Annotated in this window: 106 protein-coding genes and 1 tRNA gene; 81 read left to right on the forward strand and 26 right to left on the reverse strand. The window is 47.4% G+C overall.

Translation table 11 applies throughout. The features are described 5' to 3' along the window. Window positions 1-600: hypothetical protein (locus IEW26_RS14330; protein ID WP_188592923.1), on the forward strand; the 600-nt coding region annotated here is incomplete at its 5' end. Between the two features lie 1,427 nt (window positions 601-2,027). Here IEW26_RS14330 and IEW26_RS14335 read toward each other — a convergent pair. Together IEW26_RS14335 and yhbH are read right to left on the reverse strand one after the other, a co-directional pair. After that, complete coding sequence (locus IEW26_RS14335) at window positions 2,028-3,464, reverse strand: SpoVR family protein (protein ID WP_188592924.1); 1,437 nt, start codon at window positions 3,462-3,464, stop codon at window positions 2,028-2,030. Further along, window positions 3,461-4,627: a sporulation protein YhbH gene (gene yhbH, locus IEW26_RS14340; RefSeq protein WP_145403047.1), complete on the reverse strand. Its 1,167-nt coding sequence runs from the start codon at window positions 4,625-4,627 to the stop codon at window positions 3,461-3,463. The genes IEW26_RS14335 and yhbH overlap by 4 nt, the downstream gene beginning before the upstream one ends. A gap of 259 nt (window positions 4,628-4,886) precedes the next feature. On the opposite strand from yhbH, the gene IEW26_RS14345 reads away from it, so the two are divergent. From IEW26_RS14345 to IEW26_RS14385, 9 genes are all read left to right on the forward strand, one after another. Next, window positions 4,887-6,227: an MFS transporter gene (locus tag IEW26_RS14345; protein WP_188593289.1), complete on the forward strand. Its 1,341-nt coding sequence runs from the start codon at window positions 4,887-4,889 to the stop codon at window positions 6,225-6,227. Between the two features lie 304 nt (window positions 6,228-6,531). Next, complete coding sequence (locus IEW26_RS14350; protein ID WP_188592925.1) at window positions 6,532-7,803, forward strand: sulfotransferase family protein; 1,272 nt, start codon at window positions 6,532-6,534, stop codon at window positions 7,801-7,803. Next, a complete protein-coding gene (locus IEW26_RS14355) occupies window positions 7,800-9,731 on the forward strand; it encodes an asparagine synthase-related protein (RefSeq protein WP_188592926.1) in 1,932 nt (643 codons plus the stop codon). Before IEW26_RS14350 ends, IEW26_RS14355 begins: the two co-directional genes overlap by 4 nt. A 47-nt stretch (window positions 9,732-9,778) precedes the next feature. Beyond that, window positions 9,779-9,919 carry a paeninodin family lasso peptide gene (locus IEW26_RS14360; RefSeq protein WP_111271481.1) on the forward strand — a complete coding sequence of 47 codons (141 nt, stop codon included), beginning with the start codon at window positions 9,779-9,781 and terminating at the stop codon, window positions 9,917-9,919. A 134-nt stretch (window positions 9,920-10,053) separates the two neighbouring features. Beyond that, complete coding sequence (locus IEW26_RS14365; RefSeq protein WP_229729867.1) at window positions 10,054-10,998, forward strand: phosphoenolpyruvate carboxykinase (ATP); 945 nt, start codon at window positions 10,054-10,056, stop codon at window positions 10,996-10,998. Beyond that, on the forward strand, window positions 10,995-11,300 hold the full coding sequence (locus IEW26_RS14370; protein ID WP_111271483.1) for a lasso peptide biosynthesis PqqD family chaperone: 306 nt from the start codon (window positions 10,995-10,997) through the stop codon (window positions 11,298-11,300). The genes IEW26_RS14365 and IEW26_RS14370 overlap by 4 nt, the downstream gene beginning before the upstream one ends. A gap of 4 nt (window positions 11,301-11,304) precedes the next feature. Next, complete coding sequence (locus IEW26_RS14375; protein WP_145403041.1) at window positions 11,305-11,787, forward strand: lasso peptide biosynthesis B2 protein; 483 nt, start codon at window positions 11,305-11,307, stop codon at window positions 11,785-11,787. Further along, on the forward strand, window positions 11,771-12,973 hold the full coding sequence (locus IEW26_RS14380) for a nucleotidyltransferase domain-containing protein (protein ID WP_188592928.1): 1,203 nt from the start codon (window positions 11,771-11,773) through the stop codon (window positions 12,971-12,973). The genes IEW26_RS14375 and IEW26_RS14380 overlap by 17 nt, the downstream gene beginning before the upstream one ends. Then, window positions 12,970-14,799, forward strand: coding sequence for an ABC transporter ATP-binding protein (locus IEW26_RS14385; RefSeq protein ID WP_188592929.1), 1,830 nt, complete (start codon window positions 12,970-12,972; stop codon window positions 14,797-14,799). Before IEW26_RS14380 ends, IEW26_RS14385 begins: the two co-directional genes overlap by 4 nt. 140 nt (window positions 14,800-14,939) lie before the next feature. Here IEW26_RS14385 and cysC read toward each other — a convergent pair whose 3' ends face one another. Further along, window positions 14,940-15,578, reverse strand: a complete 639-nt coding sequence (gene cysC / locus IEW26_RS14390) for an adenylyl-sulfate kinase (protein ID WP_188592930.1) — start codon at window positions 15,576-15,578, stop codon at window positions 14,940-14,942. Between the two features lie 146 nt (window positions 15,579-15,724). Here cysC and IEW26_RS14395 point away from each other — a divergent pair, with 146 nt between their 5' ends. After that, window positions 15,725-16,132 carry a hypothetical protein gene (locus IEW26_RS14395; protein ID WP_188592931.1) on the forward strand — a complete coding sequence of 136 codons (408 nt, stop codon included), beginning with the start codon at window positions 15,725-15,727 and terminating at the stop codon, window positions 16,130-16,132. Window positions 16,133-16,232: 100 nt separating this feature from the next. Continuing rightward, complete coding sequence (gene pdaA, locus IEW26_RS14400; RefSeq protein ID WP_111271489.1) at window positions 16,233-17,012, forward strand: delta-lactam-biosynthetic de-N-acetylase; 780 nt, start codon at window positions 16,233-16,235, stop codon at window positions 17,010-17,012. A gap of 139 nt (window positions 17,013-17,151) precedes the next feature. Here the strand turns inward: pdaA and IEW26_RS14405 are convergent, their stop codons facing one another. Next, window positions 17,152-18,000, reverse strand: coding sequence for a DegV family protein (locus tag IEW26_RS14405; RefSeq protein WP_188592932.1), 849 nt, complete (start codon window positions 17,998-18,000; stop codon window positions 17,152-17,154). Between the two features lie 128 nt (window positions 18,001-18,128). Further along, window positions 18,129-18,602, reverse strand: a complete 474-nt coding sequence (locus IEW26_RS14410; RefSeq protein ID WP_188592933.1) for a cell division FtsX domain-containing protein — start codon at window positions 18,600-18,602, stop codon at window positions 18,129-18,131. A gap of 321 nt (window positions 18,603-18,923) precedes the next feature. Between IEW26_RS14410 and IEW26_RS14415 the strand changes: the two genes are divergently transcribed. Further along, on the forward strand, window positions 18,924-19,316 hold the full coding sequence (locus IEW26_RS14415; protein ID WP_188592934.1) for a DUF423 domain-containing protein: 393 nt from the start codon (window positions 18,924-18,926) through the stop codon (window positions 19,314-19,316). Between the two features lie 130 nt (window positions 19,317-19,446). Here the strand turns inward: IEW26_RS14415 and IEW26_RS14420 are convergent, their stop codons facing one another. Continuing rightward, entirely contained in the window at window positions 19,447-19,995 is a 549-nt protein-coding gene (locus IEW26_RS14420; RefSeq protein ID WP_188592935.1) for a hypothetical protein, read from the reverse strand. 309 nt (window positions 19,996-20,304) lie between these two features. Here IEW26_RS14420 and IEW26_RS14425 point away from each other — a divergent pair, with 309 nt between their 5' ends. After that, window positions 20,305-20,607: a YunC family protein gene (locus IEW26_RS14425; protein WP_145403032.1), complete on the forward strand. Its 303-nt coding sequence runs from the start codon at window positions 20,305-20,307 to the stop codon at window positions 20,605-20,607. Window positions 20,608-21,609: 1,002 nt separating this feature from the next. On the opposite strand, the gene mtnA is transcribed toward IEW26_RS14425, so the two are convergent. Together mtnA and mtnK are read right to left on the reverse strand one after the other, a co-directional pair. Next, window positions 21,610-22,698, reverse strand: coding sequence for an S-methyl-5-thioribose-1-phosphate isomerase (gene mtnA, locus IEW26_RS14430; protein ID WP_111271517.1), 1,089 nt, complete (start codon window positions 22,696-22,698; stop codon window positions 21,610-21,612). A gap of 4 nt (window positions 22,699-22,702) precedes the next feature. Beyond that, window positions 22,703-23,920: an S-methyl-5-thioribose kinase gene (gene mtnK / locus IEW26_RS14435; RefSeq protein ID WP_188592936.1), complete on the reverse strand. Its 1,218-nt coding sequence runs from the start codon at window positions 23,918-23,920 to the stop codon at window positions 22,703-22,705. Between the two features lie 341 nt (window positions 23,921-24,261). On the opposite strand from mtnK, the gene IEW26_RS14440 reads away from it, so the two are divergent. The 11 genes from IEW26_RS14440 (at window position 24,262) to IEW26_RS14490 (ending at window position 33,412) form a co-directional block, all read left to right on the forward strand. Then, on the forward strand, window positions 24,262-24,723 hold the full coding sequence (locus tag IEW26_RS14440; protein ID WP_111271519.1) for a Dps family protein: 462 nt from the start codon (window positions 24,262-24,264) through the stop codon (window positions 24,721-24,723). 65 nt (window positions 24,724-24,788) lie between these two features. After that, the gene (locus IEW26_RS14445) at window positions 24,789-25,367 is read left to right on the forward strand and encodes a DUF1802 family protein (protein WP_188592937.1); all 579 of its coding nucleotides are present in this window, start codon (window positions 24,789-24,791) and stop codon (window positions 25,365-25,367) included. A 485-nt stretch (window positions 25,368-25,852) separates the two neighbouring features. Further along, complete coding sequence (gene sufC, locus IEW26_RS14450) at window positions 25,853-26,635, forward strand: Fe-S cluster assembly ATPase SufC (RefSeq protein ID WP_145403029.1); 783 nt, start codon at window positions 25,853-25,855, stop codon at window positions 26,633-26,635. Window positions 26,636-26,659: 24 nt separating this feature from the next. Beyond that, the gene (gene sufD / locus IEW26_RS14455) at window positions 26,660-27,964 is read left to right on the forward strand and encodes a Fe-S cluster assembly protein SufD (protein ID WP_184179502.1); all 1,305 of its coding nucleotides are present in this window, start codon (window positions 26,660-26,662) and stop codon (window positions 27,962-27,964) included. Then, on the forward strand, window positions 27,961-29,181 hold the full coding sequence (locus IEW26_RS14460) for a cysteine desulfurase (protein WP_111271523.1): 1,221 nt from the start codon (window positions 27,961-27,963) through the stop codon (window positions 29,179-29,181). The genes sufD and IEW26_RS14460 overlap by 4 nt, the downstream gene beginning before the upstream one ends. Then, window positions 29,171-29,602, forward strand: a complete 432-nt coding sequence (gene sufU / locus IEW26_RS14465; protein ID WP_111271524.1) for a Fe-S cluster assembly sulfur transfer protein SufU — start codon at window positions 29,171-29,173, stop codon at window positions 29,600-29,602. Before IEW26_RS14460 ends, sufU begins: the two co-directional genes overlap by 11 nt. A gap of 20 nt (window positions 29,603-29,622) precedes the next feature. Beyond that, window positions 29,623-31,020: a Fe-S cluster assembly protein SufB gene (gene sufB, locus IEW26_RS14470; RefSeq protein WP_111271525.1), complete on the forward strand. Its 1,398-nt coding sequence runs from the start codon at window positions 29,623-29,625 to the stop codon at window positions 31,018-31,020. Window positions 31,021-31,161: 141 nt separating this feature from the next. Beyond that, window positions 31,162-31,731, forward strand: coding sequence for a Crp/Fnr family transcriptional regulator (locus IEW26_RS14475; RefSeq protein WP_188592938.1), 570 nt, complete (start codon window positions 31,162-31,164; stop codon window positions 31,729-31,731). A gap of 126 nt (window positions 31,732-31,857) precedes the next feature. Continuing rightward, window positions 31,858-32,199 carry a darcynin family protein gene (locus tag IEW26_RS14480; RefSeq protein ID WP_188592939.1) on the forward strand — a complete coding sequence of 114 codons (342 nt, stop codon included), beginning with the start codon at window positions 31,858-31,860 and terminating at the stop codon, window positions 32,197-32,199. Between the two features lie 171 nt (window positions 32,200-32,370). Next, window positions 32,371-33,084: a M23 family metallopeptidase gene (locus IEW26_RS30630; protein ID WP_308423476.1), complete on the forward strand. Its 714-nt coding sequence runs from the start codon at window positions 32,371-32,373 to the stop codon at window positions 33,082-33,084. A 193-nt stretch (window positions 33,085-33,277) separates the two neighbouring features. Continuing rightward, on the forward strand, window positions 33,278-33,412 hold the full coding sequence (locus tag IEW26_RS14490; protein ID WP_110893804.1) for a YjcZ family sporulation protein: 135 nt from the start codon (window positions 33,278-33,280) through the stop codon (window positions 33,410-33,412). Between the two features lie 65 nt (window positions 33,413-33,477). Here the strand turns inward: IEW26_RS14490 and IEW26_RS14495 are convergent, their stop codons facing one another. Both IEW26_RS14495 and IEW26_RS14500 read right to left on the reverse strand, forming a co-directional pair. Next, complete coding sequence (locus tag IEW26_RS14495; protein ID WP_111271529.1) at window positions 33,478-34,524, reverse strand: HD-GYP domain-containing protein; 1,047 nt, start codon at window positions 34,522-34,524, stop codon at window positions 33,478-33,480. A 127-nt stretch (window positions 34,525-34,651) separates the two neighbouring features. Continuing rightward, window positions 34,652-35,401 (reverse strand): molybdenum cofactor biosynthesis protein, encoded by a 750-nt coding sequence (locus IEW26_RS14500; protein ID WP_188592941.1) that lies wholly within the window; start codon window positions 35,399-35,401, stop codon window positions 34,652-34,654. Window positions 35,402-35,521: 120 nt separating this feature from the next. Here IEW26_RS14500 and IEW26_RS14505 point away from each other — a divergent pair, with 120 nt between their 5' ends. The 7 genes from IEW26_RS14505 to IEW26_RS14535 all read left to right on the forward strand — a co-directional run bounded on the left by IEW26_RS14505 (window position 35,522) and on the right by IEW26_RS14535 (window position 42,259). Further along, the gene (locus tag IEW26_RS14505; RefSeq protein WP_188592942.1) at window positions 35,522-36,952 is read left to right on the forward strand and encodes a bifunctional metallophosphatase/5'-nucleotidase; all 1,431 of its coding nucleotides are present in this window, start codon (window positions 35,522-35,524) and stop codon (window positions 36,950-36,952) included. A gap of 71 nt (window positions 36,953-37,023) precedes the next feature. Continuing rightward, a complete protein-coding gene (locus tag IEW26_RS14510) occupies window positions 37,024-38,145 on the forward strand; it encodes an HD-GYP domain-containing protein (RefSeq protein WP_229729868.1) in 1,122 nt (373 codons plus the stop codon). Window positions 38,146-38,362: 217 nt separating this feature from the next. After that, window positions 38,363-39,499, forward strand: coding sequence for a radical SAM/CxCxxxxC motif protein YfkAB (gene yfkAB / locus IEW26_RS14515; RefSeq protein WP_145403023.1), 1,137 nt, complete (start codon window positions 38,363-38,365; stop codon window positions 39,497-39,499). Between the two features lie 46 nt (window positions 39,500-39,545). Further along, window positions 39,546-40,934 carry a hemolysin family protein gene (locus IEW26_RS14520; RefSeq protein ID WP_188592943.1) on the forward strand — a complete coding sequence of 463 codons (1,389 nt, stop codon included), beginning with the start codon at window positions 39,546-39,548 and terminating at the stop codon, window positions 40,932-40,934. Window positions 40,935-41,157: 223 nt separating this feature from the next. Then, window positions 41,158-41,418 (forward strand): spore coat associated protein CotJA, encoded by a 261-nt coding sequence (locus tag IEW26_RS14525; RefSeq protein ID WP_188592944.1) that lies wholly within the window; start codon window positions 41,158-41,160, stop codon window positions 41,416-41,418. Beyond that, window positions 41,387-41,665: a spore coat protein CotJB gene (locus IEW26_RS14530; RefSeq protein ID WP_188592945.1), complete on the forward strand. Its 279-nt coding sequence runs from the start codon at window positions 41,387-41,389 to the stop codon at window positions 41,663-41,665. The genes IEW26_RS14525 and IEW26_RS14530 overlap by 32 nt, the downstream gene beginning before the upstream one ends. Before the next feature lie 24 nt (window positions 41,666-41,689). Continuing rightward, window positions 41,690-42,259 carry a manganese catalase family protein gene (locus IEW26_RS14535; RefSeq protein ID WP_111271537.1) on the forward strand — a complete coding sequence of 190 codons (570 nt, stop codon included), beginning with the start codon at window positions 41,690-41,692 and terminating at the stop codon, window positions 42,257-42,259. A 149-nt stretch (window positions 42,260-42,408) separates the two neighbouring features. Here the strand turns inward: IEW26_RS14535 and IEW26_RS14540 are convergent, their stop codons facing one another. The 4 genes from IEW26_RS14540 to IEW26_RS14555 all read right to left on the reverse strand — a co-directional run bounded on the left by IEW26_RS14540 (window position 42,409) and on the right by IEW26_RS14555 (window position 46,051). After that, window positions 42,409-43,401: a 3-oxoacyl-[acyl-carrier-protein] synthase III C-terminal domain-containing protein gene (locus IEW26_RS14540; protein ID WP_188592946.1), complete on the reverse strand. Its 993-nt coding sequence runs from the start codon at window positions 43,399-43,401 to the stop codon at window positions 42,409-42,411. A gap of 60 nt (window positions 43,402-43,461) precedes the next feature. Beyond that, window positions 43,462-43,803: a hypothetical protein gene (locus tag IEW26_RS14545; protein ID WP_145403017.1), complete on the reverse strand. Its 342-nt coding sequence runs from the start codon at window positions 43,801-43,803 to the stop codon at window positions 43,462-43,464. A gap of 229 nt (window positions 43,804-44,032) precedes the next feature. Continuing rightward, complete coding sequence (locus IEW26_RS14550; RefSeq protein ID WP_145403016.1) at window positions 44,033-44,401, reverse strand: carboxymuconolactone decarboxylase family protein; 369 nt, start codon at window positions 44,399-44,401, stop codon at window positions 44,033-44,035. A gap of 12 nt (window positions 44,402-44,413) precedes the next feature. Continuing rightward, entirely contained in the window at window positions 44,414-46,051 is a 1,638-nt protein-coding gene (locus IEW26_RS14555; RefSeq protein ID WP_145403015.1) for a thiamine pyrophosphate-binding protein, read from the reverse strand. A 343-nt stretch (window positions 46,052-46,394) separates the two neighbouring features. Between IEW26_RS14555 and IEW26_RS14560 the strand changes: the two genes are divergently transcribed. The 9 genes from IEW26_RS14560 to IEW26_RS14600 all read left to right on the forward strand — a co-directional run bounded on the left by IEW26_RS14560 (window position 46,395) and on the right by IEW26_RS14600 (window position 57,420). Next, a complete protein-coding gene (locus IEW26_RS14560; protein ID WP_229729869.1) occupies window positions 46,395-47,375 on the forward strand; it encodes a Gfo/Idh/MocA family protein in 981 nt (326 codons plus the stop codon). 18 nt (window positions 47,376-47,393) lie between these two features. Then, window positions 47,394-48,080, forward strand: coding sequence for an HAD family hydrolase (locus IEW26_RS14565; RefSeq protein WP_145403014.1), 687 nt, complete (start codon window positions 47,394-47,396; stop codon window positions 48,078-48,080). Between the two features lie 186 nt (window positions 48,081-48,266). After that, window positions 48,267-49,157: a carbohydrate ABC transporter permease gene (locus IEW26_RS14570; protein WP_111271545.1), complete on the forward strand. Its 891-nt coding sequence runs from the start codon at window positions 48,267-48,269 to the stop codon at window positions 49,155-49,157. 24 nt (window positions 49,158-49,181) lie between these two features. Continuing rightward, window positions 49,182-50,066, forward strand: a complete 885-nt coding sequence (locus tag IEW26_RS14575) for a carbohydrate ABC transporter permease (protein ID WP_188592947.1) — start codon at window positions 49,182-49,184, stop codon at window positions 50,064-50,066. A 121-nt stretch (window positions 50,067-50,187) separates the two neighbouring features. Beyond that, window positions 50,188-51,930, forward strand: coding sequence for a cache domain-containing sensor histidine kinase (locus IEW26_RS14580; protein ID WP_229729870.1), 1,743 nt, complete (start codon window positions 50,188-50,190; stop codon window positions 51,928-51,930). A 15-nt stretch (window positions 51,931-51,945) separates the two neighbouring features. Next, window positions 51,946-53,553, forward strand: a complete 1,608-nt coding sequence (locus IEW26_RS14585; protein ID WP_188592948.1) for a helix-turn-helix domain-containing protein — start codon at window positions 51,946-51,948, stop codon at window positions 53,551-53,553. A 132-nt stretch (window positions 53,554-53,685) separates the two neighbouring features. Continuing rightward, on the forward strand, window positions 53,686-55,086 hold the full coding sequence (locus IEW26_RS14590) for an ABC transporter substrate-binding protein (protein ID WP_188592949.1): 1,401 nt from the start codon (window positions 53,686-53,688) through the stop codon (window positions 55,084-55,086). A gap of 91 nt (window positions 55,087-55,177) precedes the next feature. Continuing rightward, window positions 55,178-55,513: a cupin domain-containing protein gene (locus IEW26_RS14595; RefSeq protein ID WP_145403010.1), complete on the forward strand. Its 336-nt coding sequence runs from the start codon at window positions 55,178-55,180 to the stop codon at window positions 55,511-55,513. Next, on the forward strand, window positions 55,510-57,420 hold the full coding sequence (locus tag IEW26_RS14600) for an alginate lyase family protein (RefSeq protein WP_188592950.1): 1,911 nt from the start codon (window positions 55,510-55,512) through the stop codon (window positions 57,418-57,420). Before IEW26_RS14595 ends, IEW26_RS14600 begins: the two co-directional genes overlap by 4 nt. A 106-nt stretch (window positions 57,421-57,526) precedes the next feature. On the opposite strand, the gene IEW26_RS14605 is transcribed toward IEW26_RS14600, so the two are convergent. Genes IEW26_RS14605 through IEW26_RS14625 form a run of 5 tightly spaced genes read right to left on the reverse strand, consistent with a single transcriptional unit; the run spans window position 57,527 to window position 63,882 of the window. Beyond that, window positions 57,527-58,708: a YheC/YheD family endospore coat-associated protein gene (locus IEW26_RS14605; protein WP_188592951.1), complete on the reverse strand. Its 1,182-nt coding sequence runs from the start codon at window positions 58,706-58,708 to the stop codon at window positions 57,527-57,529. A 36-nt stretch (window positions 58,709-58,744) separates the two neighbouring features. Further along, on the reverse strand, window positions 58,745-59,851 hold the full coding sequence (locus tag IEW26_RS14610) for a YheC/YheD family endospore coat-associated protein (RefSeq protein ID WP_188592952.1): 1,107 nt from the start codon (window positions 59,849-59,851) through the stop codon (window positions 58,745-58,747). Continuing rightward, window positions 59,851-61,224 (reverse strand): YheC/YheD family endospore coat-associated protein, encoded by a 1,374-nt coding sequence (locus IEW26_RS14615; RefSeq protein ID WP_145403006.1) that lies wholly within the window; start codon window positions 61,222-61,224, stop codon window positions 59,851-59,853. Before IEW26_RS14615 ends, IEW26_RS14610 begins: the two co-directional genes overlap by 1 nt. 52 nt (window positions 61,225-61,276) lie before the next feature. Further along, window positions 61,277-62,485: a YheC/YheD family endospore coat-associated protein gene (locus tag IEW26_RS14620; protein ID WP_145403005.1), complete on the reverse strand. Its 1,209-nt coding sequence runs from the start codon at window positions 62,483-62,485 to the stop codon at window positions 61,277-61,279. 29 nt (window positions 62,486-62,514) lie between these two features. Then, window positions 62,515-63,882, reverse strand: coding sequence for a YheC/YheD family endospore coat-associated protein (locus IEW26_RS14625; protein ID WP_145403004.1), 1,368 nt, complete (start codon window positions 63,880-63,882; stop codon window positions 62,515-62,517). A gap of 231 nt (window positions 63,883-64,113) precedes the next feature. Here IEW26_RS14625 and IEW26_RS14630 point away from each other — a divergent pair, with 231 nt between their 5' ends. From IEW26_RS14630 to IEW26_RS14640, 3 genes are all read left to right on the forward strand, one after another. Beyond that, window positions 64,114-64,461 carry a YlbF/YmcA family competence regulator gene (locus tag IEW26_RS14630; protein ID WP_145403003.1) on the forward strand — a complete coding sequence of 116 codons (348 nt, stop codon included), beginning with the start codon at window positions 64,114-64,116 and terminating at the stop codon, window positions 64,459-64,461. Window positions 64,462-64,801: 340 nt separating this feature from the next. Further along, on the forward strand, window positions 64,802-65,089 hold the full coding sequence (locus tag IEW26_RS14635) for a hypothetical protein (RefSeq protein WP_188592953.1): 288 nt from the start codon (window positions 64,802-64,804) through the stop codon (window positions 65,087-65,089). A 229-nt stretch (window positions 65,090-65,318) separates the two neighbouring features. After that, the gene (locus IEW26_RS14640; protein WP_188592954.1) at window positions 65,319-66,653 is read left to right on the forward strand and encodes a DRTGG domain-containing protein; all 1,335 of its coding nucleotides are present in this window, start codon (window positions 65,319-65,321) and stop codon (window positions 66,651-66,653) included. A 161-nt stretch (window positions 66,654-66,814) separates the two neighbouring features. Here IEW26_RS14640 and IEW26_RS14645 read toward each other — a convergent pair whose 3' ends face one another. From IEW26_RS14645 to IEW26_RS14655, 3 genes are all read right to left on the reverse strand, one after another. Next, the gene (locus IEW26_RS14645; protein ID WP_188592955.1) at window positions 66,815-67,135 is read right to left on the reverse strand and encodes a YtpI family protein; all 321 of its coding nucleotides are present in this window, start codon (window positions 67,133-67,135) and stop codon (window positions 66,815-66,817) included. Between the two features lie 94 nt (window positions 67,136-67,229). Beyond that, window positions 67,230-67,718 carry a sporulation membrane protein YtrI gene (locus IEW26_RS14650; RefSeq protein WP_111271560.1) on the reverse strand — a complete coding sequence of 163 codons (489 nt, stop codon included), beginning with the start codon at window positions 67,716-67,718 and terminating at the stop codon, window positions 67,230-67,232. A 21-nt stretch (window positions 67,719-67,739) separates the two neighbouring features. After that, entirely contained in the window at window positions 67,740-68,069 is a 330-nt protein-coding gene (locus tag IEW26_RS14655) for a YtrH family sporulation protein (protein WP_095288133.1), read from the reverse strand. Between the two features lie 286 nt (window positions 68,070-68,355). On the opposite strand from IEW26_RS14655, the gene IEW26_RS30360 reads away from it, so the two are divergent. The 8 genes from IEW26_RS30360 to IEW26_RS14700 all read left to right on the forward strand — a co-directional run bounded on the left by IEW26_RS30360 (window position 68,356) and on the right by IEW26_RS14700 (window position 80,015). After that, a complete protein-coding gene (locus tag IEW26_RS30360; protein WP_229729871.1) occupies window positions 68,356-72,639 on the forward strand; it encodes a DNA polymerase III subunit alpha in 4,284 nt (1,427 codons plus the stop codon). A 1,425-nt stretch (window positions 72,640-74,064) separates the two neighbouring features. Further along, window positions 74,065-74,556 carry a phosphatidylglycerophosphatase A family protein gene (locus tag IEW26_RS14670; protein ID WP_110893739.1) on the forward strand — a complete coding sequence of 164 codons (492 nt, stop codon included), beginning with the start codon at window positions 74,065-74,067 and terminating at the stop codon, window positions 74,554-74,556. 283 nt (window positions 74,557-74,839) lie between these two features. Further along, on the forward strand, window positions 74,840-75,028 hold the full coding sequence (locus IEW26_RS14675) for a glutamate decarboxylase (protein WP_090920220.1): 189 nt from the start codon (window positions 74,840-74,842) through the stop codon (window positions 75,026-75,028). Window positions 75,029-75,435: 407 nt separating this feature from the next. Beyond that, a complete protein-coding gene (gene accD, locus IEW26_RS14680) occupies window positions 75,436-76,329 on the forward strand; it encodes an acetyl-CoA carboxylase, carboxyltransferase subunit beta (RefSeq protein WP_184180413.1) in 894 nt (297 codons plus the stop codon). Further along, window positions 76,330-77,436 carry an acetyl-CoA carboxylase carboxyltransferase subunit alpha gene (locus tag IEW26_RS14685; RefSeq protein WP_229729872.1) on the forward strand — a complete coding sequence of 369 codons (1,107 nt, stop codon included), beginning with the start codon at window positions 76,330-76,332 and terminating at the stop codon, window positions 77,434-77,436. Between the two features lie 107 nt (window positions 77,437-77,543). Next, entirely contained in the window at window positions 77,544-78,971 is a 1,428-nt protein-coding gene (gene pyk / locus IEW26_RS14690; RefSeq protein ID WP_111273154.1) for a pyruvate kinase, read from the forward strand. A 101-nt stretch (window positions 78,972-79,072) separates the two neighbouring features. After that, window positions 79,073-79,609: an acyl-CoA thioesterase gene (locus tag IEW26_RS14695; RefSeq protein ID WP_188592956.1), complete on the forward strand. Its 537-nt coding sequence runs from the start codon at window positions 79,073-79,075 to the stop codon at window positions 79,607-79,609. 1 nt (window position 79,610) lies between these two features. After that, window positions 79,611-80,015, forward strand: coding sequence for an FxsA family protein (locus IEW26_RS14700; RefSeq protein WP_111273165.1), 405 nt, complete (start codon window positions 79,611-79,613; stop codon window positions 80,013-80,015). Window positions 80,016-80,105: 90 nt separating this feature from the next. On the opposite strand, the gene ytvI is transcribed toward IEW26_RS14700, so the two are convergent. Further along, window positions 80,106-81,224, reverse strand: coding sequence for a sporulation integral membrane protein YtvI (gene ytvI / locus IEW26_RS14705; protein WP_188592957.1), 1,119 nt, complete (start codon window positions 81,222-81,224; stop codon window positions 80,106-80,108). 469 nt (window positions 81,225-81,693) lie between these two features. Here ytvI and citZ point away from each other — a divergent pair, with 469 nt between their 5' ends. The 4 genes from citZ (at window position 81,694) to IEW26_RS14725 (ending at window position 85,776) form a co-directional block, all read left to right on the forward strand. After that, entirely contained in the window at window positions 81,694-82,806 is a 1,113-nt protein-coding gene (gene citZ, locus IEW26_RS14710) for a citrate synthase (RefSeq protein WP_111273157.1), read from the forward strand. A gap of 147 nt (window positions 82,807-82,953) precedes the next feature. Next, window positions 82,954-84,246, forward strand: coding sequence for an NADP-dependent isocitrate dehydrogenase (gene icd, locus IEW26_RS14715; protein ID WP_111273158.1), 1,293 nt, complete (start codon window positions 82,954-82,956; stop codon window positions 84,244-84,246). A 28-nt stretch (window positions 84,247-84,274) separates the two neighbouring features. Next, the gene (gene mdh, locus IEW26_RS14720) at window positions 84,275-85,216 is read left to right on the forward strand and encodes a malate dehydrogenase (RefSeq protein WP_111273159.1); all 942 of its coding nucleotides are present in this window, start codon (window positions 84,275-84,277) and stop codon (window positions 85,214-85,216) included. 134 nt (window positions 85,217-85,350) lie between these two features. Further along, window positions 85,351-85,776: a hypothetical protein gene (locus tag IEW26_RS14725; RefSeq protein ID WP_111273160.1), complete on the forward strand. Its 426-nt coding sequence runs from the start codon at window positions 85,351-85,353 to the stop codon at window positions 85,774-85,776. A 214-nt stretch (window positions 85,777-85,990) separates the two neighbouring features. Here the strand turns inward: IEW26_RS14725 and IEW26_RS14730 are convergent, their stop codons facing one another. Next, on the reverse strand, window positions 85,991-87,550 hold the full coding sequence (locus tag IEW26_RS14730) for a histidine kinase N-terminal 7TM domain-containing diguanylate cyclase (RefSeq protein WP_188592958.1): 1,560 nt from the start codon (window positions 87,548-87,550) through the stop codon (window positions 85,991-85,993). A gap of 361 nt (window positions 87,551-87,911) precedes the next feature. Here IEW26_RS14730 and IEW26_RS14735 point away from each other — a divergent pair, with 361 nt between their 5' ends. The 12 genes from IEW26_RS14735 to IEW26_RS14790 all read left to right on the forward strand — a co-directional run bounded on the left by IEW26_RS14735 (window position 87,912) and on the right by IEW26_RS14790 (window position 101,600). Next, entirely contained in the window at window positions 87,912-88,784 is an 873-nt protein-coding gene (locus tag IEW26_RS14735) for an SDR family oxidoreductase (protein WP_188592959.1), read from the forward strand. 207 nt (window positions 88,785-88,991) lie between these two features. Continuing rightward, window positions 88,992-89,333: a cupin domain-containing protein gene (locus IEW26_RS14740; RefSeq protein ID WP_188592960.1), complete on the forward strand. Its 342-nt coding sequence runs from the start codon at window positions 88,992-88,994 to the stop codon at window positions 89,331-89,333. A 272-nt stretch (window positions 89,334-89,605) separates the two neighbouring features. Further along, window positions 89,606-91,435, forward strand: coding sequence for a two-component system histidine kinase PnpS (gene pnpS, locus IEW26_RS14745; RefSeq protein ID WP_188592961.1), 1,830 nt, complete (start codon window positions 89,606-89,608; stop codon window positions 91,433-91,435). 140 nt (window positions 91,436-91,575) lie between these two features. Beyond that, window positions 91,576-92,304: a response regulator transcription factor gene (locus tag IEW26_RS14750; RefSeq protein WP_188592962.1), complete on the forward strand. Its 729-nt coding sequence runs from the start codon at window positions 91,576-91,578 to the stop codon at window positions 92,302-92,304. Between the two features lie 148 nt (window positions 92,305-92,452). Further along, window positions 92,453-93,922, forward strand: a complete 1,470-nt coding sequence (locus IEW26_RS14755) for a methyl-accepting chemotaxis protein (RefSeq protein ID WP_188592963.1) — start codon at window positions 92,453-92,455, stop codon at window positions 93,920-93,922. Between the two features lie 218 nt (window positions 93,923-94,140). After that, a complete protein-coding gene (gene pstB / locus IEW26_RS14760) occupies window positions 94,141-94,896 on the forward strand; it encodes a phosphate ABC transporter ATP-binding protein PstB (protein ID WP_111273806.1) in 756 nt (251 codons plus the stop codon). A gap of 64 nt (window positions 94,897-94,960) precedes the next feature. Next, the gene (phoU, locus tag IEW26_RS14765) at window positions 94,961-95,620 is read left to right on the forward strand and encodes a phosphate signaling complex protein PhoU (protein WP_111273805.1); all 660 of its coding nucleotides are present in this window, start codon (window positions 94,961-94,963) and stop codon (window positions 95,618-95,620) included. 245 nt (window positions 95,621-95,865) lie between these two features. Beyond that, the gene (polA, locus tag IEW26_RS14770; protein WP_188592964.1) at window positions 95,866-98,520 is read left to right on the forward strand and encodes a DNA polymerase I; all 2,655 of its coding nucleotides are present in this window, start codon (window positions 95,866-95,868) and stop codon (window positions 98,518-98,520) included. 60 nt (window positions 98,521-98,580) lie between these two features. Next, window positions 98,581-99,432, forward strand: a complete 852-nt coding sequence (mutM, locus tag IEW26_RS14775) for a DNA-formamidopyrimidine glycosylase (RefSeq protein WP_188592965.1) — start codon at window positions 98,581-98,583, stop codon at window positions 99,430-99,432. Between the two features lie 135 nt (window positions 99,433-99,567). Continuing rightward, entirely contained in the window at window positions 99,568-100,389 is an 822-nt protein-coding gene (locus tag IEW26_RS14780) for an MntP/YtaF family protein (RefSeq protein ID WP_188593293.1), read from the forward strand. A 54-nt stretch (window positions 100,390-100,443) separates the two neighbouring features. Continuing rightward, the gene (coaE, locus tag IEW26_RS14785) at window positions 100,444-101,040 is read left to right on the forward strand and encodes a dephospho-CoA kinase (RefSeq protein ID WP_111273801.1); all 597 of its coding nucleotides are present in this window, start codon (window positions 100,444-100,446) and stop codon (window positions 101,038-101,040) included. Next, window positions 101,037-101,600 carry a lytic transglycosylase domain-containing protein gene (locus tag IEW26_RS14790; RefSeq protein WP_145402990.1) on the forward strand — a complete coding sequence of 188 codons (564 nt, stop codon included), beginning with the start codon at window positions 101,037-101,039 and terminating at the stop codon, window positions 101,598-101,600. Before coaE ends, IEW26_RS14790 begins: the two co-directional genes overlap by 4 nt. Before the next feature lie 97 nt (window positions 101,601-101,697). Here the strand turns inward: IEW26_RS14790 and IEW26_RS14795 are convergent, their stop codons facing one another. After that, a complete protein-coding gene (locus IEW26_RS14795) occupies window positions 101,698-101,919 on the reverse strand; it encodes an alpha/beta-type small acid-soluble spore protein (RefSeq protein WP_017689472.1) in 222 nt (73 codons plus the stop codon). Between the two features lie 115 nt (window positions 101,920-102,034). On the opposite strand from IEW26_RS14795, the gene nrdR reads away from it, so the two are divergent. Then, a complete protein-coding gene (gene nrdR / locus IEW26_RS14800) occupies window positions 102,035-102,502 on the forward strand; it encodes a transcriptional regulator NrdR (RefSeq protein ID WP_111273799.1) in 468 nt (155 codons plus the stop codon). A gap of 303 nt (window positions 102,503-102,805) precedes the next feature. On the opposite strand, the gene IEW26_RS14805 is transcribed toward nrdR, so the two are convergent. Then, window positions 102,806-102,877: transfer RNA gene (locus tag IEW26_RS14805), tRNA-Ala, on the reverse strand. Window positions 102,878-103,050: 173 nt separating this feature from the next. Here IEW26_RS14805 and IEW26_RS14810 point away from each other — a divergent pair. The 12 genes from IEW26_RS14810 (at window position 103,051) to IEW26_RS14865 (ending at window position 115,170) form a co-directional block, all read left to right on the forward strand. Beyond that, window positions 103,051-104,703, forward strand: coding sequence for an AraC family transcriptional regulator (locus IEW26_RS14810; RefSeq protein ID WP_188592966.1), 1,653 nt, complete (start codon window positions 103,051-103,053; stop codon window positions 104,701-104,703). A 114-nt stretch (window positions 104,704-104,817) separates the two neighbouring features. Further along, window positions 104,818-105,783: an iron-hydroxamate ABC transporter substrate-binding protein gene (locus tag IEW26_RS14815; protein ID WP_188592967.1), complete on the forward strand. Its 966-nt coding sequence runs from the start codon at window positions 104,818-104,820 to the stop codon at window positions 105,781-105,783. A 12-nt stretch (window positions 105,784-105,795) separates the two neighbouring features. Then, complete coding sequence (locus IEW26_RS14820; protein ID WP_188592968.1) at window positions 105,796-106,806, forward strand: FecCD family ABC transporter permease; 1,011 nt, start codon at window positions 105,796-105,798, stop codon at window positions 106,804-106,806. Further along, window positions 106,803-107,810 (forward strand): FecCD family ABC transporter permease, encoded by a 1,008-nt coding sequence (locus tag IEW26_RS14825; RefSeq protein WP_188592969.1) that lies wholly within the window; start codon window positions 106,803-106,805, stop codon window positions 107,808-107,810. The genes IEW26_RS14820 and IEW26_RS14825 overlap by 4 nt, the downstream gene beginning before the upstream one ends. A gap of 352 nt (window positions 107,811-108,162) precedes the next feature. Further along, window positions 108,163-109,215 (forward strand): methyltransferase domain-containing protein, encoded by a 1,053-nt coding sequence (locus tag IEW26_RS14830; RefSeq protein ID WP_188592970.1) that lies wholly within the window; start codon window positions 108,163-108,165, stop codon window positions 109,213-109,215. 231 nt (window positions 109,216-109,446) lie between these two features. Further along, window positions 109,447-109,683 carry an acyl carrier protein gene (locus IEW26_RS14835; RefSeq protein ID WP_229729874.1) on the forward strand — a complete coding sequence of 79 codons (237 nt, stop codon included), beginning with the start codon at window positions 109,447-109,449 and terminating at the stop codon, window positions 109,681-109,683. A 49-nt stretch (window positions 109,684-109,732) separates the two neighbouring features. Next, on the forward strand, window positions 109,733-110,758 hold the full coding sequence (locus IEW26_RS14840; RefSeq protein ID WP_188592972.1) for a hypothetical protein: 1,026 nt from the start codon (window positions 109,733-109,735) through the stop codon (window positions 110,756-110,758). Window positions 110,759-110,764: 6 nt separating this feature from the next. Next, on the forward strand, window positions 110,765-111,688 hold the full coding sequence (locus tag IEW26_RS14845; RefSeq protein WP_188592973.1) for a glycosyltransferase: 924 nt from the start codon (window positions 110,765-110,767) through the stop codon (window positions 111,686-111,688). 26 nt (window positions 111,689-111,714) lie between these two features. Next, window positions 111,715-112,782, forward strand: a complete 1,068-nt coding sequence (locus IEW26_RS14850) for a glycosyltransferase family 2 protein (RefSeq protein ID WP_188592974.1) — start codon at window positions 111,715-111,717, stop codon at window positions 112,780-112,782. 50 nt (window positions 112,783-112,832) lie between these two features. Beyond that, a complete protein-coding gene (locus IEW26_RS14855) occupies window positions 112,833-113,573 on the forward strand; it encodes an HAD family hydrolase (protein WP_188592975.1) in 741 nt (246 codons plus the stop codon). A 246-nt stretch (window positions 113,574-113,819) separates the two neighbouring features. After that, the gene (locus IEW26_RS14860; RefSeq protein ID WP_188592976.1) at window positions 113,820-114,845 is read left to right on the forward strand and encodes a glycosyltransferase family 2 protein; all 1,026 of its coding nucleotides are present in this window, start codon (window positions 113,820-113,822) and stop codon (window positions 114,843-114,845) included. 76 nt (window positions 114,846-114,921) lie between these two features. Beyond that, window positions 114,922-115,170, forward strand: a complete 249-nt coding sequence (locus IEW26_RS14865; RefSeq protein WP_188592977.1) for a carbamoyltransferase C-terminal domain-containing protein — start codon at window positions 114,922-114,924, stop codon at window positions 115,168-115,170. The last annotated feature ends 173 nt before the right edge of the window (window positions 115,171-115,343 follow it).

Below are 115,343 nucleotides of genomic sequence, written 5' to 3' on the forward strand. Positions count from 1 at the left end.
AAATCTGCAATTGATGCGATTAAATCAGATGCTGATCTAGCAGCTGACGACCTGGCAACGGCAAAAACAACAGCTGGAGGTCAATTAGACAGCTATGTAGATCCGGCAGATTACACCATAAATGGAACTGCATTAACAGCTGCAATCACCACGGGTAAAGCTAATATTGACGCAGCAACAGATGAAGCAGGCGTAGCCTCAGCATTAGCGGCAGCGAAATCTGCAATTGATGTGATTAAATCAGATGCTGATCTAGCGGCTGAGAACCTGGCAACGGCAGAAGTATCCCTCAATGATAATGGTCAACCAATAACTAGTTTATCAGATGGTCAAATATGGATAAATTTGTATGTTAAGTTAACAGGAGATGAATTTATTGGTCAACCTTTAGAAAGATCAATGATAATATTCGATGGTGACTTTGCTGGACTATCTCTGAACGGTACTAGATGGCCTGAAAATGAAATTACTGCAATACTTGATGGTGTTCATGGAACCATAACGAATAATAGTGGTAAAGGTACTATTACGATAAAAGGATCCGCTTTGCAAAGTGGAAAAGATCTGACAATTACTATTGATGTTATATCTTCTCCTTAAACCTTAAATTTTTTATTGTCGCGTGCCTATCTCATTATCGAGATTTGAGCACTTGCGATGGACAAGCATGACCCAAAAACCGAGAACTTGTCCACGTAGGTTCATTAACCAGGCTCACTAAAAAAACAACCTTCCCGTCTAGGGGGTTAAGTGATAATCGTTCTGACGAGGCTGTTTCTGGTTTGAATTGCGATTTCCCCTTTAGTAATAACATTTTTACTTCCCTAGTTGTTGGAGTGAAAATAGCTTGCTGAACCAGTTAAGTCACCATCTTGAGAATATCGTGAGCATTATTCTGGCTGCTCATAACGTTTATGGACTTGATGTTGCGTGTGATTTCTGCGGAGTTTGCTTTCAATTAGGGCGTGTTTGAAAACTCTGAAGGCGGTAAAAGATGCACTTCAGTAGGTTTCAAGACACGTCCTAGATCGAGGTACTGAAGATGGCTTGAAAATTGTTTAACCTTACCACCGAGTGTTTCAATCCGGCTCGTCAAATGTCCGTAAGGACATGTACCAGCTTGGTGCTGTCATCCCTGGTTTCTAGATCATATACCGAAGAACTAACATTCTCCAGATTTTGCGATTTCAGATCATTCAGCAGAGCATCGATGACGGCGTGCATCCGATCTGATTCTATTTTATATTGGCAACTTGGGCATTTAATAACATTGGCAAAAGAAGAATGTGACTCAGAACTTACAGACTGCATGACAAGAGCCTAACTCCTTGACGGGGGTTAGGCTCTCCTCTTAGCGATCAGTATATTCATAATAATAAACTGATATTTATTATGGTGAATACTATTAATGTAGCTGCAACATACTTGATTTTATTGAATTCCAATAAACTTACTTTTATCCTACAATTCCCTCTGGAGTCTCTTTCGAATATAACTGGATTGTTTATGAAATATGAATAAATAATTTCTGTTACTATTTTTTGATTTTTAACACTATCTTTAACAATTTATGTTGACTACTTTAAAAAAATTGATTGAAAGGAGAAATAATTGAAAAGAAATACCTTATCCCTAAGAAGGGAAGGGACGTGAAAACTAAAATTGGGAAGAAGAAGAAAATAACGCGGGTCGAACGTTCATATAGTCGCCAAGCAGAAGAGATCGTTTCGAAACCGGTCAAGAAATGGTCGCGCCGAGGGAAGGTTCGAAGGTTGGATTCGAGTTCAAGACAAAATCAACGACATTGGGCGCAATCGGCGATTACAAAATGAAGGATGCCGAAGACGGTATATAAGAAACAATGAGTTGTGTATTCGATTCTGTTAAGCGTTGACGTGTTCCTTTTAATTTATGAAATTCTTGCTATAACATAGAAAGCGGCAAGTTCACGATCTGTATCAGGAACTTGCCGCTTTTGTGTTACCGTAATATTAACTCTAATGCTCATGTAAGCTTAACTTCAATGCTCACAAGAACTTGCGATGGTGCTTTTTGCCGTCGTAGGTGAACCAGATCGGCTTTTCCTCCACACGGGTCTCGACATGCACCGTGCGCCCCCAGAGGCGGTACAGATACGGAAGAGTACGCTCCATGTATTTCAGGTCCAGCTCAATGCCCTCATACTGGTGTTTCAGCACCAGCTCGCCAGTGCGCAGGTAGTCTGCGTCCTGTACGACCAGATACGGCGAACCGCCGTTAATACGGGAGAATACGAGCTGGTCGCGGATGTTCTCCCAGGATTTGTCGGTGATCTTCCAGTCCGGGCCTTTTTTCTCGAACACGTAGAGATCCAGGTCTTCCGTTAACTTCTTGGTCATGTAGTTGCGGATAAAGGAGGTGTCCGAGTCGAACTCGCGTACCTCGAACATTTTGGCCCGGCCTTGACCTGGTTGTCGGCCCCAGCGTTCTTGCTCCTCACGCGTAGGGTGATCCCAGCGGTGCTCAATGTCCTCGAAGATTTTCAGTCCCAGATAATATGGATTCAGGCTCTGCTTGGATGGCTGCACGACAGAAGAATTCAGCTTGGCAAATTCGATCGTATCCTCACTGCTCAGGTCGAGCTCGCGTATAATACGCTGATGCCAGTACGAAGCCCAGCCCTCGTTCATGATTTTGGTTTCCATCTGCGGCCAGAAGTAGAGCATTTCTTCGCGCATCATACTCATAATGTCCCGCTGCCAATCGGTGAGCACCTCGGAGAACTCCTGAATAAACCACATAATATCCTTCTCCGGCTCCGGCGGGAAATGATGCACCTGCACGCTGTCAGCCGGTTTTTCTTCAACCTGCAGCTGGTCGAGTGACCACAGATCGTCATATTGACCTTCCGGTTTGGGTGTTTTCTCCCCACGCTGCTCACGGATTTTCATCTCCATGTAGCGCTGTTTATCCAGGTGTCGCGGTTTGATGAGCTGCGGGTCTACATGCTCCTGAATGGCGAGAACGGCGTCGATGAAGGATTCCACAGCCTCTGTACCATATTCCATCTCATAGTTGCTGATGCGGTCTGCCGTGGCGGCCATGCTTTCCACCATATTGCGGTTGGACTTGGAGAAGCGGGCATTGTTTTTGAAAAAGTCGCAGTGAGCCAGCACGTGGGCTACAATCAGCTTGTTCTGGATCAAGGAGTTGCCATCGAGCAGAAAGGCGTAACAAGGGTTGGAGTTGATCACGAGCTCATAAATTTTGCTAAGACCAAAATCGTACTGCATCTTCATCTTGTGAAAGGTTTTGCCAAAGCTCCAATGGCTGAACCTCGTTGGCATGCCGTACGCACCAAAGGTATAGATGATATCCGACGGGCAGATCTCGTAGCGCATCGGGTAATAGTCGAGGCCGAATCCATCGGCAATCTCCATAATTTCGGCAATGGCGTATTCCAGTTCGCGGATTTCATCGGTCATCCCAGGCTGCCTCCTTCTCTTTTTTGAAAAAAGCTGCGCAACGCTTTGTACACTTCACCTTTTTCCTTGATGACGTAATACATAAACTGATCGATCTTGATATGGCGATAAGCGGACATCAGTGTGCTGCTGCGGTTGTACTGGTTCACCTCACCGTACCCGAACATGTTGCTGCGCTTCATCAGCTCTCCGATCAACTTCACGCACCGTTCATTATCCGAGGTCAGGTTATCACCATCCGAGAAATGGAACGGGTAAATGTTATAGCTGGAAGGCGGGTAGCGCTTATCGATAATATCCAGTGCCTTCATATATACAGAGGAGCAGATCGTGCCGCCGCTTTCACCGCGAGTGAAAAATTCCTCTTCGGTCACTTCCTTGGCTTCGGTATGGTGGGCCAGAAACACGATCTCAACTTTCTCGTACTGACGGCGCAGGAAACGGGTCATCCAGAAGAAAAAGCTGCGGGCACAATATTTTTCAAATGACCCCATCGACCCTGATGTATCCATCATGGCAATAATGACCGCATTGGACTGAGGGATAATTTTGTCTTCCCATGTTTTGTAACGAAGATCGTCCGGACTGATATGGTGAATGCCCGGATTGCCCGTGGTTGCGTTGCGGCGCAGGTTCTCCAGTATCGTACGTTTCTTGTCGATGTTGGACTGCATGCCCTTCTTACGAATATCGTTGAAAACGACGGTATGTGTCTCGATCAGATCTTTATCTTTCTGTTTCAGGTCCGGCAGCTCCAGCTCAGCAAACAGAATGTCTTCCAGTTCCTCGATGCTGACCTCGGCTTCTACAATGTCATGGCCAGGCTGATCGCCAGCTTTTTCGCCCTTGCCGGGCTTTTGAGACGCAGGGTCACGACCAATGACATCGCCAACCTGGCTGTCCCCGTCGCCTTGACCGACATGTTTTTGCTTCTGGTAGTTATACACAAAACGGTACTCATCCAGACTGCGGATTGGTACCTTGATGATTTGTTGTCCATCGGACATGATAATATTTTCTTCAGTAATCAGATCAGGCAGATTCTGCTTAATGACATCTTTCACCTTTTGCTGATGGCGCTGCTGGTCCTGGTACCCTTTGCGGTGAAGCGACCAATCTTCCCGGGATACGACGAACGAGTAAGGCTGGTGTGAATTTGACATGTAGGCACCCCCCATTGATTACGCGGCACAGTTTGGCCTGTCGGTAATTAAGTATATTCACGGTTGGGGACGATATGTGATGCGGACTCAACTAAAATGAATGAAATATGGCGAAATTGCCTTCACGACGCACTGATAAACGATACATGCCGGAAATTTTACAAAAATCATGATCCAATGTGATTTCTTTCCTTTACAATAGAGGAAAGAGACTGATTCTGAGCATCGAATGCTGATGCGTGTAAAGGAAGGATTATGTGTGGATAAACGTGCGGTAAAAGCCTGGATTATGTATGACTGGGCCAATTCGGCTTATGCAACAACGGTACTGGCAGCAGTGCTGCCCGTATTTTATGCTTCTGTCGCAGCGGCGACAGTCGATAAGGATACTGCAGCTTCCTACCTTGCCTACACACATTCGATCGGAATGCTGTGTGTGGCCCTGTTAACGCCTTTATTGGGAACGCTGGCTGATCTGTCTGGACGAAAAGGCAACTTTCTGCGTGTCTTTACGATCACCGGAGTTGTCGCCACATTAGGTTTCAGTATAATCGGAGAAGGGGATTGGCTGCTTGCCTCTGCACTGCTGGTGTTATCCACGATTGGCTTTGCTGGTGGCAATACGTTCTATGATGCCATGCTGCCCGATCTTGTCCCCGCAGAACGAAGGGATATGGTGTCGTCTAAAGGGTATGCCTATGGTTATATTGGCGGTGGGCTGCTGCTCGCCATCAATCTGCTGATGATTCAGCAGCCAGGCTGGTTCGGGTTGCCGGATACACTGGCTGGCACGAGACTTGCATTTGTTTCGGTTGCGTTATGGTGGCTGCTGTTTTCCATCCCCATTTTCCGCCATGCACCGAGACGATCTGCATCTCCTGAGCTGCCTGCATCGTGGACGGGATATGCCAAGGTGGGCGTACGGCGCTTGCGTCAAACCTTTGGTCAGATTCGGCGTTTTCCGCAGCTGCTTCGCATGCTGGTGGCATTCTGGTTTTTCAATGATGGCATTAACACCATTATTCTCATGGCAACCATCTACGGCACAAGCATTGGAATAGGTACAAGTGACCTGATGCTGGCGCTGCTGCTTACACAGTTCATCGGTTTTCCGTGTACACTGCTGCTTGGTGCATGGGCTCAGCGGTGGGGAGCGAAGCGGGTGTTGATTGTAAGTTTAAGCGTATATATCTGTATTGTCGTTCTGGGATATTTTATGACCCAAGCGCTGCATTTCTATATTCTCGCCGGCCTCGTAGGGGTGGTGCAGGGGATAAGTCAATCGACCGCTCGTTCTCTGTTTAGCAACCTGATGCCGGCTGGTCGCACGGGAGAGTATTTTGGATTCGTTAATATAACAGGCAAATTCGCTTCGATCTTTGGTCCGTTCGTATTCGGTTATGTTGGACAGATTACGGGCTCCACGCGCTGGGGGATTCTGTCACTGATTTTCTTTTTTGCAGCAGGCATTGTCATGCTGTTGATGGTGAATGTGCAGAGAGGGATACAGGACGCCGGGTTAGCTGATCAGGAGGAACAGGAACGCATCCGAGGCATGAATATAGCGGGGAATGCGACAGGTGTGCCATTTACTCATTAAACGCAGTCCGGATTGTTCGCTGAAGTTTTATCCAGGCTCCAGACATTGTTCCTGACAGAACAGAGGTCCGGGGCTTTTGGCATGCGCACATAAGCATCATTAAATGAAGAAACAGTGAACGTGAAGAAATTATGAAAAGGTGAAAATAAAAGATTGACATGATACATATTGTATCATAGAGTAATGGTATAAATACATATTGTATCTGAGAGTGTCGAAACGGCCTGTCAATGACAAAACATGATTACCCGGTAAATCCGATCCCACACCGCATATTTATTAATATACAGAGGAGAGGCTGCCATTGATAGATACGCAAGGAAACGGACTTGTCCTTTTGTTATGCATTCCTCGAAGTGGCAGTTCGTTATCCACAGTAATGCTGCAAAATCACAGCCGTATATTTGCCACACAGGAGATGTGGTTCCTGATGAATCTTGTTGATTTATCCAGGGCTGATGCTCGCGCATACGGTGGTAGTTCCATTATTCGTCAATTTTATCAAGCGATGGTGTCCGAAGAACATTACGAAAAGGCATGTAGAAGCTTTGCTCTTGAAATATATAATGGGTTCCTGGAAGGGAGCGGAGCAGACTTCATCGTTGATAAATCTCCGCGGTATTATTATATGCTGGAATGGCTGGATCGTTTGTTCCCTCAGTCCAGACGTATTCACCTGCAGCGCAATCCCCTTTCTATAGCGGCATCCTTCAAAAAAGTAAATCGCAATATCGGCGAAGGCTTTAATCTGATGGAAAGTCTTCACAGCTCAAAGCTTAATATGAAGGCTATTGATCTTACACTTGGATTAGCTCGTTTAGATGCGTACTTCAGCGAGCCACATCGGTTAGCCTATGCATTGAAGTATGAGCAGTTGGTGATGAGACCGCAGGAAGAGCTTGAGAAATTATGTGCTTTTCTTGGTATTTCTTATGAACAGGGCATGGAACGGTACGGGCAGTATGTGAACAGTACCAAAGCGGACATGTTTTATAGTATGGGGGTGGGGGATCCATATCTTTCAACCCATGAGGAAGCACATCAAGATTCTGTTAACAACTGGAAAAACATACTGGATCGGCAAGAAATCGAATTGTACTGCCGTGTACTGGGTGCGAATCTGTTTCACCGAATGGGATATAGTGAGCAGCTGATGGAAGCGGAACAATGGACAGGAGTCCGGGTGGCAGCTGAGCCTGATCATGAACTTATGGAGCGGCTTCACCAGCAGCTGGCCGCAGCAACGGGATGTAGCTGGGAGCCGGACTACCGCATGAAGGCACCGGGCTATGGCGACATCGTGAAAGCGGCCTCGTCTCAAAGCGACGAAGGGACTGGGCCTTCTGTGAAGTCGGACCCGACACTTGAGGCGATGGTTACGATTAGACAGCTTCAGGCGGCACTTAGGGCAGCGGACCAACGCCTGGAACATGGCTATACCGAACAGCAGCGTTTGAGGAAACAGCTTGCCTCTGCTCACCATAAATTGCAGCGAATTAAATCATGGATACCATTTGGTCATCAGATCAGCGCATGGGCATCCCAGCGTAAGATGGTTCGGGGAGGAAAGTCATGAGTGCCATAGCGGGAATAGTACATATGAATGGTCAACAGGCGCTATGGGAGGATAGCTGGCGGTTATATGCCAGCCTTGGACATATCCCTGCAGATACGACGGGGGTATGGAAGGGGGATGAAGCCTTTCTCAGCTGTCATGCCCAGTGGATCACACCAGAGTCCGTCTACGAGAGATTACCTCTGTATGACGAAGAGAGCAAATTGACGATTACCGCTGATGCCATTCTGGATAACCGTGAACAGCTGGCAGAGCAGCTGCGGATTTCAAGATCGGCACTCATCGCCATGGCCGACAGTGAGTTGATACTGCTGGCATATCAGCGCTGGGGAGAAGAGGTGGCCACTCATTTGCTGGGCGACTTTGTGTTTGCAATTTGGGATGAACGCCGCCGCACACTGTTTGCGGCAAGAGATATTACAGGCATGAGAACTTTATACTACCGTCTTGATGGTCCGCGATTTGCATTCTGTACGTTGATGAAACCCTTGCTTGAACTTGAAGGGGTTCAGAAGTCACTTGATGAAACCTGGTTATCTGATTTTCTGGCTATACCAGACATGCTTGATACGGCAAATATTCACGCAACGGTGTATCGCGGAATAAATCAACTGCCCTCAGCGCATACACTCACGTTTCGAAGCGGCAAGGTCGAAATGAAGCAGTATCATCGCTGGGATAACGTGGAGCCGCTCAGGCTCAGATCAGATGATGAATATATAGAGGCTTTTCGTGATGTATTTAGCCAGGCTGTTGGAGCACGCTTGCGAACACATAGACAGGTCGCTGCCGCTTTAAGCGGTGGATTGGATTCGGGTTCCGTCGTTGGGTTTGCATCTGGCACCCTTCGAAGCCAAGGAAAGCAGCTGCATGCTTACAGCTATGTGCCTGTTCCGGATTTCACTGATTATACGTCGAAAACCTTACTGGCAGATGAGCGACCTTTCATTCAGTCTACGGTTAGCCATGTAGGCAATATCTCGGAAAACTATCTGGATTTCGAAGGTCGGAGTCCGCTCAGCGAAGTGGATACGTGGCTGAATATGCTGGAGATGCCTTATAAATACTTTGAAAATTCATTTTGGATACGCGGATTCTATGAAAAAGCGAGTGAACAGGACGCAGGTGTTCTATTAACAGGAGCACGCGGTAATTTCACCATCTCATGGGGGCCTGCACTGGACTATTATGCCAGCTTGCTGAAAAGCGGCCGTTACTTCCGCTGGTTCCGCGAGATGCAGCAGTACAGCGGACGGACGGGTATGGCGTTATCACGCATCGCCAGAATTACAGGCCGGAAGGCTTTTCCACAATGGTTCCAAACGAAAAATAAGGGTGCAGCTCCAGCGTTGGGAGCTCCATTGATACATCCGGACTTTGCCGCAAAAACGGGTGTGCTGGACCGACTCGGCTCCATCATCGTACAACAGGGTGGTGCACAGGCGAATGCGCTTAAAGTAAGGGCCGACAAATTCAATAATCTGGCGATTGCAAATAAAAATGGTACTGTCGCTACCAAATGCTCTCTTAGGTACAGAGCTTGGGAGCGAGACCCGACGAGTGATCCGAGAGTCATTCAATTCTGTCTCGCTGTACCTATTGAACAGTATGTACGTCAAGGGACCGATCGCTCCTTGATCCGTCGCGCTGCATCACCGGAATTGCCGGATAAGGTGAGACTTAATCAGCGTGTAAGGGGAGTACAACCTGCCGATTGGCTGCATCGCATCCTGCCTGATTGGGAAGCTTTTACTTCCGAACTTAGGACATTATGTTCTGACAGTCAGGTTGCAGGCATATTAAACACGGATCGGATTAGTACAGCTTTGTCTAATCTACCGAGTCCGAGACCTGAGCTGGCATCTCATCCGGACTTGCGATTAATGATGCATAGTCTCATTGTATACCGGTTTATTCAGAGGTTCTGATTCATAGTAAAGAGCGCGGCCAATGCTCATGAAAGGAGGTGAATACGATGCAAAACGAAAAAAAGGAATGGCAAGCTCCGGCACTTGAAGTATTGGACGTTAATAAAACTATGGCTGGTACTGGCTATAGACAAATTGACTGGGTTACGGATCATGATGCTGATTTGTACGATCCAACAACGTCTTAATCTTGTTTTCCCATAGTAAACCAAACTAATAGGGCGGAATTGCATCCAGTCTAGCTTTTTCGCCTCCGCCCTAATATTGAGCAGATGAATATCAGGGCTTTTTCTTATATGAATAAATGAAGGAGGCATCCTTATTGTTGCCTGTGCATTATGAAGCTTACGGGTTAATCTGGTCGAGTCAGATCGTTATGCCCGAATTGCAGCTAGTGGCACCTGAAGCAGGGAGGAAAAGGCAAGTTGATGTGCATATCGAGTCCCGAGATCTGACGGGATTATGGACGCAATGGGATGTGGGGAGCGACAACTTTGTGGCGCGGGACGGTTGTCTTTTTTTCAAAATCGAAGAAACGGGTTTGTTTTATATGGAGCAAGGCAAAAGGATTATGGTATCTCCGGTACCGGGTGCGGATGAGAAAAAAGTGCGGTTGTTCCTCCTTGGGACATGTATGGCCGTTATTATGATGCAGCGCGGCATTCTTCCACTCCATGGAAGCGCCGTTGTTGTGGATGGATGGGCATATGCCTTTGTCGGACATTCAGGAGCAGGAAAATCGACATTATCCGCTGCGCTTGCTTCACGCGGTTACCCGCTTCTCACGGATGATGTCGTTGCACTGACCTGGGATGCTGGTGGAAGGGCGATCGTGTCGCCGGGATATCCGCAGCAGAAGTTATGGCAGCCCAGTCTGGATGGCTTCGGCATGAATAAGCAAAACTATGCAACCGTGCATGCCGAAATCACGAAGTATGCTATACCGGTTCAGCATTATTTTTATGAAAGATCCGTGCCGCTTGCAGCAATATTTGAGCTTGTACCACAGCCGGATCATGAACCGGGGCCCGTACAGCTGGAGCAGGTTATTGGTCTGGAGCGCCTTCATTTGTTATGCTCGCATACGTTTCGCGGGGGACTGATCGCACGTCAGGGTCTGGCTCAATGGCTGTTTGAAACAGCTTCAAGACTTTCGGCCAGTGTCGAGGTTAACAGATTAAGCAGGACAGGTTCACATTTTACAGCATTTGAGATGGTAGAACGAATCATTACTCATATACGCAAAGGGGTGCATACAGAATTATGACAGCCAGCACAAAAATCAACGCAAATGACCGGGTCACTCGCAAGGAAGGCAATCTGGTCAGTGATATGGGCGGGGAGAAGGTCATGATGAGCATCGCTTCCGGTAAATATTACAATCTGGGAAGCACAGGCGGACGGATCTGGGAACTGATTGCCGAAGAGCAAACACTGGATCAATTGATTCAGGCACTCGCGGCAGAGTATGATATTGAGCCTGAACGATGCGGGGAGCAGGTTGTCTCTTTTTTGCAGCATCTGCTGCGTGAAGATTTAATCGACGTTACCGTATCCAGCGGAGTATGATGAGATGTTTCGTAAAATAAAAGCTTTTTTCAAGCTCTCTGGTTCGATGCGACGTTTGGTGTGGGAAGCTTATGTTCTGCTTGCGTGGGCACGCATACAGAAGGCGAAGCCGTTCGCTAAAATTGCTCCAGGGCTTGGCGCTCCGATGTTCGAAACGCCGCTGACCGGGTTGAACCGCGACCAGATCGCTATGATAAGGAGCATATCCAAGGCAGTAATGATTGCTGCCAAATACACGTTATGGGAAAGCAGTTGCCTTGTCATGGCTGTAGCTGCAATGAAAATGCTGGAACGACGTCATATTGAAAGCACACTGTATATGGGGACAGCTAAGAATGAGCAGGGGCAGCTGATGGCTCACGCCTGGCTGCGAAGCGGAAAACTGATCGTGACTGGAGCAGACACGATGGACCAATACACGGTAGTTGGCGTATTTGGCAAACGATGTCCTGAGAAGGGAGCCGGGGAGATTGTCTATAACACATGAAAATGAGCAGTATGCAGCAGAGTTACCAAAGGAGCTCAGACTGATCTTGAGCATGCTTAGAGGGGATATGACAGCTCTGACTTCCCAGGAGATTGAGGGCCAGCTGCACGGTGTGGATTGGTCGCTTTTTTTACGTCTTGTCTATCATCATCGACTGTATTCTGTAATGTACCTTTATTTGAAAAAGGAGACAGCGCTGCCCGTTCCTCAGGCGGTGATGGAAAGCTTGAAGCAGCAGTATACGATGAATACGTTCCGTATGCTGCAGTTAACGGCCGAGATGGAACAAGTGTGCGGAGCTTTTCGTGAGCATGGCATTCGAAACATTACGCTGAAAGGTCCCGCATTGGCTCATGATCTGTATGGAGACGTATCTATGCGAACCTCCAAAGATCTGGATATTTTAATTCCTGTTCAGGATGTAGAAGCTGCTGCGAGAACTCTTCAGGGACTTGGTTACCAGTGCAAGGAGGGGGAACGAGCTCTGACGGTCCGCAGTTGGAAATGGCGGGAGCATCATATCTGTTATATTCATCCGCTCAAGCGAACACAGATCGAGATTCACTGGCGGCTCAATCCGGACTCCGGCCGGGAAAGCGACTTTGAATTGTTGTGGCAGCGAAGCCGGTTCAGTACGTATACCCAGACACCTGTACGTATGCTGGAAGCAGAGGATTTATGGGTTTATCTGGTGACTCATGGTGCAAGGCATGGCTGGTTCAGGCTGCGCTGGCTGCTCGATATCGACCAGATGATTCGTACGATGCCACTGGATGTGAATAAGATCGAGCGTCGCCTGAAAGAAGAAGCACGTTTGTCCATCGGCTCGCAGACACTACATCTCGTTTCCAATCTGCTGCATACCCCACTTAATGAGGCATATAGATCCATCATGTCGATGAATGTGCGTGCTGGAAAACGATTGGCTAAAGAAAGCGTGCTGTTTATGAAGGATATGCTGGACAGCCCAGCAGATTTAAATCAGTATAACTCTTATTTATTTGCCCTGCGCAGCACCAGGCAGAAATGGTTTTTCTTCATTGAACGTTTATATCCAAGCACATGGGATGTGCATCAGCTGCCGCTTCCACGATCACTGTACTTTTTATATTTCCCGTTACGCCCGTTTCTCTGGTTCTGGCGACGCTTGAAAAGAAGCACAGTAACAGAGAGGAGTAAAGTATGAATTCTGAATTGCGTTATTTTATGCGAAAACTTCACCACGTTACGGGGCCTGTATTATATTGGAATCTGCTAGGTATGATCTGCATTGGCTTAATGGAGGGCATCGGCATATATATGCTGGTTCCAATGCTGACTCTGATCGGCATTTTTGATATGGGCTCTTCCGGAATACACATTCCTTGGTTAACTGACTTTCTCCATCAATTCTCGCAGCATTATCAATTAATCCTGGTATTGCTTACCTTTGTACTGATCGTGTCAGGACAGGCGTGGATGCAGCGCCTTCAGACGATTCGTAATGCCCGCATTCAGCAGCAATTTATACGAACGCTGCGTATGGAAACCTACAGCGCCATCCTTATGGCAAAGTGGTCCTTTTTTCTCCCAAAACGAAAATCCGATTTTAACCATATATTAACGACCGAGCTTGCACGTGTCAGCCAGGGAACGAGCATTTTGCTGCAGATGGCGGCTTCGCTTGTTTTTACTGCGATTCAGATTGGCCTGGCTTTCTGGTTATCTGCCAGGTTAACGGCGCTTGTGCTTGTTTGCGGTCTAGTATTGTTTTTCCTGCTCAGAACATTTGTGAGACGTGCGAAACAAATCGGAGATCAAACGACGGAATTGTCACAAATGTATTATAACGGGATCACCGAGCATTTTAATGGAATCAAAGACATCAAGAGTAATATGCTTGAGCATTCACATATCCATTGGTTTGATCGTATGTGTAGACGTATTGAGCGCAATGTTGTGCAGTTCAGTCAGCTCAATACGGGTACACAACTGATTCATCGTGTGTCTGCGGCGTTAATTATCGCAGCGTTTATCTATTTATCACTACGTGTGATGTCAGTGCCTCCAGCCAGTTTGTTATTGATTATTTTGATTTTTTCACGATTATGGCCGAGATTTACAGCTATTCAGTCCAATCTGGAGTACATAAGTTCCATGCTGCCTGCATTTCGAATCGTGAGAGAACTGCAGGTACAAACCGGGAAAAGCCGTGAAATCAGTGAAAGTATAGTTGCAGCGCCACAATCTACTGCTGCACCGGCTCATTCTATCGTTCCCGTGGATCTCAAGGACTCCATTATCTGTCAGGATGTATATTACCGTTACGAAGGAAATGATAACTATTCGTTGTCGAATGTGTACGCAGCCATTCCGGCCAAAGGCATGACGGCGATTGTTGGTAAGTCGGGGGCAGGCAAAAGCACATTAATCGACCTGATTATGGGGCTTATGCGGCCTGAGAGCGGGAATATCCTGATCGACGGGAAATCTTTGACCGAGGAAGGATTGCTTAGTTGGCGCAGTTCGATTGGTTATGTATCCCAGGACCCTTTTTTGTTTCATACGAGCATTCGTGAAAATTTACGTCTGGTCGACCCTGACGCGAGTGAAGAGCAGATGTGGCGGGCCCTTCAGTTTTCTGCCTCTGCCTCGTTTGTTCGCAAGCTCCCCCAGGGGCTGGATACCATCATAGGGGATCGCGGAATCCGACTGTCAGGCGGTGAGCGTCAGCGTCTGGTGCTTGCCCGCACGATGCTCCGTAATCCATCCGTGTTGGTTTTGGATGAAGCCACAAGTGCGCTGGACAGTGAAAATGAACAGTATATCCATGAAGCGCTTGAGCAATTAAAAGGGCATGTTACCATTATTGTTATTGCCCATCGCTTATCCACCATTCGTACGGCAGACCGCGTGATCGTTCTGGAGGAAGGACGTGTGATTCAGGAGGGCGGTTATCAGCAATTATCCGCAGATCCGGTGGGCACGTTCAGCAGATTGCTGAATATGCAGGCTGGTGCTGCCGGGCAGTAGCAGAGATAGATTGTGTATGAGGGGAAATCAATGAGCTTGTTCTCTAATGAGTCAACTAGAGTGGATGAGTAAAGGCGTACCGTTCAAGGTACGCCTTTGGTACGTCAAGTTTTGCTTGGCATTGTAGTTTGGATTGAAATTTAGCTGGTCAGGACCGAGCCGGACTTCAAAGGCAGATGTAAAGCCCCGATCTGTTGCAGATGCTGAATGATGTCCTGGACCGCTTCTTCAATGGTGCATTGTTCTGTATCTATGATGAAGGAAGGAGATTGTGGAACATCATAAGGGGCAGAGATGCCTGTAAAATGAGGAATTTCACCTCTGCGTGCTTTTTTGTAAAGCCCTTTGGGGTCACGTCGCTCACATTCTTCTATGGAACAACGAACATAGATTTCAATGAAATCCTCTGGTTCAAACATGCTGCGAACCATGGCCCGATCCGAATCATGTGGGGAGATAAAAGCGGAGAGCACAAGCACCCCTGCATCAACCATCAGCTTGCACACTTCTCCGATACGCCTAAGGTTTTCCTGCCGATCTGCTGCAGTAAAGCCAAGGTCCTTGTTCAGTCCATGCCTGACATTATCTCCGTCCAGTACATAACTGCGGACTCCCTGCTCGTGTAGGTACCTCTCCAGGGCAAAAGCAATGGAGGACTTGCCCGAACCGGATAAACCTGTAAACCACAAGGTACGGCTGTGATGCCCGTTATTATTCTCGCGATCCTGCCGGCTCAGACTTGATGCTTGCCAGGTAATGTTGCGATCTTCGTTTGACATGTTATCCGCCCTTTACATCTGTGATTTGTATAATATTTTAACATATTTACTAGATTATAGACTATGAATGTTTTCTGCAAAATAAGCGTGAAGGGTCTGTATATCGGGTATAGATGTTATACACATAGAGCAGGAGGCCAATATTTATGCGTGAACACATTCAAAATATACAAGTAGGTTTCAAATGCCCTGATTGCGGGCAAGAGGTGAGCACGCATTTTATGCAGGAACAAGTAAGCAGCGTTCGCTGCGGGGGCTGCAATCGAGCATATACACTCATGAAGCCAACGATTGGAGATGAGATTTTGCTGGATTGGGAGCAGGAGGCGTTGTATCACAAGCTGCGTGCAGAGCGTTCGGAAAGGGACAACCATAACATGTCAGCACTTATTATCAAAGTCATTGAATTGCTTACCTGGCGCGATCAGGGTGACGGTCAGACCCGCGCTATTCAAACGGTAAAGGAGTGGCTGGCTGCCAGCGGCAAGCCGCAGACTTTGCTTGAACTTTTTCATCAACCGACTTCCACTAAACGTGAAAATAAACGGTTATAGCGTTAATGTTACATAATATTGATGCTCCTGCGGCATATTACCTGAAGGTGTTTGTAGAGCTATATATCAAACCGAATATTCAGGAACAGGAGCGGATAACATGAAGCGAATCGTTCGCTATCTGCTGCTCGGCTTGTTAACTGTTAGCATGCTGGCATCATATGCAGAAGCATCACCCATTAACGGAGCGTATCATTTTGGTTTTAAGAAAAGTCAGAACGGTCAGCTGCCTTCAATTGATCAGGAAGGGTTCAAATCCATACTGGAACATAATCATGCCATTTTTCTAGGGGATACCAAACAAAAAGAACTATATCTGACGTTTGATAACGGTTATGAAAATGGCTTCACCCCTGCCATATTGGATGTGCTGCGAGCCAAGAAGGTACCGGCGGCTTTTTTTGTCACAGGTCATTATCTCAAGGATCAGCCCGAGTTAGTGAAGCGAATGGCAGCTGAAGGCCATATCGTGGGCAACCATTCCTGGAGTCATCCTGATATGACTCGAATCTCCAATGGTCAGATTAAAGAGGAACTGGAGAAAGTAAAATCCGAGATACAGCGGCTCACAGGCCAGAAGGACACGTTTTTACGTCCACCTCGTGGTATCTTTAACAACCGTACGCTTGCCGAGAGTTATGCGCAAGGATATATTAATGTGTTCTGGTCTGTAGCTTATAAAGACTGGGATACCAATGTTCAGAGGGGAGCACAGTACGCTCATCAGCAAGTACTGAAGCAGCTTCATCCAGGGGCAGTGATTTTGCTGCATTCGGTGTCCAAGGACAATACCGAGGCACTTGGTTCCATTATAGATGAGGCACGAAAGCAGGGATATGCGTTCAAAAGTTTGAATGATTTGAAAACAAAAACGTATTAATGTTTTCCAGGTTATTGGACTAGAATAAATAAAAAGGGCATGCCAGCGATTACGCTGAGCATGCCCTTTTAGGTTATGCTTATCCAAGTGCCCCAACAGGCATCCCTATCAATTGAATAAATTCGAATATGAAGTTGTTCTAAAATGCTGTGTTATAAATGATACCGATCGTCTTGGGACCACAGTGACTGCAAATAACGCAGCCTGCCGTTGTTAACTCTACGCGTGCCCCCGTTTGTTCCTGAAGCGTTTGTTGCAATGCGATGGCATCTTCCTCCGCCATAGTGTGAACAACAATTAATAAATCTTGATCGATCCGCTCCTTGTCACTGAGTGTATTTTGTAACATTTGCTCAAGCGCTTTTTCCCGTTTGCCACGCACTTTGTAGGCCGGCGTCATTTTACCATCGGTGACGCGAATGACAGGGCGAATTTTAAGCAGGCTTCCAATCAGGTTTTGCATACCGGAGCAGCGTCCGCCTTTGTATAAATACTCGAGTGTATCGATTACAAATTCGGTGCGCACAGTTGGCTTCATCGCTTCGATCAGTTCAGTAATCTGTGCCAGATTCTGTCCTTGCTCCGCCGCATGAGCAGCTTTCATCACCATCAGGCCGATGCCTGAGGAGAGGTTTAGCGAATCGATGACAGAGATACGTGTCTCCGGAAATTCGGAACTGGCGATCAGGGCATTTTGATATGTGGATGAAAGTTCGGAAGATAAGGAAATATAGAGAATATCATCGCCTTGTTCTATGTAGGGTTGAAATGCTGCCATAAAATCTGCAGGTGAGGGAGCAGCAGTTTTAGGCAGAGCGCCATCACGGCTTACACGTGCATATAATTGCTCTGGTTTGATCTCGGCTCCATCCTTCAGTGATTGCTCACCAAATACGACATACAGAGGAATGATCCCGATGTCATATTGCTGCACCCACTGGGGTGTCAGATCGCTGGTGCTGTCCGCGAAAATTTTAATTCGTGCCATGTCAATCTCCTTTATCAATCCATATTTTTCTGCGAGTTATAAATGATCATAATTGTAGGTGGGGACCATTGCAGATCCTGCACGGCCGCTAAATTTATTATAAATAAGCTGCTCTTTCATGCAAAGCATTACATCATGTATATACTTGCGAGAAGCAGTCCAGCGATTAACAGAATAAGCAGGCTATTCAAAATGGTGCCGATGATAGCAAATACTTTTCTGCGATTTTTGAGCACCAATCCGATAACGCCCAGAATGATGCCGGCCAGGTTAAGAATCAGACAGATCAGGAAGGCTAATGACGCCAGAACGATGGCCGGATGAAAGGCAAGCTCTTCCCGACTTATGGATGAATCCAGAAGTTCCACCGAGCCGTACAATGCAAGAGAAGCCAGCACAAAGGTAATGATATGCCCGATGAGTCCAACCAGGCCCACAATGAAACTGGCTATGCCCGGACCTGAATGCTTGAGCCGTGCCGGTGGATGTGCTCCTGGATCAGATGAACGCATGTAATCGGTGTTACTATAGGGATTTGAATAGCCTGCTTGGGAGGAGGCATTATTATTCCAGCCTGAATTTTGAGAGTTATGGTCATCCATGAGTAAGGACTCCTTTGTACAGATCATATAGTCTAAAAAGCTTTACTTAACTTATAATTTAAACAGCATAATGAATACTTATTACCCTGTTTGCAGTGGAATGATTTGCATCTGCTCTGAATATGGCATTCCTTTCTACTTTTCCACAATTATCGAGAAAAAGCAAGGTTTCATGCATGAGGTTTGTAATAATTTCGTTGGGAATATTCATGCGTAAAGTTTTGAAATCATGAGATGCGCCAATTCAAGCTGGCTGGTAATGAGATCATGAATTAGCTACAATAATATGAAGTCAGAAATGAATCTAGGGAGAGAATGAATATGCAGCGAAAATGGATGATGTTTGGAGCGATTTTAACGATGCTGTCTGTAGGTATTGGTGCATTTGGTGCACATATGCTCAAAGACAAAATTGGGGCAAGTGCAATCGCTACATATGAAACCGGAGTGCAGTACCATATGATTCATGCTCTGGGTCTGCTTATTATTGGATTGACCGCAGGACAAATTGGAGAATCCCTGAAGCTGAAATGGGCGGCACGTTTGCTGTTTGCCGGTATTATCATTTTTTCGGGCAGTCTGTATGTGCTGAGCATCTCGGGTATTAAAATTCTGGGGGCAATCACACCCATTGGTGGGGTAGCTTTTATCATTGGTTGGCTGCTTTTCGCAATAGATGTTTGGCAGCGCGGGCAGAGCAGGTCAGTGAACTAAAGTCATGCTGTTGATCCAATATTGTGTTACAAAAATGAGATTATAATAAAAGCAACCTGTGATCGAATGTTTTGCATTCCGGCTCAGGTTGCTTTTTGTGTTTTTTCAATTAGCGTGATTTCATTCAAAGTTACAGCAAAAACTCATCAATTTCGTTTGTACGGAATGTATAGACCTGTTTTTCATCCACATGGTAGATGCTTACCACATGATTATCCCGATCAAAATTAAGAATGCGACAAGGAATGCTCTGATGTTTACCATTTTTGTTGTTCACTACAATTCGAGTGAGGCGATTTTCTTTAATCAAGGATTGAATCCAGGCTTCGAACGAATTGGTGTCAGCCACATGAGATGAGTCGGAAGAAGGAACAGAATTAGTCTTATCCGACTTGTTTGAGGTTTGCTGTCCATCGGGTACTTGTGGTTGTTGTTCTTGTTGTTGTTGCAAATCCATCTGAATGGGCTCAGAGGCATTTGTTTTGGTCTGCTGAAGCATCGCTTCAATAATGTTACCGAGTTCTATTCCGGAATGAATCCGAAAGTCCGCAATTTGTTCCTGTTTGTTGATGAACTCCATCAGGGACTGCAGTGCCAGTGCATTTGATCGGCTTTTAATAAGTATATCGACATTAAATAAATAGCCGACGTCATCTTGATTGGATACGGTTTGTTTCATTCATCCCAGCCCCGTTAAATAGTGTGTCAGCACAAACGTGCTCCAATATACTATAGCATTAATATGCTGGAAATCATAGTACTAGAGACTTATAAAGCAGGTATGAAACTCTTCTGTGCTGCGCGAATAGTCTTCTTTTTTTCATTCGCTAGATTTAGAGGGAATTACAATTGTAAGTGTTTTGATATCGTTAATACCTATTTGGAGAGGATACACTTTTTCTTCTTTCACGGCTGGTGTCCACACGGCAATTCGCCAAAGGGCATACACTTATCGTGATCTGTGGAAGAGGAGGTGGATCGGGAGATTATGGTGACAATGGAACCGATCGTAGTGGGAGACCATGTGCTCGTGGGGGTAGAAGTCAAACTTCCCAAAACGACACTGCTAACAATTAATACATCCAAAGGATACATTATGTGCGGAGCGCTTGATGTGGGGTTGTTGAATGAGAAGCTGGGGGATCGCAAGATCGTGGCCGCGAGGGCTGTGGGTGTTAGAACGTTAGAGCAGCTGCTGCATGCACCGATGGAATCAGTGACGACTGAGGCGGAGGCCATGGGGATTACAGTAGGCATGACAGGTGTAGAAGCATTGTTGAAAATGATGTGATGTAAATAGTCTGATCAGGAGCAGCCTTTATGAGGCTGTTTCTGATATAGTTTTTTAACGCATGCTGCTGCTGATGCGCGTGTGGTTCAAGATCTTATTGCACGTTTCAAGGTAGTTATTGGAAAATATAGAAAAATGAAACGAAGAAGAAGATACTTCAACGCATCGCATTTCGGCATCAGCAAACCAATGGCGGAGTGTTGACCTGAATTTTAACGATTCTCACAAACCTTATTTCGGTGAAATTACAGGTTTAATAAACGTAACGATTCCCAGCGACGCTATATCCTTCGGAATGGGGTATTTTCAAGGGTTTTACAACAGAAAGACTAAAATAGCGTTTCTCGGAATCGTTACGTTTTCATAAGGGCAGAAATACATCAAATAGCGTCATCTCGATTCGTTAGCGTTCAGCACCATGTTGTCCAACACCGAAAACCCAACAAATTCTCAAACGTATCCTCTCATATCTCACCTCAATGCCTCATCTCAATGCATCACCTTTAACATACGACTAATCATTATTTCACCTGACCAAACATTTCACACGGCACCCCCCACACCACACATTGAAGACTGCACACCACTCCACTAAACTACACACCGCGCAAACTACACACGACGCACACCGCACCTGGCACACACGGCACCCGACACACGACGCACCGCACCTGGCATACACCGCACACGACACACGACACACGACACACGGCACCCCCCCCCACAATACATACACCTCACATCACACGCTGCACTATATCAGCCCACATCACATTGCTTCACCTGCCCGCCACTATAACTACCGTCACTGTAAAAAAAATAGCTGCCGAGATATTCCCGGCAGCTTGGCCAAAGTCGGATGAATTCCTCCTTTACCCATTCTATAATGACAAACGTCCAATCGTTGTTGCAGGCATCCAAGTCTGGCCGAACGGCAGAGCATCTTGATGCGCCCAAGCTCATTACACCACGCGCCAGGAGATGCACACCGTGCGAAACGGACTACTTATTCTCTGCAAACAAGGCAGCAAGGTTCTCCTGAAAAGGTGCACGAACGATGCCTTTTTCCGTAATAATGGCGGTAACATACTCATTCGGAGTAACATCAAAGGCCGGATTGTAAACTTTAACACCCTTCGGGGCAGTACGCTTTCCGAATCCTTCGGTGACTTCTTCAGCGGCACGCTCCTCAATGGGAATCAGATCACCAGATGCAGTGGACAAGTCAATGGTGGACAGCGGACTTGCGACATAGAACGGAATGTTATGTGCTTTGGCAAGCACAGCCAGACTGTACGTACCAATTTTGTTGGCTACATCTCCGTTGGCTGCTACACGGTCCGTACCCACGATGACAGCTTGCACCCAGCCTTTGGACATGACCATACCTGCCATGTTGTCACAAAGCAAAGTAACATCAATGCCGGCTTGCTGCAGCTCAAATGCTGTCAGGCGAGCACCTTGCAGTACAGGGCGCGTCTCGTCAGCAAACACCTTGAGATGAATGCCTCGCTCCTGAGCGAGATACATCGGGGCGGTCGCTGTCCCGTATTTGGCCGTTGCCAATCCGCCTGCGTTGCAATGAGTCAGTACACCCATCCCGTCTGCAAACAGGGGCAGGGCATGCTCTCCGATCATGCGGCACACTTCCTCGTCTTCCTTCTGAATGAGCAATGCCTCCACTTCAAGCGCATCTGTGCTTTCTGCCAGACTCAGGCCTGCTTCTGCCGCTTGATTCGCCTTTTGCATCATGCGATCCAGCGCCCAGAACAAATTAACCGCTGTTGGACGGGATGTCGCGAGGTGTGCGCAGACGGACTTGACATGATCGAGCCAACCTTCAATGGCGATGCCATCATAAGCTTTGGCTCCGAGCACGACGCCAAATGCTGCCGCAATGCCAATAGCAGGTGCGCCGCGCACTTTCATGGAATGAATGGATTCCCATACTTCCTCAGGAGTGTACAGTTTCAGCATTAGAATCGTTTCGGGCAGCAGACGCTGATCGAGCATTTCGAGCTTGTCCTTTTTCCAATTGAGCGAAGACAGAGGCTGATGTTCAGGGGTTGTCATAGATGTTCCTCCGTTCATAATATTAGGCTTTAACTGCAGTGAGGGCAGAAGAAACCAGGTCCAACACTTCACCAATGGTGTTCACTTGGCGGTGCTTCTTGAGCAGCGCTTTTCCGACCGCCAATGCTTTGCGCTGTGCAAGCTCACGTTCCGCAGCGTCTGCAATCGTGTCAATGTCAGCCACATGTGCGAGTCCTACGATGCGACGCACCATTTTGGCTCCCGTGAATCCAATCGAATCCCGGAACAGTTGCTGTACATACAGATGTTGATAACCTGGCGTTTTAGCCATCGGGTCAACGAGATCGGAAGCCCACAACGCGCGGAAACGAGCCTCGAACTCAGTCCAGACGTCATGCACCATGTTTAAAATCTCTGTCTCACGCTGGTCTCTTGCTGATGGTTCCTGAATGCGACCTGACAGTGAAACATAATGAAGTAGCAGGTTCGCCAGCACGGCACCTACGTCAAAGCCCATCGGGCCATAGAAAGCAAACTCGGGATCAATTACTTTGGTTGACTTGGGTGTGACAAAGATACTGCCTGTATGCAAGTCGCCGTGCAGCAGTGCTTGTCCATGGGTTAGAAACTTCTCACGCAGCAGGGCGATTTCCAGATGCAGCTCTTCGTCTGTACGCAGCGCTTCGGCTTCATCTTCAATAGTAGCGTCATAGTTATTATTTTGTGCAATCCGATACGGCTCATCAAAGATCAGGTCTTCTGTAATTTTACATTGGTCCGGGTTAACGAATCGTCCCTGTTGTTCCTTCTTCTGCTGCTGATTCATACCAAGGTCTGAAGTGAAAAACAGTGTTCTTGCCATAAACTCTCCGATATGCCCCGCAAAAAGTGGATAGGAGGCTCCGTCAATCAGGCCTTTACGCATAATAACGTGATCACTCAGATCCTCCATAACCGTCAGGGCGAGATCGTCATCGTAATGGTACACTTCAGGTACCATGCCCGGGCACAGGCGGTATTCCTCTTGTAAAATTTCACGTTCAATCCGGGCACGTACAAGAGATAGCGGCCATGATTCTCCGACCACTTTCGCATAAGGAAGCGCCTGTTTGATAATGATACTTTTATCGGAGTTCTGGTCCGTAATGTGGAAAACGAGATTCAGATTGCCGTCACCAATCTCACGACATTCCAGATTCGCATCTGCCGTAAACGGGCCCGGTAATGTTTTGGCCAGTTCGATCGCTTCATGGGGAGTTAAAGGATGATATTGAGTCACAGGTGACACCTCCGTATATATGAAGAAAGAGGAAGCTCTGCTCAAGAAACAGAAAACGCTGCTTCAAGCAACAGGAAAACCCACTTCTTTGCTTGGTTTATGACAGTATATCGGATATGGTCTCGTTTTTGAACTTTTTTTTGAGACAACTCAGGTATGCTGTGATTCGAAGATCAGGTCTACGGGTAAAAACAAATAGGCCGGGCAGTTCAGAAAAACCGCGCCAGAACGCACTTTCGTCAATCAGGCGAATCATGATCATTAACTCTCTGTCTTGCTTGCAGCAACACTGACATGTTAGCGGACAGACTAAAATTTTAAATTAAAGGATGGGATTGAATATGGCTACAAAAAACAAAACAGATCAAGCGAAATCCGTAGAACAAGTACTTAATCGTCAGGTGGCGAACCTGAACGTGCTGTATGTCAAAATCCATAACTATCACTGGTATGTTAAAGGCCCGAACTTTTTCACTTTGCATGTGAAATTTGAAGAATTTTACAACGAGATTACCGTACAGATGGACGAAATTGCTGAGCGCCTGCTCACTCTGAAAGGCAGCCCGGCTGCCACCATGAAAGAGTATCTGGAAATGGCTTCGATTCAGGAGGCTTCTGGCAAGGAAGATGCGAATGCAATGGTACAGAACCTGATTGAAGACTTCGCAACACTTTCCAGCGAATATCAGGAAGGTATTGATTTGGCCGACGCGGCTGAAGATCAGCCAACTGCCGATATGCTGACAGGCTTTAAGGCCGATCTGGAGAAACATATGTGGATGCTTCGCGCTTACCTTGGCTAACAAGTTGTCAGAAGCGCGTTAACCGTCTATACTGCTGTCAAGAGTGACAGGGGAGGACGAGTTGGATGGTAGACGGAGCAGCGATACCGGCATTGAAGGAATGGGCCTCAGCGATCAAAGCGCTGGAGCATGGTCGCCAGATCATGGTGATGCGCAAAGGCGGTATTGTCGAGGAAACGAAGCATTTTGAGTTGAAAAGTCCAGCATTTTACCTGTATCCGACTTATGAGCATCAGCGTAAAGAACTGATCAAGTCCCCGGATCAATCCTATGTTGAAGAGTCTCTTGCCGAATGGGAGCCTGAAGCTTCAACGATCCGCGTTACCGCTTTTGCTGAAGTAACGCAGGATTTGGAGATTCGGGATCAGGAGATGCTGGATCGACTTCTGGAATATCATATGTGGACATCGGATTTTGCCGAGGCCCGTTTGAAGTGGAAAAAGAAAGATCCGCTCCATGTATTGATTTTACGTGTGTACCGTTTGCAGGAGCCGATGGAAATTGCTGTACTGCCTGAATATAATGGCTGCCGTTCATGGATTTCCATTCCGAATGGTCCGGTGCCGCGCGCAATGACGCCAGTGCTGGACGTTGCGGATTTTGACGAACAGGTACGGAAGATAAACGAAACGCTCAAAATGTAATGGCTTGGCTCATCGAACCTGAGATGATGAACAGGTGAGAGTTAAGATGATTAAACAAGAGAAAGTTTAGATGATCAGGTAAGAGAGACTTATCCAGAGATGGATAAGTCTTTTTTCATAAACAGCGTACGAGCTGAACAAACTGTGAATTTTGTGATAAATATCACTGTCTGGCTGAGCAGAATTTGTTTTCTCATTTGATTCAAACAGGCATTTATTATAGAATCAGTAGGAATGAAGTTTCCTGAAAAGGACAACAACTGATAGGAAATGACTTGATAATCATTGAGAATCAGTTTAGAATTATTCTAAAGTGATTGTTGCTTTATAGCGTGCGTGAAGAAATGCTTTGGAGCGCATGTGAAAATGGCTTCACCCAACGCATACAGAAACAGAGAAAGTCAGGGGAAGCCCTGTTCAGATATAATAGGCGCTTTTTCGTTTTCGAAGCAAACATCAATTTTAAATGGAGGGAAACATTACACATGACTACGAATTTCGTCATTGAAGGTCTGAAAGCGACCATTGAAGGTAAAGAAATCCTGAAAGGCATTAACCTGGAGATGAAAGGTGGAGAAATCCACGCGATCATGGGACCGAACGGAACAGGTAAATCCACTTTGGCTTCTGCTCTGATGGGACACCCTAAATATGAAGTAACAGACGGTTCAGTAACACTTGATGGTGAAGACGTGCTCGATATGGCAGTAGATGAGCGCGCACGCGCAGGTCTGTTCCTGGCGATGCAGTACCCAAGTGAAATTGCGGGTGTAACTAACTCTGACTTCCTGCGCAGTGCAATCAATGCTCGTCGCGGCGAAGGCAACGAGATCTCCCTGATCAAGTTCATTCGTCAGATGGAAGCTAAAATGAAAGAACTCGACATGAATCCTGAGTTTGCCCATCGTTACCTGAACGAAGGCTTCTCCGGCGGTGAGAAAAAACGGAACGAAATTCTGCAAATGATGCTGCTTGATCCGAAAATCGTCATTCTGGATGAGATTGACTCCGGTCTGGACATCGATGCTCTTAAAATCGTAGCAAACGGCGTAAATGCAATGAAGAGCGAAGATCGCGGTTTCTTGATCATCACGCACTATCAGCGCTTGCTTAACTACATTACTCCGGATTATGTACACGTCATGATGCAAGGTCGTATCGTGAAATCCGGCGGTCCTGAACTGGCTCACCGTCTGGAAGCTGAAGGTTATGACTGGGTTAAAGAAGAACTGGGAATTACAGACGAAACTGTAGGTCAAGAAGCGTAAAGACAAAACGGAGGAGGATAATAAATGACTACACAAACAATTCTTCCGGTTGAATCTGAAGCGCTTCGCGCCTTGTCGGAAAGCAATAATGAACCCGGCTGGTTGACTGAGCAGCGGCTCGAAGCCTTGAAGCTTGCGAGCGAGCTGGCGCTTCCTAAACTGGAAAAGCAAAAAATTGAACGCTGGAATGTCAGCGAGTACGGCACATACAAAGCAGGCTCTGCTATTTCTTCACTGGAAGAAGTACCTGCATCCATCAAGGAACTGGTTCAGGATCAAGCTGAAGGCAGTCTCGTCATCCAGCGCAACTCTGGTGCGGTATACTCCAAATTGTCTGCTGATCTGGCAGCCCAAGGTGTGATCTTTACGGATCTGGCAACAGCTGTTCGTGAGCATAGCGATCTGGTTAAACCATATCTCAACACGGCAGTAAAAGCCGATGAGCATTCCATCGCTGCGCTGCATGCTGCATTGTGGAATGGCGGAGTGTTCCTGTACGTTCCGAAAAATGTAAACATTGAAGTTCCGTTGCAAGCGGTATTGCTTACAGACGATGCTACTGCAACCTTTGCGCCTCACGTGCTGGTGGTTGCCGAAGCGAACAGTTCGGTGACATACGTGGACAACTATGTATCTGGCGAGCTTTCCGCACCGGTGTTCCATAACGGTGTTGTGGAAGTGTTCGTTAAAGCGGGCGCGAAAGTACGCTTTGCAACGGTTCACCAATTGAATGTGAACGTTACAGATGTATCCTTCCGTCGTGCAGTTCTGGAAAACGACGGCTCCATTGAATGGATTGTTGGCGAAATGAACAACGGAGATACAGCAAGCAATACAATGAGTGTCCTGAAAGGCAACGGATCGAGTTCCGACTCCAAAGTCATTGCTGTCGGTTCCGGTTCACAGAAGATTAACTATACAACTGAAGCTCGTCACTTCGGTAAAAATACACCGAGCCAGATGATCACACGTGCAGTTATGCGTGAAGAGGCATCGGCAATTATCAATGGCATTACGAAGATCGAGAAAGGTGCTACAAGAGCCGATGGACAGCAAACAGAGAAAGTGCTGATGCTGAGCCCTAAAGCGCGTGGAGATGCCAACCCGATCCTTCTGATTGATGAGGATGATGTAACAGCAGGTCACGCAGCTTCCGTAGGTCAAGTGAATGCGGAGCAGATCCATTACTTGATGTCTCGCGGGATTAACCGTACGGATGCGGAACGCCTCATTATTTATGGCTTCCTCGCACCGGTGGTGGCGGATATTCCTTTGGAAGCACTGCGTACCCAATTGCAGTCTCTGATTGAGAAGAAGCTGGGACAATGAACCCATCCATTCGCGAGCAGTTTCCGATCCTCCACCAGGAAATCAACGGACATCCGCTCGTATATCTAGACAGCGCCGCAACTTCACAGAAGCCTCGTGCTGTAATTGATGCGGTGAAGCATTATTATGAATATGAGAACTCTAACGTGCATCGTGGCGTGCATACCCTTGGAAGCCGGGCAACGGATGCTTACGAGGGTGCTCGCGAGAAAGTGGCGAAGTTTATTAACGCACGCCGCACGCAGGAGATTATTTTTACTCGTGGTACAACGACAGCACTGAACCTGGTGGCTTCTTCCTATGCGCGTGCCAACTGCAAAGAAGGCGATGAAATTGTTATTACGCAGATGGAGCACCATAGCAATCTGATTCCTTGGCAGCAAGTAGCCAAGGAGACAGGCGCTACATTGAAATACATTCCGCTTCAGCCAGACGGTCATATTGAACTGTCCGATGTGGAGCAGACAATTACAAGCAGAACAAAAATTGTGGCGATTGCTTATGTATCCAATGTGATGGGGCTGGTTCATCCCGTTAAACAAATCGCTGAGATTGCCCACCGGAACGGTGCGATTATCGTTGTCGATGGTGCACAAAGCACACCGCATATGAAGGTCGATGTGCAGGATCTGGATTGTGATTTCTATGCGCTGTCCGGTCATAAAATGTGCGGCCCTACTGGAATCGGTGCACTCTACGGCAAAAAGGCGCTGCTGGAGTCGATGGAACCGATCGAGTTCGGCGGTGAGATGATCAATGATGTTGGACTGTATGATTCCAACTGGAAAGAGCTTCCTTGGAAATTCGAAGGCGGGACTCCCATTATTGCCGGAGCAGTAGGCTTGGGTGCCGCTATTGATTTCCTGGAGCAGATCGGCATGGATGAGATTGCTCACCATGAAGGTGTGCTTGCCGCTTATGCAACAGAACGTCTGTCAGAGATTGATGGACTCCGCATTTATGGTCCGGCGAAACGGCATGTCGGCGTAGTTACTTTTAATCTGGGAGATGTTCATCCCCATGATGTGGCTACGGTGCTGGATGCGAGCGGGATAGCGATTCGTGCGGGACATCACTGCTGCCAGCCGCTTATGCGCTGGCTTGAAGTAAGTTCAACGGCTCGTGCGAGCTTTTATCTATACAACAACGAACAAGATGTAGATCGGCTTGTCAGCGCCTTAATTCAGACAAAGGAGTATTTTGGCGATGCAACTTGATGATCTGTACCGGCGTGTTATAATGGACCATTACAAAAACCCGCGTAACCGCGGAACGTTTGACAATGACGTCGTTACGGTGAATTTAAACAATCCAACGTGCGGCGACCGGATTTCACTGCAGCTGATGCTGAATGACGGAATCGTTCAGGAGGCCAAGTATACGGGGGAAGGCTGTTCGATCAGCATGTCTTCGGCATCGATGATGACCGAAGCTGTGAAAGGCAAAACGATTGAACAGGCACTCGAGCTGGCTAACCGTTTCTCCTCATTGATGAAAGGGGAAGAAGTCGATTTCGACGATTATGAAGATCTCGAAGCCCTATCCGGTGTGAACAAGTTCCCTGCACGCATCAAATGTGCCACTCTGGCCTGGAATGCATTACGCAAAGGAATTGACGAAGAGGACAATGTACAATAACGATAGGGAGGTCGAGCAAGATGGCTAAAAAAGCACCAGAAATGGAAGAGTATAAATATGGTTTTCGCGATGAGCATCAATCCATCTTTCAAACCGGTAAAGGCCTGACGGCGGAAGTCGTAACTGAAATTTCCCGGATCAAGAACGAACCGGAATGGATGCTGGAGTTCCGTTTGAAATCCTTGAAACAATTTGAAAAGATGGCAATGCCTAATTGGGGCGGCAATCTTGATGAGCTGGATTTCAACGACATTCAATACTATGTTCGTCCTTCGGAAAAGCAAGGAAAAACATGGGAAGAGGTTCCTTCCGAAATCAAAGAAACGTTTGACAAACTGGGTATCCCAGAAGCAGAGCAAAAGTTCCTGGCAGGGGTATCGGCTCAGTATGAATCCGAGGTTGTATACCACAATATGCAAAAGGAACTGGAAGACCAAGGCGTCATTTTCATGGATACAGACACGGCGCTCAGAGAGCACCCGGAAATTCTGCGTGAATACTTCGCTACGGTTATTCCGCCAGCGGATAACAAATTTGCTGCCCTGAACAGCGCGGTATGGTCTGGAGGAAGCTTCATCTACGTGCCAAAAGGCGTAAAATGTGAAGTGCCTCTGCAAGCATACTTCCGGATTAACTCCGAAAACATGGGTCAATTCGAGCGTACATTGATCATTGCAGATGAAGACAGCTTTGTTCACTATGTAGAGGGCTGTACAGCTCCGATCTACAGCACGAACTCCCTGCATAGTGCAGTGGTTGAGATCATCTGTAAGAAAAATGCCCGCGTTCGTTACACAACGATCCAAAACTGGGCACCTAACATCTACAACCTCGTAACCAAACGTGCAGTTGCAGAAGAGAATGCAACGATGGAATGGGTCGATGGCAACATCGGTTCCAAACTGACGATGAAATATCCAGCGGTTGTACTGAAAGGCCGTGGAGCAAAAGGTTCCGTTCTGTCCATCGCTGTTGCAGGTAAAAACCAGCATCAGGATGCAGGCGCTAAAATGATTCACCTTGCTCCAGATACAACATCGACAATCGTATCCAAATCGATCAGTAAGCATGGCGGTAAAGTAACGTACCGTGGTTTGGCTTCCTTCGGACGCCAGGCAGAGGGCGCGAAATCCAACATCAAATGTGACACACTCATTCTCGACAATGAGTCCACATCGGATACGATTCCTTACAACGAGATCATGAATGACAATATCATGCTGGAGCACGAAGCGACGGTATCGAAGGTTTCCGAAGATCAGCTCTTCTACCTGATGAGCCGTGGTCTGACTGAAGCGGAAGCGACACAGATGATCATCATGGGCTTCATTGAGCCATTTACGAAAGAACTGCCAATGGAATATGCCGTTGAGATGAACCGTCTCATCAAATTCGAGATGGAAGGCAGCATCGGTTAAGTTTATAGGTAAAATGTTCACAAGAGAAGACGAACCGTTCTGGTTCGTCTTTTTCTTTGTTTGCCTTTCTAGTACAATACAGTACATATCATATGTGAATGTAAGATGAGGTTTAATTTGAGTCTAATGCAGGAGGTGTGTATGCAGTATCATTACGAAGCTCTTTATATGGCAGCCTTGGAGGTCGGAATCTCGGCAGAAGAATGGGAATGGTTTGTGCAGGGAACCTCGGTAAAAGAAATTCCCAGGGGAACGACATTGATTCGTGCAGGTGAGAGAGTGCAGCACGCATATTTTTGCATTCAAGGATGTTTTCGATTGTATTACACGCTGCCTGATGGCAAAGATTTTAATGTAGCCTTTACGCTGGAACAGGATTATGCCACATCCTATGCCGCAATGGTTTCAGGTGCTGAATCACCGTATACCATTGAAGCGCTGGAGGACTCTGCTGTCATTGTAATTCCTTACGATGCGCTGCTGCACTTCATGGAAGCCAGTCATCATTGGGAGCGCTTTGTGCGTAAGGCGGTTGAGCGACTGTATATACGCAAGGAGGAACGAGAGCGGGAACTGTTATGTTTATCAGCACTGGAGCGTTATGAAGCATTTCTGCACAAATATCCTGGACTCGAAAACAGAATTCCTCAATATCATATTGCTGCGTATATCGGCATCTCTCCTGTTTCCCTTAGCCGCTTACTCAGGTGAACGAACGTGCCCCTCATGTTATTAACCTATGTTAATGCTTGACGGCTACAGTGTGCGTTACACTATGACTAGTTTATAAGGGATGGATATCCACTCCCGGATCAGATGCATAAGGAGAGATAAGTCATGAGACATATGATGATTGTATTACTTGAATTTTATCCTTCCTGGCTGGCTTTGCCACGGGAACAGCGTAGAATGCATGCTGCTGCTTTACAGGCTACGATCGAAAAGTACAGCAGTCAGGTAAGCGTCAGATTTTTTGATGCAGAGGCATTGCCAGGTAAGGACTACACCGATTTTGTCGTATGTGAGACAGAGGATCTCAAAGCCTATCATTATTTATGGGAGGAAATTCGTGATTCAGAACCGTATACAAAGGGATATATGAAAATCAAAGATGTCATCATGGGATTAGAGAATGCATTTCAAGCATATGAACGGGAAGCTTTAGACATGCCTGAGTAAGGTGAACGGATTTGCATCAAAATAATATTATAATGACCTCACAAGCGCTGCACCGGAGATATATGATCTGGGCAGCGTTTTTGGTTGAATTAATCCTACTCCGCAGCAGGATACAAGCACAAGCCATTGCATCACACAGCGCATGTAATGATAGAAAAAGGATGTGAAGCTATGAATGCAAACCCTTTCGAAGGGTATCGGATTACTAGTTCCTTCGGTTATCGAATTCATCCTATACATGGAGGACAGACGTTTCATCGAGGTGTAGATCTGGTTACCGAGCCTTGGAATGGTCCAGTGTACGCTTTTCTGGACGGAAGCGTACGTTTTGCGTCTGAAGGGCAAACAGGCTCCGGCTTCGGCGGATATGGACTTACCGTGGCTTTGGAGGATCATCGGGGATACTTGCATTGTTATGGTCATCTTTCTCAAATTGCCGTTAAGGTTGGTCAGCGAGTGAGAAAAGGACAGCTGATCGGTTATCAAGGCAGTACGGGGCAGAGCACGGGTCCCCATGTGCACTATGAGGTTCGTAAAACCAGTTCGCCTTCCTATGGATATACGTCCAGTGAAAAAGGAGTGGTTGAGCCGGGCGCTTATTTGTTAAAAGAGTATGGCATAATGGCTCAGGAGCAGGAGGGTCAACCGATGACAAGTGAGGAAAAGCGGATGTTTACACTGATGCAGAAGCAATTGGAGCTTCAAGGAGGCTGGATTCAAGAGCAGAAGCGTCTGTCCAATATGAGTTGTCCTGATTGGGCACAGGAGGCGCTGACTTATTATCGGCCTTATATCAAGGACGATACAGGCAGCTACGACTTCTGGCGAATGCTTGTGATCATGTACCGCAAGGAAACAGGGAAACAGGTGGAGGAAACAGACTAATGTTGAAGCATATTAAACCTTGCCGGAAGAAGAAGGAAAATGGAGCCATCAACATGAAGCAAGGTTAAATGTCTATTCAATCACATCAGCTTCAGGGCTAAAAACCAAAAGCGGAAGATTGCCGTTTCGCCCGGTTCATCCGGAGCTCAAGTGTCATATGTTAGGGTATACCTTATAAAGAGGAGGCAATCACATGAGCGAAGTAGGTTATGGCTGTGGGGGCAATAACGTTGCCGGCGTAGGAATGTACAATCCGTTCACATCAACAGGTGCAATCCTGGTACTGTTCATCTTGTTGGTAATTATCACTAAAGCATTCTGCGTGTAATTGTTCCAAACAACCCGGAATTAACAAAGGGAAGCCAATCGGGCTTCCCTTTTCGTTCTTAATTATTACTGAACATAAATCTCAACAATGGCTATATCTCTTTCTTTCGCTAAATCAATAAAGGCTTCAGAGGTCTGAACGAGCGGTCGGAAATAATCAGCCGGGTTATTCATGACGATGACACCCGTGTGTCCAGTGGTGAGTAACACTTTTTTGCCAATAAAATTTGGCAGCATATGTTTGATCAATTCTTGTGTCGCTTCGGCATTCAATTGGCCGAAACTAAGGCTATACAATTCGCATAGCACGGAGATAAGTTCTTGCTTGGTCTGATAGACCCTGTTTGTTGTCATCGCGCTGTAAACGTCGGCTACAGCCGTTATACGTGCATAAGGGTGGATTTCATCGCCGCGTAATCCATATGGATATCCACTCCCATCCTCGCGTTCATGATGCTGCAGGGCAACGAGTGCAATGATCTCGTCCTCTGTGGAGGCTTTAATAATATCGTAACCGTAAAAGGTGTGTTTTTTCATTTCTGTGAATTCTTCGCTTGTTAGTTTGCCTGGTTTATGTAAGATTTCAGCAGGAATCTTCGATTTGCCGATATCATGAAGATATCCAGCTTTGGCTACAGTTAGACATTCTTCCGGGTTATATCCCATCCAGCCTGCAATATAAAAAGCAAGCATACCGACCTGCAAGGAATGGTTGTAGGTGTATTCACTATCTCCATCCAGCATAAGCAACAGGGAGACGACGTCCTTTTGCTTTTCGAGTTGCCCCGTCAAGGTGCCTACGATTTCATCAACCTGTGATTCATCAACAAAGCCTTGTTCAATAGCTTGCTCAAACAGGGAATGCGTACCTTTGATCGTGTCGTTAAACAGATTGGTTAACAGACGCGTTTGATCCGAAGGCAAGGGTTGTTCATCAGAGTGAAGGTTGGATGTAGGGTCTACATCTGCGAAATCAATTCCATGCTGCAGCAGTTTGGATATATCATCTTCACTGAGAACGGAACCTTTCATCAGCATGTGGAGACCTGAAGCATTGTAGATATCGTTTTTTAGCAGGTCTCCGGGTTTAAGATCTGTAACATGCACTCTCACGTATAAACCACCTTTTTCCTCGACTAATATCGACACATATCAATATAATAACAAGAAAAAAATGGGCTGACAACGACTTGTTTACTATTCATAGGTTTATGTAAACCGCGTGTAGTCTCATTTTTTTCTAGTTCATAGGGTTCCAAGGGCCCAATTGATGGCCCTTCCATTCAGAGCCATCTTCCCAGACTTCTTTTTTCCAGATGGGGACCGTTTGTTTCAGTTTCTCAATGGCATAACGACTTGCATCATAACAGTCACTACGATGAGGGGAAGACACAGCAATGATAACACTGATCTCCTCCACATCTACTTTACCGATCCGATGACTGATTGCAGTTTGCACACCGGGCCAGCGTTCCGAAATCTCCGCTCCGATGGCGGACATTTGGGAGAGAGCCATCGGTACATACGCTTCATATTCCAGAAAAATAGTGCGCTGATCGCCTGTCATTTCCCGAGTTGTGCCTACAAAAGTCAGAGTAGCCCCATGATTGGCGGTGATCACCAGCTTGGTGGTGGCTTCAACAGACAAGGCAGCATCGGTAATGAGGAACAGGCCGTCTTCAGTGCGATGCTCTTGTGTTTGAGGGGAATCCTGCTTGTTATACTCGGGACTTGAAGAACCATCCCCTCCGGATACAGGAGGAATCAAAGCAAGTTCGTCTTCCGCTCTAAGTATAGTATCGGCCGGAGCATACATTTGATTTACCGCTAGAAAGGATGAACGAATCTGGGAGGCCGCTTCAGGATAAGCAGCGCTTAATTGTTCCTTGAGTATGGAGGCTGTAGGTGTATCACCATCGAATTCAAAAAATAGCTGTGATGTATTTAAACGTTCTGCAATGCCTGCAAATAGCTGAATGGTCAATTTCATAGATTGAATCACCTCTTTTTGATCTCTAAACCTTATAAATATATCATAACGACGTAGAAAATGTTATTCTTATCTATTAGAAGAATGTACGTTTTAATGAACGGCAGGGGAGGCACTTTAATGCACAGCAGCGAGAAGCAGACATTAACTATTTTACACACCAATGATCTTCACAGTCACTTCGGCTCTATGAGTGCGATTGCTGCTATGATTAGTCAGGAACGTGCACGGGGCGGGCACCTGCTTGTGCTTGATATTGGTGATCACATGGATCGAATGGCTGTCGAAACGGAAGGCACACTTGGCATGGCGAATGTGGATGTAATGAATCTGACGGGTTATGATGCGATAACGATCGGAAATAACGAAGGCCTGACCTTTACGACGGAACAGCTTGCGCAAGCCTATAATGCACTTCTGTGTCCGATTGTATGTGGTAATGTAGTGGAGCACGCTACGGGACAACCTCCAGCATGGATGCAGACATCTGCGATTATTGACAAGGGGGCATTCCGAATCGGCCTGCTAGGCGCAACAGCTCCCTTTAATACATTTTACGAGCTGCTCGGATGGCGAGTGCTGGACCCGGTAGAGACGATAAAGGAGCAGGTTAACAAGCTGCGCGGACAAGTTGATGTCATTATCGTGCTTTCACACCTTGGTCTATCGACGGACAAAAGGCTCGCAGAGCAAACGGAAGGTATTGATGTGATTCTTGGTGGACATACCCATCATATCCTGGAAGAAGCGCTGGTTATAGGACAGACGGTGCTTGGTGCTGCAGGCAAATTTGGACAATGGCTCGGGAAGGTTGTGCTGGAACGAAGCACTGAAGAAGGAACGCTGCGCCTGGTGAACAGTGGCTGTGTCCCTATACAGGAAGAACTACTTGAAGAGAACGTATCGCTGGCGATTGGGGCGAACAGAAAAGAAGCCGAGCGTGTACTGGACCAGACGGCCGTTATTACGGACCGGGAGCTGCCGATCGATTATGAGCGTGAATCCGCTTTTGCCAACTTGCTTGCGCAAGCCGTAAAGCAATTTACAGGAGCTGAACTGTCACTTGTGAATGCGGGTCAGCTGCTTGGAAATCTTCCGCAAGGGGATATCACCAAGGGATTGTTACATTCTTTATGTCCATCTCCAATAAATGCTTGTACAATATGCTTGAAAGGAAGTCAGATTCGTGAAGCACTCGAGCAGTCGCTGCTACAGGAATTTGCTCACAAACCTATCGTAGGGTTTGGCTTCCGTGGCAAGATTCTGGGTACGTTGTGCATGGACGGAATGGAAGTAAGATATGAACCGAATGCGCCTGCATCTCACCGGATTCAATCGATTATGGTGAACGGAGCACCTATGGAAGACCAGCGTGAATATGTCGTTGGAACGCTTGACATGTTTACGTTTAATGTGGGATATTCGTCCCTTGCTCAAGGAAGCAATATCAAGTACCATCTTCCGGAGTTTATACGAGATTTGGTGGAAAAGGAATTAAAGCGACCCGGGGCGCTGGAGGAGAGCCTGCGGTCTCGCTGGTTTCAAAGCTAGAACGACAAGACTGCCTTCTGCTGAAGAGCGGCTAGTGTTCATTACATCTACGGAGCGGGAGAGGATAGGCTGTGCGTTTAGTACATATAAACTTATTGCAGCCTGGCATGAAGCTGGGAAAACGAATTTTTAGTGAGGAAGGTCTGGTCTTGCTCAGTGAGGATGTAGAACTGACGAGTCGGTTGATCGGGCGATTGAAGGATCTCGGGATTGGATATGTGTATATTCAGGATGCAGCAACAGAGGATATTGTTGTACCCGACATGCTTCAGGAAGAAACGAAGCGAAGAGCGCTTGTAGAGATCAAGCAGCAGTTTCAACATATGTCCGGCTCCAGAAGCAAAAATCAGATTACTCATTTTGGCAAAGCGCTTAGTGGTGTAATGAATAGTATATTGGAGGACATTGGAAGTCAAAAAGAAGCGATGATCATGTTAATGGACATGAACTCCAGTGACTTCGACCTGTATAACCACTCGCTGAATGTATGTGTTTATACCCTTGTTCTGGGTGTAGCTTCAGGCTACTCGCGCCAGCAGCTCATGGAGATTGGCCTGGGTGCTCTGCTGCATGATATCGGAAAAACACAGATTGCCTCTGAAATTTTACATAAACCCTCACGTCTCAGTGACGAGGAATTTAAAATTATTCAGCAGCACACGACATACGGACATCGCATCCTTAAAGATGAACCCGGAATTCCGCTGCTGGCTGCGCACTGTGCTTTGCAGCACCATGAACGCATTGATGGCAGCGGCTATCCTTCCGGTTTGAAAGGCAATGAAATCCATGAATACGCCAAGTGGATTGCTCTTGCCGATTCTTACGATGCGATGACGACCAATCGGGTGTATCGTAAAGCTTTGCTTCCTCACCAAGCTGTGGAAGTGTTATACACCGGCTCAGGTACGCTTTACGAGCAGCGGATGCTTGAAAAATTCAGAGACTGTGTCGCGATTTACCCTGTAGGTCTGTCTGTAACGCTGAGTACGGGAGAAGTTGGCGTGGTGGCGGCCATTCAACCGCGTGTGCCTCAGCGACCGCTTGTTCGTGTGCTTAAAGATGCAAGAGGTGAAATGCTCGCTTCACCGTACGAAATCAATCTTGCTACAGAGCTTTCGGTGATGATCACAGGGGTGGAAGGCGTGGACTCTACTGCTGCAATTCCAATGGGCGAACCGCTGAATAACTGATTAAGCAGGATATGGACAAACGCTCAAGTGTATACCGGGAGCTTAACGTTAATTTCCCGAAGCTGCACGAGCGTTTTTTGTTATCTAATGGACAGGGGGTGACTGTGCAGTATAATTGATAATTGTGCTATGATAAAAGATAACTCCTAAAAGAGTAATCTCGGATATGATGTAAAATGAACATTTTAGGTTAATAAAAGGAATAAGGTGAAGAACTATGACCATGCTAAACTCAGGATCGGTACAACCGATGCCTTTATCACCCGCGAATGATCCGTGGGATCCGATCGGCTCTCTGCGCAAATATGGACGGCATGTGCTGACCAGTGTAGAAATGACGGTGACACATCTATGCAATATGCGGTGTGAACACTGTGCCGTAGGGGATATGCTTACGATGCAGGAGGCACCGGCTCTCCCGCTTCCATTGATGCTGAAACGCCTAGATGAGGTGGAGCACCTGCAGACCATCAGTTTGACAGGGGGCGAGCCCAGCTTCAGCCAGAAAACGGTGGATGAGATGATTATTCCACTGCTTAAATATGCCAAGGAACGCGGAATCCGTTCCCAGATCAATTCGAATCTGACACTTGATATCAGTCGATATGAAAAACTGCTTCCATATCTCGACGTCATGCATATCTCTTTCAACTATTTGAATGCCGATGATTTTCATCAGGTCGGGTTTGCGAACAGCGGCAGACCAGTGAAGCGTGAAGTGGCGGTGAAGATGTATGAAAAGATGATCGAGAACTCACGTAAGCTGAGCGAAGCCGGCATGTTTATTTCTGCCGAGTCCATGATCAACTATCGTACACATGACAAGCTCGAAGGCATTCACCAGCTGATTCGGGAGATGGGCTGTGTACGGCATGAGGTTCATCCAATGTACAATTCCAACTTTGCCTCGTCGCTGCCTGTGTTGTCACTGGATCATATGAGAGCAGCCATTCATCGTTTGCTGGATGTACGTGATAAAGACATGTGGATGCTGTTCGGAACACTGCCATTCTTTGCATGCAGTGCGGCTGAACAGGATCGTGAACTGATTCAGCGGTTGTACAGCGAGCCTAATGTGACGGTTCGCAATGATCCCGACGGACGTAACCGGGTTAATGTCAACATGTTTACCGGTAACGTGTACGTTACGGATTTTGCCGATATTCCGGCTTTCGGCAACATTCATGACCGTAAACTGGATGATGTGTTCCATGAATGGTCTGCGGAGCATCCGCTGAACCAGACGGTGAACTGTCATTGTGATGCAGCTTCCTGCTGTGGTCCGAATTTGCTGGTCGCTGACATGTATTACAAAGGTGTTGATTTTAAATCAAGAAAAGCAATTACACGTTGATATTCCAGGTGCATTCCTGAAATAGATAGAAAAGGGGAGTTTCAACTTGGAAGTGCATACCGAGTTTTATTTTGGACAGCTGGCATTTAATTTGATCTGTGTCTTTTTGCTCGTCTTTTTGAATGGTGTATTTGTCGCTGCGGAGTTCTCTCTGGTCAAAGTAAGACAGACACGCCTGACGCAATTACAGAGTGAGGGGAATCGTCTGGCCGGGTATGCATTGAAGGTGAATAGTAGACTCGACGCTTATTTATCAGCAACGCAGTTCGGGATTACACTGACGTCTCTCGGGCTAGGGTGGCTGGGGGAGCCGGCCATCTCCAAACTGCTTGTGGAGCCGCTTATGTTCAAGCTGGGTGTTACGGATACGGGGCTGATTGCAACAGTATCGGTCATCATCGGATTCTGTATCATTACGTTTCTGCATATTGTGCTTGGTGAGCTGGCACCCAAATCTCTGGCGATTCAGAAAACAGACGGGATTGCGCTGCTCTTGTCAGCGCCACTGCTGTTATTTTATAAAATCTTCTTTCCGTTCATCTGGGTGCTTAATGCCTCAGCGAATGCTTTATTACGTCTGGCTGGTATCGAACCGGCTAGTGAAAGTGAAGCCCATTCCGAGGATGAGCTGCGTATCCTGATGAAACAGAGTGCCAAGAGCGGTGTCATTGACAAGGATGAGATCAAGCTGATGGACAATATATTTGATTTCTCCGACATGCTGGCTCGGGAGGTTATGCTGCCCCGTACAGACATGGACTGTTTATATACCCATCTCTCGCTTGAGGAAAATCTGAAGATCATCAATACCACCAAGCATTCTCGTTACCCGGTGGCTGTCGAGGATAAGGATGAGATTATCGGTTTCATCCATATTACCGATCTTCTGCTGGCTGAACCGGAGCAGCAGCAGGATCTCGCTGCACTGGTGCGTCCGATTCTGAACGTACCCGAGTCGATGGAGATTAGTCATGTGCTGCGCCTGATGCAGAAGAAGCACTCTCAGATGACCCTTGTCGTAGACGAATACGGAGGGACTGCCGGGCTGCTGACAGCGGAAGAGATTCTGGAAGAAATCGTTGGTGATCTGTATGATGAGTTTGAAGATGAGCGACCGCATATGGAACGAATCGGTGAAGCTTTTTCAATAGACGGACGTTCGCTGATTGAGGATGTTCATAAATGGACTGGAGCAGTGATCGAGGACGAAGACGTTGATACGATTGGCGGCTGGTTGTTCAAAGAGCTGGAGGGCAGTCCGGCTAAAGGCAAAACCAGGGAACAGAACGGATATGTTTTCGAGGTGGAAGAATCCACGCGGCTGCGCATCAATCGGGTGAAGGTGTACAAGCAGATGAAAGACCCGGATACAAGCGCAGAAGCGAAAAACGGTGATCCATTGCCAGTTCAAGAGGAAGACCATAACAACAAGTAAAGCAAGGCCTTTGAAAGTAGTGTGCAGACACGTCTTTCAAAGGTCTTTTTTTTTGTGCTCATTTCATAAAAAGGGGATTATCCTGTGTTAGCTCGACATATGGTTATAAGGACGGGGAAGGTTGGGGCTGTAAGCATAGTTGTTTAAAGCAAGTATTTTGTATTTTGCTGGAAGGCAAGTCAGTGGAATGCAAGTCAGTGGAGTTCAAAAGGAGGCTGTTGGAATGAAGGATCCGCAGGTTCGGGCTTATGTGCCTTTTAGAGGTCCATTTGATCCGTGTAAGCCCATAGGCATTCGTACGTATCTGGTTCCACCGCAGTTGTTTATCCCCTTTCAGCCGATGGGCTGGCCGCAATACAGTCCGGCTGAGGCGTTGAGAGTAGGCACGTTGTGGCCCGCATTATTTAGTCCGTATACATCGAAGAAAACAAAGGAAAGGGCGGTGGAGAGCGATGGAGAAGGAGCAGCAGCCGAAGGCTTGTGACGCCAGATATTATGAACTGCTGGAGGAGCTGCAGGCGCTGGATTTTGTGCTGGTCGAGCTGAATCTGTATCTGAACACACATCCGGGAGATTTTCAAAGCATTGAGCAGTATAACAAATTCAGTCAGGAGCGCATGCGCGTGGCACATGAGTTTCAACAGCTATATGGTCCGTTGACCAATTTTGGTCATGCATTTTCCAAATATCCGTGGGAGTGGTCACAGACACCTTGGCCTTGGCAAGTCTAAAAATCGAAGGAGGCGTCCTGTACAATGTGGGTTTATGAAAAAAAATTGCAATATCCGGTGCGGGTAAGCAAATGTGATCCTCATATGGCAAAGCTGCTGATGGAGCAATATGGCGGTGCGGATGGAGAACTCGCGGCAGCTCTGAGATACCTGAATCAACGTTATACCATTCCTGACAAAGTGATCGGTGTGCTGAACGACATCGGTACAGAAGAATTTGCGCACCTTGAGATGATTGCAACGATGATCTACAAACTCACCAAGGATGCCACCATAGAACAGCTGGAGCAGGCCGGGCTGGATGCCCATTATGCAGCACATGACAGAGCACTCTTTTACAACAATGCTGCTGGTGTTCCCTTCACGGCCACTTATATTCAGGCCAAGGGCGATCCGATCGCGGACCTGTACGAGGATATCGCAGCCGAAGAGAAGGCCCGGGCTACATATCAATGGTTGATTGATCTAACGGATGACGTGGATTTGCAGGACAGTCTGAAATTTTTGCGGGAACGGGAGATTGTGCACTCGCTGCGCTTCCGGGAAGCCGTTGAAATTCTCAAGGATGACCGGGAGACGAAGAAAATTTTCTAGGGCGTGTCTGAAAACGCTGAAGGCAGCAGAGATTATCGGCAGTCCGTGAGGGCTGTCTTTTTTTGTGAGGAGAAATGAAAAAGGACGAATCAGAGGGATGTGTCCCTTAAATTCGCCCTGCAGGTATAAAATGATGATGCATAAATGCATTAATATTCAACAACCATGGCAACATTTTGCCACCCGGCGCCAACGGTCCAGAACAACACCTTGTCACCGCGCTGTACCTTACCCGAGGTAATGGCTCGATGCAGTGCTATAAACGGACTGCTGGTGGAGGTATAACCGAACTCGTCTCCAACGTATACGGCGATATCATCTGCGATGCCGATATTATCGGATACCGCACGGATATTCGCTATGGACAGCTGGGAGAAACAAGCGGCTTTGATCTCGTCCGGCCTGATCTCGTTTCGCTGCAGCAAGGTCCGAATTGATTCGGAGGCGGCGTCAACACAGATGGAATCGTCAAACGGTGTGAATTGGACATGAAAGGCTCCTGCATCTACTCCGGTGCTGCCCAGCTTGGCGAGTCCTTCGGCGGGGAATAACGAATTTTGATACACACAGGTGTCCGTCTGATAGATCGAATCGATAAAACCAACAGCGTGCTCATCCCGTTCAACAATGACGGCTGCGGCTGCATCTCCAAAATTAGCGAAGTATACCGGGTCATCCGGACTGGCGTGAGGAGCAATATAATCCGAGCCGATAATCAAGGCACGTTTGATTCGCGGATTGCCGAGCATTTGACGACTGACCTGTTCAAAGGCTGCCGTCATGCCTGCACAGTTGGCATTGCTGTCGATACAGATGGTGTGGGCTGCTCCGCTGATCAGATGATGAATCATTAAGGAATTCGTAGGGAAAATATACTCCGGTGTTTGGCTTGCGTACGCAATCAAGTCTATATCCTGGCCGGTGAAGCCGGTTTTGGCGAGAAGTTGTCGCGCTGCCTCAAGGGCCATAGTCAATGAATTTTCGTCATCACGATCAATCTTGTAACGCGAATCACGTCCGAGTGCTTTTAACAAACCGCGTATATCTACCCCTCTTGCATCAAAATGTTCAATGTAAAAGTCATTGTACACCTTGGTTTCAGGGTGATATATGTCGATATCTACAATACGAATTCCAGCCATCGTCATCCTCCTCGTAAGTGGCAAGACAGAGTTGTAACAAACGCCAGGTGATGCAGATCGTTACGCTGAAATAATCTCCAGATTGTCGAGCCCTACGGACCGGCCCAGTCGGGCAAGCTGCATTTTCAGAATGGCATTGTTCTCCAGAGTTAACACGACTTTTTGAAATTCATCCTTTTTGAACATGGTCAGGCATCCCTCAAGAAGAGGCACAATCTCAGGTGCAGTAACGTTAAGCTTTTTGCAGTCGATATCCAAACTGTACTCTTTGGTGTTGATGGAAGCGATGGTATCCTGATACGCCGAGATGGAACGAAGGCCATCCTCTTGGGAGAAGGAACCTTCCAACTCAATGTGCAGCACTTTCTTTGAAGCATCTGTCTTTAGATTGAAATTTCCCATTGCGCATAATCTCTCCTTCGTCATATGAATGAAAGCTATCCCTTATGGAATGAAGCAGTCCAATAGACCCTAAGACAAATGGTACAGGTCGGAAGGATAATTTACCCATATTATAAAGGTATTATTGTAAAAAGATCAATAAAAAGGTCGAATGTTGTATATATATGTAGAACGATGAATTATTGGATTTCCCTAAACGATAAATTTACTGAATTTTCCTTAACGAAATTTACTGAATTTCCTCAATAGTGGCAAGCAGCACATTAAATGCACTGATAATTCGCGGAGCACCTACACAAGGCGCGAGATGAAGCAGGATGCCCTTCAGTTCCTCCACGGTGATGCCCACACTTAGTGCCATGGCATAATGAACCCCGAGCTGCTCATACTGCCCCTGTGTAATTAAAGAGGAGATAATGGCAACTTCCTTCCACTGCTCTGTAATGGTTGTACGCTGAAAAATATCACCATATGCCGTTCCCATAATAAACTCGGACAGCTCTGGAAAATGTTCTTTGATTGGTGCAAGTGCCTTCGCACCATACTGACCGGAAAGTTTAGCAAAGCGGTCTAGCCCCTGTGTTACCTGATCACTCATGTCTCATACCTCCTAATTCAAATGGACTACCCGGTGAGCTGTTGGTGGAATTTCATCCCGATCGGTCAGCAGCTCGATGACAGCGACTTGTTTGAGCTTCAACGCGGCCTCCAGAGCAGTAGAGAACTGCGGCAGCGTTTCTGCGCGGTAGGCTGTGGCTCCCAAAGCTTCCGCAAATTGAACAGCATCCATCGGGACTTCATACAATGTGCCATCAATGCGGCCCGTCGTTTTTTCCATACCCTTCAGTGCCATATCCAGCTGTTTGTTGTTGACCACGATAAAAATGACAGGCAGGTTTTTGCAGACAGCAGTATTGATTTCCGTGCCCAGCATCATGAAACAGCCGTCTCCGGTAATACACACCACCGTCTCCTCAGGTGCAGCGGCCTTGGCACCGATTGCCATGCCAATGGCATTGCCCATGCAGGCGAAGTAGGCATCAAATATGAAACTGCCCGGTTTCTTCACTTTATATCGCTGTACGGCATGGAAGCCATGACTTCCATCATCTACGAACAACTTGTGATCATACGGAAGCATGTCACTCATTCGATCCAGCACAGCTGCGAGAGACAGATGTGGCAGCTCGGGTAATCGGGACTGATACGGTACAGGCTGGCTGAAACCTTCGGAGACAGCAGCAGGCTTCGGAGGCAGGATGCTCAGCAGATATTGCAGATTGTCTTTGATGTCGCCGGTAATATGTAAGGTTTTGGATTGAAGGATTTTGCCTACGAAGGTTGGGTCGGTATCTATCTGGATTAGCTGTGCCGGATGATTGTGCGGCTTGAGATTACAGAGCGTCATATCACTTAGCCTGGAGCCAAGCACAAGGTACAGATCACTTTGATTCAACAACTCGTCCCCATGCGGGAAGCCGCCTACGCCGCAGGGGCCGTGATACAAGGCATGATCCCATGCGATGGCTCCTTTGCCGCCGGGCGTTGTAATCACAGGAAGGTTTAACGTTTCAGCGAGCTGCCGCAGTTCCTCATGAGCCCCGGCGCGAGTTACCCCTTTGCCTGCAATAATTAAAGGATGCTGTGCTTGCTCGATTAGCGGCAGGATTCGATTCAGATTCGAGATGCTAAGTAATGGCTCAGGTTCGGGAATAGCAATATGGCAGGCGGGAAGCTGCTCGGTTTGTACGTCAAAAGGAAGACAGAGATGCACAGGGCCTTTGCTTGGACCAAGTGCAATAGAAATGGCATGGCTCAGAATGGTGCCAAAGTGATCTCCACGCTCGATGAGTTTGCTGAACAGTGTAGCGGGTCTGAACATTTCGGCCAGATCGGCCAGATATGAAGAGGAGTCCTGACATTGAGGAATACCCAGCTCCTGAATGGATTGATGACCCGTAAGGAACAGAACAGGCAGATTGTTGGCTTTGGCATGGGCCGCTGCCGTAAGCAGGTTGGTTCCTCCGGGTCCTGATGTAGCGAAGGCTACACCGAGACGACCTGTCTGCAGCGCGTACCCCGAGGCGGCAAAGCCTGAACTGGCCTCGTGGCGACCGGGGATGAATTCCAGACCGTGATCGACCATTTTCAGAAGAGCGGGACAGATTGATTTTCCGATAATACCAAATACATGAGTGACGCCCAGATTGCGCAGTGCTTCTGCCAAGTAATCCGCAACAGTTCTCACGCGTGAACACCTCGTTTCAAGTAGTAGGTTTTTAGAACCAGGCGGCTTATCCGATTGCACATGTTGGTATTTCTCTAAGGTTGTAAAAGGAATAATTCCTTGATATTAGAAATCGTATCTTTTTTTGTGTTTTCTTGTCAACACTTTCGTGAATCTAATTTCCTGATTCTAAAGTTGTGAACGCTTCAATTTTAATGAATTCGATTACATAAATGTGATGTATGTTCTACAACTAATTACCTATATGAATTAACGTAATGACGCAATGGTGCGATAATGTAATGATCGAACAGCGTATCTGACACAGGATTTCTGCTATACTGAAAGTGAACTGGAGGTAATTATGATGAATGCATTGAAAATGGCTGTGATCGGCCTGGGGAAAATGGGCTTACATATGATTGATCAAGCGAAGAATACACAGATGGAACGGCCCGTGGAAATTGCTGCGGTATGTGATGCCAATGACGAAGGTCTGAAAGCTTTTGCTGCAGCCCATCCATCTGTGAAAACATATCTTGACTACCAGCAGCTGCTGGACGAGCAGCAGATTGATCTGGTATACATTGCTGTGCCGCCGAGATATCATTATCCGGTCGTTATGGAAGCGCTGAAGCGCAATATTCATGTGTTCTGTGAGAAACCGCTGGCGAACAGTCTGGAAGAAGCAGGCCAGATGCTGGAAGCAGCCGAGCAAGCCGCAGAGCGGGCTGGAGTAGTTAACGCCATTCATTTCTCTATGCCGCATGAACCTGCGGTGCTCAAGCTGCAGGACATGATTAGACAGCATGCTGTAGGCAGCATTCGCAAAATAGATCTAATCCTGCAATTCCCGCAGTGGCCGCGCTCCTGGCAGCAGAATGACTGGATTACAAGCCGTGAGCAGGGAGGCTTCATCCTGGAGGTGGGCATTCACTGGATTCATATGATGCAGCAGGTGTTTGGGCAGCTTCATGTGCTGGAAGCCCGAGTGACTTATCCTGCAGATCAGCCGGATGCGTGTGAGCAAGAAGTCCAGGCCGTGCTTGCACTGTCTGATGGAACGCGCATTCATGTACAGGGCATTTCTCACTTTGCTGGCGAGGAACGGGTATCTATGGTTGTATACGGAACGGAAGGCACGATCGCGCTGGAAAACTGGGATGAGCTGATGAGCGGACCTATCGGACAGCCGCTGTCTGCGGTGGAAGTGCTGGAATCCTCAAGCGAGCTGCCTGTTCTGAAACATGTGATCAATCGTATACAGGGTAAACCCGGAAAAATATACACATTCCAGGATGGATATGAGGCACAAAAGGTGCTGGAGGCATTGCGGAAGAATTAATCGAAAGGAATGATGGATATGACGAAAAAAACGGTACTGCGCAAACCGGAAGCGATGATTTTTGATATGGATGGCACGTTGTTTCAGACAGAGACCTTGCTTTTGCCTGCCTACCATCAGTTATTTGATACGCTGCGTGCAGAAGGACATTTTGAAGGTGAAACGCCGCCGGAAGAGCGGATGCTGGGCAGTCTGGGCATGCTGCTGGAGGATATCTGGAAGGTGGTTATGCCTGAGGCATCGGAAGCGGCTCATCGCCGGGCAGATGAGTTGCTGCTGCAGCTGGAGATTGAAGGACTGGACGGTGGCAGCTCCAGGCTGTATCCCGGCGTGAAAGAAACACTTGAAGCGCTGAAGGCACAAGGCGTTCGTCTGTTTGTTGCCAGCAACGGTCTGGAGGATTATGTCAAGGGGGTGGCGTTCGCCCACGAGATTATGCCCTTGTTTGAAGGGGTATACAGTGCGGGACAGTATAAAACACCTTCCAAAATCAATCTCGTTCAGATTTTGCTGCAGAAACACCGGATTCAGGATGCATGGATGGTGGGGGATCGTTCCTCGGACGTCGAAGCGGGTAAAATGAATCATCAAACCGTCATTGGCTGTGCATATGCCGGATTCGGAAGAGACGAAGAACTGGCTGGATCAGATGCGCTGATCTCCGAATTTGCAGAGCTGCTGCGACTTTACGAAGAAGCGGAGTAAGCTGCTGCACGATTATAGAATACGATTCCACAAACCTGCATTACAGGCGTGATTGACGTCTGTGCAGGTTTTTTTGTTCTGATCACGCAGTCACATCCTCCCCTGTAGAAAGTTGATTTCCCTATCCCGCATCGGTAGTAAATCCCTCTATACTTTCATTCAAAAGCTATAGGGGGCCTGAAACTGATGAAACCATCCAAACTGAACGCCTACATCTTCATACTGCCAAGCCTTTTCCTCACACTGGTATTCGGAATCTATCCGTTGTTATGGGCTCTGCGTTATATGTTCTATGACTATCAGGGCATCGGCAAACCCGTGTTTATCGGACTGGATAACTTCGGGCGGATTATACGGGACGGACAGTTCTGGGAGTCTGTCAAAAATACAGGGGTTTACGCGCTCGGGAAACTGGTCGTTACGATCCCGCTTTCACTCATTCTCGCTATTATTCTGAATCGCAAGTGGCGTGGCCGTTCGTTATTCAGAGCGGTATTTTATCTTCCGACCATCTTCAGTGCTTCGGTTATGGCTATCGTGTTTTTTATAATTTTCAATTCATATAACGGTATTCTGAATCAGCTGCTGCTCAAATATCACATCATTGGCGAGCCGATCAGCTGGCTGGGGGCGGATCATGCGATGCTGACGACCATCATCATTGCCATCTGGGGCGCTGTCGGCAACTACATGTTGTTGTTCATCGCAGGCTTACAGAGCATTCCAGAGGAACTATATGAGGCGGCTTCATTGGACGGGGCGAGTGAGTTTCAGAAGCTCCGCAACGTAACCATTCCGCTGCTGGGGCCAGTTCTGCAGATGATCATTATGCTTGCCATCACAACCGCGCTTAAAGGTTACGAGAGCATTATGGTATTAACCGAAGGAGGCCCGTATGGGAAAACAGAGGTTATGTACCTGTACCTGTTCAAATTGCTGTTCCCGGTATCGGCAGATACGCAATCCCTTCAACAGCTGGGATACGGAAGTGCAGTCGGCTTCACAACGGCTCTCATGGTAGGTGCGGTTACGCTTATTTACTTCCAGATTTCCAAAAAGCTTAATGATGTTTACTAAATGAATGAACAGGAGGAAACGATGATGACTCAAACCGTGCTTGCACCTTCAAGTTCAAATGCTACAGGCTCATTCAGGTGGGCGCGCTGGACCAAACGAACAGTGCTCTTTATATTTCTGATTATCATTGCGCTATTATCGTTGTTCCCGATTGTTCTTGTACTGTTAGGTTCATTCAAATCCAATCAGGAGCTGACAGGCGGAGCAACCATCTGGCCGAAAATATGGCAGTTCACGAATTATGCCCAGGCATGGAAAACTGCGAATTTTTCCGGTTTTACCATCAACAGCGTTTTTGTAAGCATTGCGACAACCGTGGGCACATTACTGGTATCTTCCATGGCAGCTTATGCAGTAGACCGGGTTAACTTCAAAGGGAAAAAAGCCTATACCTTGCTCATGGCGTCCACCTTGTTCATCTCCATTGGAGCGGTGGTGCTCCGTCCGCAATTTGATCTGATGGTCAAACTCGGATTAAACAATTCATTATGGGGCGTCATCATTATACTAATCAGTGCTCATGCCGCAACCTATTTTATTCTGGTCGGTTTCTTCAAAAGCATCCCCCGTGAGCTGGATGAGGCGGCCATGATCGACGGCTGTAATTTCTTCACTACGTACTGGCGCATTATTTTGCCGCTGCTGCGTCCGGGTCTGGCGGTTGCCGGTTTGGGTGTGTTCCAGAACTCATGGAACGAGTATATCCTTCCTTTTGTATTTACGATGAGCAATCCCAAGCTGCAAACATTGCCTGTTGGTCTCGCGAATCTGCGCTACGGAATCGGAGCAGCGGCAGAGGTGCAGTTGATGATGGCTGGGGCCTGCCTGTCGATTTTGCCATTGTTAATCGTGTATATTTTTGCCAATAAATCGTTTATGCAAGTTACGCTTGGGGCTGTCAAAGGCTAGGCGGCCAAACGGAACAATCGAGATTCAGGGGATGGTATTCCGAGCAGATTCCGCTGTGCTATACTCTTGTTAAAATTACAGCGGACAAGGCCAGCCCTCGTTCAAGGAGTGACCGCCTATCATGTCTTACTTCTACCAGATGTCCTTGAAAAAACGGATACAGCTTATATATATTTTTCTCGTTGTTTTATGTATCAGTGTAACGGGCATATGCTCTTATCTCTTTGCTGCCCGGAGCATAGAGCGGAATGCCTTGCAGCTGAAACAAAGCATTCTGAACAAGTCTGTGCAGGTCATGGACGAGCATCTGCGCCACATCGTCGTTTCTTCTTATTCGTTTATGCTGAGTGATACGTTCTCTCAGGTGATGCAGGATGTTCGCAATCATAATGAAACCCGTTATTATCAGAATCTCTCCCTGCTTCAGACGACCTTTGCGCAGCTGAAGCTGGTAGAGCCGCTGATTGATACGGCGTATCTCAAGACACCGATCGGAAATTTTTTTCCAACAAAGGATTTTCCGAACCAGAGCACTGCTTTTGAGCAGGAATACGGAGAATATGTGAAGCAGCCAGGCTGGAATACGATGTGGTTCGGCTCACATCCGAGTCAGCTGTTCCAATCCAGAGGGAATGTGCTGTCCTTGCTGCTCAAGCCGATTGTGGTGGATAATCATACATTTTCGGAAGTATACATGGTTGTGAACATGAGAGAAGCCGCTATGCGGGATATTCTGAATCAGGATTTGATGAACAATCAGGTACAACTGTTTTTGCTGCATCGAAATGGAGATGAGATCATTCGTCCCGGCTCGGGCACATTTGATCTGGTAACGGAGCCAGGTTTCGCACAGCTCTTGAATTCCGGCTCGGGCGACTTTACCTATACGAACGTACAGGGAGAAGACATGCTGGTGAATTATTCATCTCTTTCCATGAATGAGGAATGGGTGATGGTGAGCGTTCAGTCCAAGGCCGATTTGTTGTCACCGCTCAAGAAAATCCGGTGGCTCGTTATCCTTATTATGCTGTTCTGCATACTGCTTGCACTCGGGTTATCCGACCTGTTATCCTCCGCACTCTTGAAACCGCTCAACAAACTGCGCCGGCTCATGGTCGAAGTGGAATACAATGATCTGGATGTAAGATTCCGCAGCAAATATGATGATGAGGTCAGTGCAGTGGGACACCGGTTTAACCGGATGCTGGACCAGATCCAGATTTTGTTTGAAGAGGTGCGGGCCACGGAGCAGGACAAGCGGCGACTGGAAGTGAAGGCGCTGCAGGCTCAGGTTGACCCCCATTTCCTGTACAATACCTTGAATACGATGTTCTGGAAAAGCGAGAGCGGAGAGAAACAAGATGTGAGCGCTATGATCGTGTCACTCTCCCTGCTCTTCAGACTTGGCCTGAATGACGGAAAGGATATTACCACCGTTGAGCAGGAGATCAAACATGTCGAGCAGTACATGCAACTGCAGCAGAAATGCTACGAGGACTTGTTTGAATACCGAATCGAGGTGCACGAGTCCTGCAGAAGCATTGAAATTTTGAAAATTTTGCTCCAGCCTCTCGTAGAAAATGCGATACTGCATGGCTTTAATGACAAAGAAGATGTGGGATTTATTCTGATCCGAATAGAATGTCATGAGCACACCCTGCGCCTGGAGGTCGCTGACAATGGATGCGGCATGGACATGGCCAAAATTCATGCTGAAGAGCTGCCAGCAGGAGAACGAAAAGGGTACGCCATATCGAATCTCGTTGACCGATTAAACCTGCAATACGGCGAACAGGCTTCGCTTGGTTTTCAGAGTGAAATCAATGTGGGAACCACGGTGGTTATCACCATTCCCATCAGCTAGGAGGGAGCGGTACGTATGGAGCAATTGACGATGTGTGTCATGGATGATATTCAGGCTGTAGTCAAAGGCATAACGTCCACTATTCCGTGGCAGGAGCATGATGTCCGGATTGTTGGCACAGCGAACAATGGAGAGCAAGGCTGGTCCCTTCTGGTGGAACAGCAGCCGGATATCGTGATTACAGATATCAAGATGCCTCGGCTCAGCGGACTCGAACTCATGAAGCAAGCAATGGATGCCGGACTGCCGTCCAAATTTATTTTTATCAGCGGGTATTCCGATTTTCAATATGCCCAGGAAGCGATCAAGCTAGGCGCCTTTGATTATCTGCTTAAACCGTTTACCCCGGAAGATATTTTGGGCGCAGTGCTCAAGGTAAGACAGGTGATTGAGAATGAACAAGCAAAGTCAAAGCAACTGCAGAAGCTCAAGCAGAAAGCGGTCAGCAGCAGTGAATATGAACGTCAAAGCTATCTTCTCGGCTTGCTGCGGCACGAGATTGGCGGGTTTCTGAATGAAAGCCGATGGGATGAGCTGCACATTGAGCTGGATTCCTCAAATCTGAATGTGATGGTCATTGAGGTGGACGGGTATACACGCTGCGGTTCCACGATGCATCTGGATGCAGAAATTGTTCCCTTTGCCGTGCAAAACATTGTGAGCGAAACGCTGAATCGATATACCCGTAGCGTTGTGCTGCGTGAAAGCCGATATCGGCTGGCCGCGATATTCAACACCTCCGAGCAGATTGAAGTATCCGAGCTCATGGAGCAATGTCGTCACAATGTAGAGCAGTACAGCAAAAAGACCATTTCGATCGGACTGGGCACGATGGCCCGCAGACCTCAGGAGATCTGGATGTCCTACGCTAACGCTGATAAAGCCATATCTTATCGCTTTTACAGCGAGGGGAATTGCATTTTTCAGTATGCAGAGCTGGAGAATCAGGAGGTGGTCGCCCCGGTGTATCCCTTGGAAAAGGAAAAGGAGCTCTTCTATGCGCTGAAATGTGGCAATGAGTGCAGTTGTCATCGGATCATTGATGAGATTCTGGAGTCATGGCAAAATGCCAAGGGCTTTCCTGAGCCGCTAACGATGATACGCCTTTTGTCCGGCTTGGCCTTTGCCATCTACCGCGCGTTCTGTGATGAGATTACAGAGGAGGAGCGTCTTCGTCTGGAGGCTGATCTGACTGTGCTTGAAGCGATGCGCTCGTTAACCTTCGATGGCTGGGGAGCTTACATCAAACATTTCAGCAGTATGGGCTGTGAGATTATGGACAAAAAAAGACTCACGGATGTGAAACAAGCCATCAGCAAATCCCAGGAATTTATCAGCATGAATTTGTCCGAAAACCTGACATTGCAGACTTGTGCCCAGTCAGTTCATTTAAGTCCAAGCTACTTTGCCAATGCGTTCAAAAAGGAGACAGGCATGACCCTGATCCAGTATATTACGAAGCTGAGAATGGAAAAGGCGAAGGAACTGCTCGTTGCAGGTGTGCAGGTGCAGGAAATATGCCAGATGCTGGGATATGAGGACAGGCCTTATTTCAGCGGTCTGTTCAAGAAGTATTGCGGCATGACACCTACTCACTTCAGGCAGATGTATGAGAACGGATAAGGACATAGATCGTTATTTTTCCCACCATGCATAGTCAGAATGTCCCTCACTTCGACATCAAGAGAGCGTTTATCATTACGTTAACGGGTAGCCAAACAAGGGTTGTCCATACAAGCATAAGGGGGCATTTCAATGGTTAAAAAGTGGATGATGACTACACTAAGTGCTGTGCTTGCATTAACGATGGCTGGTTGTTCTACGGATAGTGGAACGAAAACAGACGGGGGAACAGCGGCGGGTGGCGGAGAACAGAACAGTGGCAAAACGAAAGTGGTCTATTGGACTCCGGACCGTCATGACGCTGATTTCATGAAATCCAAGATTGATCAGTTCAACCAGAACAACAAAGACAACATTGAAGTGGAAATGACCGTCATGGGAGATAATTATCCACAGGCCGTAGATATTGCTTTTGCGAGCAAACAGGCTCCCGACGTTTTCCAAGTCAATGATTTTCAGACCTATTATCAGAAGGGGTATCTTGCCCCAATCGACGGCTACATGAGCGAAGAGATGAAAACGACGTTCAAGAACAGTCTGATTGAAAATAAAAACACTATCGACGGTAAAATCTATTCCCTTCCAAACACAGGCCAGATCTGGAGACTGGTGTACAATAAAGATATTTTCCAAAAAGCAGGCATTGCTGCTCCGCCTAAAACAATTGCAGAGATGGTAGCGGATGCAAAGAAAATTACCGAGGTCGGCAAAAGTGAAGGCATCTATGGCTTTGCCAGCCCGTTCAAGAGTGGCAGCGGTTTCTGGAGAGCGGCAAACACCATCGCTGGTGCAAGCACCAACGTGGGTATCGACGGGTTTAACTACAAAACAGGTCAGTTTGACTTCAGTATGTACAAATCGATTGCCGAGGCACTTCGCCAAATGAACCAGGACGGCAGCATGCTGCCAGGGGTGGAAAGTCTGGATATCGATCCGCTGAGAGCGCAATTCGCACAAGGCAAAATCGGTATGTACATCAATCACTCCGGTGAGCCGGGCGTGTATAAGGATCAGTTCCCGACCAAAGAAAACTGGGGCGCTGCGCCTGTACCAACCGATGATGGCACGATTAAAGGAGCTTCTCAGGTTATTGGTGGTTCTTACATCGGCATCAACGCGGATTCCAAAAATAAAGAGGCGGCATGGAAGTTCATGGAGTATGTCTACAGCACAGATCTTCAAAGCGAATACTATGAGAAAGGTTATGGTATTTCACTGATTCCTGCCGTGCTCAGCTCCGGTAAAAAACCAAGCATTCCTGGCATTGAAGGTTTCCTGCCGAAAAAATTTGACGCCATCTTCCCGGCAAATCCGGGTATCATTACGGAAAGCTCCCTGGAAGGTATGAAATGGGCAGAAGCCTTCTCCGCTTATGTATTCACTGGCGGTGATCTGGATGCTGTGATCAAAGATCTGGATACTCGTTATAATGCAGCACTTGAGAAAAGCAAAGCGGCTGGCCTGACCAAGGTAACGGCTGATCCATCCTTTGATTCTTCAAAGCTTCAAGGTAAACTGTCTACTGAAGAGTAAGCACTGCATAGGGCGGCCGTCGTCTACACACTTCGGCCGCTTCTATTTAATAGAAAATCATCTTTATTTTATGAAGAGAGGGGTAGAACAAATGATCATTAATCAGCAATCCGTTGAGCCACACATCATTAATGAGACAAGTTCGCGTAAAATTTTAGGTATGGGCGGTACACTGATGATGGTGGAGGTTACGTTCAGCAAAGGTGGAGTCGGTGAAGTTCACTCCCACGATGCGCATGAGCAGGTCAGCTACATTGTCAAGGGAAGCTTTGAGGTTCAGGTGGGAGATGAAACACGTATTCTCAAAGCCGGAGACAGCTTCTATGCCGGCTTGAATGTGCCTCATGGTGTAAAGGCGCTGGAGGATGCGGTCATACTGGATGTGTTTACACCGTTTCGTCAGGATTTCCTTGAGGCAGACCAATGAATGACTTTTACCTTTCAGCTGACGAACTGCAGCAGGCGGCACTTTATTACCAGCAGCATTTCCCGGAGGAAGCACGTAATTCAGTGATGATCGCCAATCGTGCCGTGTTGAATGAATTCATCGTACCGTATACCAATGATCTGACGAACTGGATTCCCCTCGGAACACCGGTGGATTGGCTTCATAATCCAACGAACGACCTGGAATTTACCTGGGGTATCAACAGACACTGGCATATGCTTGATCTGGGTAAAGCCTATCTGATGAAAGGCAATCCGCTGTATGTGACAACTTTTATAGATCATTTTCGTACCTGGAGAGAGCAAAATCCGGTACCCGTTGATTTGCCCTATGACGAGGCTGTATATTTTCAGAAGCCGGGCCCATGGCGTTTGCTTGAAACAGGTCTGCGTGTGCAATCGTGGATTGCAGCGCACAAATATATGGAAGAAAGTCCACAGCTGGACGAGGCTTTTCGCAGTGAATTTCTGCAGGGGCTGGAGGAGCACGCGGAGTTCCTGACACATTATCTGGGCAGTACGGAGATCAATCATGCCATTATGCATATGCAGGGTTTGTTCATGATTGCGGCATTCTACAAGGAGCACCCGCGCAGTCCTTTCTGGCGTCAGGTTGCTGCAGAGCGACTGGAGCTGTGTCTGCTGCATCAGTTAAATGAGGAAGGCATTCAGGTGGAGCTGAACACCCATTATCACAACGCGAGTATTGAAATGTTCGGCACACCTTATCTGCTCGCAGGCATTACGGGACACCCGTTCTCGGCATGGTATGGAGAGTGCCTGCGGAACATGGCTGCGTTTACCGAGGCCATGATCAGACCGGATCATCAATCGACAGGCATCGGGGATTCGGACTGGCGGAGCGATGGTCGTCAGCGGCTGACGCTGCTGGGTGCGATTTTGAACGATGAGGATTTGATCGCAAGGGGGACGGACAGCTCGGAGTGTCTCTGGTTAGTCGGCGCAGCCAAATATGAGCAATGTGTCAGGCTGCAGTCGGAGGCCGGACGTGTTCTGCCAAGTCGCTCCTTCGCGCAGACAGGGTACTATATCATGAGAGATGAGTGTCACTATTTGTTCTTTGATGCAGCCCCGATGGGCGGAGCGCACGGTCATGCCGATGCGCTGAATATCGAGTGGATGTGGAACAAGCGCTTGTTCTTCACCGATACCGGACGTTATACGTACGAGGAAGGACAATGGAGACATTATTTCAAAAGTACACGGGCACATAACACGGTTACGATCGACGGGGCTGACCAAACCCCTTATGTATCTACACAGCAGTGGGGTCAGCCTGAGGCAAAAGCGATAACTCATCGCTATGAAAGTCATACATGCTATCACTTTATTGATGCTTCCCAGGATGGATACACACATTTGCCAGATCCGGTAACGCATCGCCGCTGGGTGCTTGCGGGTAAAAGTGTACCTCTGCTGCTGATTGTGGACTGGCTTGCTGCAGAGAACACCCATACGCTGGAGCAGCGGTTCCATCTGCATCCTGAAGCGCGACTTGTGCTGGTCAAGGACGACCTTGCCAAGCAGCGGGCGGGCATTCGATTTGACCATGCTCCTGACAAGGTGTGCATCAAATTTGTGATGGAAGGAAAGGGCAGGGAAACGTTTGACATCACCAAACAAGAGGGATGGATTTCCGAAATGTATGGCTCGAAGTCCGAAACGGCTGTGCTTCAGGGCAAAGCGCAGTTTTCAGGCAAGGTGGGCGTTGCCGCGATCTGCCTGCCATCGAATGAGGTAGAAGATGCCATTCAAGTGATGGACTACACACTGGAACCAGAGCGCATGAGGATGACGCTGTCTTATACGTATCAGGGCCAGGAAGGTCGGATTATGATTGATGAGCACAAGGTAAGCTGGGCCTAGATGCAGGGAGATAGTCTGCAAAAGATAGTTAATAAAGCGGAATAAAACAGGATTGAGGTTCAAGCTGATGAACCTTCAATCCTGTTTTATTTCCTAAATACGTTTTTCATCTCACCTTGCGGCCTCGTTTCATCCTTGCAGCTTTTGTAACCGGTCTGGGAGAAGGTTTGCTGACTATGCCTTCTGACCCTTCTGACCGATTGCGGTATACCCACAAAGCGTATTCCAGAGGCTGTGTAATCGCTTTGGAATAGATGCTGCGCTCACCAATGCGGGCAAAGACTTCGCGAGCAGGCTTGGGGTTAACCTCCAGCAGATAGATGTGTCCGTTTTTGTCTATCGCCAAATCCAGCGCAAGCTCGCAAAGGGCCCCATACGTATCCTCCAGAAATGTAGCCACATCAATCCCGAATTTCCCGGCAGTTGCCGTTACTTCTGACCGAAGTTCCTCTTCGGGAATCCACTGCTTTAATAATCGTTCCATGGCAACGGCCTGACCACCGCCATGCAGGTTGGAGGTGACACTTTTCTCTGCGCCCATCCGTCCTGCGCAGCCCGTAAGCTCCCACTTGCCTTCTCCATTTTTCTGGACCAGCATACGGTAGTCATGCACTCTCCCATTGGGGAGCTGAAGCTGAATTCCTTTTTGCACGAGATATTTATCTTTCATGTTCCAGTGCTGGAGAAGCGGGCCGAGTCTGGATAGATGCACCCTGCGTGGTGAGATGATACGCCGCTTCTGATCCCGGCCCTGAACCAGCACCGTATTAGGCTCCTTGCTGATGCGCTCCACGCGCAGAATACCACGCCCGCCCGTGCCGTTGATCGGCTTCAGGTAGATCAGCGAGGAAGCCTTCAGCATACGGTTGACATCGGACATATCCTGAAACAGCACTGTCTCGGGCAAATGCTGCCGGAAGGACGGTTTCTCGGAAAGTGTCTGATGAATCGTCCACTTGTTACGGAGCGGACGATTGAGGAAGAGCAGATGCCCATACTTTTGACGAAAGGCAAGCAGCTGCTGGAAACGATGGTTGCGTTGAATGCGGCACCGGTCGAAAATCAGATCAGGGAATGTACGCCATTCCCTGGACCATCCTTTTTTTTGATCATACACCATCGCTTCGATCTGCCTGCCGCCGGAATGCACATCTGCAGGAGTGAAAACGTAAATATCGAGTCCCCGTTTGCGCCCTTCAAGAATCATCCGGCGATAGATGCTTCGTTCTTCAAGAGCGCGGTGTTCGTTCAAATACAACGTCATAATACCCAGAACAGGTGAGGACACAAACAATCACCTTCTTTGTATACAGATTTCTGTCCGTCATCGAGCAGACTGGCGGGCGAGATAAGCGCTGTACTGGAAAATGCGCTCCAGTGAACGCCGTCTGATCTGTGGCTCGTCGAACTTCATCGGCTTGGCATTGGCTTCAAAGAACCAGATTTCCCCCAGATCATCTACACCCAGGTCCATCGACATTTCTCCCAGCTTATAACCTGAACCTCGTTCAACCTGTCTCGCAATCATCAGGGAAGTGGACTTTACCCGCTTCATCAGGGCTGTTGTCATCTCTTCCCCGAACAGATCGGTGAGCAGTTTCTCGGGATCTTCGACTGTACCACCTCGAGGCACATGGGTTGTGATGCTGCGGGAGCCTGCCAGCCGTGCCCCGATCCCGGTCACACTCCACTGCCCCTTGCCGTTTTTCTGTACAAGCACACGGAGGTCAAAAGGACGTTTATGAGAGGAGGCCAGCTCGATGCCCTGCTGCATGATGTAAGGCGTGTGCCCGGTTTCCTTGCGAATCCTTGCCCAGAGCTTGGATAATGTTGCTGCTTTGTAGGTCATGCTTTTTCGAGTATTTTGTATTTTAAGCCGATACGGCAGTTTTTCTTTTTCCTGAAATTTGAGCATCATAATACCTTTGCCCGCTTTGCCGCTCTCCGGCTTGAGATACAGATAAGGATAGGTTCGCAGCACCGTGCCAAGTGAAGACGCACTCCGCATTCGCCGGGTATGTGGAATCAGCCTCTGGGTGGACTTGGATTTTTTGAGCCATTCAAACAGATTCCATTTGTTGAAAAAGAACGGGTTATACAGCTCGATGCCGGATTGAAGACATTCGTCAATTTTGCGCTGAACGGAAGGTTTGCGCTCGTCTTCCCGATTCGGAATCCGGTTATACAAAACATGAGGGAGCGGGAACGGCTGTGAAATCCATTTGCCGCTCCCTTTGTTGTACGTATATCCCTTCACTGTAGGTCCAGTCACATCAAGGTCGCGGACCGTCACAATATAAACGACATATCCCATGCTCTCGCCCGTCTGCAAAATATCCTGAAAATTTTGATGATTCCCTCTGAACATTCGCTGTTGATCATGCATGGTGAGCACGGCGATGACGGGTTTGAAATCATCGTGAAGGCTCATCAAATACCTTCCCTCTTCCGAAATTTGCTCAGATACAGGCAGTGCTCCAAAATGTGTTCCACCGATGATTTTCCCTCCAGCCGGAGTGAAGGGTGACGGAAGATGGAGCGCCCGGGTTTGGCGTTCGCTTCGAACATCCATACATGTTCCTCCTGATCAATGCCCAGGTCAAAGCCAATCTCACCAATCAGATGCTGGTGCTGGGATTCAATCGCCTGGGCCAGTGTGATAGCGACGGCTTTCGCCTGCTGCAGAACCTCGCCCGCCCGTTCTCCAAAATTGCGGCTGAGTGCCTGTTCAGGCGTCATCAGAGAACCGCCATTTTTGATGTGAGTGGTTACACTTCCGCGTCCTGCCTTTTTGGCCCCGATGCCAACAACGACCCACTGGTTGTTTCCGTTTTTGTGCATGTGAAAACGAAAATCAATCGGGCAATTATCAATCTCGATCAGGCGTATTCCCTGTTGAACAACGTAACCACGCAGGTGCTTGCCATGTCTGCCCTGGAGCATGCGCATCAGGCTGTTAAAGGAGCCAAAGCGAAGCAGGGCATTGCCGCCCTTTTTACGATACCGTGCAAAATATCCGCGTTTGGGCGAATAGGTCAAGCGATAGATTCCGTTGCCGAGGCTGCCTGCGGTTGGCTTATAATATACGAACTGGTGCCGCTCCAGCATTTCCTTCATTTGTTCCACCGTAGGATTAGTGATGGACTCGGGGATATAACGTCCTGCGGTCGGCTCGTTCTCCAGCAGGTTGTATATATCTGATTTGTTGAAGAAGCTCCAGTTGAAAAAAGGAATTTTGCGGCGAATAAATCGCTCCCGCAGCTGATTGATGGCTGGTGAGAAGTCAGAACGGCGGCTCGGCAAACGATTGTAAACCACATCCGGCAGCGGCACAGTTCTGCGGATAAAGCTGCCGCTCTCGTTCAGAAAGTAACCGGAAACCGTCTCGTTCTGCCAGTTGATATCCCGCGGGGTGAAGGCATAAATATAAGATTTACGGCTTCCTTCACGAAGAAGCTGCTTGATGAATCCTGTACGTGAACCAAACGGATTCGAGCTTGAGGATGAGCCGTCGGATAACACGCCGATGAGCGGGCCTAACTGAACCTCATCATTCTGAAGGTTGCGAAGATAAATGCTGCCGCGTTTGGGTACGTTCATTAGATTACGAATGCCGGATGCCAGATACAGATGTTTCCCGGCCTTGCGAATCGGTTTGATGGTAGCAGGCACGCGATCACGGCCAAAGCGAAGGTGAATTGTTTTTTTGCCGGACAGGTTGAGGCTTTTCATTAAAGCATTGGATACATAGACTACTTTTTCGGGTTTTTGAGTGAAATGCAGATTACAAAAGGTCAAACTCATGATTTATCCTCCTATCCTGAAAAAGATCCTTGTGCTCCATGGCAAGCAGGCATTACAGGCCCTGGCCGCCTGGAATCAGGATGCGTTTCAGGCCAGCTTTGCTGGATGAATTCGGCATTTTCATTGGACGCGAGACGTCCGCGAGAACAATTTGCTGCAGCAGATAACGGGCATAAGCAAGCGGCCGTGTATACGTCAGGGCGTGCATGTGTTCATCCTTGGCTTCCGCAAATGAAGTGCGGCCTGGCTTGGAGTTCACTTCGATCAGCCACAATCTGCCATCCGCATCCGCTCCAAAATCCAGACCCAGTTCTGCAAGCCTGCCGAAACGGCTCTCCAGCAGCGGAGGGATGAGAGCAGCAGCATGCCTGATTTGCTGCAGCAACAGTGCAGCCTGGTCTGTACCGTATCGTTCGGTAAGGTATTCATCAGTTGGATACGCGGTGCCCCCGCCGTGAAGATTCGAGGTGAGAGAGCCTTCGGGGCCTTCGCGTACCATGCAGCCTGTGAGCGTCCAGCGGCCATGCCCGTTTTTTTGCAGCAGCGCCCGGATATCAAATACTCTTCCGAAATGGCTAAGCTCCAGATAAGGCTGCACAATCATCTTTTGTACAGCCTGATGTGATTCCAGCCAGGAAGATACGTCCGATGCTTGCTGAAATGTCTGATGAAAGTATTCGTTGTCTGCGTTTCGGCCCTCAACAATCCAGGCAGATGGCGTCTTTAGGGTAGACAGACGAAAGGTGTTTTTGCCATGAGTTCCTGATGCGGGTTTGAAAAATAAACCTTTGGGCCAGCGCGCAAGCCAACTTTCCCAGGGAATAGACGATCCCACCCGTGAAGTAGGTATGAGCACTTTGCGAAGCGGACCAGGCCCCGACAGAGCTTGATAAATGTCCCATTTGCCAGGCAGACTGGCTGACCATGAGCGCTCCCGCAGGCTGCATGCAGGGGGCAGAAAGGCTTCAATCTGCTGCCTTGCCCTTCGAGAGAGAGGCCGCAGGCAGCGGTTCATAACCAGATCAATGGTTGGAATGTGAACGGCCAGCCACTGCTTCTGATTTTTCCAGTCGTAGATGTAACCTCTGCGAATGTAACTCTCACTCAAGCTGGATGGAATGGGAATGACAACAATTCGCATCCCGTATCTGGAGCTTCCCATACTGAGCCGGCGGCAGAAGTATTCATCTGCGAAAGGAGGTGCCCCTGTTGTTTCGCGGACGAGGACAGCCATCGTATAGCGCTGCATAGATGTAAGCATAATGCTGCACCTCCTTCATAGGATGAACTTCAAAATCCGGCCAGATATGTGGAGTATTCAAGCATGGCCTTGACCGAAGGGCGAATTTTGCTTTCGCTCAGCGGTGTATTATCATTTTTGGATGGTTTGGAATTGACCTCAAGCAGCCAGACACGTCCGCTCGTATCCAGAGCCAGATCAATGCCAAGTTCGCCAAAATGGGCAGGAATAGCACTCTCGATGCCTTTGGCAATATCCAGGGCGGCTGAATGTAGTCCTGCATACGCCGAAGCTTTCGCACTACTGGACAGCTGTGTTTTGGACACAGCCTCCTTCACCGTGCTTAGACTTCCGCCCCGTGCCAGATTGGACACATAATGACTGCCGCCTGCAATGCGGGCAACGATGGAGGTTACGCTCCATTTGCCCGTTTTGTTCTTCTGCACAAGCGCGCGGAAATCAACAGGTCTGCCGCTGTTATCAATCAGGGTCAGCCCTTGCTGGATCTGATAACGCGTTGTTTTCATTTTTCCGGACATACTGGCATACAGTTTATCCAGTGAAGCATAAGTTTGCTTGCGGGTACCTCCGACACTTGTCGCCAGAGTCATAAAACTTCCGTCCGGCTGGCGGGATACCCGGATGATGCCTTTGCCCAGTGAGCCGCGTACCGGCTTCAGAAAGATGACCGGATAACGCTGACACATCGTCTTGAGCATGCTGGATGCTTTGAGTAAATGGGACTCAGGCAGAACCCGCTTAAGTGTCGGGATGGACTTGAGTGCGTCAAACACTTCATTTTTGTCCAGAAACTTTTCATTGAAGGTGTGTGTGCCGTACAGCGATTTTACTTCTTTCATAAAATGCTGTACGCTAGGTTTGTTCTCGAGTTTGCGGGACGTCAGCCGGTTATTGACTACATCTGCTATCGGCAGAACGGTCTTTTTCCAGCCCTCATCATACACCCAGCCTTTCATATAGCCGGTTACTGCTCCGATGTCCTCTGGTGTGAAAAAGGATACATAGGCGCCCTGCTTTCGGCAGGCATGCACTAATTCCTGGCAGAACATCGTAATAGAGCCAAAGGGCCGATCAGGCTGATCGGGGTAATCCTGGCTGACCATAACGCTGATGTAAGGTCCCAGGCGAAGCGTATGGCTGGAAGCACGGTAAGATACCCTCAGGACCGAACGGGGCACAAGGCCGGTTTTGCTGGCTACCGTCTGATTCAGTCTCAGCCCGTCATACCGGGGAACCGGAATGACGGTAACTTCACGGCGGTAAGAGCCGAATTGCAGCTGAAGAGGCCTTCCTGAAGGAATCTTGAGTGCCTTGAGGACCCCTTCGCCCAGCATGATGACGTCGTCCTGCAGGATGCCCGAGCCGGTAACCTGTATCGTTACTTTTTTAGTGGACATCACGGATCTCCTTCCGGGCGGCAGCTTGATGTCTGATCTTGAAGTTGAACGGCATCTGAACATGGCATGTGCTTCATCATATGAGGACATATACCCCTTGGTGATTGACCCACCCGGAATTAAATGTGTTTGATTTGGGACTTTTCGGGCGGCTTGATCCAGAGCTTTGGTTTGAGAGCATAGCAATACGAATTCACATGGATGAAACAACCAATTCGAGGAGGAATCATAATGAATATTTATGACAAGGCCAATGATCTGGCAAAAGCGTTGAGAGAAAGCACGGAGGTAGAGGAGATTACTTCTGCGATGAAACTGATTGAATCCGATCCGGAAGCGAAAGCGATGCTGGATAACTTCCGCAATCAGCAGATGGAACTGCAGCAGCGGATGATGAGCGGGGACATGCCTGCACCGGATGAGATGGAGAAAATGGAGAAGCTGTTCGAGGTATTGAGCCTGAACCTGAACATCCGCCGTCTGTTTGATGCAGAGCGTCGTCTTAGCGTAATTATCGAAGATGTTAACAAAATTATTGCAGACAGCCTCGCTCATCTGTACGGCGGAGCGGAAGCCTAAGACAGACACGAACTTGTCCGTTTTTTCTCTAAACCTCTCATATTACTTCTGAATCGTTCATAGACTAGCAATATAGAGTTGACCTATATAAGTTGAACTCATCATTTATACTGAAACGGAGAGGACAGAAAAGACCTAAAAAAGCGAAGCTAAAAGCTTTCTAAAAGAAAGCTGCATCGGAAGCATAAGCCTCGCCTTTATCACCAGATTTTCCCTTTTGAAAAAGGAATCGAAAAAATCTGGGGATAACAGCGATTGGAAGGTTATTCTGTCATTGGAGTGAAACGTATAAATAACTTTGGTTCGACTTATCACAGATCAACGAACGAAGGAGCTGTGAATGGTGAAGAGGTTGAATAAAACAAAGCATGTTATCTATCTGCTGGTTGCATTGTCGATGCTGGTCATTGCACTTCCGCGAATTTCCTTTGCCGGTGGGTTGGACTGGGTTAATATTTTTGGCATCGTATGGGTGCTGTTTTCCCTGTTGATTGTAGGAGCTCACCTGCATTTCATTCTTGGTGTCGATGAGGAGAAGAAACGTGCGCTGGAGGCAGTACGACGGGCGAAGCTGCGGCAGTGGGAGATGAAGCTGCTGGACAAGCAGGAACAAAGAAAGTCTGTATAAAGATTGCACGGGTCCTGCCCGTGTACCTGAATAAGACCGGAATCCTTGATTGTTATAGGGTTTCGGTCTTTATTTGTATGCAGACGTGGTGAAGGCACTTTGGAATAGAATGCACAGTAAAGCACTGTATATTATTCTCTAAGGTCTACAGCCCGTATGGGGTTATTTTCCTTCAATCATGTTATAATAGATACAGTATGGTACAGATGCAACTTCGGGGGTGGTACAGATGGACGGACAAGAGGAAAACGTCACGAAGCATGAGCAGCTTCTTCAGCATATTGAGCAGTTGAAGGTCGGAAGCAAAATTTCTGTGCGAGGACTGGCGCGTGAACTGGGCGTGAGTGAAGGAACGGCATATCGTGCGGTAAAAGAGGCAGAAAACTTCGGATTGGTCGTAACCAAAGAGAGAATTGGAACCGTTCGGATTGAGAAAAGACCACGGGGAATGTCGGAGCAGCTGACCTTTGCCGATGTGGTTACGATTGTTGAAGGTCATGTGCTGGGTGGCAATGAAGGTTTGACGAAACCGCTGCACAAGTATGTAATCGGAGCGATGAAAGAGCAGGCCATGGCACGTTACATTGATGCTGGAAGCCTGCTGATTGTGGGTAACAGAGAGGATGCGCACTCCCTTGCACTGGAGCAGGGGGCGGGCGTACTGATTACTGGCGGATTTGGCACAAGCAGGGATGTGAGAGTGATGGCAGATGAGCTGGGGCTGCCCATCATTTCCTCCAGGCATGATACATTTACGGTGGCTTCCATGATTAACCGTGCGATTTTTGACCGGCTGATCAAGAAAAAAATTATGCTGGTCGAGGACATTATCGGCCAGAAACCACGGCTGCAGGTGCTTAAAGTGAACAGTTCTGCCGCAGATTTCCATATGCTGGTTTCCGAGACCGGAGAGCATCGTTTTCCCGTTGTAGATGAGTGGAATCGCGTTATCGGCATTGTTAGTCTGAAGGATGTCAGTGAGCTACAGTCAGACCAAAGTATTGAAAAGTGTGTGGTTCGCCGCCCGGTTACAGCATCCTTGCAAACATCTCTGGCCTCGGCCGCGCAGATCATGACCTGGGAAGGCATTGATTTCCTGCCAATTGTAGACCGCAACCGTAAACTGATCGCCTCCGTTACACGCAAGGAAGTGCTTCAGGCTATGCGGGATGCCCAGAAGCAGCCGCAGCTTGGCGAAACATTTGATCATCTGATCTGGAATGGATTCGCAGAGGAACGCGGGGAGCATAATGAACTGCTGTTTCACGGATTTATTATTCCCCAGATGGCTACGGATCTCGGCACGATCTCGGAAGGGGTACTGCTGAATATTATGACACAGGCTGGACGAAGAGCTGCCTGGGATGTAACAGGAAACGACCATGTGGTAGATAATGTTACGACGTATTTTGTGCGTCCGGTGCAGATTGAGGATCAGATTATTGTACGTCCGATGATTCTGGAGACCAGCCGTCGTACATGCAAAATGGACATCGTCATCACCCGAGAGGGCAGTGTGGTGTGTAAAGCTGTAATGACCCTGCAATCCATAGATCATGCATAGGGTGAGCATTTTGTAAATAGTTACGTAAATCGAATTGGATTTAATAATAAAGACAGGTTATATGTGAGCAAATAACCCAAAAGAGAGCATCCCGGTTCAGCGGGCATGCTCTCTTTTTTGGTGCGGTTGGTTGCGCTGGGCAAACACTAATTGTTTGATCGTTAAGCCGATGCGTCACCGGAACGCTGTTGAAGCCTGGCGTAATAACTGCGGTTACGTAATCCGGCGAATACGTTATAGGCACCGATTACCAGGAAAAGCGCTTCCACTATAACAGACAGTGTAGATCCGGTGTAGACAAACATCAGGATCAACGCAAGAAGCATGAGCATACAGCCCATCCAGATATTCGTCCAGGAACGATACAAGCCTGCAAGATGCGGGTCTGGAGTCCGGCGCGAACGAATGCTGTTCAGTGCGGAACAGATCATAACGATGGCGAACAGAGCAATGAGCACATATTTGAATACTTCGATCAACACGCAGAAGCAGCTCCTTTTCTGAAAAACATATACTGCCCTCATTGTATCATGTGATCGTGCAGACAAGGGCAGTTTTTTGAAGTTTTTCCTGAGATTAAGCTGGTACGTGCATCCGAATCTGTACCCACACCTGAAGCACACCTTCCATGACAAGCATTGTTTTGACCTGAACGACATATTCCTTTTCTCTGACCATATAGATTTTCTGGTTGAGCATGATCCGGGTCATTTTGCTGTACTCATCAATGTTAAATACATCTCTTCCACGCAGTACCTCCAGATCGTCCCCCAGCTTCTGAAGCATCAATTTCAGTGAAGCCTCATCCGGCCCTTTATCGGATTCCTCTGCGCGGATTTTGATCTCCTTGATTACCGTTTGGCGTTTACTGTATTTTTTCAGCGTTTTGATATCCTCCTCGTTCTGATGCAGCTGCAGCTGCAGCTCCTGGTTGTTTAGCCACAACTGGTTGTAGCTCACATGAAACACTCCGTTATACACGACACATCCAGCGATCATTCCCAGCACAAAAACAGCAGTCATACGCATCAGCGGGCGGTAACGGGAGAAGGGAGGAAGTCTCATGGCTTGTTATCCCGGGTCAACTTAACCCCGGCCTCCACCGCATACCCACTTGACGAGCTCGGTTCCCATATGCGCACCCATAAACGCAGAGATCAGATATAAAATTTGTTTGACCGCCGGTGACAGGTTGCCATCCAGAACATTGCTCTCGATTACACGCATTGGATCGATCGTACCGCCTACAGCGGCAGCGAGCGCCCATATTTTGATTTTGCCGGAAATATCGAGCATCGTCTGTGTAGGAGGCTGGAGAGAGATGACTGCACCAATGCCTCCAATCATCGCGCCGCCCAGCACGATTCCAAATGCAATAAAAAAATCAAGAATGGCTTTGGATAAAAAAGTGCTCACTGGCAACACCCCTTTCAGACCCAGCAGCACACCTCCTGTCTCGAGTCTGCAACAGGGGGAGCGGCTTGTACTTCTATTGTATGGGCGAGCCCCCTGTCGTTATGATAAAATAGAATAATAAACTCTTTTATATATAAGGAGCATTCTTATCGTTATAAAATCATTCATTTAACGCGTGTCTTCATGAATCCACAGGATTCAAATAATACGCATGAGAGATACATTAGGGCAGCACGCAGCCTGCGCTGAGTGCTGTCACTGTTAGCGGTGAAAGGAAGTAAAAAACATGAGTTCTTTTGTGCATTTGCATGTTCACAGCGAATACAGTTTGCTGGATGGCGCTGCGCGTATTCCGGATCTCGTGGATAAAGCCGCAGATCTGGGAATGACAACCCTGGCGCTGACCGATCATGGCGTAATGTATGGTGCGATACCATTTTATAAAGCTTGTCTGGAACGGGGCATCAAGCCCATTATTGGCTGTGAGGCTTATATGACTGCAGGTTCTCGCAAGGAGCGTGGCAGTCGCAAGGATCAGCCGATCTACCATTTGATTTTGCTGGCGAAAAATATGACGGGATACCGGAACCTGATGAAGCTGTGTTCCATTGGACATTTGGAAGGTTTCCATTATAAGCCGCGTATTGATATGGAGAGTCTTGCTGCGCATCATGAAGGGATTATCTGTCTAAGCGCCTGTCTTGGCGGCGAAGTGCCACAGCATCTGCTGCATGGACGTGAAGAAGAGGCGCGCCGGGCAGCGATGCGTTACAAAAATATTTTCGGGCCGGACTATTATCTGGAGCTGCAGGATCACGGGCTGTCTGAGCAAAAGAGAGTTAATCCGCAGCTGATCAAGCTGGCGGCTGAATTGGATATTCCGCTTGTGGCAACAAATGATGCCCACTATCTGTCGGAGGAGGATGCAGAGCTGCAGGATGTGCTGATCTGTATCGGTACAGGCAAAACGGTAGAGGATGAGACTCGTTTACGGATCGGCTCGAATCAGTTGTTTCTGAAAAGTGCAGAGCAGATGTCCCGTCTGTTTCCTCATGTGCCGGAGGCTATTGCGAATACGGTGCGCATTGCTGATGCTTGTGAGCTGGAACTGGAATTCGGCAAATCTATTTTGCCGGAATACCGTCCGTTGCCTGAGGGGCTGAGCCCATCGGCATATTTGCGTCAGCTGTGTGAGGAAGGCATGCAATCCCGATATGTCGATTCCGAGCGATGGAACGATGCGGAGCTCAGGGCGGAGCTTGAACAACGACTGGATTATGAGCTGCGTGTCATTGACAGCATGGGATTCTCCGATTATTTCCTGATTGTATGGGACTTTATCGCGTATGCACACCAGCAGGGCATCGTTACCGGGCCTGGGCGGGGTTCATCTGCGGGAAGTCTGGTGGCATATACGCTGCGTATTACGGATGTGGATCCGATGAAATACAATCTGCTCTTCGAGCGGTTTCTGAACCCTGAACGGATATCCATGCCCGATATCGATATCGATTTCAGTGATGAACGCCGTGACGAGGTCATTGATTATGTAGCACAGAAATACGGCAAAGCCCACGTTGCCCAGATTATTACGTTTGGAACGATGGCGGCCCGGGCTGCTGTTCGTGATGTCGGGCGGGCGCTGAATGTGCCATATGGCGAAGTGGACAAGGCTGCGAAGCTGATTCCTGCACAGCTTGGCATTAATATTGAACGAGCGATGGAAGCTGCACCTGAGCTGAAAATGCTCTATGAAACAAAACCGAAAACACGCGGGCTGCTGGATATGGCGATGAAGGTTGAGGGCATGCCGCGTCATGCCTCTACTCACGCCGCGGGTGTGGTGATCTCCCGTGACCCGTTGACTGATGCGGTGCCGCTTCAGGAGGGCAGTGAAGGAACAGCATTAACCCAATATTCCATGGAGAGTCTGGAATCGATCGGACTGCTCAAAATGGACTTTCTCGGATTGCGGACGCTATCTATTATAGAACGGTGTCTGCGCTGGATCGGGGAACATGCAGAGATTCCGGATTTCACGCGCATCTCGGATGATGATCCGCTCACATATGAGATGCTGGGACGCGGGGATACGATGGGCATATTCCAGCTGGAATCTGCCGGAGTGCGCCGTGTGTTGAAGGAAATGAAGCCGAGTGTATTCGAGGATATCATTTCCGTGCTGGCCCTGTATCGTCCAGGTCCGATGGAGTTTATCTCCAAATATATTCAAGGAAAGCACGGGCAGATTGAAGTTGATTATCCACATAGAGACCTGGAGCCGATTCTGAAAGATACGTATGGCATTATTGTGTATCAGGAGCAGATTATGCAGATTGCTTCGCGGATGGCGGGTTTCTCACTGGGGGAAGCCGACTTGCTTCGCAGAGCGGTGTCCAAGAAAAAGCGGGAAGTGCTGGATGAGGAACGCGGACACTTTGTTCAGGGCAGTCTGAAGCAAGGTTACAGTGAGGCCGAAGCCGATCTTGTTTACGATATGATCGTCAAGTTTGCAAACTATGGCTTTCCACGTGCGCACGCCGCTGCGTACGGTGTGCTGGCTTTTCAAACCGCTTATCTGAAGGCGCACTATCCCGTGCATTTCATGGCCTCCATGCTGACGGCTGTGATGGGCAGTCACCGGAAGGTTGCAGAATATGTTGTCGAATGCAGGCACATGCAGATTGACGTGCTTCCGCCAGACGTTAATGAGAGCGGTGTTTTATTTACACCGGTGTTTGCAGCTGCGGGTGACAGGAGCAATGCCCTGTCAACGAATGTGAAAGAGACAATTTCTGAAGGTAAACAGGAAAATGCCGCTTCTGAGGGTGAATTGAAAAATGCTGCTATTGAGGTTAAATTGAAAAATGCCAATAATGGATATTCAAAAGAGCCTCAGCCCGATGAAGCTCGTGAAGCCAATGAAGCTCATGAGGCTTACGTAACTGGCGAAGCCCATGTAATTCATGATGATCGTTCGCATGCTCACTACGGCGAACAGGAGGACTATGGAGATGCACCGTTACCCGATGATCCGGGCCCGATGCCTGAAGAGGATGGGAGCGGCGGCTGGCAGGCTGTATCCGTTATGCCTGTTGATGATACGTCCGCAGGACGGACTGACCCGGGCTTGGTCAACATATCGACATCACAAGCGGTGCAGCTGCAGGCTCGGGAGCATGATCAGCAACATGGTCAAAAACAAGACCAGATGACTGCACAGAACGATGATAAGCGGGCTGCATATGCATCTGTACAGCAGGGTTCGTCTATTGAGATGAGAGCAGAGCTGGCACGTGATGAAGAAACTGGAAAGACGATTTCTTCCGCGTCAGGAGCGATACGTTTTGGCCTGGCCGCAGTGAAAAATGTAGGGACACAGGCGATGGAAAGCATTATGGCTGTAAGACAGGAAAAGCCGTTTGACAGCCTGCTTGATTTTTGCCGTCGTGTCGATCTGCGGGTATGCAATAAACGTGTTATTGAATCGCTCATTCAGGCCGGGGCGTTTGACAGCCTGCCTGGACATCGTGCTCAGCTACTGGCGATGCTGGACGAGACGGTGGAGGCGGCACTCAAGTGGCGTAAAGAACGCGAGGACTTGCAGATTCAGCTGTTTGACTTTGTAGAGACGCCGAACTGGGAGATTGAATACCCTGAAATTCCACCGTTCTCTGCCAGTCAGCAGCTGGAGCTGGAGCGTGAATTGCTCGGCTTGTATCTGTCGGGTCATCCCTTGGATGATTACGAGGCTGTGCTGGCATCCAGCGGGGCTGACCGCATCATGGAGTTAACAGAGGCGGCTGACGATACGATGGCTGTCGCCGCAGGTATGGTGGTGTCTGTGAAGTCGATTACGACGAAACAGGGCAAGGCTATGGCGTTCATGGAGCTGGAAGACCAGGTCGAACGCTGTGAAGTGGTTCTCTTTCCCGAGGTATGGCGGCGCAGCCAGCAGCATGTCGGGAAAGGTGAACTGCTCGTCGTGCGTGCCAGAGTGCAGCAGCAGGACGAAGGGTTCAAGCTGCTGGCCGAGGAAGTGTCGCCGCTGACAACGGCGGCACTGGAGCAGCAGCTGCGCAGCCGCGAGCGCCGCGGCAAGCCCGGCAGCGGCAGCGCTTCGCGCCCGGCGCAGGCGGCTTCGCCGCAGCGTCCGGCGGGCGCGGGAGCCGCAGCGCAGCGCAGCAGCGCAGGCGGTAACGCTTCCGCTGCGCGTGGCAGCGGAAGCCGTGGCCCTGCCTCGGCGCGCAGCGAGGCAGGCACAGGCGCCGCAGCCGGCGCGCGCGCGGGCAGTGCGGCGCCTGCGGGCAACGCGGGGCCGAGCCGTGCCCCGCGGGGGGCCGAGCAGCGGGTGTTCGTGAAGCTCACCCCGCAGGCCGAGCAACCCGAGCTGCTGGTGCGCCTCAAAGAGCTGCTGCAGCAGCACCCAGGCCCAGTGGCGACCGTGCTCTTCTACGAGCAGCATCAGAAGCTGCTCGCCCTGAGCGACGCCTACCGGATCAAACCTTCACCGGCCCTGTTCTCCGAAATGGAGAAAATGCTTGGTGAAGGCACAGTCAAAATCAAATAAAGCTGAAGCACGTAAGCATCCGCTTCAGCCAGAGTGTCCGCCGTGCATTAGCTGAACGGCGGACATTTTTTTCAGCTAAAGCTCTCTACAGGAGCATAATAAACATAATAAATCACATCGTATATCACTTTTAGATGTATTATCCCATAGACGTTCAACGAGAAGGTTTTTCGCTTCGCTCTGCACTAAGCTCCAAGCTCTAACGATTCCCACAAACCTTATTTTGCGAAAATAGAGGGTGTTATAATTCTAACGATCACCAGAAACGTTATTCTGTTGAAAAATAGAGAAAAACGCCGAAAAGTACTACCTTTTGATGAAATAACGTCCCTGTGAATCGTTACGTTTTTTAAACGTCGATTTGGAGGTAAATAGCGTCATCTGGGATCGTTAGCGAGTCTGTGAGTCGTCTCCGCTTTCCTGCATCACATAACCTTTTACATCCCCGTTAGTGTGCAATATCTATCAGAGCATTCCCATCCTCACCGTTAGTCAGTCACTCATACGAGCGCACCGGCATCCCCGTAAGTCCAGTCACCCAATCGAGCTTCCGCACCAGCGTTAGTTAGTAACTCATTCGTGTGCTCCGGCATCCCGGTAAGTCCAGTCACCTATCCGAGCTGCCGCATCACAGTTAGTCAGTAACCCACTCGTGTGCTTCTCCATCTCTGTTAATCAAGTCACTCATTCGATCACACCGCCATCCCCGTAAGTCCAGTCACCTATCCGAGCTCCCGCATCACCGTTAGTCAGTAACCCACTCGTGTGCTCCTCCATCTCTGTTAATCAAGTCACTCATTCGATCACACCGCCATCCTCGTAAGTCCAGTCACCCAATCGAGCTCCCGCATCAACGTTAGTCAGTAACCCATTTGTGTGCTCCTGCATCCCCGTAAGTTCAGTCACTCATTCCAGGGCTCCCGCCCTCAATTTTAGTCAAACAGCTCCCCCGTAGGCTTCTTCGTCAACGTTACTCATGCAACTCACACATGATCGCCATGTATACAAGCTTTTAGTAGTCCATATAAGTTGAACTAAAGATTTTAAACAATACCGATGACAGACCAACCTGGAGAGTAGCGGTTATCCCCAGTTTTTTTTGATTCCCTTTTCCAGAGGGGAAAATCCGGTGAACAGCTTATGCTTCCGATGCAGCTTTCCTTCAGAAAGCTTTCAGGCGACCGCTCCGCTTTTCAGTTTTTTTGTCCTCTCCGTTCACGTGTGAATAAATAGTCCAACTTATATATCTATACAAACTGTGTGCTCTGCATCTACTGCCGATTACTACGAATTTCATTTATTACAGTGGCCTTGCTTGCCTGGCACATTCGCATATTTTATGAACATTTTGCGAGATTGCTGCATACACTTGAGAACACCGAAGGACCTTGAGGACCTCGGGGGATTGATGCGGGAGGTCGAGATATGTCATATGAAATCGTGGAAGCCATGCTGGCCCGGCGGGGTGTACAGATTGATGCGATCGCAGAAATTGTATATCGTTTGCAAAAAGGGTACCACCCGGAATTGACCATGGACGACTGTGTAACCAGCGTAAAATCCGTTTTGCAGAAAAGAGAGGTGCAGTATACGCTGTACACTGGCATTGCGCTGGATGAGCTGGCTGAAAAGAAGCTTCTGCCCCAGCCGTTACAAGCCATTATGGAAGCAGATGAGTCCCTGTATGGAGTGGACGAGACTCTGGCCTTAGGGATAACACATGTGTATGGCATGATTGGTTTGACCAGCTTCGGTTATCTGGATAAAGAGAAAATTGGCGTCATTCATGATCTGAACGAGCAGCGCTCGGCCGTACATGTGTTTCTGGATGATCTGGTTGCAGGCCTAGCGGCAGCCGCCTCTGCCCGAATTGCACACAAAAATATTAAAGCCAAAAAGTACCCCTCAGACCTGTAACCCCCTGAATTGCCATTTGTCATACTGTGGACATTCCGTTGAGCTGCGCGGGAGGAACAAGGGCGGCTATAGCTGCCCTGCAAGGCTTTTTCCCGTTTTGAAAAAGCTGCGAAATAAATCACAGCACTATGACCTTCCTGTTCTCCAAGGTGGGGCCAACGTCCCGAATAATCCGATTTTCTCGTCAAAGGTCCCGAACCCTTCCTTGCAGAAAAAAACGGAGGTATGGTATCATTAGTCCAATATACGGGCTCTGAACATTAGCTTAGGGGGCGGACAAGGCATGTGGACGGTGATTTACATTGCACCGACAGCAAAGGTTGCGGACAAGATCAAAACCAAGCTTTCGGAAGAAGGTTTTCTGGTACAGACCCGTCCTATCAGTTTATCCAAGCAACAATATGAGATTCGCGTCCCTTCTGGGGAATTGGAAGAGGTTCAGGAAGTGTTGAATTCCATTCTGCATTCCTGATTCACTCGATATTGAAGTGCCTTGGCAGATGACAAAGTACCATGGGTACATAAGGGGCTGACCGCGAAAGCGGAGAGAGGAATCGACTTGCATGTGTGTACTGCTGTCCTTCCTTCTTTTTTTGTTAAGATATAGACCTGATGTGATGCTCCCAAAGGCTCTGCCAAGCGGATTCAAACAAAGACGAAACAGTCTTTCGGTTATTGCAGGTAACATCAATTGTGCGGAGAGAAACCGCTGATTTTTGCCTTGTACCGGCGGATTTTTTTGTTGTGGATGCTGGACAAGGTCTAAGACATCATATTGAATGATAAGCGTAAGCGGTTCACCGCAGCATGCAGATCAAGCTGGTTTTGCAGCGAGCTGCAGACTGCGGCCATCAAATCAATGGCTGGAGAGGTGTAGTTGTGTTCAAAGATATATTCCAAAAGAAACGGAAGTACGCTACCATACCTTCCGAGCGTGCAGTTCCAGGCGAACGTCAGGAAGCCATCGAGCGCCCGAAACGTGAAATACCTGAAGGGCTCATGAACAAGTGCAGCAAGTGCGGCACGATTCAATATAGCAAGGAACTGGAGAAAAACCTGAAGGTCTGTCCTTCCTGCGGCTACCATATGCGTCTTAACGCCATGGAGCGTATTGCAATGGTCCTGGATGAAGAAGGCTTTGTGGAGTATGATGCTGATATGGTGTCGGTTGATCCACTCGGGTTTCCAGGATACAGCAACAAGCTGGAGCAGCAGCGTCTGAAATCCGGCCTGAAGGAAGCTGTTATTACGGGACAAGGTACGATTGAAGGCTTGCCTGTTGTCGTTGCTGTGATGAGCTTTGATTTCTTCACAGGCAGCATGGGCTCCGTTGTGGGTGAGAAGATTACTCGCGCCGTTGAGCAGGCGATTGAGAAAAAGCTTCCGTTAATCATTTTCTCCACTTCGGGCGGAGCGCGGATGCAGGAGAGTATTCTGAGTTTGATGCAAATGGCTAAAACAAGTGCGGCTTTGGCTCGTTTGGATGAGCAGGGCGGTTTGTATATTTCCGTGATTACCGACCCGACAACGGGCGGAGTATCGGCTAGTTTTGCGAGCCTGGGCGATATTAATATCGCTGAGCCGGGGGCTGTATTCGGTTTTGCGGGCAGAATTGTAATTGAGCAGACCATACGTCAGAAGTTGCCTGATGATTTCCAAACGGCAGAGTTTAATCTCCAGCATGGTCAGCTGGATATGGTTGTTCATCGGAAAGAACTTCGGGCAACCCTCAGCAAGCTTCTCGATATGCACAGTGAAAAGGGAGGGGTCTAAATGGCGGGTGGTTTGCCATATGAAGCGCCTCTGATTGAGATGCGCAAAAAGATTGAAGAACTCGTTCAGTTCGGACAGGAAAAAGGGATTGATTTCACTGAAGAGATTGCTCGCCTGGAAGAACGTTATCATAGACTGGAAGAAGAGATCTACACGGGCATTACGGCAGCTCAGAAAATGCATCTGGCCCGTCATCAGCAGCGCCCGACAGCGCTGGACCTGATTCAGCTTATTTTTACCGACTTTATGGAGCTGCACGGTGACCGTATGTTTGGCGACGATCTGGCTGTTGTTGGCGGACTGGCCAAGCTGAACGGACAGACAGTAACCGTTATCGGACAACAGCGTGGTAAGGATACAAAGGATAATATTGCTCGTTTTTTCGGGAGTGCTCATCCTGAGGGCTTCCGCAAAGGACTGCGTTTGATGAAGCAGGCTAACAAATTTGGACGCCCTATTATTACCTTTGTTGATACTAAAGGAGCGTATCCGGGTAATACTGCTGAAGAGAGAGGTCAATCCGAAGCGATTGCCCGCAACCTGATGGAAATGGCCAAGCTTTCCGTTCCTGTCATTGTTGTGGTTATTGGTGAAGGTGGAAGCGGCGGTGCGCTGGCTATGGCTGTAGGCAATCGTGTGCTGATGCTTGAGCATGCCATTTATTCTGCCATTTCTCCAAACGGGGCAGCTTCGATTCTGTGGAAGGATGCATCCAAAGCGGATCAGGCAGCGGAAGCGATGAAAATTACGGCTAAAGACCTGTTGGAGATGGAAGTCATTGAAGAGATCATTCCTGAACCGCGCGGCGGTGCGCATCGGGATTATGAAGAAGCGGCAGCAGCCATCTCGGAAGCGCTTGTTCGCCATCTGCAAGAGATGAAGGGATGGAGTGCGGAGCAGCTGAAGCAGGACCGTTATGAGAAATTCCGCAAAATCGGCTCAGTAACCTTTGAAACGCCAGCACCCGAGGCAGAATCGGCTGTAGAAAGCGAGTCTTTAGGCGAAGAAGCCGTACCGCAATCCGGGTCAGAATCTATTGAGGTTCAAGCATCGGAACAGCCGCTGCAGGCTGAGCCTGTGAGAAATTTGTCGGGAAATGCAGAATAATATGACGAATTTCCTATACAAATAGGAAAAAGTATAGTAAATTTAATAGTTGGAAAAAGAAAAATAGAGATATAAAGAAAGACCTTTAAAATCGGAGGAAACCCAAAATGCGCAAAACGAAAATTGTATGTACGATTGGTCCATCCAGTGAATCCCTGGAGAATACCAAGAAACTGATTATGGCTGGCATGAACGTAGCCCGTCTGAACTTCTCCCACGGTGATTTCGATGAGCACGGCGGACGGATCAAAGCGATTCGCCAAGCATGTGAAGAACTGAACAAAACTGTAGCAATCCTGCTGGATACCAAAGGACCGGAAATTCGCACAGGTAAACTCGAAGTTGAGCCGATTGAACTGGTTCAGGACGAGTACATCACTTTGACAACAGAAGAAATTCTGGGAACCAAAGACCGTCTTTCCATTACGTATGCAGATCTTCCTAATGATGTTGAAGCAGGATCTACGATTCTGATCGACGACGGTCTGATCGGACTGACTGTGGTGGAAGTACAAGGCACAGAGATCAAATGCCGTATCGTAAACGGCGGTACAATCAAAAGCAAAAAAGGTGTTAACGTACCAGGCGTAGCCATCTCCCTGCCAGGTATCACTGAAAAAGACGCTAACGATATCGTGTTTGGTATTGAGCAAGGTATCGATTTCATCGCGGCTTCTTTTGTACGTAAAGCAAGTGACGTGCTTGAAATTCGTGAATTGCTTGAAAAACATAACGCAGGTCATATTCAAATTATCTCCAAAATCGAAAACCAGCAAGGTGTGGACAACCTGGATGAAATCCTTGAAGTGTCTGACGGCCTGATGGTTGCTCGTGGAGACCTTGGTGTAGAGATTCCTGCTGAAGAAGTACCATTGGTACAAAAACGTATGATCGAAAAATGTAACGTTGCTGGTAAACCGGTAATTACAGCTACACAAATGCTGGATTCCATGCAGCGCAACCCGCGTCCAACTCGTGCAGAGGCGAGTGACGTAGCGAATGCCATCTTTGACGGTACGGACGCGATCATGTTGTCTGGTGAGACGGCTGCTGGTAAATATCCGGTAGAATCCGTTCTGACGATGTCACGCATTGCTGAAAAAGCAGAATCCGCTCTGCCTTACCAAGAGCTGTATCTGAAACAACGTGTTGCTCAACAAACAACAGTTACTGAAGCAATCAGCCAATCCGTTGCGCTGTCCGCTCAGGATTTGAATGCAAAAGCGATCATCACTTCGACTGAATCTGGTCATACAGCACGTATGATCTCCAAATACCGTCCAGAAGCACCGATCATTGCGGTAACTACAGAAGACAGAACTTCCCGTCGTCTGGCACTGGCTTGGGGTGTAACTCCGGTTAAAGGCAGACTGGTGGATTCTACAGATGCTTTGTTCGAAAATGCAATTGAAGGCGGCGTGAAATCCGGCCTGGTTAAAGAAGGAGACCTCGTTGTTATCACAGCAGGAGTACCTCTGGGCCGATCAGGTTCTACGAACCTGATCAAAGTAAGCCAAATTTCAAACAACGCTTAAATCAGCGCGGCTTGGAATAGGAGCAAGGAAAGAAGCAATGGGGCGTTTGTGCCCCGTTGCTTTTTTCAATATTAATGACACGATTCTGCGTTGGAGTGCGTATGAATGGTAGAGCCAAGGAGGCTGGAACCGTGCTAAAAGAGAGTAATGGCAGCTGGTATGCCGCACAGCTCCGTGTGCGTTATCAGGAAAGCGACCAGATGGGCGTCGTATATCACGCGAACTATTTAAATTGGTTTGAGATCGGGCGAACCGAGATGATTCGCCAAATGGGGTATACATATCGTAAAATGGAAGAGCAGGGGCTGTTGCTTCCTGTAACCGGGCTGGATGTGAAATATCACAAGCCGGCACGCTACGATGATGAGATTATCATCTTTACTCGGATCACTGCCTTTAGCGGTCTGCGTTTGACATATGAATACGATGTTAGACGCATATCTGAAGCATTTGAGCATTCACAAGTTACCGCAGAGCGTGTGTGGTCCTCAAGCGAATCGCTTCCTGGCGAAAGATTGGTTACAGGCTCCACCCAGCATGTATGGGTTAATGGGGACTGGAAGCCGGTTCGTCTGGATAAGGCAGCTGCTGAGCTGTACAGTGCGCTTGAGAAGGTATGGCTTTCAGGAAAGGAGTAATATATTCATGCGAAAATGGATGTGGGTACTGCTTTTAATCATTCCGGTGATTGAGCTGTTTGGTTTTATTCTGATGAGTGACTGGATCGGGGCCGGAAAAACGCTGCTTCTTATGATTCTCACGTCCTTGATTGGTATAGCCATGCTGCAGTTTGAGGGGCGAAAGGTGCTGTTTGACGCCAGAGCCGAGATGGAGCGAGGGCAGGTGCCCGGCCGCAAGATGGTCGATGGATTGTTTATTTTTGTCGGTGGCTTCCTGCTGTTAATCCCTGGATTTGTAACGGACATTATCGGCTTTACGCTGGTATTTCCGTTAACTCGTCCAATCTACCGGTTATTCTTCTTGGGCTGGCTGGAGAAAAAGCTGAGAAACGGCAGCATCACCTTCTATCGCCGTCCCAAATAAAGCGGTGTAGATGCTTGCGCGTGAAATGCTCCGTTCCGCAGACTTAACGGTCTGGGACGGAGCATTTTTTTTTTTCTGATCGTATCCGATTCATCGGACCCGGCCATTAATGATATAGGTCCTTAGGTCCCGCAATACATTCGCGCGATTAAAGGCATCGAGGATAACGAGACTGACCGGGCCGATAATGAGACCGAGCACGCCAAACAGCTTCAAACCAACAAACATGCCTACAAGGGTCGCCAGCGGGTCCAGACCTACACTGCTTGCAAGTACCTTCGGCTCGATGATCTGGCGGGCAACAAGCAGGATGAGATAAATGACACTAATGCCTATACCGAGATAGAGGTCCCCGTTCATGAACAGATATGCTGCCCAAGGTACCATAACCAGTCCCACACCAAGATAAGGGAGCAGGTCAACCAGACCAATCAGCAGTGCGATGGTGAAGGCGGATTTGACTTGAAGGATCAGCAGTCCGATCATGACAAACAGAGCTGTAATCGAGATCATAATAAGCTGTGCACGTACATAACCGAAGAGTGCTTTCTTCAGATCATTCCATATGTCGGAGACTGGCTTGCGAACAGAAGAAGGGAACCAGCCGGATACCGTAATGCTGTGGCGTGTCCAGCTGTTGCTGATAAAGAAGGTGGACAGGAGAACAACAATCAATACAGCCCCCATATTAGGTAAAGACGTCAGCAGATTCAGAATCATGTTAAAAAAGCCGGTTACGAGGTCAGACACTGCTGTGCCTACAGTTTCTGTTGTTTTGCTGATGTTGCTATTGATGGTTTCCTGATAGTTGGGATTTTCCTTGTAAAAATCATTAATTTGTGCGATCAGACTTTGAATCGTATCGTTCTGTGTCCAGCGGACAAACGTGGCCTTGATCTCGTCCACATGAAGATCAAAGCTGTTGGTGAGTGAAATAACCTCTTTGACCATTCGGGTGATCGCCGCAGACAGGATGACAGCAATCGCACCGAAATACAGAATCAGTGACAGTGTGACCGCTAGCCAGCGCGGGAACCGAAGCCTGTTCTGAAGCAGCTTGACCAGCGGGTTCATGGCATAAGCAAAAATCCATGCAATGACAAAAGGATATAACAGCGGGAGCAGCAAATATATTGCAACGGCAATCAGCAGGGTGGCAATCAGGACCCACAGACCGCGAAGCAGACGTTTGACAAGGATTCGGTCCAACGATCAACTCTCCTTTATGCAAATCATGCGTTTATCTTAATTAATATAGAGCAATCCCGTGCTTTTGAAACGCCAAAAACATGTGTTTAGCCCGAGAGTTGAATTTTCGCTTACATATTATCTGCCTAGAGTATGCCTGAGGTTTACAAAATATAGCAATACTTTTTTTCGCTCGTATAATTGTTTATTACACATTAAATGTCAACCTTGCTTGTGTAAAGGTTTTCAAAAATGCTTTATCGGTGCGATAAATATGTTTGATGTGCGAATGAACTCTCATCATGTTCACATAAACGACAAAATCCAGTATGATGATATAAGTAAATACCGATTGACAGATAATAAAACCGTATTTTGGAAACTTGCGTCATTTTTAAAATGAAACGGTTTACAAAATAGGTTAGGTGCACTTAGGCACTGATATGACTCTGATGATTCCTGATTTCGCTTATTAAAGGAGAGATGTAATATGACAGCTACCAAAGGTCTGGAAGGCATCGTTGCAACAACCTCTTCGATCAGCTCTATTGTAGACGGTGTGCTTACATACCGTGGATACAACATTGATGATTTGGCTGAACATGCGAGTTTTGAAGAAGTTGCTTATCTGCTCTGGTTTGGCAAATTGCCAACAGCTGATGAATTGAAGGCACTTCGTAAAAGCCTGAGCGATTACGCGCCAATTCCGAGCGAGTTAATTGCACAAATTAAATTGTATCCGAAAAACATCAGCACGATGGCAGCTCTTCGTTCTGCAGTATCTGCCCTTGCACTTTATGATGAGCAAGCGGATGAGATGACAGCGGAAGCGAACGAAAACAAAGCGGTCAAGCTGCAAGCGCAGCTGCCCACCATTGTAGCGGCAATCTCACGAATTCGTAAGGGACAAGAGCCTGTGCCTCCGAAAGAAGGCGCTTCCATTGCTGAAAATTTCTTATACATGATGACAGGGGAAGAGCCGTCAGAAACTGCGGTGAAGGCACTGGATCAGGCGCTTGTTCTGCACGCGGATCACGAGCTGAACGCTTCGACCTTTGCAGCCCGCGTTACTGTGGCAACTTTGTCTGATATCTATTCCGGGGTTACTTCAGCGATTGGTGCACTTAAAGGCCCATTGCATGGTGGTGCGAACGAAGCGGTGATGAAAATGCTGGACGAAATCGGTACACCGGATCGTCTGGAAGCGGCTATTCAGGAGAAACTGAACAACCGTGAGAAGATCATGGGCTTTGGACACCGCGTTTACAAAAACGGTGATCCACGTGCGAAGCATTTGCAGAAGATGTCCAAAGAGCTGGGCGAGATGAACAATGATACACGCCTGTATGAGATGTCTGTGAAGATTGAAGAGATCGTGACAGGTCAAAAGGGACTGAAGCCGAATGTCGACTTCTATTCCGCTTCGGTTTATACGCAGCTGAAGATTGATCAGGAGCTGTTCACACCAATCTTTGCCATTAGCCGTGTGTCCGGTTGGACAGCACACATTCTTGAACAGCTTGCGGATAACCGTATCATTCGTCCACGCGCCGAGTACACAGGTCCGACAGATCAAAAGTACGTTGCTATTGATCTTCGCTAAACGGCAGCAAAAACAGTATAATCATATAGATGAGGTGAAGGGCTTGCGGGTACAGGGCAGTGCTGCCTTGTAACAACAGCCCTTCCTTCCTGCAATAATGTGGTATGCTTCATACTGTGAAACCAAAACTTAGGAGGAATTGTAATTATGAAATTGGAAAAATTTGCACTCCCAACTGAAGGCGAAAAAATTCAAATTGATAACGGTACGCTTCAAGTACCTAATAATCCAATCATTCCATTCATCGAAGGTGACGGTACAGGCCGTGACATCTGGAAAGCTTCCGTTCGCGTTCTGGATGCAGCGGTAGAGAAAGCATACAACGGCACTAAAAAAATCGCTTGGTATGAAGTGTTTGCTGGTGAGAAAGCATTCAATACATACGGTGAGTGGTTGCCGAATGATACACTTGAGGCAATTCGTGAGTACATCGTAGCGATCAAAGGACCTCTGACTACACCAATCGGCGGCGGAATTCGTTCCCTGAACGTAGCACTGCGTCAAGAGCTTGACCTGTACACTTGCCTGCGTCCGGTACGTTATTTCAACGGTGTACCTTCCCCGGTTAAACGTCCTGAGCTGGTAGACATGGTGATCTTCCGTGAGAACACAGAGGACATCTATGCAGGGATCGAGTACGCAGAAGGTTCTGCAGAAGTGAAAAAAGTAATTCAGTTCCTGCAGCAGGAGATGGGTGTTAACAAAATCCGCTTCCCTGAAACTTCAGGTATTGGTATCAAACCTGTATCTGAGGAAGGTTCAAAACGTTTGGTTCGTGCAGCGGTACAATATGCTGTTGACCACAACCGCAAGAGCGTTACACTTGTACACAAAGGTAACATCATGAAATTCACTGAAGGTGCTTTCAAAAACTGGGGTTACGAAGTGGCTGAAGCTGAATTTGGCGACAAAGTATTCACATGGGCACAATACGATGTGATCAAAGAAAAAGAGGGCACAGATGCAGCAAATGCAGCACAAAAAGCAGCAGAAGATGCTGGTAAAATCATCGTAAAAGATGCTATTGCCGATATCGCTTTGCAGCAAGTATTGACTCGCCCGGGTGAGTTCGATGTCATTGCAACGCTGAACCTGAACGGTGACTATCTGTCTGACGCGCTTGCAGCACAAGTTGGCGGAATTGGTATCGCTCCAGGGGCAAACATCAACTACGTAACTGGACATGCCATCTTCGAAGCAACACACGGTACTGCACCGAAATACGCGGATAAAGATGTCGTGAACCCTGGTTCCGTAATTCTGTCCGGTGTAATGTTGCTTGAGCACCTGGGCTGGCAAGAAGCGGCTAACCTGATCTACAAAGGTATGGAAACATCCATTAACAATAAAACAGTAACTTATGACTTTGCACGTCTGATGGACGGCGCAACTGAAGTGAAATGTTCCGAATTCGCTGATCAAATCATTAGCAACCTGTAACAAAAACCTGTAAGGGGAGATGTGAATCGTGACTATTCAGCGCAAAAAAATCACAGTTGTCGGTGCCGGTTTTACTGGTGCTACGACTGCACTCATGCTTGCCCAGAAGGAACTCGGGGACGTTGTACTGGTTGATATTCCTCAGCTGGAGAACCCGACCAAAGGCAAAGCGCTCGATATGATGGAAGCCAGCCCTGTGCAAGGTTTCGACAGCCATATCGTGGGAACTTCCAACTATGAAGATACAGCTGGTTCGGAGATTGTCATTATCACCGCCGGAATTGCTCGCAAGCCGGGCATGAGCCGTGATGATCTGGTGAATACGAACGCAGGCATTGTGAAGTCCGTGTGTGAAAATGTGAAAAAATATTGCCCTGATTCCATCGTCATTATTCTGAGCAACCCGGTAGATGCAATGACGTATGCGGCGTACCAGACACTCGGTTTTCCGAAAAACCGCGTGATTGGACAGTCCGGTGTTCTGGACACCGCCCGTTATTGTACGTTCATTGCGCAGGAGCTGAATGTATCCGTAGAGGACGTTCGCGGCTTCGTGCTTGGCGGTCATGGTGACGATATGGTGCCGCTCGTTCGTTATTCGAGTGTAGGCGGTATTCCGATTGATACCCTGATCCCGGCAGATCGTATTGAGGCGATCGTGCAGCGTACCCGTGTAGGCGGCGGAGAGATTGTAAACCTGTTGGGTAACGGCAGTGCTTATTATGCTCCGGCGGCTTCACTGGTTCAGATGACCGAGGCTATTTTGAAAGACAAAAAACGCATTATTCCAGTCATTGCTTATCTTGAAGGTGAGTATGGATATAATGATCTGTTCCTCGGTGTGCCAACCATTCTGGGTGGTAACGGGATCGAAAAAATCTTCGAACTGGAGCTGACTGCGGAAGAAAAAGCAGCGCTGGATACGTCTGCCAATTCGGTACGTAATGTCATTTCAATTGTTAATATCTAACTTTGAAGACTTTTTGAACAGAGAAAGTGAGAAAACCTCCGTAAACGCGGAGGTTTTCTTTTCTTTGGATAAGTTCCCCAGTATAATAAGATGTGATGTACAGCACACCGAAAATGTTGAGGAGGATGAAAATTTTGACAATGATTATGTATCTGCTCCATATCGTCGGAGCGCTGGCTATGGGATTCTATCTGATCCTGCCATTTGCGGTTGGCAAAATTCGCACATTAAGTGCAGCAGCGCAGGAGGGAGCATTTGCGTCACTTCGTACGTTGAACAAAATTGCTCAATATGCACTTGTTATTCAGCTTCTGACAGGTGGTTATCTGATGACCAAGGGGAACTACTCTCATATGTGGATGGCTGTAGTCGTTGTACTGCTTCTCGCTATAGCGGCCATTGGCGGAATTATGGGTAAACCGCTGCGTCTGGCAGCAGAGGGTGCCAAAAATAATCAGGATGTAACGCCACAACAAAGCAAAATTCGTATGTTCAGCACTTTACTCGCTGTGTTCCTTTTGATCATGGTGTATCTGATGGTAGAAAGAACCATGTTTTAATCTGGCTTTGAAGTGATGGTGAAGCGTTTGCAATGATTGGGGACAAGCAGAACAAGGAAATACGTAATGTATAATTGCAAACCGTGAACATGATGATTTTAAATTCTACAGGCAGCAGGGTTGAGTGATCAGCATGTACAGCCCGCTTTGTGTAGGACATTATTAACAAAACAGACAGCCACAGGGGCTGTCTGTTTTGCATTCGGGAACTTGGCTACACGGCATTTACAGTGTGAACGCTTACCGTATTGCGGCCGTGTCGTTTTGATTCATACAAGGCATGATCTGCGTCGCGCAGCAGGGATTCAAGAGTGTCTGAGTCACTGTCACACTGGGCCACACCAAAGCTGGATGTCAGCGACACGGTCTTGCCTTCTACCTCGAGAGGTGCACTTAACAATGCAGTCCGCAGCTGCTCTGCTTGATCATGCGCGTCCTGAAGTGTCATATTGGGCAGGGCAATCACAAATTCCTCCCCCCCGTAACGGGCAAATAACATTTCGGAGCTCAAGTAGCGATTACATATGGATACGACATGAATAATGGCCTGATCTCCGACATCATGTCCATACGTATCATTAATGCGTTTGAAATGGTCAATATCAAACAAAATGAAGGAGATCGGTTGCAGATTAAGCCGAGCCTCGCTCAGCAATTCTCTGCCTTTGTATAGAAATTGAGTACGATTATATATTTTGGTTAACCCGTCAAAATAAGCGAGCTGCTTCAGCTGCTCCTCAAGGAAGCGCTGCTCCGTAATGTCAATCAGCATAATGAGAATGCCTACAGCCTCAGAGCTTTTATTAAAAACATACGATGTTCTCACCTGATAACAGACGGTTTCCCCATTGAATTGCCAGTACAGGTCCGTTTGCAGTCCTTCTCTGCCATACTCAACAGGGAAGGTTTCTCCTGAAATTTCAAGCCAGATGTCATTTAGAGGTCGTCCAACCATTGTTGTTTGAATTTCAGGCAGCAGAAGCCGCAGCGATCGATTGAAATCGACGAGACGATAGGAACTGTCCAGCACGATAACACCTTCACGCATGCTCTCAAAAATACTTTCTTTTGCAATCGGCACAATCGTCAGCAGGCGAGAGGACAAAATGGCCCAAATGTACATGGTTGATGTGACACACATCAGGATAGGAACAGGGTCCAGACCAAATGGAGTCAAGCCGAGCAAGTACACAAATGCGGCAACCATAGGGATAATTTGTGAAGTAATCAATGTAAGCAGCTGTCGGCGATACATTTTTTTCGTATGCCGCCATTGACCAATCAATATAAGACCGGCACACAAAAGACAAGAGAAGGTAAATGCACCATGTACGACATACCACTGACCAATATCTATGGCCATAATCGGGACCTTGCTGTCTTCAAGCAGCCATACTCTTTTGTAATAAAGGTGATGCCAATCATTCGTAGTAACCATAAATACGGTAATGGCGGGAATGATAAACAGAGCTGATGTCTGGAGTTTGGATAATTTTTTATCCGTGTACCTGATCATCAAAAGCAGTCCTAGCGGAGCGGAGACAGGCATGCCAATATACTGGATAATATTCCAAAACTTCATCTGCTCCAAAGTATTGCTGGCCAGACCGATCGCATATCCGAAGGTATAAACGGACAGGGAAGCGGTGTACAGAATAAAAAGGTGGGCACTTGGAAAATGAGCTCTTCTGAAAAAAGTATACATACACAGAAACAGATTCAGCACCGCTGACGTGGTTACAAGTGTAATGTATGAATTGATATGCGATTCCATGTTCAGATCTCCATGTCCAATAAATTAGTCTCATCGATGAGATGAGGGATCAAATACTTGAGCCGTAAACCGTTATGACTGAATGATTTCTAGGAACAATCCGTATATTTTACATTGTACATCAGCCCCACCTGCATAGGAATACACTTTGAATCAGTAAAAAGGTGGAATTGAAAATTTTTAAAATGTTTAGAATCACTCTATTCTCGAGTTGTGGTTGTTTGATTTTACATAAAAGTGGTAAATAACGATAGAAGCGGCATACAGAAATGCTGCTGCTGTTGATCGACAGAAGAATAATCTGGTCGGTTCATGCCATCCTACGAAGTGAAACTTGATTGTACTGAGAGGAGAGAGTTCAATGCCGAGCACGACTACACAGAATCAGAAAACCATGCCTGCACAGCATCAGGACCAGCGTCCGGGAATTGAAGCTGAAATGAAGCCCAAGCCGGAATTTGAGAAACCGCAGTATAAAGCTGCTGGAAAGCTGTTAGACAAAGTAGCTTTGATTACAGGTGGTGACAGTGGAATAGGACGGGCAGTCGCGGTTACGTATGCAAAGGAAGGCGCCGATGTGGCGATAGTATATCTAAGTGAGCATGCGGATGCAGAGGAAACCAAACGTCAAGTCGAACAGGAAGGACGCAGATGTATTCTGATTGCGGGTGATATTGGTGATGTGAGCTTCGCCAAGAAAAGTGTGCAGCAGACTATAGATGAGCTCGGCAAACTGGACATAGTCGTTAACAATGCCGCCGAGCAGCATCCACAGCAGAATCTGGAGGATATTACGCCAGAGCAGCTGGAGAAAACATTCCGCACCAACATTTTCGGTATGTTTTATATTACACAGGCAACTCTGCCACATCTGAAACAAGGCAGTACCGTCATTAATACAACATCCATTACCGCTTATCGGGGAAATCCAATGCTGCTGGATTACTCCTCCACCAAAGGAGCGATTACGTCGTTTACCCGTTCCTTGTCGATGAATCTGATTGAAAAGGGCATTCGCGTTAACGCCGTGGCCCCGGGCCCGATCTGGACACCGCTCATTCCATCCACCTTTGACGAGAAAAAAGTGAGTGAATTCGGAGCAAGTCAGCCGATGAAACGGCCGGGCCAGCCGGATGAATTGGCGCCAGCCTATGTGTATCTTGCATCTGATGACTCTTCTTATGTTAGCGGACAGGTAATTCATGTGAATGGTGGCGAAGTCGTCAACGGTTAAAGTACAGGCTTATATGATAAGCCGGAGAGAAAAGAGCAAGTGTTGAGTTGACAGAGATATAGACGGATCGCTGAAGGATTTACAGCGTTCCGTCTTTTTGTTCTGGAAGGTGGGAATGACTTTACACAAATCCGGTTCTGCGTTGACATTTCTATGATATTTTAATGTGATATGATAGACCGGACAAGTTACAAGGAGGGCGCTCATATGAAGATTAGCAAACAAAAGGCAACACACTATATATGGGGAGCGAAATGTGATGGCTGGCACCTAGTTCAAGGTGAAACGCTGAGCGTAATTCATGAACGAATGCCAGCTGGAACTACAGAAACAAGACATGTGCATAGCAAGAGCCGCCAGTTCTTTTTTATCCTTAGTGGCGAGGCTTGCATGGAGCTTGACGGAGTAACGTACGTATTGGAGCCGCATGAAGGCATTGAAATTCCACCGGGAGCGCCGCATCAGATGCAAAATCAAAGCGATGCGGACGTTGAATTTCTGGTCATTTCACATCCCACGACACGTGGTGACCGCACCGAACTTAGCTGATAAAAAAATAGCGTATTTTCATCATTGGAGTTTACTTATTTACACTATGAACGGAGAGGACAGAAAAAACCTGAAAAAGCGAAGCTACAAGCTTTCTGCAAGAAAGCTGCATCGGAAGCATAAGCTTCACCTTTATCCCCAGATTTTTTCCTTGGAATAGGGAATCAAAAAAAATCTGGGGATAACAGTGATTGGAAGGTTATTCTGTCATCGGAGTGGCAATGTAAATTGTCTTGTTCAACGGATTAAAAAACAGCAGAAGGAAGAGATTAATGAGACCGTTTCGCATTCGCCTGGCCCTGATTATGATGATACTGATTGGCTTATCCGTCATTGTAGCCGGATATACGATGGGCAGAGTTTTCAAAACAACCCATATCAATGCACTGGAGCAGACGATGGTGCGTGAGATTAATTTGCTCAAGGCAACATTTCCGTTTCATGATGCTTCTGATCCGACATCAGCAGCAACGCGCAAATACTACTCGGACCGAGCGCTGGAACTGGATCGTCTCACCGATTCGCGGGTAACCTTTATCAATAAAGATGGCATCGTGATTGGAGACTCGGAGAGTGATCCCGCCACGATGGATAATCACCTGAATCGTGATGAGATTCGGACGGCTGTTGATGGCAGTTATGGACAGTCCATTCGTTACAGTGAGACGCTGAGACAGGATATGCTGTATGTTGCGCTGCCTGTAAATTCCGATCAAAGTGACATGATTGAGATACCAAGCGGTAAATTCGATGGTTACATTCGTTTGTCCATGAGTCTTCAGGCGGTAGATCAGGGGCTTCAACGTGGATGGATGATTATGTTTGGCGCACTTGGACTGCTGTTCCTGATTGTGGCAATCGTCAGCTACAGGGTGGCCCGTGGTCTAACGTCCCCGATCGAGCATATCACTAAAGTGGCTCATCGAATCACCAAGCTGGAATACGATGCTCGTGTTAAGGTTACGCGCAGAGACGAGATCGGTCAGCTTGGGCTTGCCATTAATGGAATGGCAGATAGCTTGCAATCGCAGCTCAAGACGATTCGAGATAATGAAGCCTTGCTTCAAAGTGTACTCGCGAATATGACAGGCGGGATCGTGCTGATTGATGCGGGGCAATCCATTGCACTGGTCAATCGCGAAGCAGAGCGGATGCTCTCGATTCAGGCATCAAAAGTGACAGGCAAGCCCTATACGGAACTCAAACGCCATTACGAGCTGACACGCACCATTGAAGAGAGCGTTGCTCTTCAGGAACGTATGCACGAGGAAGTGAGTGTATTTAGCCCGGAGGAACGCTTGATACGTATGGATGGAGTGCCGATGTATGAGGATCATGGCGGTTATCGCGGCATGTTATTTCTTTTGCAGGACGTAACTGCGATTCGCCGCTTGGAGTCGATGCGCAGCGAGTTTGTTGCCAACGTATCTCATGAGCTCAAAACGCCTGTCGCAGCTGTTAAGGGTTTCGCTGAAACCTTGCTAAGCGGTGGTGTGCAGGATAAGGAAACGGAGCGTTCCTTCCTGAAGATTATCTATGACGAAGGTGACAGACTCAATCGGTTAATCGGAGATATTCTGGAATTATCGAAGATTGAATCCAAACGTGCACCTTTGGAATGTTCGCCGGTGCATGTGCACTCCTTTTTCGAAATGGTGCTGGGAACGCTGTCCAAGGTGGCGGAGAAAAAGCAGATTCGTCTGGAGATGAATGTGCCGGAAGAGCTGTATATCGAAGCAGATGAGGATAAAATGAAGCAAATTTTCATTAATCTGTTATCGAACGGGATCAACTATACGCCCGAGGGGGGCAGAGTTAAACTTCAGGTGAAGATGGATCAGACGAGTGAGCAAGAACAGGTTGTTTTTGCAGTGTCAGACACCGGAATCGGCATACCGAAAAAAGATTTGCCGCGAATCTTTGAACGCTTCTACAGAGTGGACAAGGGCAGATCGCGTAATTCGGGCGGCACAGGACTTGGACTGTCCATCGTAAAACATCTGGTAGAGCTGCATCACGGCAAGCTTTCGGTGGACAGTGAACTGGGCATGGGCAGCACCTTCCGTGTCACTTTGCCATTAATTCAGGAAGAAGAAAACTAGTTTACTTCAAGCCAAAAGTTATAGGTATCAGGGAGCAAAATGTAAAATGAATATTTATCTTTACACAGCGTTAACAAATAAGTGCTATGATAAAAAAAGTGTTGTGGCAACAGACAACCTATGAAGAGAGAAGGGGTATCATGGCGCAACGTTTGCTGGTTATTGAAGATGAACCGACATTATCGAGATTACTTACGTATAACCTGACACAGGAGGGTTATGACGTAACGGCAGAAGACCATGGGTCAGCAGGTTATGACCGGGCCTTGTCGCAGGATTTTGATCTGATTCTACTGGATTTGATGCTTCCGGGCATGAACGGTCTGGATATTCTGAACAAGCTGCGGGTTCAGGGAGTGAGCACACCTGTCATCATTCTTACGGCCAAGAACGGTGAAGCCGAGGTTGTACAAGGGCTGAAGTCGGGTGCTGACGATTACATTACTAAACCCTTTGGGGTATCCGAACTGCTCGCAAGGGTAGACGCAGTGCTCAGACGTTATTCCAATGGCGATGAATTGCCACAGCCCGAGGACAAGGACGGCTCACGCATCATTCTGGGTGAACTTGAGATTTATCCGTTAAAGTACGAAGTCACTTTAGGGGGACAATCCATCAGCCTTCGTCCAAAGGAATTTGAAGTGCTGTTATATCTGGCAAAGAAACCTGGAGTTGTTCTCACCCGTGATGATCTGATGAATGCGGTGTGGGGGTTTGATTATATCGGAGGCCAGCGAACCGTCGATGTACATGTCAGCTCGTTACGCAAAAAGCTGGAGCTTGATCCCGAATCGGTTCATATCGATTCGATTCGTGGTGTAGGTTATAAATTGGTTGTCAAAAGAAAAACTCCCCATCATTCTAGCTAGATGATCGGGGAGTTTTATTTTACGTTTCGTTTACATAAAGGAAGAATTTCCTTTATTAATAGGGAGTAGGATGAAGTCATCCAAGTGATACTTTGTACCTATTATTATAGGTTGGGACAGAGTTAACACGTAAAGGAGCTGCGCAATTATGCCTACGCTTTTAGAAGAAAGACCCGAAGTTCTGAAGGGTGCACCTCAAGATCAGGAACAGAGTATGAACGAACAAAAGGATAACCAGCAGCATGAAAACCAACAACCTGAAAGCCAAAAAAAAGTTAATGAGCAGCAGCAAAACGATCTGGAGCTTAATAATCTGAAGCATAACGAACAGCAACAGCAAGATGAGCAACAGAAATATAATCAACAGAACGATGACCAGCAGAAGTATAAACAACAAAAGCGTGTAACACCTGGAGAGGTGTCGCAACATGTGGAGCAGGAGCCTCTCCGGTCTGAGATGAAATCCGAACAACGGATTACACCTCTTCTTCAGGAAGAGAATAACGTTAGTATAGAAGAGAGTAATGGAGCTATAGAAGACAACAACGTATCCATATATGAATATTGTCGTCAGGTACCTACAGCTCAGGAGAGCACGACATGCGGAGAAGCGGCGGCGATGCTGAATGATGGCCGTGAACATCCGTGCATTGTGTTATGTGATAAGCAGCTGAAGCCGACAGGTTTGATGATGCGGGAAAACTTGTATCGTTTACTGAATGGCCGATTTGCTGCAGATTTATTCTATCGCAAACCGATCATTAATACGGCAAATACATCTCCGGTTATTGTAGATATACATATGGAGCCTTCAGCCATCATTGATGCTGCATTGCGGCGAGATGAGGAGCACTTTTACGATTGTCTGCTTGTAACGGAGCAGGGCCGTCTGGTTGGTGTGCTTACAATGCGTGATGTGATGATGCTCTCCCGCAAGCTGCAGCAGGCAGCATCGGCAGACCGCATACGCACGGTGACGGAGAGCGGACGGGAGATTGCCCGGATTCACGAGGCGGTAACGAGGCTGGTGCAAGCAGCGAATCAGACTGTGCAGGAAGCAGGACAGATGATTGCCTTGTCCTACGAGGGAGAAGGCCGCCTGCGGCAGGTCGAAACATCTTACAGCCAGGTCCATGAACATATGGGCATCCAGGGGAAACATGCCAGCCAGATGCTTGAATCGATCAAGGCTGGCTCGGATATGGCGCGTTCCATTCGTACGTTGGCTGATCAGAGCGGGCTGCTGGCTTTGAATGCGTCCATCGAAGCGGCTCATGCCGGGGAATACGGACGCGGATTTCAGATCGTTGCAGGAGAGGTCAGAGCTCTTGCCAAGCAGACGCGGGAATTCGCTGAGAAGCTGTCCTCCTTGCTTCTGGGCATCGAGAGCTTGACTCAACAGACCGTATCACTTATACAAACCAATGGAGCAGAGATTGATGGCAGTGCGGTGGTTGTGCAGGAAGGAGCCGCTGTATTTGGCAAGTTAAATGGTGCAGTGCATGCGCTATCCAGTATCGTAGAGAATATTGCTCATGAGGGTGGCCAGGCGGGACAAGTAGCAGAGCATATTCAAACGAAGCTGAAGAGCATGATTGCAGAGCAAGCAGAGCTGTGAATGAGCTTTTCTGCTGAATAAGGGGCCTGGGTGGCAAGCAGCAACCTGGGTCTTTTTCGGGTGTTTTTACATTGCGTTAACATGAAGGTGGTACTGTTTTTACAATATTAAGTTAGGATATTAAAGATGACCGACCCGGTTCATAAAGAACATGAACGCCGGTCTCAACGTAAAGGGCTGACGACCATCCCTGGAGCGAAGGAGAAGTGAACACATACATGAAAGACCTCATTCACATTGATGGACTTAATTTATATTATGACACGCATCATGCGCTTAAAAATATATCGATGGACCTGCCGGAGAAAACGGTAACGGCGTTTATCGGGCCATCTGGCTGCGGTAAATCCACCTTGCTCCGCACATTAAACCGGATGAATGATATGATTCCGGGTGTTCGTGTGGAAGGACAAGTTATGCTGAACGGTTCGGATATTTACAGCAACGAGATCGAAGTAGAGACGCTGCGCAAGCGGGTGGGGATGGTATTTCAGCAGCCGAATCCTTTTCCCAAATCAATCTATGATAACGTAGCCTACGGACCACGTCTGCACGGTGTAACTCAAAAGAAGGAGCTGGATGAGCTTGTCGAGCAAAGTCTGGTGCATGCAGCATTGTGGGAAGAAGTAAAGGATGTGCTCAAAAAATCAGCGATGAGCTTGTCTGGTGGACAGCAGCAGCGTCTATGTATTGCGCGCGCACTGGCTGTGCAGCCGGATGTGCTGCTGATGGATGAGGCAACATCGGCACTGGACCCGATATCCACATTGAAAATTGAGGAATTGGTGAAAGAGCTGCATCATAAATATACGATCGTTATGGTTACACATAACATGCATCAGGCAGCTAGAGTGTCGGGTAAAACGGTGTTTTTCCTGAATGGTGAAGTGGTGGAGGCAGCTGATACGGAGACGTTATTCTCCACACCGCAAGATTCCCGTACCGAGGATTATATATCTGGCCGGTTCGGTTAAGGCGAGCTGATTAGGAATGACCCCGGCCTGCCCGGAGATGATCGAGAAGGAGGACATGAAACCTATGATTCGCAGAAAAGAATTTGATCAGGAGCTGGAAGAGCTGCGCACTCTGCTTCAACAAATGGGTGACCATGTAGCAAAGGCACTGGATGGTGCAATTGAAAGTTTACAAACGATGGATGCGGAGAAGGCCCAGGTCATCATCAAAAATGACGCGAATCTGAATGCCCTTGAGGACAAAATTATGGAGCTGGGCTCCAAGCTGATCATTACACAGCAGCCGGTAGCCAAAGATCTGAGACGCATTATCGTGGCATTCAAAATCTCCAGCGACCTGGAACGGATGGGGGATCTGGCCCTGGACGTGGCGAAGGTAACTCTTCGCATGGAGGGTCAGGAATTGATCAAACCGCTGGTGGATATTCCGCGTATGGCTGAAGTCGTAAAGTCGATGGTGGACGAGTCAATTGAGTCTTATCTGAAGGAGAATACGGATCTGGCCTATAAAATGGCTCAAACCGATGATCAGGTTGATCAGCTGTACAGCAACATGATTCGAGATCTATACACGTTAATGACCGATCATCCGACTCAGGCATCTCAGGCGATGCTGCTGCTCATGGTTGGACGATACATTGAACGGATTGGCGACCATGCGACCAATATTGGTGAGAGCACCGTCTATCTGGTTACAGGTCAACGCCCGGATTTGAATCAGTAAATCCGAGTGGGACAGCGTTCTGCTGCACCACCGATAATGAACACTATAGATCGAAAACATGATCGAAAAGTAAAGAACTTTCTTCCGGCTGGCCTGTGCACAGGCTGACAGGGAAGGAGGTTCTTTTTTGCGCAAAAAAATGTGGTGAGAAAGGGTGTAACTTTTTTTGATGTGTGTGGCAGGTATGGTATCATGAAAGAAGGTTGGGTAAAAAGGTTCGACCATACGATACGTGAGGTGCTGGAATGGACAAGTTGATTCTTATAGATGGCAATAGCATTATTTATCGGGCATTTTTTGCAATGCCTCCTCTGACGAATTCGAAAGGTCTGCATACCAATGCGGTCTATGGCTTCACAACGATGCTGTTAAGGCTGCTTGAGGAGCATAAACCGACACATGTGATGGTGGCGTTTGATGCGGGCAAAGTGACGTTCCGTCATGAGGGTTATCAGGAGTACAAGGGAGGACGGGAAAAAACACCGCCGGAGCTGTCCGAGCAGTTCCCTTTGCTCAAAGAACTCTTGCAAGGACTCGGAATTGCACAGTTTGAGCTGGCTGGTTACGAGGCGGATGATATTATCGGAACACTGACCAAACGCGCGGATGATGCAGGCAGACAGGTGCTCGTGGTATCGGGTGACAAGGATATGCTGCAGCTTGCTTCAGACCATGTACATATCGGGCTGACGCGTAAAGGGGTTACCGAGATTGAGCTGTATGATCCCGCTCAGATTAAGGAACGTTACGGATTAACGCCGTTACAAATTATTGATCTGAAAGGTTTAATGGGAGACGCCTCTGATAACATTCCGGGCATTCCAGGGGTAGGGGAGAAAACAGCGCTCAAGCTGCTGCATCAGTTTGGATCGGTGGAAGAGGTGCTAAGCGGTACAGGTGAGCTGAAGGGCAAGATGAAGGAAAAGATCGAAGCTCACGCCGAGGACGCTCGCATGAGCAAACAGCTCGCGACCATTCACCGTGAGGTGCCGCTGGAGCAGACGTGGGAGGATATGCAGTTTGATGGACTCAAGGAGGCCAGTGCAGGACCTGCCTTGGCCAAGCTGGAGTTCAAATCGTTGCTGGAGCGTTTGTCCTTCAGCGGCAGTATCAGCTCTGAGCAAGAAGCGGTTCCCGCTGCTGAAGTTGAATCCACAATCGCAACAGAAGATAACCTGGCTGAACTGATTGATGTGCTGGGTTCGATCGATGTGCTCCATGTGGAAACACATGGCGATAACCCCCACCAGGCAAAGCTGGTCGGCCTTGCTGTGGGCTCAGGGGAGAAGTATATTTACCTTTCTCCTGAGCTGCTTCAGTCCGATGTGGCAGCACCTGTAAGGGAATGGCTCGCAAATAGCGATCAGCCGAAGCGCGGGTATGATCTGCATCGGGTGGATCTGGCTTTGCATGCGCATGGCATTGAATTCGCCGGTGCGGCCTTTGATGTGCAGCTTGCAGCTTATTTGCTTGACCCAACGGAGTCGAATCAGACGATTAGCGGCCTGACGTCCAAGTACGGACTGCCATCACTCGTTGAAGACGACGTCGTCATGGGCAAAGGCGCCAAGTACAAAGTGCCGGAGGCGGATGTGCTCAGCGACTTCCTGTGCCGGAAAGCGGCTGCGCTGGCTGCAATTATCCCGCTTCAGGAGCAGGCACTGGAGAGCGATGAGATGAAGTCGCTGTTCCATGAGCTCGAAATGCCGTTATCCCGCATTCTTGCGGATATGGAGAAGCAGGGAATCAAGGCCAATACAGCAGATCTGCAGGCTCTCGGCAGTGAATTCGAAGAACAGATCGGTAAACTGATGTCTGAGATTTACAAACTGTCCGGTACGGAATTTAATCTGAATTCACCGAGACAGCTGGGTGAGATTTTGTTTGACAAGCTGGGGCTGCCTGTTGTGAAAAAAACAAAAACCGGCTACTCGACAGATGCCGAGGTGCTGGAGAAGCTGGCCCCGTATAATGATGTGGTGCAGCATATTTTGCAATATCGTCAGCTTGCCAAGCTGCAGTCTACGTATGTTGAAGGTTTGCTGAAAGAGATATCGGACCGGGATGGCAAGGTGCATACGTTCTATCGGCAGACGATTGCAGCGACAGGACGGCTCAGCAGTCAGTTCCCGAACCTGCAGAACATTCCGATTCGCATGGAGGAAGGACGCAAAATTCGGAAGGTATTTGTACCGTCCGAGCCGGGCTGGTCTATTCTCGCCGCAGACTATTCCCAGATTGAGCTGCGTGTACTGGCTCACATTTCCGATGATGAGCGGCTCAAGGAAGCTTTTGTACACGATATGGATATCCATACCAAGACAGCTTCCGATGTATTCGGCGTCAAGCCGGAGGATGTGGACAGCGATATGCGTCGTTCCGCCAAAGCGGTTAACTTCGGTATCGTATATGGCATCAGCGATTACGGCCTTTCCCAGAATCTGCACATTACGCGTAAGGAAGCGGCGCAGTTTATTGATCAATATTTTGAAATTTTCCAGGGTGTGCGCCGATATATGGATGACATTGTGAAGGATGCACGCCGGGACGGATATGTCAAAACGATGCTGGAACGTCGTCGTTACCTGCCGGAGATCAATGCAAGCAATTTCAATCTGCGCTCCTTCGCAGAGCGTACGGCGATGAATACACCGATTCAGGGCACTGCTGCCGACATCATCAAGCTGGCGATGGTGCAGATGGATGAGGCGCTGCGTGAACGCAAGCTTCAGAGCCGCATGCTGCTTCAGGTACACGATGAGCTGGTATTCGAAGTACCGCCAGAGGAGCTGGAGCTGATGAAGGAGCTTGTGCCTTCGGTGATGGAGAAAGCATTGGAGCTGTCGGTGCCACTAAAAGCAGAGGTTAGCTTTGGACAGAACTGGTACGAGGCGAAATAGACAAGAAGGGGTCCCGCTGAGCCTCATCTTCCGTTATAATATAAGGGAGGTGAGAACATCATGCCGGAATTGCCGGAAGTCGAAACAGTCAGAAGAACTTTGAATCAGCTCATTGTGGGCAAAACCATTGATCACGTTACCGTTAGCTTGCCGCGGATTATTCAGCGGCCGGACGATATAGATGCATTTGCACTGGAACTGGCGGGCCACACTGTGCTTGGCGTCGAGCGTCGGGGCAAATTTTTGCGTATTTTGCTGGACGGGCTTGTGCTGGTCTCCCATCTGCGGATGGAGGGACGGTATGGTGTGTACAATCAGCACGAAGAGGTGGAGAAGCATACTCATGTGATCTTTCACTTCAACGATGGTACGGAATTACGTTACAAGGATGTGCGTCAGTTTGGAACGATGCATCTGTTTAATACAGGTGAAGAACTGGTATCCAAACCACTGATGAAGCTGGGCCTGGAGCCGCTTGATGAAGCTTTTACCGTTGAAGCGTTCCGTGATGCAGTAGGGAAACGTACAACCAAAATCAAAGCAGTTCTGCTCAATCAGGCATATGTTGTAGGCATCGGGAATATTTATGTGGACGAGGCTCTCTTCCGCGCAGGTATTCATCCCGAGACGATTGCCAGGACGTTAAGCGAAGCTCAGCTAAAGGTGCTGCATGAAGCCATTGTGGCTACGTTGCAAGATGCCGTGAATGCTGGAGGCTCATCCATTAAATCCTATGTAAACGGACAAGGCGAGATGGGCATGTTCCAGCATCAGCTGAAAATTTACGGGCGCAAAGCAGAGCCTTGTGTGACCTGCGGTACGTTGATTGAAAAAAGCGTGGTTGGCGGTCGGGGAACGCATTTTTGCCCGAATTGTCAGCCGTTACCGCTCTCAGATCCATCGCTGGCCTGAACTGAATGAACGAAATGATGAAATCATAGCACCCTTGGATTCCTCCCTCCATATACTGATATGGCAGAAATAAGCGGGCATATACCCATACTGGCATCTTCAGTTGGCACGTACCGCACAGGGGAGGAATCAGGGGTGCTGCATCATTTTATTTCATTACTGGCGCTTGCTTTTGCGGTTAGTTTAGATGGTTTTGGAGTTGGAATTACATATGGACTTCGGAGGACCAAGATTCCGCTCTTGTCCATTGCTATTATTTCACTTTGTTCGGGATTGGTTATCGCGTTGTCTATGCAGGTTGGGGTGTTATTATCTCATGTCGTGTCACCAGGTGTGGCGTCCGTTGTGGGAGCATTTATTCTCATTGTGATTGGAGCCTGGTCGCTTTTGCAGCTGATTCGCCGTCGTGGCAAGGAGCGAGAGGAATCAGCCAATGTAGCCTTGATTCAGTCAGCACGGGCTCAAAGTCCAACATCAGCGCAAGCAGGAGTGCGTCAGGAACCGTATGTACAAGGAACCGATGCAGCCGATGTAGACCCGCCATCGTCATCCAGAGGCAGAAATCAGTTGATGGCACTGGAAATACAGCCTTCGCCAACCGATGGATTGGCAGAACGGATGGTATTCACGCTGGAGCTGCGCAAGCTTGGCGTGGTCATTCAGATTTTGCGCAGCCCGTCCAAGGCGGATATCGATAATTCGGGCAGTATCTCGACACAGGAGGCGATGTGGCTGGGGATTGCCTTGTCACTGGATGCGTTCGGAGCTGGTCTTGGCGCGGCGTTACTCGGGTTTCCTACGCTGTGGACTGCGCTGGTCATCGCAGTGTTCAGCGGAGCTTTGCTGTCGCTCGGCATGAAGGTAGGTTTGCGATTTGCAGCACAGCGCTGGATGCAGAAGCTTGCAATTCTGCCAGCTCTGCTGTTAATGATTATGGGCGTGATCAAGCTGTTATAAGGTTGATAGCAGCTGTTGTAAAGCATGATAATGAAGCTGTTATGAGGTGAAACGATGAATATAGGCTTAACTGGCGGAATCGCAACAGGCAAAAGCAGTGTTTCCGCCTATCTCGCCAGTAAGGGAGCGCTGCTCATCGATGCAGACGTTATCGCCCGGGAAGTCATGATGCCCGGGCATCCCGTTTTGGCTGCCGCTGTTCAGCGGTTTGGACAAGCCATACTGAATGCGGACGGAACACTGGATCGGAAAAAGCTGGGAAGTATTGTGTTTCAGCATCCTGAGGAACGTAAAGCACTCGAGGCGATCACACATCCAGCCATACGGAAGGAGATGCGTGAGAGGGCCGCTGCATACGAAATGCAGTATCCAGACAAGCTGGTGGTGTCGGATATTCCACTGCTGTACGAGTCGGGCCTCGAGGACGGCTTTGAGGAAATCATGGTGGTGTATGTGCCTAGAGAGGTGCAGCTGGAACGTTTAATGAGCCGTGACCAGATGACTCTAGCTGACGCTGAAGCACGTATTGCGGCACAGATGGATATTGAACGTAAAAAAGAGCGAGCGAACATCGTTATTGATAACAGCGGTTCTTGGGCTCAGACGGAGAAGCAGCTTCAAGCATTTTTGACACGTAAGGGTCTGCTATGAAGATATTACGCAAAAAACGTGTACTGCTGATCATGTTCATTTCCTTTGTACTTGTATTATTTCTGAACACCAATTGGATGGCGTGGTTCTACCCGATCCAGTATAAGGAAGAGATTCGGGCACAATCCCAGAGTTATGAGGTGGACCCGTTCCTGATCGCTTCGATTATTAAGGTCGAGACCAATTTTAAAACAAGTAAAGAATCCAAACGCGGTGCCATCGGGCTGATGCAGCTTATGCCGGACACGGCTAACTGGATTCTGGAACAAGCCAAAATTCCGAATACATCGCTGGAGGAGCTTAAACATGAGCCTGAACGTAATATCCAACTTGGCACATGGTACTTGCGTAATCTGTCGGATCAGTTCCATGGCAACGAAATCGTGATGATTGCTGCATATAATGCCGGACCTGGCAAAGTCAGCAGCTGGTTGAAAAATGGCGTATGGGATGGCAAACTTGAAACGGTAAAGGATATTCCTTTTGGCGAAACACGCCACTATGTACAACGGGTTATTTACTATTATAATCAGTATGTGAAGATCTACGATACGTTCTGATGGGATTGCTGAAAATAGGATAAGCAGAAGCACGGAGCAGACCGGTAATATACCGGCCGCCCCATGCTCCTCTGTGTAACGTATTACGATGCAGATATTATTGGTATTGACCTGCCAATTGCTGTTCTGCAATTGTTACCAGACGCTTCGTGATGTATCCACCGATCGAACCGTTCTCGTAAGAAGTCATGTTACCTTGGTATCCATCTTGTGGGATGCTGATTCCGAGTTCTTGAGCTACTTCGTATTTCATTTGCTCCAGAGCTGCGGAAGCTTTAGTTACTACCAAGTTGTTGGAGTTACCGTTGCTTTGTGCCATTGCTGTTCACCTCCTCGCGGTTGGTAAAAGTATTATGTGTCGCCAATACGATTTTCATAACAAAACAGGATCAGGGAATATGTGGTAAAAAGTAAAACGTGGGAAGTGATCTAATTTGAAATGTCCTTATTGTGGTTATCTGGGCACGAAAGTGCTGGATTCCAGACCAGCCAATGAATCGAAATCCATCCGCCGCCGCCGCGAATGCGAGCAGTGTGCCAGAAGGTTCACTACCTTCGAAATGATCGAGGAAACACCGTTGATTGTTATTAAAAAGGATGGCAGCAGGGAAGAGTTCAGCCGTGACAAAATTTTGCGTGGCCTGATTCGTGCTTGTGAGAAACGTCCTGTTTCGGTAGAGACACTGGAGATGATGGTATCTGAAGTGGAAAAGTCACTGCGCAATACAGCCGAAGCTGAAGTTGAGAGCCGCCAGATTGGCGAGCTGTTAATGGAGCAGCTGTTTCCTGTGGATGAAGTGGCTTATGTACGCTTTGCGTCCGTGTACCGCCAGTTCAAAGACATCAACATGTTTATGAAAGAGCTGAAATCGCTGCTGTCCAAAGAAGAGCTGGAGGACTAGTATCGTGGGGAAAAGGAGAAGAGCAATCCGGGGTTATATTTTGATATGTGCCCGCATCATGAATGTTCTTCTCCATATGATTTCGGTGATTGAAAACCTCTTAATGAAAAACGGGATTATCGGTCTATCCATACCTGGAAAAAGTTTTTGGTGAAAATAGTTATCGGAAATAATAGATAGCGGATTATTTAAGTAGACGTAAACGAATTAGACAATAGAATGGCGTCAATATGGGGAATGAAAAATATTACATATTTTAAATAAACAAACAAAAGACCCTATAGAAATAGGGTCTTTAAATTATGGAGCGTAGGGGGGTCGAACCCCTGACCTCTTCGCTGCCAGCGAAGCGTTCTCCCACTGAACTAACGCCCCAAGACGAATACAAAAATTAATATATCACTTAAATATTAAGCAGTCAATGTTTGTTTTATCTTTCGTAGCAATGTTATATTTGCGAATAAAGACGTTCAAATTTTGAAAGAGGAATGAAGAAACGTTCAATGTAGTTCAGGATTGCAGGCATACCAGTTACGGAGGATCAGAAAATGAACAAAACGGAATGGGCAGAGTCCACTTTTCCAATATATACAGCAGACCGCATTCGATCATTATATTGTACATCAACGATGCCGATCCATCGTTTGGATGTGAATTTCACCGTTCTGATGGCTGTTTCCAGTGGAAAAGGTACACTTCATCTGAACGATGGACTGTACGAACTTGCCGAAGGCATGGCAATCCTTATTCCAGTCAAAAGCAATGCGTTTATACAGACTGATCTGATGCATCCTCTCCATATATATACGCTCTCTATCAGCACACAGGAACAAACAAGGTTATCGACAACAGGAACGATGGGACGGACAAGTGTCTTAACCTCGGAGTCATCTATGCAGCTGTTTCCGTATGAACCTGTAATCGTAGCACAGCTGGAAGAGTTGTATATTCATCGCTTGCCTGGCAACGAAAGCAGGCATTTGAGGAATCAAATTCTTTTTCATCAGGTTCTGCTGAATATGCTGGAGCATATGGAAGCCGGATATGGTGCGAGTGATCAGCCATCCATGGAACGCAGCATTACATATATGGAAAAAAACTTTAATAAGAAAATAACAACTGAAGGGCTCTCTGAAATGGCGGGAGTCAGCCGTTCACACTATTCTATTCTGTTTAAGCAGCTTACCGGATTTTCTCCCAACGAATATCTATCACGGCTGCGTGTTCACCGGGCCAAAGAATTGTTAATCAAGGGGGCGGATTCGCTCCGAGAGATTGCATTGAAGGTTGGATATAAGGATGAATTTTATCTCAGCCGCCGCTTCAAACAACAGACAGGCGAAAGTCCTTCCGGATATACACGCCGCAGACCATTTCAACATGTGGCAGTATGGCATACACCTTATGCGAGTCATGTGATGTTGCTTGGCTTGGTGCCATCGCTTATCATCTCGGAAAGCAGCGAATATGCGAGCACAGAGGGTATGCATGCCACTCAATCGATGCGGTTTATTCATTCCGACAGTTCACCTGAACAAGTGAAATTCGCTTTGCTCGATGCCGATATTGAGCTAGTTATTGCTGCAAATCAGCATCTGGCTCTAAATGGATTAGGTTCTGAAAGTCTGCGATTTGTCGCACCCATTGCTGAAATTCCGTGGATGGAGCTTGGTTGGAAAGAACATCTGCGTCTCATTGCGCAGGCGGTTCAGCGGAGTGAGAAGGCAGAGCGATGGCTGGCGGAATTCGAGAGAGAGGAACAGCATGCACGTGCAGTGATTCAGAAGAGCGGGCTTGAAAATGAGACGTTGACGATTCTGGTCATTAAACCGGATATGCTGCAAATTTACGGAGCAAGAAACGTCGGGTATGTGATGTATCAATCCCTCGGGTTGCGCCCATCGGAGAGGATTGCCCAGGAAATACAGCGGCTTGGGGATCAGTTCCATTCCGTAACGATTCAGTTGTCCGAGCTTGTTCATTATGAAAGTGACTGGATGATCGTTATCATTTTCCCCGATGAAAAGGGTTCTTCAGCTCACTTGGAAAGCATATTGGAGTCTGATCACTGGAAAGGACTTGCCGCAGTGCAGCATAATCGAATCATTCATCTTAATCAGGACGAGTGGGTTCCGTACAATCCGATTTCAATTCGTCTGCAGTTGGAGCGTGCGCTCCAATTATGGACAGGCGTGCAATAGTCCAAGCATTTTTTCAAACAAAAAGGCATGGTTAGGTTTATCCTGCATGCCTATAATTAGCTATGGTAATGAGAATGATTTTCATATTCAAAGAAAAAGGGAGAGAGTCATTTTATGAAAAAGCTTTTTGCACCCATTATACTCGTTCTGGTTGTTTTGCTTAGTGCCTGTGGAGGCAATGCAGCCAAAGATACAAATGATACAAACGCTGCAGCGGGCGTATCCACGTCAAAGACGGGCTCGGACTTGGCTGATGCCGATCCAGGCACCTTTACCTACGAGTCGGAAAGCGGACCTGTGGAGGTTCCGAGCCATCCTCAGCGTGTCGTAGTCCTGACCCGATTCCTCACCGGAAATGTGATGGCACTGGATGTACCGTTGGTTGGTGTGGATGAAATGTCCAAGGAGAACCCGAATTTCAAGGGGAAACTGGAAAATGTAGAAGCGGTAACTGACGAGAGCTTGGAGAAAATCATCGAGCTGAACCCGGACTTGATTATCGGTATGTCTGACATCAAAAATATTGACAAGCTCAAGCAAATTGCTCCTACGGTCACCTATACCTATGGCAAAGTTGACTTCCTCAAGCAACAGCTGGAGATTGGCAAGCTTGTAAACAAAGAAAAAGAAGCACAGGCCTGGGTTGATGATTTTGACGCTCGAAGCAAAAAAGTCGGGGAAGAGATCAAGGCGAAAATCGGTGCCAACGCAACCGTTTCGGTCATCGAAACCTTTAATAAACAGCTCTATGTTTATGGTGAAAAATTCGGACGTGGGACGGAAATCCTGTATGATCAATTCGGTCTTGCCATGCCTGAGAAGGTGAAGGAAGCAACGAAAAAAGACGGCTTTTTCGCGGTATCCAATGAAGTATTGAAGGACTACATGGGTGACTATGTCATTTTCAGCAAAAATGCAGACGAGGACAATTCGTTCCAGAATACCGAAACGTACAAAAACATTCCTGCGGTGAAAAACAATCGGGTATTTGAAGCGGATGCCAAGGCATTTTACTTCAATGATCCACTCAGCATGGAGTATCAGCTTGAATTCTTTATCCAGCACTTCCTGGGTAAGTAACTGAATGCCGCTATGGAAAATAAACGATCTGCGATTTCATTTTCATTGAAGCTTGCGTGCAGTGTACTTGTGCTTGTGCTGTGCTTCATGATGGCTATGCGGTATGGCGCGGAAGAGACAACGCTCCGCAATGTGTGGTTAGCACTAACCTCGGCCACCAAAAATGACAATATCCTCATTTTGCGTGAGCTCAGGCTTCCACGGGAGATCGCAGCGATGTTAATTGGAGCAGCTCTCGCCGTCTCGGGAGCGATCATGCAGGGGATTACCCGCAATCCACTGGCTGATCCCGGATTGCTTGGCTTGACTTCCGGTGCCAATATGGCACTTGCCATCGCTTTTGTTTTTTTGCCGTCCCTTGGTTATTTCGGCATCATGATAGCTTGTTTTATCGGAGCTGCACTCGGGGCTGCGCTCGTTGTCATTCTTGGCTCAATGCGCCGGGGGAGCCTGTCTCCTCTGCGTGTTGTGTTGGCGGGAGCCGCCGTATCGGCTTTTATGTATGCCATCTCGGATGGTATCACTATTTATTTTAAAGTCTCCAAGGATGTATCCATGTGGACCGCGGGTGGACTGATCGGAACGACCTGGGGTCAGCTGCAGGCGATCGGACCGGTCATTCTGCTCGGACTTGCAGTTATGCCGTTCCTGTCCAACCAGTTGAACATTCTTAGTCTCAGTGATGAGGTTGCAACGGGCTTGGGGCAGAAGCTGGTGCTGATCAAAACAATGCTGTTTCTGCTGGTCATTCTTCTCACAGGCGCTTCAGTTGCGTTGATCGGAAATATGGCGTTTGTCGGATTGATGATCCCTCATGTGGTTCGCAGATTGGTTGGAACCGATTATAGGCAGATTTTGCCCATGTCTATCGTGGCCGGAGCATCGTTTATGCTGCTTGTTGAAACATTGGGCCGTACCATTAATGCACCTTACGAAACGCCGGTAGTTGCCATTGCAGCCATGCTGGGCTTGCCGTTTTTCCTCTTCGTGGTGCGGCGTAAAGGAGGCAAGGCATTCTCATGACCCTGTCTGCACGAATTCGCAAGCAACGACTGATTTTGCTCATATGTTTGCTACTGATCATCATCACGGCTACAGTTGGCATGAGCTGGGGATATTCCTCCCTGTCCTTTGACCGATTAATTCCCGTCCTGTTCGGACAAGGTACTTTCAAAGAGGACTTCGTGCTGTTTTCAGTCCGTTTGCCACGTATTATCATCACTTTGCTGTCAGGGATGGCACTTGCGCTATCGGGTTCCATTCTGCAAAGTGTTACCCGCAATGACTTGGCTGATCCAGGTATCATCGGCATTAACTCTGGTGCGGGTGTCGCTGTTGCGGTATTTTTCCTGTATTTCCCGATCGATGTTGGCTCGTTTGTCTATATGCTGCCACTGGCTGCATTCATCGGGGCTTTGGCGACCGCCGGACTCATCTATCTGTTTTCTTACAGCAGAACCAATGGACTTGATCCAATCCGAATGGTGTTGGTGGGTGTCGGCTTCTCTATGGCATTGTCGGGCATCATGATTGTGATCATCTCAGCGGCTGAGCGCTCCAAGGTGGATTTTATTGCAAAGTGGATATCGGGAAACATTTGGGGTGCGGACTGGCCGTTCATCTGGGCATTGCTGCCCTGGGTAATTCTGTTGATCCCGCTGACCCTGTTCAAGGCTGCAATGCTGGATCTGCTTGGATTAAATGAAGAAACCGCCATTGGCGTGGGATTGCGTATAGAGAAGGAAAGGCTTGTTCTTATTGTTGTTGCAGTTGCCGCGGCTGCCTCTGCAGTATCCGTTACAGGCGGCATTGCGTTCGTAGGTTTGATGGCACCACATATTTCCAAGGCACTGGTTGGTCCTCGCAATCGACTATTTATTCCCGTAGCCGTTATGCTGGGTGGCTGGTTGCTGTTAATTGCGGATACGGTTGGCCGTAACCTCGTAGACCCTGACGGCATACCCGCAGGTATTATGGTATCCCTGATCGGCGTGCCTTATTTTGTGTATCTCCTGTTAAAAAAGTAACCTGTAAAATAAACCGTCGATCAGTCATGCCTTCGTTTTTCGATCGAGTACCTTCATCATTAAAAATTCCAATAAAGCTTTTTGACTGGTTCTCAGCTATAACCTTATTGAAGTTCATTAATATTGTTGTGGAACTCGAGCATAAATTCGACTGTGAGTTTGAAGATGAATATTTAGATAACAGTAAATTCACAACTATAGACAATATTGTTCAGTTCGTCGTAAAAGGGTTGAATAATTCTCTCAAATGTGTATGATCTCTCACCACATGGATATGTTATAATGGACAAGATCAAGTTTCAAAATTAGAATTCTTGATCATAAAAAAGTCTATTAAGGATGATTTGGAATCGTGAAAAATTCAGTTGCTTCTTCGGGGGCGGTTCCCCATAGGTTTCTAGTTACAATGGTACCTGGTTTTGAAGAAATTGTTAGAGAAGAGATTGAAGAGAAGATTCTCGGATCCGGCTCTTTCGAAATATCCAGAGGAAAGGTTTCGTTTCGTGCTAGTTGCAATTTAGATCAGTTGCTGGAGCTGAAGTGTGCTGATAATATTTATTATCAGATTGCACATTTTCGGATCGGACCACATAAAGTTGATCTGAAACAAATACCGAATGTCTTGCGAAAAATCAAGCTTATCGACGCTATTAATTATTATATTGGTTATAGGCCCAAATTAAAGGTCATTGTCAGAGTAAGCCGAGTCGGTAAGCACACGTATAGCCGTTTTGACGCTTCTGATGCTTTTCTAACAGAATTGGTCAAGAGATATTCTTTTGGAGTAGGTTCGTCGGAAGATCATGATCTTTCCTTTCGTGTGGATATTGTGGATGAGGTTGCGATTCTCTCTTTGAAGTTAACACCGGCAGAGTTTCGTTACCGAACGTCGACCAAACAGTTCAGCAGTGGGGCAATAAGACCTACTATCGCACATGTGCTGGTTCGCCTCTCGAATCCTCAAAAGTTTGACAGCTTTTTTGACCCGTTTTGCGGTTCAGGGACGATTGCCGCGGAACGTGCGTACTATGACTCAGCCAGAATTGTTACGAGTGATATTAATCCCGAAGTTGTAGCTCTTGCTAGTCTAAATGTTTCAGATAGAACTGAAATATACTGTTGGGATGCGTGTCAGACTCCCCTGGACAGCAGCTCGATTACAACGATTGTCTCGAACCTTCCTTGGGGGAAACAGATTGTCGTCGAGGATATTACAGCTTTATATATGAAATTTCTATTGGAGGCAAAACGAATACTCCGTAATAATGGAAAGATTATCGCTCTGACAGATCAGTCTAATAGCTTAATCAAGGCAGCAGAGAGCAACGAATTCGAGTGTACCCAACTCATGACGATTAGTTTGCATGGATTGCATCCTTCCGTTTTTGTGCTAACCAAGTTATAAGACATATTAAGCTCACATCAGGAGCAGTTTCAAAAACTTATCTTACGATCAGTTTTTGGAACTGCTTTTTTTTTTTGCTGGTGGGATCGTGATTTCTTTAAATTTTAAATGTATTTACAAAACACAGATAGCATTGTGTCAAAATCGTTTTACGTGATAAATTATAGGCGGAAAGGGAACCTAAAATACGATATCAAGCCTATACTTAGGGGGATAATGGTGAATAGAAACGTGGAGACTGAAATCATTAGAATTATTAAAGAAGAGATGGAAGTCGGAGTTGGAGTGGTGATCTCATCGGAGTCAAAGTTTTATGAGATCGGCTTGGATTCAATTGGGTTGATGACATTATTTATTCACATTGAAGAAAAATTTAATATCCAGTTTGGGGAAGACTTTTTGTTAAGTAGCAATCTTAGTCGAATCCAAGATATCGTAGAGTATGTTGAGAATATCCTAAGAAATTGATAATAATGACTTACAGATCTTATACTGCTCGAATTTACGGGGGGTTGTTTTGAGAAAAATAAGTGAAATATCGCCATATAACGATTTGTTACTGGATTGCTACCAAAATCTATTGCTTTCATATATTAAATTCTGCGAATTGGACAACAGACTTTTAGGCGCAATTTGGCCTTGGCAATTCGAAGAAGAACACAACTACGAACAAGAAAATGATAGGCAGCCGTGGATCAAGATTAAGAATTCTAATTGCATTACGAAAGACAAGCTTTTTTTAATGTATGGTATTCAAATAGAGACTGGTAATTTCAAGAAAGGGGAGGTTTTAAATACCTTACTACATTTCAATGAGAAAAACCTTCCAGTCATAGTTGGAATTGATCAATATCACGTTCACTATCATCACCATTATATATACAAAAAAGAGCATGGTTATCATACTTTAATGGTTTTGAACGTAGACGGCGAGTTGAGCAAAATTGCTTGCGTAGATGTAATTCCTACCTATAAAGGTACTTTTCCGGTTGAAGAATTTCTTGAAGGCGTTACTTACTGGGGTGAGGATGCATGGTATGAGGTATTGCACTTGCAAGAGGACACTGTGCAAGTGGATGAAGCAAAGCATTGGGGAGAATTTAGGAATCAATTATTGGAGATAAAAGGGCATTACAGCTACCGAAACAAGGGTTGTGCTAACAAAGGTCGGTTTATGTACACGATTGACATGATATGCATTTGCGAATCAATTTTAAATCTCGAAAACACACCAGTGCGTAAGAATGCCTTGGTCGATCTGTGCAGTGGTGCTTGGGGTTGGGAGATCGATCGAAAATCAGCATTTTTACTCCAATATCTTACATTGCCTTTCTTCAGTAAGAGGATACATAATTGCATCCGTATTGAAAAACTTGCAAGTGAAATAAATACATGCTGGAAGCTAGCGTTCAGGTTTTTGTTCAAAGGGACACAGGTGAGCACAGAAGCGATGCTGGAGAAGGCGATCGCCAAACTTAGTCACGTGATTAAGCTGGAGATGGAATTATTGGATGCACTCTTAGAAAACACGCGAAAGGAATAGGCTAACATGGACTTCGTTAACATAACGCCACCACAAAATCCATCGGATGAAGTGTTTCTGCAAAATGCACATAAGTTAATCAAGCAGGGTAGCAATGTAAGAGTCGAAAACTGGGGGATAGAGGATTTCGATCGTTTAGGAGGTTTCTTTGAATGGGCGAATTTCTCTTACATCCTGAACGAGATTCCCGATATTTCGCCTTCCAAAAGCTCCTTAACTGCCTGTATCCTGACCTATAATTGCGAATCGAGCATTGAACATTGCCTGATTAACGCGCGAAGGTATGCGGATCAAATTATTATTATTGATTCCGAAAGCCAAGATAAAACGAGAAAGATAGTAAAGCAATATACTAATAATATATTCACCGTTCCGAACCATATTGGTTTCGATGAAAAGAGAAACCTAGCTATTGAAAAGGCAAATACTGACTGGATTATGATGATAGATAGCGACGAGGCTTTTCCCGAGAACGGTGATGTTAACATACGGAAACTAATGGCATGGGCCGACATCAAGGAGATTGAGATTTTTTGGTTCTCCAGGTTTTGGTTGATCAGAGATCAGATATCTCCTTTAATCTGCAGAAAAGGCCATTTGGCCCTCTGGCCCGATCCGCAGGCAAGACTCATGAAGAAATCAATTAATCCAAAGTATGTCAATTCACTGCATGAACATTTGAAGTCGGATCATGCGAAGTTTGCATGCCTAGTGAATGATCCGCAGACCACGATTTTGCATTTCAAGTATTGGCTTTATTCAGATTTAGATTTAGAACATTTGTTGGGACAAAGGCAGGAGATTAATCCCGAGGGACCGGATGATGTACAGCTCCTAACTCACTCCAAATACTCGTATACGCAAAAACTTCCTTTATTGCGCATTACTGAGGAAACAAGGGTATTTCTGCATGCGATGACCGAACAATGATCCTGAAAGATGAGAGGTCTAATTCTATGGCTCAGCCGTTAGTATCCATTATTATCCCGACATACAATAGGGCAAATGATTTGATAAAAGCTATTAATTCTGTTTTGAGACAATCATATCGAAATTGGGAGTTGTTGGTTGTAGACGATCGAAGTACCGACGATACGAAAGCAATCATGAGAGAAATATGCTCAAAGGACACTAGAATCAAATATTATGAGAATCTTCGAAAAAAAGGGGTTTCCGGCGCCAGAAATACGGGATTACTGCGGGCATCTGGTAGTTACATCGCTTTTTTGGATTCGGATGATTTATGGTTGCGGGATCACCTGAAGAATAGTTTGGAAGTGCTTACAAATACCTCTTACAAAGTCTGTTATTCGCTATGGCTTGAAAAGAAAGAGGGAAAATTGACTAAAGTTGATCGGCTTCCGGGTAATAAGCAGAATTTTGAAGAAGCCGTGAGGATATTGAAGCCAGTCGTAGCCAATAAAAAGCAGTTATTTTGGGATGAGAACTTTCTGAATTACGTGATAAGTACGGGGTTTTATTGCTTCCACATTAATACATTGGTTATGGACAAGGAAGTTTTTGAGGCGATCGGTTTGTTTAATGAACGTTTGACTGCATCCGAAGACACCGATTATTCGTTCAGAATTTTTGAAAGATACAGAATATGCCTTTTATGGGAGTATAACTACATTTACCATCGCGATGTTGGGAGCAACAATCTTTACAATTTTTATGATCGAAGTCACCTTCAGCTAGATGAGTTAGTTCAAAACAAAGAGCTGGTACAAAGATTTCACACAACAACCCTTAACAACATTAATCGGTATAAAACGCTCAAACGCCTAATTAGGAACTCTGGAAAATTAAATAATAAAGAAGAACTCTATGGTTGGATCCGACATACTTTAATGATCTATTACTACACACTATCATTTTTAAATTCAACTCATCATAAAAGCAGATCGTTGTTCTACGCAATCAAATATTACATGATTTCCAAAGATATTTCTGTATTTCAAATGCTACTGCATTTGGGTCCAGGACGGGCAAAGATCAGACATGAGTATATCGATATCTATTGAAAATGAGAGACTGGAGGGGCATGGTGATACCATACGAGAAAATAAAAAAAATGGAGTATATTCTGGTCGATATCGGCAATGTAATATTCCACGATTATCCTGTTGATTTGGCATTTAGCAGATTGGTGTACGATCAACTTCAGCCATACAAGGAAATTTCGATGAGCGAGTTTTTGAGCATAAGGAAGAAAATGATATTAAGTGGGAATATGTTCTGGCATGAAGAGATCGGCCATCAGGTATGCGGTACTGATTGGATCAATGTACGGGATCGGCATTGGAGCGAAACATTGCGCCGATTGAAGGAGCTTACCGTTCCAATTGATGGCGCAATCGAGACCATACAGCGAATCAGCTGCGTAAAACCGATTGTCATTGCAGCTAATCAACCCATTGAAGCCATGGAAACTATTAAATCGTTCGGACTGACCCGATATTGCAAGGATATTGTGCTCGATTCCATGATTGGCTACACAAAGCCGGAACCGGAGTTCTATAAAAATATCATTAATAGGTTGAATGTTAGACCAGACCAGCTCCTTATGATAGGCGACAGGTACGAGAATGATATTGAACCTGCGGCAGAACTAGGCATCAAAACAGCATGGGTCCGGTTTAAGCCACAAAGGAAAATAGTAGAAGGTATCGATCCGGAATGGGCAGAGATGTTTTTTTCGGGATATTGCGAAATCGGAAACTACAATTATGCTGAGCATACAAGACCTGCTGACGAGCTTAAAGCGGATTACGAAGCCGATTCCTTGCAAGACCTATTCAAAAGCTTGCAGTGAAGATGGAGTTCATCGCCTTGATAGTATTTAGAGATGATACTGTATTTCAAAATGTATTGGCAAGGCAAAGCGAAGTGAAAAGGAGTTCGGCCATCAAAGGGCGTGCCAAAAAAACGGCGAAGATGCTTGAGCGAGTCATTCTTTACAGCGTTTACAATTGGGATTAGATACGAGACGTGCAAATCTGTAATTGAATGTGCAGTTGCTGGAAAAGTCACTGATCTGTCGGAAAGGGGACCAAATCAAATGGAAGAGGAACGACATTCGAACGACAGTCCATTGATATATCTGATCGTCCTGTGTCACAACAGCAAAAAATGGTTACACGCGTGTTTGAATTCGCTTGTTCAAACATCTTACTGCAACTACAGGATTCTTTTGGTCGATAATTACTCGTCTGACGGAAGCATCGAGGAGGCTCAACTGTTATTTCCATCAATCCGAGTTATTCGAAATTCAAGCAATCTCGGATGGTGCCAAGGGAATAATATCGCGATCCAGGAGGCACTTAACGAAGGTGCTGAATATGTGGTGCTATTGAATTCTGACCTTAAGACGGAAGATCCGTTGTGGTTAGATGCATTAGTAGAGTTTGCCTCCGCTAATCGGGAATACGGAATCATCGGGTGCACGCAGTATGAATATGATTCTGTTGGTTGGACGAAGTTGAATAGCTGGACTGAGTATATTCTTTGGAGCGGCAATAGGGAGGCCATGTTCATGGATGATACCGATTACGGAAAACCAATCGAAAATGCTTATACCATTAGCGACTTGAAAAACTCTAAACATCTTGACTGTTATTTTGTGCAAGGTGCAGCGATGATGGTTAGAGGGGACGTTTTCCAACGAATCGGTATGTTCGATGAAATTTATTTTATGTTCTATGATGAAGTTGATTTCTGCAGAAGAGCACGATGGCTGAACATCAAGACGGCATTGATTCCTGATAGCAGGGTAAAGCATGTAGGAGCTGGCCACACGTCCTCTAGCAAAAAAAACCGTCTAAAACGTAATTTTTATTACTCGCGCAACAAGTACATTTACGTTTTTACTGATATTACTTTTTCTGTAAAAAGAATGGCCAGAATTACGACTCGACTGTTATATCACGATATTAAGGACGCTCTCGGGGAAAAAGAAGATATTAGCGGAATCGGTCAATTATTTAGCGTGCTTGGTTCTTTGCTAAGATGCGTGCCAAGGATCATGTACAAGAGAAACCAGGACAAGGGTCAAATTAAAAAAGAGATGTACCTATCTAATTGGTAAAAAGAATTGAGGAAAGTATATGAGAGACGGTTACTATTTGTCTACTTATTTAAGCGTCAATAGGTTGGGGCATGCGATGGATAGATCGGTAGCGCCGATCGTGCTGAAAGAGCGTATGGATGAATGGTTTTCCTTCTTCATTTATGCTACATATGATCTAGATCAAGGAAGACAAGGAGGAGCAGGTGCCGGAGGTAGCCATCTCGATCATTTGGCGTGGATCCAAACGATGGCAGAGAGAGCCAATTGGTTCCTGACCAGCGTAGTACAGGCATTTTACGAGAAGAAAGGCGTACCGATCGTGTGCAATACCTCGTTAAAGTGACAACAGCGAGCCTATCATCAACAGGGCAGATGAAGCGATCAACTCTGCGTTGCAAAAAAAATCAAAGTCATCTATTTAAACGGTAAATAGGTCAAGTTGCAGAATCATGAACAGTTTACAGAAATCAAACTCTTGGATGACCAGTGTTGGCACGAATTCTTTTTTAGTATAGT

Source organism: Paenibacillus silvae, from assembly GCF_014639235.1.
Taxonomy (GTDB): domain Bacteria; phylum Bacillota; class Bacilli; order Paenibacillales; family Paenibacillaceae; genus Paenibacillus; species Paenibacillus silvae.

What these genes read in the sequence shown, in the direction of transcription:
- IEW26_RS14335 (WP_188592924.1), bottom strand. Translation starts at nt 3,464, where the DNA reads ATGACCGATGAAATCCGCGAACTGGAATACGCCATTGCCGAAATTATG.
- yhbH (WP_145403047.1), bottom strand. Translation starts at nt 4,627, where the DNA reads ATGTCAAATTCACACCAGCCTTACTCGTTCGTCGTATCCCGGGAAGAT.
- IEW26_RS14355 (WP_188592926.1), top strand. Translation starts at nt 7,800, where the DNA reads ATGAGTGCCATAGCGGGAATAGTACATATGAATGGTCAACAGGCGCTA.
- IEW26_RS14360 (WP_111271481.1), top strand. Translation starts at nt 9,779, where the DNA reads ATGCAAAACGAAAAAAAGGAATGGCAAGCTCCGGCACTTGAAGTATTG.
- IEW26_RS14370 (WP_111271483.1), top strand. Translation starts at nt 10,995, where the DNA reads ATGACAGCCAGCACAAAAATCAACGCAAATGACCGGGTCACTCGCAAG.
- IEW26_RS14375 (WP_145403041.1), top strand. Translation starts at nt 11,305, where the DNA reads ATGTTTCGTAAAATAAAAGCTTTTTTCAAGCTCTCTGGTTCGATGCGA.
- IEW26_RS14385 (WP_188592929.1), top strand. Translation starts at nt 12,970, where the DNA reads ATGAATTCTGAATTGCGTTATTTTATGCGAAAACTTCACCACGTTACG.
- cysC (WP_188592930.1), bottom strand. Translation starts at nt 15,578, where the DNA reads ATGTCAAACGAAGATCGCAACATTACCTGGCAAGCATCAAGTCTGAGC.
- IEW26_RS14395 (WP_188592931.1), top strand. Translation starts at nt 15,725, where the DNA reads ATGCGTGAACACATTCAAAATATACAAGTAGGTTTCAAATGCCCTGAT.
- pdaA (WP_111271489.1), top strand. Translation starts at nt 16,233, where the DNA reads ATGAAGCGAATCGTTCGCTATCTGCTGCTCGGCTTGTTAACTGTTAGC.
- IEW26_RS14405 (WP_188592932.1), bottom strand. Translation starts at nt 18,000, where the DNA reads ATGGCACGAATTAAAATTTTCGCGGACAGCACCAGCGATCTGACACCC.
- IEW26_RS14410 (WP_188592933.1), bottom strand. Translation starts at nt 18,602, where the DNA reads ATGGATGACCATAACTCTCAAAATTCAGGCTGGAATAATAATGCCTCC.
- IEW26_RS14415 (WP_188592934.1), top strand. Translation starts at nt 18,924, where the DNA reads ATGCAGCGAAAATGGATGATGTTTGGAGCGATTTTAACGATGCTGTCT.
- IEW26_RS14420 (WP_188592935.1), bottom strand. Translation starts at nt 19,995, where the DNA reads ATGAAACAAACCGTATCCAATCAAGATGACGTCGGCTATTTATTTAAT.
- IEW26_RS14425 (WP_145403032.1), top strand. Translation starts at nt 20,305, where the DNA reads ATGGTGACAATGGAACCGATCGTAGTGGGAGACCATGTGCTCGTGGGG.
- mtnA (WP_111271517.1), bottom strand. Translation starts at nt 22,698, where the DNA reads ATGAACGGAGGAACATCTATGACAACCCCTGAACATCAGCCTCTGTCT.
- IEW26_RS14440 (WP_111271519.1), top strand. Translation starts at nt 24,262, where the DNA reads ATGGCTACAAAAAACAAAACAGATCAAGCGAAATCCGTAGAACAAGTA.
- IEW26_RS14445 (WP_188592937.1), top strand. Translation starts at nt 24,789, where the DNA reads ATGGTAGACGGAGCAGCGATACCGGCATTGAAGGAATGGGCCTCAGCG.
- sufC (WP_145403029.1), top strand. Translation starts at nt 25,853, where the DNA reads ATGACTACGAATTTCGTCATTGAAGGTCTGAAAGCGACCATTGAAGGT.
- sufD (WP_184179502.1), top strand. Translation starts at nt 26,660, where the DNA reads ATGACTACACAAACAATTCTTCCGGTTGAATCTGAAGCGCTTCGCGCC.
- IEW26_RS14460 (WP_111271523.1), top strand. Translation starts at nt 27,961, where the DNA reads ATGAACCCATCCATTCGCGAGCAGTTTCCGATCCTCCACCAGGAAATC.
- sufU (WP_111271524.1), top strand. Translation starts at nt 29,171, where the DNA reads ATGCAACTTGATGATCTGTACCGGCGTGTTATAATGGACCATTACAAA.
- sufB (WP_111271525.1), top strand. Translation starts at nt 29,623, where the DNA reads ATGGCTAAAAAAGCACCAGAAATGGAAGAGTATAAATATGGTTTTCGC.
- IEW26_RS14475 (WP_188592938.1), top strand. Translation starts at nt 31,162, where the DNA reads ATGCAGTATCATTACGAAGCTCTTTATATGGCAGCCTTGGAGGTCGGA.
- IEW26_RS14480 (WP_188592939.1), top strand. Translation starts at nt 31,858, where the DNA reads ATGAGACATATGATGATTGTATTACTTGAATTTTATCCTTCCTGGCTG.
- IEW26_RS30630 (WP_308423476.1), top strand. Translation starts at nt 32,371, where the DNA reads ATGAATGCAAACCCTTTCGAAGGGTATCGGATTACTAGTTCCTTCGGT.
- IEW26_RS14490 (WP_110893804.1), top strand. Translation starts at nt 33,278, where the DNA reads ATGAGCGAAGTAGGTTATGGCTGTGGGGGCAATAACGTTGCCGGCGTA.
- IEW26_RS14500 (WP_188592941.1), bottom strand. Translation starts at nt 35,401, where the DNA reads ATGAAATTGACCATTCAGCTATTTGCAGGCATTGCAGAACGTTTAAAT.
- IEW26_RS14505 (WP_188592942.1), top strand. Translation starts at nt 35,522, where the DNA reads ATGCACAGCAGCGAGAAGCAGACATTAACTATTTTACACACCAATGAT.
- yfkAB (WP_145403023.1), top strand. Translation starts at nt 38,363, where the DNA reads ATGACCATGCTAAACTCAGGATCGGTACAACCGATGCCTTTATCACCC.
- IEW26_RS14525 (WP_188592944.1), top strand. Translation starts at nt 41,158, where the DNA reads ATGAAGGATCCGCAGGTTCGGGCTTATGTGCCTTTTAGAGGTCCATTT.
- IEW26_RS14530 (WP_188592945.1), top strand. Translation starts at nt 41,387, where the DNA reads ATGGAGAAGGAGCAGCAGCCGAAGGCTTGTGACGCCAGATATTATGAA.
- IEW26_RS14535 (WP_111271537.1), top strand. Translation starts at nt 41,690, where the DNA reads ATGTGGGTTTATGAAAAAAAATTGCAATATCCGGTGCGGGTAAGCAAA.
- IEW26_RS14540 (WP_188592946.1), bottom strand. Translation starts at nt 43,401, where the DNA reads ATGGCTGGAATTCGTATTGTAGATATCGACATATATCACCCTGAAACC.
- IEW26_RS14545 (WP_145403017.1), bottom strand. Translation starts at nt 43,803, where the DNA reads ATGGGAAATTTCAATCTAAAGACAGATGCTTCAAAGAAAGTGCTGCAC.
- IEW26_RS14550 (WP_145403016.1), bottom strand. Translation starts at nt 44,401, where the DNA reads ATGAGTGATCAGGTAACACAGGGGCTAGACCGCTTTGCTAAACTTTCC.
- IEW26_RS14560 (WP_229729869.1), top strand. Translation starts at nt 46,395, where the DNA reads ATGATGAATGCATTGAAAATGGCTGTGATCGGCCTGGGGAAAATGGGC.
- IEW26_RS14565 (WP_145403014.1), top strand. Translation starts at nt 47,394, where the DNA reads ATGACGAAAAAAACGGTACTGCGCAAACCGGAAGCGATGATTTTTGAT.
- IEW26_RS14570 (WP_111271545.1), top strand. Translation starts at nt 48,267, where the DNA reads ATGAAACCATCCAAACTGAACGCCTACATCTTCATACTGCCAAGCCTT.
- IEW26_RS14575 (WP_188592947.1), top strand. Translation starts at nt 49,182, where the DNA reads ATGACTCAAACCGTGCTTGCACCTTCAAGTTCAAATGCTACAGGCTCA.
- IEW26_RS14580 (WP_229729870.1), top strand. Translation starts at nt 50,188, where the DNA reads ATGTCTTACTTCTACCAGATGTCCTTGAAAAAACGGATACAGCTTATA.
- IEW26_RS14585 (WP_188592948.1), top strand. Translation starts at nt 51,946, where the DNA reads ATGGAGCAATTGACGATGTGTGTCATGGATGATATTCAGGCTGTAGTC.
- IEW26_RS14590 (WP_188592949.1), top strand. Translation starts at nt 53,686, where the DNA reads ATGGTTAAAAAGTGGATGATGACTACACTAAGTGCTGTGCTTGCATTA.
- IEW26_RS14595 (WP_145403010.1), top strand. Translation starts at nt 55,178, where the DNA reads ATGATCATTAATCAGCAATCCGTTGAGCCACACATCATTAATGAGACA.
- IEW26_RS14600 (WP_188592950.1), top strand. Translation starts at nt 55,510, where the DNA reads ATGAATGACTTTTACCTTTCAGCTGACGAACTGCAGCAGGCGGCACTT.
- IEW26_RS14610 (WP_188592952.1), bottom strand. Translation starts at nt 59,851, where the DNA reads ATGAGCCTTCACGATGATTTCAAACCCGTCATCGCCGTGCTCACCATG.
- IEW26_RS14615 (WP_145403006.1), bottom strand. Translation starts at nt 61,224, where the DNA reads ATGAGTTTGACCTTTTGTAATCTGCATTTCACTCAAAAACCCGAAAAA.
- IEW26_RS14620 (WP_145403005.1), bottom strand. Translation starts at nt 62,485, where the DNA reads ATGCTTACATCTATGCAGCGCTATACGATGGCTGTCCTCGTCCGCGAA.
- IEW26_RS14625 (WP_145403004.1), bottom strand. Translation starts at nt 63,882, where the DNA reads ATGTCCACTAAAAAAGTAACGATACAGGTTACCGGCTCGGGCATCCTG.
- IEW26_RS14630 (WP_145403003.1), top strand. Translation starts at nt 64,114, where the DNA reads ATGAATATTTATGACAAGGCCAATGATCTGGCAAAAGCGTTGAGAGAA.
- IEW26_RS14635 (WP_188592953.1), top strand. Translation starts at nt 64,802, where the DNA reads ATGGTGAAGAGGTTGAATAAAACAAAGCATGTTATCTATCTGCTGGTT.
- IEW26_RS14640 (WP_188592954.1), top strand. Translation starts at nt 65,319, where the DNA reads ATGGACGGACAAGAGGAAAACGTCACGAAGCATGAGCAGCTTCTTCAG.
- IEW26_RS14650 (WP_111271560.1), bottom strand. Translation starts at nt 67,718, where the DNA reads ATGAGACTTCCTCCCTTCTCCCGTTACCGCCCGCTGATGCGTATGACT.
- IEW26_RS30360 (WP_229729871.1), top strand. Translation starts at nt 68,356, where the DNA reads ATGAGTTCTTTTGTGCATTTGCATGTTCACAGCGAATACAGTTTGCTG.
- IEW26_RS14670 (WP_110893739.1), top strand. Translation starts at nt 74,065, where the DNA reads ATGTCATATGAAATCGTGGAAGCCATGCTGGCCCGGCGGGGTGTACAG.
- IEW26_RS14675 (WP_090920220.1), top strand. Translation starts at nt 74,840, where the DNA reads ATGTGGACGGTGATTTACATTGCACCGACAGCAAAGGTTGCGGACAAG.
- IEW26_RS14685 (WP_229729872.1), top strand. Translation starts at nt 76,330, where the DNA reads ATGGCGGGTGGTTTGCCATATGAAGCGCCTCTGATTGAGATGCGCAAA.
- pyk (WP_111273154.1), top strand. Translation starts at nt 77,544, where the DNA reads ATGCGCAAAACGAAAATTGTATGTACGATTGGTCCATCCAGTGAATCC.
- IEW26_RS14695 (WP_188592956.1), top strand. Translation starts at nt 79,073, where the DNA reads ATGAATGGTAGAGCCAAGGAGGCTGGAACCGTGCTAAAAGAGAGTAAT.
- citZ (WP_111273157.1), top strand. Translation starts at nt 81,694, where the DNA reads ATGACAGCTACCAAAGGTCTGGAAGGCATCGTTGCAACAACCTCTTCG.
- icd (WP_111273158.1), top strand. Translation starts at nt 82,954, where the DNA reads ATGAAATTGGAAAAATTTGCACTCCCAACTGAAGGCGAAAAAATTCAA.
- IEW26_RS14730 (WP_188592958.1), bottom strand. Translation starts at nt 87,550, where the DNA reads ATGGAATCGCATATCAATTCATACATTACACTTGTAACCACGTCAGCG.
- IEW26_RS14735 (WP_188592959.1), top strand. Translation starts at nt 87,912, where the DNA reads ATGCCGAGCACGACTACACAGAATCAGAAAACCATGCCTGCACAGCAT.
- IEW26_RS14740 (WP_188592960.1), top strand. Translation starts at nt 88,992, where the DNA reads ATGAAGATTAGCAAACAAAAGGCAACACACTATATATGGGGAGCGAAA.
- pnpS (WP_188592961.1), top strand. Translation starts at nt 89,606, where the DNA reads ATGAGACCGTTTCGCATTCGCCTGGCCCTGATTATGATGATACTGATT.
- IEW26_RS14750 (WP_188592962.1), top strand. Translation starts at nt 91,576, where the DNA reads ATGGCGCAACGTTTGCTGGTTATTGAAGATGAACCGACATTATCGAGA.
- IEW26_RS14755 (WP_188592963.1), top strand. Translation starts at nt 92,453, where the DNA reads ATGCCTACGCTTTTAGAAGAAAGACCCGAAGTTCTGAAGGGTGCACCT.
- pstB (WP_111273806.1), top strand. Translation starts at nt 94,141, where the DNA reads ATGAAAGACCTCATTCACATTGATGGACTTAATTTATATTATGACACG.
- phoU (WP_111273805.1), top strand. Translation starts at nt 94,961, where the DNA reads ATGATTCGCAGAAAAGAATTTGATCAGGAGCTGGAAGAGCTGCGCACT.
- polA (WP_188592964.1), top strand. Translation starts at nt 95,866, where the DNA reads ATGGACAAGTTGATTCTTATAGATGGCAATAGCATTATTTATCGGGCA.
- mutM (WP_188592965.1), top strand. Translation starts at nt 98,581, where the DNA reads ATGCCGGAATTGCCGGAAGTCGAAACAGTCAGAAGAACTTTGAATCAG.
- coaE (WP_111273801.1), top strand. Translation starts at nt 100,444, where the DNA reads ATGAATATAGGCTTAACTGGCGGAATCGCAACAGGCAAAAGCAGTGTT.
- IEW26_RS14790 (WP_145402990.1), top strand. Translation starts at nt 101,037, where the DNA reads ATGAAGATATTACGCAAAAAACGTGTACTGCTGATCATGTTCATTTCC.
- IEW26_RS14795 (WP_017689472.1), bottom strand. Translation starts at nt 101,919, where the DNA reads ATGGCACAAAGCAACGGTAACTCCAACAACTTGGTAGTAACTAAAGCT.
- IEW26_RS14810 (WP_188592966.1), top strand. Translation starts at nt 103,051, where the DNA reads ATGAACAAAACGGAATGGGCAGAGTCCACTTTTCCAATATATACAGCA.
- IEW26_RS14815 (WP_188592967.1), top strand. Translation starts at nt 104,818, where the DNA reads ATGAAAAAGCTTTTTGCACCCATTATACTCGTTCTGGTTGTTTTGCTT.
- IEW26_RS14820 (WP_188592968.1), top strand. Translation starts at nt 105,796, where the DNA reads ATGGAAAATAAACGATCTGCGATTTCATTTTCATTGAAGCTTGCGTGC.
- IEW26_RS14825 (WP_188592969.1), top strand. Translation starts at nt 106,803, where the DNA reads ATGACCCTGTCTGCACGAATTCGCAAGCAACGACTGATTTTGCTCATA.
- IEW26_RS14845 (WP_188592973.1), top strand. Translation starts at nt 110,765, where the DNA reads ATGGACTTCGTTAACATAACGCCACCACAAAATCCATCGGATGAAGTG.
- IEW26_RS14850 (WP_188592974.1), top strand. Translation starts at nt 111,715, where the DNA reads ATGGCTCAGCCGTTAGTATCCATTATTATCCCGACATACAATAGGGCA.
- IEW26_RS14855 (WP_188592975.1), top strand. Translation starts at nt 112,833, where the DNA reads ATGGAGTATATTCTGGTCGATATCGGCAATGTAATATTCCACGATTAT.
- IEW26_RS14860 (WP_188592976.1), top strand. Translation starts at nt 113,820, where the DNA reads ATGGAAGAGGAACGACATTCGAACGACAGTCCATTGATATATCTGATC.
- IEW26_RS14865 (WP_188592977.1), top strand. Translation starts at nt 114,922, where the DNA reads ATGGATAGATCGGTAGCGCCGATCGTGCTGAAAGAGCGTATGGATGAA.